This window comes from Azospirillum formosense, assembly GCF_040500525.1.
GTDB lineage: Bacteria > Pseudomonadota > Alphaproteobacteria > Azospirillales > Azospirillaceae > Azospirillum > Azospirillum formosense_A.
On the sequence record NZ_CP159402.1, the window covers coordinates 2,482,501 to 2,594,717 of the forward strand.

The window sequence follows — 112,217 nt, forward strand, 5'->3', positions numbered from 1 at the left end:
TCATCCAGTCCACCGACCGCCTGTTCGAGCTGCGCTGCATGCAGCAGTTCGCGGCCGGGGTGCTGACCCAGCTGTCCGCCTTCCTGCGGGTGAAGCCCGACGCCATCCTGTGCGCCCAGCGCGGCGCCGCCGGGCGGCCGTTGCCGGACGGCGCCTTCTACGTGCTGGCCGGCGCCGGCTGCTACGCCGAGGCGGCCGGGCACACGGCGTCGCCGGCCGAGGCCGTGCGGCCGGGGGCGGCGATCCCGCCGGCCCTCGCCGGCCGCATCACCGACGCCTTCCGCAGCCGGCGCAGCCATTACGGCCCCAACGAGACGACCCTGTTCATCCGCGTGCCGGACGGGCACGAGGTGGCGGCCTGGATCCACACCGACCGCCCGCTGGACGACGTGGACCGCGCGCTGGTCGAGGTGTTCGCCTCCAAGATCGCCATCAGCTTCGCCAACGTCAGCCTGTACGAGCGGCTGCGCGAGGCCAACGAGACGCTGGAGGCCCGCGTCGCCGAGCGCACCCGCGCGCTGGAGGCCGCGAACGCCAAGCTGGAGCGGCTGGCCACCGTCGACCCGCTGACCGCCGTGTGGAACCGCCGGCATTTCCTGGACCTCGCCGCGGCGGAGCTGGGGCGGGCGCATCGGCACGGGCGGCGGCTCAGCGTCCTCCTGCTCGACCTCGACAACTTCAAGGCGGTCAACGACGGCCATGGCCACGCCGCCGGGGACGAGGCGCTGCGCACGGCGGTGGTCCGCGCCCGCGAGGCCCTGCGCACCTCCGACCAGATCGCCCGCTTCGGCGGGGAGGAGTTCGTCGCCCTGCTGCCGGAGACCGACCTTGCCGGGGCGCGCATCGTGGCCGAGCGGGTGCGCGCCGCCATCGCCGGAAGCCCGGTGATGGCCGACGGCTGGTCCATCCCCATCACCGCCAGTGTGGGCGTGGCCGAATGGCGCGCGGCGGAACCGTCCATCGAACTGACGCTGCGCCGCGCCGACGCCGCGCTCTACGAGGCCAAGCTGGCCGGGCGCAACCGCGTGTGCGTGGCAGACGAGCCGGACGCGCCCGCCCGCCCCTGATCCGCCATCACGATCCCGGACGCGGTCCGCAACAAAGAAACCCTTGGCGCGCGGTCCGCAAGCCGGTCGCGAACGGCCCGCATCCGGATATTTCCCCGGCTTGAACGAACTTTGCAAATTTCGTCCGCCCTGCACTTTGGCGTTGCAGGCCCGGAGGGCGTGGATTACCGCTCAACCGTTCTCGACACCATGAGACGGCGCGGACGGCGAGCGGGCTTCGGGCCGTTCCCGCCGCGGCACCTTTCGAGGGCGCGGGGTTTCAGCCGCGGGGTTTCAGCCATGTGGAACGATTACGTTCAGGCCCTGTTCCTGGCGCTCGCCTTGGCCGGGCTGGGGTTCGGCATCGGCAAGGCGGCGGTTCTCCTCGGCGAGCGCGCGATCGAGCGGCGGCTGGGCACCGGCAGCCTGCGCGACCTCATCGCCCGTCGCGCCAAGCTGGAAGCCGGGCTCGAGGCGCGCCGGACGCAGCGCATCGCCGAACTGCGCAAGGCCGAGGAGGAAGCCGGCGAGGCCCTGCGCCGCCGCCAGTCGCTGGAGCGGCGCCTGCGCGACCTTCAGCACCGCGGCGACGACCTGCTGCGGCTGATCGGCGAGGAGGTCGCCGGCACCCCTTGCTACATCGCGCAGGTCGCGAACAAATACGTCGGCGGCGGCGCCAACCAGCAGGCGCAGCACGCCTTCATCGACTCCGGCTGGGCAAGGCCCCAGACGGTGGAGGTGTGGGCGCGCACCATGCCGGTGGCACGGGCCGAGATCGAACGGCGCTACCCGCCCGCCTTCGGCTATGTGGTGTTGCGGATCCAGGAAGCGCCGCAAGGCTTTCCGGTCACGGCCGGCGGTGCGGGGGCCGGCCTCGGCGATTCCGGCCCGAACGGTGCCCTCCCCCTGGCGAAGGCGAGCTGAGGGCGCCATGGCCCATCCATCGATGCCGTATCTCTTTTCCGCGCTCGTCGGCGTGGCGACGCTGGCGGTCTCGCTCCTGTCGGCGCGGCGGCAACTCCGGACGGCGGAGGACCGCATCGCCAGCGCCGCGGCCCGCCGGCAGGCCCAGGTGGAGCGCCTCAAACGGCTTGCCCGCGCCACGCTGGACCAGGCGCGGGACCTGCGCGCAGCGCGGCGGCGCAAAGAGGCCATCGACCTCGCCTGCGAGGATCTGGAAGAGCGGCTGGCGGCGGCGGGCGCGGCGGACCGGCGCGTCTATGTCCTGGACGACCGGCGCACGCCGGCGGATGCCGGATGGGTGGTGACGGTGGCTCACCCCGATTACGGCGCGCGGGTCACCGGCGGCCTGGAGAAGACGGCCCTGGAGCGTTGGAAGAGGGGCCGCCGCTTCCTGGTCTGGGGACTGGACGAGGCGAAGGCGCGGGAGAAGACCAACGCCCGCCATCCCGAACACAAGGGCTTCTCCATTCTTTCGGTGAAGCCTTACCTCGACTGAGGACCCGGACGGATAGGCTTCCTCGTTTGGGGGAGCCCCGGTGGCGGTCATCTGCCGGACGGACGGTTGCTGTCACCTCTTTTCGCTACCATGTCCTTCACAGTTGCGTCATTCTGATCGGGTCAAGCGGAGGAGCCATGATGGATCTCGATCTGGTCGTGCTCGTTGGGGCGATGGCTGCGGCCCTCGCGGGCCTCGCTGCCGCCCGCCCGGCCATGAAGCCGGTGCGCGTGCGCAGCCGGAACCGCCGTCGGCGCTGACCCTCCCCGGCGCCGCGCCGGCGGCGCTGCGGTTGAAGGCGCCGCGTCACGCGGCGCTGCGGTCGGGCGGCGGCTCGGCCCCGGAGGCGCTCCGGGGCTGCCGTCAGCGGTCCAGGTTGCGGATCGCGCGGTTGAGTTCGTACTCTTTGGAAGCGACGTGCGCTTCCAGATTTCCCACGCGCTTCTCGAAATCCCGGAAGCGTTGCGTCAGGCCGGCCAGGGTGCGGTCGGGCTTGATCGATACGCCACGCCAGAACGCCTCCTCCTCCGGGTTGCGGTAGACCGCCGGCGGCTTGACCGGCAGCACCAGCACCGCGATCACGTAGGCGAGAAGCACCGGCGGCATGAAGAAGAACAGGCCCAGCACCAGCGCCAGCCGGACCAGCCCAGGCTTGAACCCGAAGTAATCGGCGATGCCGGCGCACACCCCGCCCACCACGCCACGCTGCGGATCGCGGAAGAGCCGGTGCGGGTTGGGCGAGTCGTAGGGCGAAGAACGGTCCATCGTCGGGCTCCCGTCAGGTCGGAATGAGTGTGGAATGCGGCCGGCTCACAGCTTGTCGCGCCAATTGGGCGACTCCGCGTCGAGCACCCGTTCCAGCGCGTGGATGCGGCCTTCCAGGCGGTTCGAGATGTCCCACAGCTCAGCCAGAAGCTGCTCGTCCTGGGCGGACAGGCCGCGCTGCCCGCGCCATTTGGTGATGTAGTGGAAGATGATCCAAAGCGGTGCCACTACGGTCATGAAGAGCACCGCGAGGACGAAGCTGAAACCGCTCATCGGGGGACGGCCTTTCTTGTTGTTCGGGAAACCCCTCTCCCGCGAACCGGCGGGAGAGGGGACTCAACGCCAACCCCGCACGCCACCCCCGCTGTCGGGAAAGACGGAGGCGGGATTGGCGCCGGCACCGGTGCGGGATCAGCTTCCCCGGCGCGCGGCGACGCGGGCCTTCAGCGCGGCCAGCTCGTCCTGGACCTTCTTGTCGGCCTCCAGCTCGGCGATCTCCTCGGTCAGCGTCTTGGTGCGGCCCACGTCGTAGGCCTCCACGCGGCCTTCCAGCTCGTCGAGGTTGCGCTCCACCTGCTCGAAGCGGGAGAAGGCGTCGTTGATCCGCTCGTCATGCAGCGTGGAGCGGACGCGGACGCGGTTGGCCGCCGTCTTGGTGCGGGCGACCAGCGCCTTCTCGCGATTCTTGGCGTCGGTCAGCTTGGCCTGGAGACGGCCGATGTCCTCGTTGGACTTGGACAGGGCCTCCTCGACCTGGACCAGCTGCGCGGTCAGGACGTCGGCCTCCTCGGCGGCGCGCGACTTGGCCATCAGCGCCTGCTTGGCGAGGTCCTCGCGGTCGTGGGTCAGGGCGGTCTCGGCCTTGCGGTCCCAGGAGTCGCGCTCGCGGTGCAGGTCGGCGATGCGGCGCTCGATCTCCTTGCGCTCGGCGATGATCTTCACCGTGGAGGAGCGCACCTCGACCAGCGTGTCCTCCATCTCCTGGATGATCAGACGGATCAGCTTCTCCGGGTCCTCGGCGCGGTCGAGCAGCGCGTTGAGGTTGGATTGCACGATGTCGGTCAGGCGCGAAAAAATGCTCATGGGGATGTGTCCCTCGTTTGGCGCTTATGGTTGGGCTTGGTCTTCGTCAGGCCTGGGATTTGTCAGCCGAGGATCGTCGCGATCAGCAGGCCGGCGGCGAAGAACGCCCAGCTCTCGGTGGGGCGGCTGGTCAGGTAGGTCCGGATGCGCGCCGCCAGCGGACGGGCGTCGCGGGTGTAGCGGCGGTGGTAGTCGCTGTAGTGGCTCATGCGGGTCTCCTTGTTTGGCTCACTTCTTCGCAATGGCCGTGCCAAAGCCGGAAACTCCCGCAAAGCCCTGGATTTCCTGGAGCGCACGGTTGGACACCGGGGTTGGAGTATCGCCTTTTTCACGATAGAATGAAGAAATCTACCAATACTTCGCTTTTTTGACCATGCAGCCCACCCCGCCCTCCCTGCTCGGGGAGTCCCCGGCCTTCCACGAGGTCCTCGCGCACGTCTCCCGCGTGGCGCCGCTGGAGCGTCCCCTGCTGGTCATCGGGGAGCGCGGGACGGGCAAGGAGCTGATCGCCGCCCGCCTGCATTACCTGTCCCGGCGCTGGGATCGTCCCTTCGTGAAGGTGAATTGCGCCGCGCTGAGCGAGAGCCTGCTCGATTCCGAGCTGTTCGGACACGAGGCGGGGGCCTTCACCGGAGCGATCCGGCGGCAGATCGGGCGGGTGGAGCAGGCCGACAGCGGCACGCTGTTTCTGGACGAGATCGCCACGGCCAGCGCCGCCGTCCAGGAAAAGCTGCTGCGCGCCGTGGAGTATGGCGAGATCGAGCGGGTCGGCGGGCGGACCCAGACCGTCGACGTGCGGGTGATCGGGGCGACCAACGCCGACCTGCCGGCGCTTGCCGAGGCCGGGCGGTTCCGCGCCGACCTGCTGGACCGGCTGGCCTTCGACGTGGTGACCCTGCCGCCGCTGCGCGCCCGGCGCGAGGACATCCCCGTGCTCGCCGAGCATTTCGCGCTGGGCATGGTGCGGGAGCTGGAACGGTCGCTGTTCCCCGGCTTCGCCCCGCGGGCGCTGGAGCAGCTTCTCGACCATGGCTGGCCGGGCAACGTGCGCGAGCTGCGCAACGCGGTGGAACGCTCCGTCGCCGCGTCCGACCCGGAGGGGCCGGTGGAGGAGATCCTGCTCGACCCCTTCGCCTCCGCCTGGCGGCCGGCGGTGCCGACGGCCCCGGCCCCATCACCGGACCCCGCGGAGGAGGAAGCCCAGGCGGTTCCCACCGGAGACTTCCTGGAGCGGGTGCGGCGCTTCGAATCCGGACTGCTGGAAACGGCGCTGGAGCGCAACCGCTTCAACCAGCGCCAGACCGCCGAGGCGCTGGGGCTCGGCTACCACCAGCTCCGCGGGCTGCTGAAGAAGCACGGGCTGATCGGCAAGCCTGACTAGGGGCGCCTACTTCTTCTCCAGCAGCAGGGTGCCCTTGCTCTGCAGCCGGTCCTTCACCTTGTTGGCCAGCAGGCCGAGCGCCCAGGGAAGCTGCACCTCCACGGTGACGCTGTCGTCCTGCACGTCGATGAAGCCGGTGACGGTCTGGGCCATCGCCACCACGCGGAAATCCACGCGGTCGTCGGTCCAGTGGTCGTCCATGCTGCTGGCGACCGCGGCGAGGTGGGAGCGGGCCTGCCCCACCCCCTCCGCCACGCGCCGCTTCGCCTCGTCCCGGCCGAGCTTGTGGGGAATGGAAACGGTCAGGGGCTTCGACATGAACAGGCTCTCCGCTGCGTCAACGCTTATTCATGGGAAACAACAGTCCGCGGCGGCTTTTCTTCCACCCCCGTCATCCATCTGCAACGGTGCTAAGACAAATCTTATCTCTTTCGAGGGCGCTCTTTCGTCGCAACGGGGCGGCGGCGTATAGCTTTCCATCACAGATTACATCGGGCATGGACTTCTTGGGGGCCGCGACCGCGCCGTGAGCAACGATCGACCGGGCGAACTCTTTGCGGGGCCGCGCCCCATCCAGACACGCGGGGAGGAGCCGACGCTGCGCCCCCGCCTGCCCAAGCGCGCGCCCAAGCCGGAAAAGCCCGCCAAGCCCGAGAAGCCGAAAGCCGAGAAGCCGCGCAAACCTGCCCCGCCGCCGCGCAAGGCCAGCCCCAAGACCGCCAGGGGCGGCGGCGGGCGGCGTCGCTCGATCCTCGGCACGCTGGTCTATGCCGGGACGGTCGCCGGGGTGTGGTGCGGCATCGCCCTGGGCGCGGTGCTGGCCTGGTTCGCCCTGGACCTGCCGGACATCTCCAAGGTCGCGCAGTTCGAGCGGCGCGCCTCGGTCACCGTGCTGGCGGCCGACGGGTCGGAGTTCGCGCGCTTCGGCGACCTGCACGGCACGACGCTGGGCGTGCGCGACCTGCCGCCGCACCTGATCAACGCCGTGCTGGCCATCGAGGACCGGCGCTTCTACTCGCATTTCGGCGTCGACCCCATCGGTCTGGCCCGCGCGCTCTACGTCAACTGGCGCTCCGGACGCTCGGCGCAGGGCGGCTCAACCATCACCCAGCAGCTCGCCAAGAACCTCTTCCTGACGCCCGAGAAGTCGCTGAAGCGCAAGATCCAGGAAGCCATGCTGGCGCTGTGGCTGGAGCACCGCTTCACCAAGGACCAGATCCTCACCGCCTACCTGAACCGGGTGTACCTGGGAGCGGGCACCTTCGGCGTGGACGCGGCGGCGCGCACCTATTTCGGCAAGCCGGCGACCCAGCTCGACCTGCGGGAATCGGCGATCATCGCCGGCCTTCTGAAGGCGCCCTCGCGCTACGCCCCGACCTCCAACCCGGACGAGGCGGCGGAGCGGTCGCGCGTCGTGATGGGCGCCATGGTCGACGCCGGCTTCATCACCGCGCCGGAGCTGGAGGCGGCACGCAACGCCCCGCCGTCGGCCAAGCGCAAGGCGGGCGGCGACGGGCGCTACTTCGCGGACTGGGTGACGGAACTGGTCTCGGCCTTCGTCGGCTCCGGCCATGGCGACGTGGTGGTGCGCACGACGCTGGACCTCAAGCTGCAGCGCGCGGCGGAGCAGCGGCTGGAGGAGACCTTGGCCGGCCCCGGTGCGGCCGCCAACGCGCGCCAGGGCGCGCTGGTCGCCATGACCACCGACGGCGCTGTGCGCGCCCTGGTCGGCGGGCGGGACTACGACAACAGCGAGTTCAACCGCGCCACCCAGGCGATGCGCCAGCCGGGATCGGCCTTCAAGCCCTTCGTCTATCTGGCGGCGCTGGAGGCCGGCTGGTCGCCCGACAGCCCGGTCGAGGACGCCCCGGTCCGCATCGGCACCTGGAGCCCCGGCAACTACGACGGCAAGTTCCGCGGCACCATCACCATGGCCAACGCGCTGGCCCATTCGTCCAACACCGCGACCGTGCGCATCATCGACCGCATCGGGGTGGAGCGGGTGCGCCGGGTGGCGGCGGGGCTTGGCATCAACTCGCCGCTGGGCAAGGACCTGTCGCTGGCGCTCGGCACCAGCGAGGTCAATTTGCTGGAGCTGACCCGCGGCTACGCCGGCATCGCCAACCGCGGCGCCCCGGTCTGGCCCTACGCCATCACCGAGATCCGCGACCGCGACGGCAACGTCCTGTACCGGCGGCAGGCCGGCGGCTCCGTCCCGGTGGTCGACCCGGTGCACGCGGTGCAGCTCACCCGCATGATGAGCGGCGTCATCGAGTACGGCACCGGCAAGTCGGCCAGGCTCGACCGTCCGGCGGCGGCCAAGTCGGGCACCACCCAGGATTACCGCGACGCCTGGTTCGTCGGCTTCACCGCCGACCTCGTGGCCGGGGTGTGGCTGGGCAACGACAACAACGCCGAGATGAAGCGGGTCACCGGCGGCTCGCTGCCGGCCAAGCTGTGGCAGGGCTTCATGCTGGACGCCCACGCCGGGCGCCCGCCCCGCCCCCTGCCGGGGATGGAGGGCGCCCCCGCCTATGTCGCGTCCGGCATCGCGGAGCCCGCCCGCGCCACCCCGGCGGCGGCCCCGGCGCCATCGCGCGGTTCGTCGGGTGGTGTGGCCTCCGGCATCGGCTCGCTGATCGAAAGCCTGACCGGCAAGGGCAGCGCGCCGCAGGTGCAGTACGACTACGGCAATCCGGTGCGGTGAGGGGGAGCGCATTGCCCCCACCCCAGCCCTCCCCCGCTTTCGCGGGAGAGGGAGATTAAGTCCCCTCCCCTGCGAAGCGGGGGAGGGTTAGGGAGGGGGCAAGGGACGAAACTCAGCCCCCCAAATACCCCAGCACGCCCTTCCCCACCCGCGCGCCCATGGCGAAGCAGCCCTGGAGGAGGTAGCCGCCGGTCGGTGCCTCCCAATCCAGCATCTCCCCGGCGACGAAGGTGCCCGGCAGGCGGGTCAGCATCAGAGAATCGTCCAGCTCCGCCAGCCGGACGCCGCCGGCGGTGGAGATGGCGCGCTCGATGGGCCGCACCCCGGTCAGCACCACCGACAGGCCCTTGATCTGGCGGGCCAGCGCCGCCGGGTCGGACAGCTCCGACGCCGGGGTGAACTCGCGCAGCAGGGCGGCGCGTGGGCCGGTCAGCGACAGGGACTTCTTCAGGAAGGTGGACAGCGACTCCGCGCCGCGGCGGCGCAGCCGTTTGGCGATCGCCGACTCCGGCAGATCCGGCATCAGGTCGATGGTCAGGGCGGCCCAGCCCTCCCGCTCGATGGCGTCGCGCAAGGGGGCGCTCAGCGCGTAGACGGCGCCGCCCTCGATGCCGGTTTCGGTGATGACGAACTCGCCCTTCAGCCGGCGGTCGGCGAAGGCGAGGCCGACGCTCTTGACCGGCTGGCCGGCGAAGCGCTCGCGCAGGTGATCGGACCAGGGCACCTCGAAGCCCATGTTGGACGGGCGCAGCGGCGCGATGTCCACCCCGCGCGCGGCCAGAAGCTCCGTCCAGGCGCCGTCGGAGCCGGTGCGCTGCCAGCTCGCCCCGCCCAGCGCCAGCAGCGTGGCGCGCGGGGCGACGGTGGTCTCGGTGCCGTCGCCGCGCTGGACGCGCAGCGCGCCGCGCTCGTCCCAGCCCAGCCAGCGGTGGCGGGTGTGCAGGGTGACGCCCAGCCCCTCCAGCCGGCGCAGCCACGCCCGCACCAGGGTGGAGGCCTTCATCTGCACCGGGAAGACGCGCCCGCTGGAGCCGACGAACGTTTCGATCCCAAGACCCGCCGCCCAAGCGCGCAGGTCCGCCGGGGAGAAGCCGGCCAGCAGATCGGCGAACAGCGGCGCCTGCGCGCCGTAGCGGGCGGTGAAGGCGTCCAACGGTTCGGAATGGGTCAGGTTCAGCCCGCCGCGCCCGGCGAGCAGCAGCTTGCGCGCCGGGGTGGGCATCCGCTCAAAGACGGCGACCGAGCGGCCCGCGGCGGCGATGACCTCCGCCGCCATCAGCCCGGCCGGGCCGGCGCCGACGATCGCGACATCGGGAGAGAAGGCGTCGGGAGAGGAAACAGTGTCAGGGGCGTCGGTCATCGGGTCCCCCGAGGGGCAAAGGATGTCGACCGGTCCCGTCCGCACCGCCTTCGCCGAAGGAAAAGGCAGGGTCGGACGGGACCGGGGCACTCAAGAAGCGGGAATCGGCGGCGCGGGACCGGATCAGTCCGCGTCGTCCTCCTGGGCCACCTCGTCGGCAAGGTCGTTGGCCATGTCGGCGAAATAGCCCGCGTCCACCTCCAGCCCGTTCTCCTCGCAGATCCGCATGAAGATGCGGTAGGCGTGCAGGATCGCGACGTCGAGAACGGCAAGGTCGCCCTCCTCGCTGTGCTTGTCGGTGACGCCACGCTCCTGGAGCGTGCCGACGATGTCGTGAGAGGCGGCCTGAAGCACCGCTTCCATGGCTTGTTTGTGCAGAGTCGACATCGCGGGGGTCCTCTTTCTCAAGTGGTCGTCTGCCGGCGGGCGCGGCGCGTTCAGCGCCGGCCCGTGGTAGAAAACCCCTCTTAGCAGCTTCGGGTTCTCGCCGCAGCGATCATCGCGCGCCGTTCTTTGCATGGCTCTGCAGATAGGTCAGCAGCAGCCGGCCCTCCTCCTCGTCCAGCCGGGTCAGCCGCTTCATGGCGTTCATCTTGCCGATCCAGGCGTTCGCGTCGAAGTCGGCCGGCGGGTGCAGCGTGTGGCAGAGCGAGCAGTTGGCGTCATAGACCCGAGCGCCGTAATCCCACAGCGCGCTGAGCGCGCCCACATAGCCGCCCGCCCCGGTCCAGGCGGTCAGGCGAACCTCCGTCCACTCCTGCTCGGTCTCCGGATCGGTGACGGTGCGCAGCGCCGCTGCGTGCTCCACGGCCGCGGCGTTCAGCTTGACCGTGGTGATGCGCTTGCCCGGCTGGGCATAGAGGGTCTGGGCGGAGCTGCCGCGCTGCCAGCCGGTGATCTCCACCTTGAGGGCACCGCCCTCCGCCGCCAGGACCCTCACCGGCGTCGCCGCGGCGATCTCCCCGTCCCCGGCGCTTCCCGGCGCCGGCGGCGCGCCGTGCAGGGCGAGGCTGGTCAGGGCGTAGGCGGTGTCGCCGGGCTTCAGGGCCAGCGTTCTCGCCTGCTCCGTCAGGCTGGCGAAGAATTGGCGATGACCGGCGGTCACGTCGGGGAAGCTGTGGGCGATGCCCTTGTGGCAGTCGATGCAGGTCTTGCCGGCCTTCTCCGCCCCTTCCATGGCGCTGGCCGCCTTCGGCGTCTGCTTGTGGAAGTCCATGGCGCCGAAGGAATGGCAGTTGCGGCATTCCTGGCTGTCGGTGGCCCGCATGCGGTCCCATTCGCGGCGCGCCAGCGTGTGGCGCTTGGCCTCGAACTTCTCCTTGGTGTCGATGGAGCCGATGAGCCAGTGGTACAGCTCGCCCGACGCCTGCACCTTGCGGATTACCTTGTGCGTCCAGTCGCGCGGGACGTGGCAGTCGGCGCAGGTCGCCCGCACGCCCGACGCGTTCCGGTAGTGCGGCGAGGCCGTGTATTCGGCGTACACGGTGTCGCGCATCTCGTGGCAGGAGACGCAGAATTCCATGCTGTTGGTCGCTTCCATCGCGGTGTTGAAGCCGCCCCAGCCGACCACCCCGACGATGACGCCCACCAGACCGGCCAGAGCGAGCGCCCCGAAGCCGCCCGCCGTCTTCCATCCCCACCGCATGTCGATACCCTGCAACCATCCTCAAAAAAAGGAATGGGGCCGGGCCGCCCCAACGACGCCCGGCCCCATCCAACCACCAACCCGTCAGTCGAAGGGGTGCGGCTTCGGCGTCTTGTCCGTGGACGGCGGCAGGATCGGCAGAGCGAAGCTCGGCTGGTCACCGGTCAGCGTCTTCAGGAAAGCGACGATCTTGGCGTTCTCGTCGGTCGAGAACTTCTTGCCCAACTGGATGCGGCCCATGACGTCCACGGCGTCGGACAGCGTCGCGGCCTCGCCGTCGTGGAAGTAGGGGTAGGTCAGCGCGACGTTGCGCAGCGTCGGAACCTTGAAGTTGAAGCGGTCGGCCTCCTCCTTGGTCACCGCGATGCGGCCCTCGGCGGGGTTGTTCGTCTTGTAGGGCTCGACCACGCCCATCTTCTGGAAGGTGTTGCCGCCGACGGCCGAGCCGTTGTGGCAGGCGGTGCAGCCAGAGTCCTTGAACAGCTCGTAGCCTTCCAGCTCGACCGTGGTCAGGGCTTTCTTGTCGCCCTTCAGCCACTGGTCGAAGCGGGAGTTCGGGGTGACCAGCGTCTCCTCGAAGGCGGCGATGGCCTTGGTCACCTCTTCGATGGTGATCTTGGTCTCGCCGAAGACGTCGGCGAATTCCTTCTGGTATTCGGGGATGGAGCGCAGCACCTCCACCGCCAGGGCGTGGGTGGAGCCCATCTCGCCGGGGTTGGCGATCGGGCCGCCGGCCTGCTCCTGCAGCGTCAGCGCGCGGCCGTCCCAGAACTGCGCGACGTTCAGGCTGGAGTTCAGCACGGTCGGCGAGTTGATCGGACCCTGCTGCCAGTTGTGGCCGATGGAGGTCTTCAGGTTGTCGGTGCCGCCCATGGACAGGTTGTGGCACGAGTTGCAGGAGATGAAGCCGGACTTGGAGAGCCGGGGATCGAAGTACAGCTTCTTGCCGAGTTCAACCAATCCGGGATTGGTGATCTTCGCCGGCTCGATCGGCGAAATCGGTTCGTCGGCGGCGAACGCGGGTGCGCCGAAGGTGGCGACGGAGGCCGCCAGCATGGCCGCGAACGACACGGCAGCACGCATGGACATCGCACTTCTCCCTTATCGAAGTTCTAATATTTTGGCTAATGCCTTGATGCAAAATGACAGTGACACGTCCAACTCTGGTGATACCAGAGACAGGCGTGTCGCGCGGCAACTTGCCGCATGTCCGTACACGAATTGTGCCTACTCAGAACAATCATCGGCGCGGGCATGAAAAAGGGGCGGCGGGACACCCCGCCGCCCCCATCGGGACGCCAACCGATTGATGATCTTAGGTTGCGCCTAAAGCGAACTTCCGTTCGCTTTGGACTCACATGGCCTTCTTTGCCGGCCGGGACCGCCGTCGCGGTCCAGAGCGGAAGGCATTCCGCTTCAGTCGGCGGCCGCCTGACTGGTCATGCCGCCTTGCGCGCCGGACCGCATGCCCTTCACCACCTCGTCCGCCGTGGCGCGATGGACCTTCACCGAACCGGTCCACTGGCCCCAGGCCTTCGGGTCGATGGTGTCGCCGTTCTTGCCCAGCGATTTCAGCCGCTTCTGGTCCTCGTCGGTCAGCACCTGCTTGGGCAGGGGGGGCAGGCCGGCGACGTCGGCCGCGGTCATGCCCAGCATGCCGGCCACCCGGCTGCCGTAATCGTCATGGACCAGGAAGAAGTGCCAGAGCATGCGCTCCTGGACGTCGCGTTCGCACTGGCCGAGCAGAGTGCCCATGTTGAGGACGAGATCGTCGCGCTCCCAGTCCATCATGGTGCAGTAGCGGCCCCGCGCCTGGACATAGTCGTTGCGGCGCTCGATCACGCTGCGGGTCAGGCGGCCGCGGATTTCCGGCGGGTTGTTCGGCTCCTCCCGCTGGGCCTCGCTGAGGCCGTTGTGGATGGACGGCTCGAAATTGATGTGCGGGTTCTGCCCCGGCGCCAGATCGCGCTGGAAGGACATTTGCCCGCCCGACAGGTTGGTGGCGACCGCGGCGTTCTTGGCTTGGTTGATCGGCAATTGCAGATAGTTGGTGCCGACCCGGTAGCGCTGCGTGTCGGAGTAGGAGAAGGTCCGCCCGACCAGCATCTTGTCGTCGGAGAAATCCAGCCCGTCGACCAGGACGCCGGTGCCCATGGCGATCTGTTCGTTCTCGTTGAAGAAGTCCTCGACGTTGCGGTTCAGCGTCATCACGCCGACGTGGCGCAGCGGGAAGTCCGACTCCGGCCAGATCTTGGTGTCGTCCAGCGGGTCCCAGTCCAGCTCGGGATGGTCGTGATCCTCCATGATCTGGACGAACATGTCCCACTGCGGGTGGTCGCCGCGCTCGATGGCCTCGAACAGGTCCTTGGAGGCGGAGCCGAGATCCTGCCCCTGGACCTTCGCCGCCTCCTCCGCCGTCAGGCAGGCGACGCCGCAGCGCGGGTGGAAGTGGTACTTGACCAGCACCGTGCCGCCCTCGGCGTTCACCATCTTGTAGGTGTTTACGCCGAAGCCTTCCATGTGCCGGTAGTTGGCCGGAATCCCGCGCGGGCTGAACAGATGGGTCAGCATGTGCATGGATTCGGGCGTCTGGCTCATGAAGTCGAAGATGCGGTTCGGCTCCTGCCGGAAGGTCACCGGATCGGGCTTCAGCGAATGGATGACGTCGGGAAACTTGATGGCGTCGCGGATGAAGAAGACCGCGAGGTTGTTGCCGACCAGATCCCAGTTGCCGTCCTCGGTGTAGAACTTCACCGCGAAGCCGCGCGGGTCGCGGGCCACCTCCGACGAGTCGCGCCCGCCGATGACGGTGGAGAAGCGGATGGCCAGCGGGGTCTTCTTGCCGGCTTGGCCGAACAGCTTGGCGCGGGTGTATTTCGACGCCGGCTCGTCGCCGATCTTCCCGGTCGCCTCGAACTCGCCGTAGCAGACGAAGCCGCGGGCGTGGACCACGCGCTCCGGAATGCGCTCGCGGTCGAAATGGGTGATCTTCTCCAGGAACTGGTAGTTCTCCAGCGTCGCCGGGCCGCGGGCCCCCACGGTGCGCTGGGACTGGTTGTTCGTGATCGGGTGGCCCTGACGGTTGGTCAGAGTCTTCGATTGGTCAGCCATCGCTTTCTCCCTGAACAGCAAGCCGTGCCGGCGCACCCCCGGGGCGTCCGGTTGGAGGGTCAACGGCAGCAGTTTGGAAGCGTTCCAATCTAAAGCACCGGCCGGCGGCACCCTGTCCGTCAGGGAGATGCCCAAACGGAAAAGGGCGGCCCCGAGGGACCGCCCTTTCCGCAAACGTCGTGGATGACGCGGGCTATTAGAAGCCCATGCCGCCCATGTCGTCCATGCCACCCGGCATGCCGGCCGGAGCAGCCTTCTTCTCCGGCTTCTCGGCGATCATCGCCTCGGTGGTGATCAGCAGGCCGGCGATCGAGGCCGCGTCCTGCAGGGCGGTGCGGACCACCTTCACCGGATCGATGATGCCGGCGGCGACCAGGTTGGTGAACTCACCCTTCTGGGCGTCGTAGCCGAAGTTCGGGTCGTTCTGGTCCAGCAGCTTGCCGACCACGATCGAACCGTCGGTGCCCGCGTTGTAGGCGATCTGACGGACCGGGGCCTGCAGGGCGCGGCGGATGATCTCGATGCCGACGCGCTGCTCGTCGTTGATCGGCTTCAGGGCTTCCAGGGCCTTGGTCGCGTAGAGCAGGGCGGTGCCGCCGCCGGCGACGATGCCCTCTTCCACCGCGGCGCGGGTGGCGTGCATGGCGTCGTCAACGCGGTCCTTGCGCTCCTTCACCTCGACCTCGGTGGCGCCGCCGACGCGGATGACGGCAACGCCGCCAGCCAGCTTCGCCAGACGCTCCTGCAGCTTCTCGCGGTCGTAGTCCGAGGTGGTCTCCTCGATCTGCGCCTTGATCTGGCCGATGCGGGCCTGGATGTCCTCGGCCGAGCCGGCGCCGTCGACGATGGTGGTGTTCTCCTTGGAGATCACGACCTTCTTGGCGGTGCCGAGCATGTCGATGGTGACGTTCTCGAGCTTGATGCCGAGATCCTCGGAGATGACCTGGCCGCCGGTCAGGATGGCCATGTCCTCCAGCATCGCCTTGCGGCGGTCACCGAAGCCCGGAGCCTTGACGGCGGCGACCTTCAGGCCGCCACGCAGCTTGTTCACGACCAGGGTCGCCAGGGCCTCGCCCTCGACGTCCTCGGCGATGATCAGCAGCGGACGCGAGGACTGCACGACGGCCTCGAGGACCGGCAGCAGGGCCTGCAGACCCGACAGCTTCTTCTCGTGGAGCAGGATGAACGGGCTCTCGAGGTCCGCGATCATCTTGTCGGCGTTGGTGATGAAGTACGGCGACAGGTAGCCGCGGTCGAACTGCATGCCCTCGACGACGTCCAGCTCGGTCTCGAGGCTCTTGGCCTCTTCCACCGTGATGACGCCCTCGTTGCCGACCTTCTCCATCGCCTGGGCGATCATCTTGCCGATCTCGGCTTCGCCGTTGGCGGAGATGGTGCCGACCTGGGCGATCTCGTCGTTGGTCGTGACCTTCTTGGCGCGGCCGCGGATGTCGGCCACGACGGTCTCGACGGCGAGGTCGATGCCGCGCTTCAGGTCCATCGGGTTCATGCCGGCGGCCACCGACTTCACGCCCTCGCGGACGATGGCCTGGGCCAGAACGGTCGCCGTGGTGGTGCCGTCGCCGGCCAGGTCGTTCGTCTTCGACGCGACCTCACGCACCATCTGGGCGCCCATGTTCTCGAACTTGTCCGACAGTTCGATTTCCTTGGCGACCGAGACGCCGTCCTTGGTGATGCGCGGAGCGCCGAAGGACTTCTCGATCACGACGTTGCGGCCCTTCGGGCCCAGCGTCACCTTGACGGCGTCGGCGAGGATGTCCACACCGCGCAGCATCTTCTCGCGCGCGGAGGCCGAGAACTTAACTTCCTTGGCAGCCATTGCTCACTTCCTTGAAATTCGGGGGGTTGGATCGCTCAGCGCGGGCGGAGGCTCAGGCCTCGATGACGCCCATGATGTCGGATTCCTTCATGATCAGGAAATCCTCGCCCTCGATCTTCACCTCGGTGCCCGACCACTTGCCGAACAGGATGCGGTCGCCGGCCTTCACGTCGAGCGCAACGACCTTGCCGCTCTCGTCACGGGCACCCGGACCCACCGCGATGACCTGGCCCTCCTGGGGCTTTTCCTTCGCGGTGTCGGGGATGATGATCCCGCCCTTGGTCTTGGTGTCGGACTCCAGACGCTTGACGACGACGCGGTCGTGCAGCGGACGGAACTTCATGGGGATGCCTCCAGGATCAAGGCTTATTGATGATAGGATTGGCGCCGGGCTCGGGGCTGTTAGCACTCTCCCCCGGCGAGTGCCAGACAGCTAATCGAGCTGCGGTTTCGATTCAAGAGGGTCGTTGCGGCAATCGGTGCGATTCCTGGCAGCAGCCACCCCTCCTTGCTGCTAACACATTGAAATAGCTGAAAAATTTTTGTTGCCCGCCGCAGCCGTGAACGGCACACTTTCACAAAAGAATCATCGGGACGCAGCGGAAGGACGCCACCGGTTCCACCATCACGGAGGCAGAGCATGGCCAGTCTGGGTCTTCAGCTTCGCGATTACCGCCTGACCACGGCGGAGATTCTGTACCACATGCCCGACCACCCGCACCTGCTGCAGAGCTATCTCTGGCAGGAATTGGACATCGCGCCCGGCTACCCGGTGCTGCGCCGGTTCCTGGATTTCTGGCAGGCCAACCTGGACGGCAAGCTGCATTCGGTGAAGCTGGCGACCAACCGCCTGCTCACGCCGGGCGAGGCCCGCGCGGTGGCCGCGGAATTCCGCTGGACCTGACGACCCGCCCACCTCCCCCAATACGGGAGAACGTGAAAAAATAAACCATTATTAAGCGTTTACCGCTTCCGATACGCTTCCCCCGGTACGAACGGTCCGTGCCGATGCACGTCCATGACAAGCTGGGGAAAGACGAACATGACGACGCCGGTTTGCGAAGAAGCGGTCAACCTCGTGAAGCATTTCGAGGGTCTCTACCTCAACGCCTATCTGTGCCCGGCGGGTGTGCCGACCATCGGCTACGGCCACACCGCCGGGGTTCAGATGGGGCAGAGCATTACCTCCGCCCAGGCCGACGATTTCCTGCAGTCGGACCTGACCGCCGCCGCCGCCCAGGTGGACAAGCTGGTCACTGTCGCGCTGAACCCGGACCAGCGCGGCGCGCTGGCGTCCTTCGTGTTCAACCTGGGGGCCGGCAGCCTGCAGTGCTCGACCCTGCTGCGCCTGCTGAACCAGGGCGACTATGAGGGCGCCGCCGGCCAGTTCGGCCGCTGGGTCTACGCGACGGTCAACGGGGTCAAGACGCAGCTTCCGGGTCTGGTGAAGCGCCGCGCCGCCGAGGCGGACCTGTTCGAAAGCGCCACCACGCCGCTGCCCCAGGCGGCCGTCAGCACCGCCACGGGCGCGTGAACGAGCGGGTGGGGGTGGCCAGCCACCCCCTCACCCCTTCCGCTGGCCGGTCAGCCGCAGGCCGCGGTCGATCCATTGGGCGGTCAGCTTCTCCTGGACGGCGTTCTGGCGCAGCCGCTGGTTCAGGTTGACGAAGTCCACGCGGTCCAGGCTCTGGTCCTGGTTGAAGCAGGAGAAGACCACCGTCTCCGCGCCGGTCGCCGGGTCGGTGTGCCGTTGCAGGCACTGGGCGCAGATCTCCTTCATCATGCATTGCATGGGCGAATTGATGGAGCCGATGGCGGCGTGGCCGGGCTTCAGATAGGGCTTCAGCAGGCCGTGCCGGGCCGCTCCCACCGCCGCCATCATGCGGTCGGAGCCGATGGCGACGATGCGGTCCACCGTCCCCAGCGGAATATCCGCCGGCCCCAGCTCGCCCGCCGCGTAGGCGCGCATGGCCTCCACGATGTTGCCGACGAAACTCAGGTCGCCGGGGCGCGACGGCGCGAAGCCCGGCGCCTCGTCGCAGCACCAGACGACGCGGTCGGCGGCGGCCTCGATCTGTTCGGTCTTGTAACGGTCCTCCATCCGCTTGTAGCCGGCGAAGTAAACGACGCGGTTGCCGCGCGCCCGGCAGGCCTGCCCGATGGAGAAGAGCACCGCGTTGCCCAAGCCGCCGCCGACCAGGGCCACCGTCTCGCCCTCCGGGATCTCGGTCGGGGCGCCGGTCGGCCCCATCACCACCACCGGATCGCCGGGCTTGAGCAGGGCGCAGAGGTCCGACGAGCCGCCCATCTCCAGAACGATCAGCGAGAGCAGCCCGGCCTCCTTGTCCACCCAGGCGCCGGTCAGGGCCAGCCCTTCCATGGCCAGCGTGGTCCGGCCGATCCGTTGCGCCAGCGTTTCGAAGTTCTGCAGCCGGTAGAACTGTCCGGGTTCGAAACGGCGCGCCGCGGCGGGGGCCTTCACCACCACCTCCACGATGGTCGGGGTCAGGCGGGTGACGCTGTGCACCAGGGGCCGCAGCTCGGCATTCAGGCGCCGCACCAGGGCGTCCGGCGTCACCGAGCTGGGCGCCCGGCGGGCCAGCGCGCGGCTGACCACCGGATAGCCGCGCTTCGCCCCGCCCATCGCCTTCACCACATTGCCGGCGAAGGACGGGTGCAGGTCGCCGAAGAAGCTGAGGGACCGCCCGTCCGGCGCGCGGGCCATCAGCACATGGGCCTGGCTCGGCTTGGCCTGCCGCTCCGGGGTCACCGGCCGGCCGTCCTCGTCGATGGCGCGGAAGCAGCGGCCGTCCAGCTCCACCCAGTCCGGCTCCTCGCGGGCCAGGACGGTGTTCGGCTGGGTGCCGGCGGCGATCAGGATGGTGCGGGCGGGAAGCCGCGCGTCCACGGCGGCGGGGGCCACCACCCCGTCCGGCCCGACCGGGCTGATCGCCAGATGGATCGCCCGCGCGGCGCCCGTCTCGTCGATCTCCACCCCGCGCGGGGCGGCGCATTCCAGGAAGCGGATGCCCTCGGCCAGCCCGTGCGCCACCTCCTCGTGGTTCAGCGTGTAGCTCGGGCTGTCGATCAGCCGCCGCCGATAGGCGATGGTCGAGCCGCCCCAGGATTGCAGCAGCGCCGTGACGCGCGGCTCGCGCCCCTGCTCGCCGGCCTCCAGGCGCTCCGCCCGGATGGCGCGGGCGTGGGCCAAGAACTCGTCGGCCAGCTCGGCCTCGTCGGGCGTCCAGCGGGCGCGCACCGCCGCCTCCCCCCGCTCGGCCACCAGGACCTCGTAGCGGGAGAGGAATTTCTCGACCTGGACGGGGTAATAGGCCAGCGCCTCCGTCGCCGTGTCGATGGCGGTCAGCCCGCCGCCGATCACCACGATGGGCAGCCGGACCTGAAGGTTGGCGATGCTGTCCGGCTTGGCCGCCCCGGTCAGCTGCAGGCCCATCAGGAAGTCCGAGGCCTGCCGCACGCCGCGGGCCAGCCCGTTCGCCATCGGCACGACGGTCGGCTTGCCCGCGCCCATGCACAGGGCGATGTGGTCGAAGCCCAGCTCCAGCGCCCCGTCGATGGTCAGCGTGCCGCCGAAGCGCACCCCGCCGATGATCGTCATGCGCGCCCGGCGCTCCAGCAGCAGCCGGATCACCTTCAGGAAATTCTTGTTCCAGCGCACCGTGATGCCGTATTCGGCCACCCCGCCGAAGCCGGCCATCACCCGCTCGTCCAGCCGGTCGTAGAGGTCGCGCACGTCGCGGATCGGCCGGAAGGGCACCCGCGTGCCGCTGGGCAGGACGCCGGAGAGGTCGGCGGGCAGCGGCTCGATCTTCAGCCCGTCGATGCCGACCACCGTGTGGCCGTCGTTCATCAGATGGTGCGCCAGCGTGAAGCCCGCCGGCCCCAGCCCGGCCACCAGAACCTTGCAGCCGCTGTCCGGCCGCATCAGCGGGCGGCGCAGGTCCAGCGGGTTCCAGCGGGTCAGCAGGCTGTAGATCTCGAAGCCCCAGGGCAGTTCCAGCACGTCCTTCAGCGTGCGGGTCTCCGCCTGCGGGATGTCCACCGGCTCTTGGCGTTGGTAGATGCAGGCCTTCATGCAGTCGTTGCAGATGCGGTGGCCGGTGGCCGCGCACATCGGGTTGTCGACCACCACCACGGCCAGCGCCCCGATCGGCACACCCTCGGCCTTCAGCGCGTGCATCTCGGAAATCTTCTCTTCCAAGGGGCAGCCGGCCAGCGCGACGCCGAAGGCGCTCTTCTGGAACTCCCCGGTCTTGCGGTCGCGCAGCCCCTTGGAGCAGCTGTCCTTGCCCTGGTTGTGGCACCAGATGCAGTAGTTGGCCTCGTCCAGCGCGCCGGCCAGATCGGTGCCCGGGTCGGTCAGGTGGAAGCCCTGGCGCTCGCGGCAGGAGTCATCGGGCAGGCGCATCATGGTGACGCCGTGCATCTCCACCGTCTCCACCGGGACGAGGCGCAGCGGGTCGGTGCGGTGCGGCACCTGGAACAGCACGCCGCCGCCGTGCCGGGCGCGCCCGGCCTCGCTGAAGACCGCCCAGGCGGCGTATTGGGCGGCGCTGTCGAGCTGGTCGGCGTGGGCCGCCTCGTCCTCCATCCAGGCCAGCACCTGCCGGGCGAAGGCGGCCTCGGTCAGCGGGCCGCCCAGCCAGTCCTCCAGCCGCGCGGCCAGTTCCGCCCCGTCGAGCGCGGCGACCGCCTCCGGCTTCACCGCCTTGGCGGCGCGGCGCTGAACGAACAGGCGCTTGGCGGTGTAGAGCGGCGCCAGCTCCGTGTGGCGGGCGCGCAGCTCGTCGAGCGCAGCGTGGATGCCGAACAGGTCGCCGATGAAATCCTCGGCGTGGGGGGCGAGCGCGATCAGCAGGTCGCTTTCCGCCTTGGCCTCCAGCCGGTCGGGCTGGGCGCGGGCGGAGAGCAGCCGGTTGGCGAGCGCCGCGTCCGTGTCGGACAGCCGGGCGAGGAAGGCGCGGTCGAGCCGGGCCAGCCCGTCCTGCCCGTAAAGCTCGTGGAACGACAGGCCGAAGCCGAGGGTGAGGTCCGCCATCGCCGCCCCGCATCCGAAGCCGTTGGTAAGACTGATATTTGTAACACCCGCGGCCCACCGGCTTCACCCGAAACCCGTGCCCCTCGCCGCGGGGTAACCCGTGTCCGTTTGACGCAGCCGCTGCCGCACCCCACATGAGCCGGAAGCCCCTACCCCGCCGGAACTTTTCCGCATCATCCGGAGCCGCCCGTCCGTGACCGACATCACCGCCCCCGCCCTCGCCGGGAAAGACGTCCGCGACCCCGCCTCCACTCGTCCCATCGCCTATTGGCTTCTCGTCTGCTGTGGGATGGTCTTCGCCATGGCGGTGATCGGCGCCATCACGCGCCTGACCGAATCCGGCCTGTCGATGGTGGAGTGGAAGCCGCTGATCGGCATCCTGCCGCCCTTGTCGGAAGCGGAATGGAACCGCGTCTTCGGCCTCTACCAGACAACGCCGGAGTTCCGCATCTACAACTCGGCGATGGATCTGGCGGCCTTCAAGCAGATCTTCTGGTGGGAGTGGTTCCACCGCTTCTGGGGCCAGCTGATCGGCTTCGTCTTCCTGATCCCCTTCCTGCGCTTCTGGGTCAACGGGCGGATTCCCGCCGCCCTGTGGCCGAAACTGGCCGGGCTGTTCCTGCTCGGCGGGCTCCAGGGGGTGATCGGCTGGTACATGGTCAAGAGCGGGCTGGTCGACCGGCCCGACGTCAGCCACTACCGGCTGGCGCTGCATCTCGGCACGGCGATCCTGATCTACGGGCTGCTGCTGCGCACCGCGCTGGGGATTCTCGACCCGCTGCCGCTGGCCGGCTGGGCGACCGAGTCGGGCCGGCTGCGCAAACACGCGCGCTGGGCCCTGGGGCTGACCGGCGTCACCATCGTCTGGGGCGCCTTCGTCGCCGGGACGGACGCCGGGCTGGCCTACAACACCTTCCCGCTGATGGCCGGCCACGTCATCCCGCCGGAGGTCGCCAACCTGACGCCCTGGTGGATCAACCTTTTCGAGAACACAGCGGCCATCCAGTTGACGCACCGGGCGCTGGCGCTGCTGACCGGGCTGGTGGTCTTGGGGCTCGCCCTGCGGGTGTGGGTGGCCCGCCTGCCGGGCCGCGCCGGGCGGGTGGCGCTGCTGACCGCGGCGATGGTGCTGGTGCAGATCGGGCTGGGCATCGCCACGCTGCTGAGCTTTGTGTGGATCCCACTGGGCGCCGCCCATCAGGCGGGGGCGATCCTGCTGGTGTCCGGGCTGGTCTGGCTGCTCCACGAGCTGCGCCCGGTGCGCGTTCCGAAGCGCTGACGCTATGAAAAACCCCTCTCCCGCCCCGGGAGAGGGTGGCCCGAAGGGCCGGGTGAGGGTCATGCGAGGATCAAGAACCGATCCTTGCCGGCACCCTCACCCTTCCCACGCCTGCGGCGCGGGTCCCTTCCCTCTCCCGGGACGGGAGAGGGAACGCCAGCGGCCTCAATCGTGCTTGCGGATGAACTCCCGCACCGCCGGCATGATGCTCTCGCGCCAGCGCCGGCCGTTGAAGATGCCGTAATGGCCGACGCCCTTCTGGAAATGGCGGGCGCGCATCTCGTCGGGCAGCGAGGCGCAGAGGCGGTGCGCCGACTCGGTCTGGCCGGGGGCGGAGATGTCGTCCAGCTCGCCCTCCACCGTCATCACGGCGGTGCGGCGGATCGCCGCCGGCTCCACCTTGCGCCCGCGCGACTCCATGGTGCCGTTGGCGAGCGAATGCTTCTGGAACACCGTCTCGATGGTCTGCAGGTAGAATTCCGCCGACAGGTCCATGACCGACAGATACTCGTCGTAGAAGCGGCGGTGCTGCTCCGCGGAGTCGCCGTCGCCGCGGACGAGGTGGCGGAACAGGCCGACATGCTCCCCGATGTGGCGGTCCAGATTCATCGACATGAAGCCGGAGAGCTGGATGAAGCCCGGATAGACCTGCCGGAAGCCGCCCGGATAATAGGCCGGGACGGTGGTGATGACGTTGCGTTCGAACCAGGACAGCGGGTGGGTCGCCGCCAGCTTCACCGGCACGGTCGGGTTGGCCATCGGGTCGATGGGGCCGCCCATCAGCGTCATAGAGCGCGGCTGCACCGCCTCGTCCCCCGCCGCCATCAGCGACACCGCGGCCAGCACCGGCACCGCCGGCTGGCACACCGCGATGACGTGGGTCTGCGGCCCGAGGAAGCGGATCAGCTCCGTCACCGTGTCGATGTAGTCGTCGAGGTCGAACCGCCCGCGCGCCAGCGGCACCAGCCGGGCATCGATCCAGTCGGTGACGAAGACGTCGTGGTCGGCCAGCAGCGCGGCCACCGTGCCGCGCAGCAGCGTCGCGTGGTGGCCCGACATCGGGGCGACCAGCAGGACGCGCGGCTGCGCCGGGGTGCCCTCGGGCTTGGCGAAATGCAGCAGGTTGCAGAAGGGCTTGCGGTGGGCGACGCGCTCGGTCACCGCCACCGTCTCGCCGTTCACCACCGTGGTCTTCAGGCCGAACTCCGGCTTGGGGAAGCGGCGGGTGGTGCGCTCCAGCAATTCCGCGCCGGCGGCCATGGCGCGACCGACGCGGGTGTAGGACACCGGGCTGAAGGGGTTCTGGAAGGTGTGCTGGGTCGCTTCGGCCAGGAGGCGCATCGGGCGCAGGGCGGCGTGCTGCAGATCGTAGAGATGGTAGAGCAACGGGTCCTCGCTTCGGCGGTTGTTCCCACGCCCGGTCGGCTGGGTGCGGTCATTGGTCGTATGACCAACCAACAGATTGGCCAGTCCTTATCCGAAAGGTCAATAGCCGACCCCCGTTCTCGGGCAAAAAACTTACAAGAGAAACAGTCAGCGACACGAAACAGACCGCGCAACGCTGCACTGCAAAGGAGGCAAGGCAGGAGGATCAAGCCCAAAGAAAAAGGCGCGCCCGCGGAACCGCGCACGCGCCTTGCAGCAAACAGGGGCTTGGCATACCCGAGAGGGAAGATCGGCTATGGCACCGCCACGGTGGCGCGCACCGGCAGATGGTCGGACGCGCGGCGCGTCAGCACCGTGCGCACCACCTCGTAGGACGGGATGGTCAGCCCGTTGTTCACGTAGATGCGGTCGAGCCGCAGCGTGGGCATCCGCGCGTGGAAGCTGCGCGGGCTGGCCCAGTCGGGGAAGGCCTCGGCCAGCTTGCGCAGCCGGGGGGAGTTCGGCGCCCATTCGTTGAGGTCGCCCATGAACAGGGTCGGCAGGGCCGGCTGCTCCTCCAGCCGATCGACGATGGCGCCGACCTGCCGCGCCCGCTCCCACGGGTCGAGCCCGAGATGGGCGACGATGATGCGCACCGGCCGCCCCTCCACCTCGACGATCACGTCGATCCCGCCGCGCGGCTCCCGCCGGCCGACGCTGAGGTCGATGGGCTCGCATTTCAGGACCGGCAGCCGGGTCAGGATCGCGTTGCCGTAATGGGCGTGGGCGTTGTGCTTGGTCGGGCCGGCGTGGGCCTTCAGGCCGGTGGCGCGTTCCAGGAAGGCGAACTGGTCCAGCCCGGATTCGCCGCGGTGATGCCAGCCGACCTCCTGGAGCCCGACCAGATCGACGTCCAGCTCCTTGATGACCTCGGCGATGCGGTCCGGCGCGAAGCGCGCGTCCAGCCCGACGCAGCTGTGAATGTTCCAGGTCGCCACGCGCAGCGGCGCCATGCCCTCCGGCACCGGGCCGCTGCGGCTGTCGACACGGCGCTTGGGGCGGCGGACGCGGGCGGCGCGCAGCGCGGAGGCGATCCGCTGCACACGCTCTCGGCTGAATCGGATCACCGCTGTTGGTCTCCCTTCGCTGCTTCTCCAGTGGCCGGCCCGGCGGTCGGCCGTCGCGCCGCCAGGGCCCGCACCAGCCGGTTGCCGGCCCAGCCGAGCCCCAGCGCCGTCACCGCCGCCAGCCCCAGAAGAACCATGTCGGTGGGCGTCGGTTCCGTCAACACACGCTCAAGCTGGTGCCCGAGCAGGTTGAAGACAAGAATTCCCGGCGCCATCCCCAGGATCGTCCCGAACAGATAGTCGGCAAACCGGATGCGGGAAGCCCCGGCGACGAGGTTCACCACGGTGAAGGGCGCCACCGGCACCACCCGCAGCGCCGCCATGGCCAGCACGCCGCGCTCGCCCAGCGCGCCGCTGGCCCGCCGCACCACGGCGCCGCCGTAGCGCTCGATGGGGCGCCGGCCGGTGAGCCGCCCCACCCAGAACAGCGCCGCGGCGGAGGCCAGCACGCCGGCCAGCGCGGTCGGGAAGCCCATCCACGGCCCCAGCGCGATGGCGGTCGCCGCGATCAGCAGCAGCACCGGAAACAGCACGAAGCCCCCGGCCACATAGAGCAGGATCAGCCACAGCGGCCCGAAGGCCGACTCGCGCAGGCGCTCGAACGCCTCCAGCACGGTGTCCAGCGTCGCCCAGTCGCGCAGCGGCGTGTGGTTCCACAGACCCCAGACCCCGCCGACCACCGCCAGGATGACGCCCAGCGCCAGCCAGTGGTGGCGCCGCGGGATGCGCGACGGCAGGACGCGCCACACGATGTCCGCAGCACTCACCGGGCGTTCCGGGTCGAAGAGCATGGAGTCGGCGACGGCGGCGGCCAGCAGGCCGGGGTCGGCGTCCTCCAGCAACTCCAGCGTCCGCCCGCCGGGCCGGCTCAGCGCCTCCACCGTGCGGATGAGCGAGCCGGAGCGGCGCAATTCCGCCGCCACGCTGTCCGGCGCCACTCCCAGATGCTCGGCGATCAGGTCGTCGCGCACCCCGGCGATGGCCAGCCGGGCCTCGCGCCCTTCCGCCTTCCCCTGCGGCGCCTCCAGCGCCAGATCGCATTCGGTGTCCAGCCCCATCGACCGGTTGTTCAGGTTGGCCGAGCCGATGCGCAGGAGCCGGTCGTCCACCACCATCACCTTGGCGTGGATGGTGATGCCGACGCTGCCGGTCTTCGCGCTCTCCGTCCTGGCGACGTAGAAGCGGAAGCGCCCGTGCCGGTCGGCCTCGCGCAGCTCCTTCACCAGCCGGGCGCGGGCGCCGAGCATCACGGTGTTCTCCAGCCAGCTCGACGTGCGGGCGGAGTTGACGACCACCACCTCCGGCCCGTCCGGCTCGGCCAGCCGCGCCTTCAGCGCCTCGGCCACGGCGACCGAGGCGAAATACTGGCTCTCCAAGTAGATGAAGCGCTCGGCCGCGGCGATGGCGGCGGTGTAGAGCGCCTCGACCTCCCGCACCTCGGCGCGCCCGTTGTAGCCGGGTTCGGTGCGGGCGATGCCGACGGGCATGTTCCTGAGCAGCGGGACGAGCTGCTGCGGCCAGGGGTCGGGGCTGTCCGGCCCGGCCCGGCGCGCCTTCAGCCGCAGCCGCCGGGGGCGCTTGCCGTCGGCAAGGCCGCCGCCCCCGCCGGGAATGTCCATGGCGGGCGGCGACAGCACGCAGCCGGTGGCGCGGCGCCAGCGCTCGCGGAACAGGTCGCCCAGCGCGCGGGCGGCGTCGCCGTCCACCGCCATCATCAGGTCGTGGAAGGGCTCGTAGGGGGTGCCGTCCGGCTGGCGGCGCAGCGGCTCGTCGGCGCGGTGGGCGCGGGTGTCCCAGCGGTTGGCGGTGATGTCCAGGCCGCCGCAGAAGGCCAGCCGGTCGTCGATCACCAGCATCTTCTGATGGTGGCAGGCCCCGGCGGGGTGGTCGCCGTCCAGCCGGTACTGGAGCCGCGGATGGCTGAGCCAGCCGCGCAGGAACAGCGGCTGCGACCAGCGGGCGAGGTCGAACAGCTCCGCGAAGTCCCACTTCAGCACATGGATGGTCAGGTCCGGGCGGGTCGCGGCCAGCCAGTTCAGCAGGTTGCCCAGCTTGTCGGGGCGGCGCGGGTGGCGGGCCTGCGGGGTCAGCCGGATGCGCGCGTCGAAGTCCCAGGCGGTCAGGTAGATGCTGCGCCGCGCCTGCCGCATCGCCGCCTTGGCGAGCGCGAAGTAATCCTCGGCATCGACGATGACGCCGACCCGCTCCGCCCGCTCCACCCGCCAGCAGGTGCTGCCGGGCACCAGCAGCGGGTCCGCGGCCGCGCGGGAAAGCGCCTGGGTGAGCGTCGGGTCCGGCGGCGTGGGAAGGGACGGCTGGTCGGGCATGGGACGCGGCTGGACCGGGATTCCTGCGGGGGTCGGCATCGGGGTTTCACATATGGTGCGTCCGGGACGGGCTGCGACCGGCCAGGAAGGCGGATGCCCGAACAACACCGCAGCCGCCCAACCCTCCCCGCCCCCCGCCGAGAGGCGAAATTCCATTGCCCGACCGGCCGGGACCTGGGTACCGTCAGGAGGACTCCATTCGTGTCCGCCCCGCTCCCGTGCCCCATTCGTCATGACCCGCCTGTTGTGAGCCGCTTGTCCGCCTCCCGATTGACTCCGGTCGTCACGGCCGCCCGCTCCCGGCGGGGCCGATGCTGAGCCTCGCCCTGCGCCGGGTGCTCGCGGTGGTGCCGGCCCTGCTGGGCCTCGCGCTCGCCGCCGGCGTGGTGGCGGCGCTGGCCGGACCCGGCTGGGCGTCGGCGCTGGGCGCCGTGCTGGCCGCCCTGCCGGCGACGCTGGCGCTGGTCCTGCCGGCGCTGGCGCTGGGAACCGTGCTCGGCGCCCTGCTCGGCGTCATGGGTGGTGCGGGGGGTGCTGTCCTGGGCGGCCTGGGGCCGGCCATGCCGGGATTCCTGCTCGCCGCGGTCTTCGCCGCCACAGCCGCGACGGCGCCGGTCCTGCTGGCCCTCGCCGCCCTCGCCCTGCCCGCCGCCGCCCAGGCCGCGGCGCTCGCCGGCCGGGCGCGGGCCGGCGCGGAGGACACGGTTCTGCTGGCGGCGCGGGGGCGCGGGGTCGACGGCCCCGCCCTGCTGTGGCGGCTCGCCCTGCCGCTGGGTCTGTCGGCGGCGGCGGGCGGCCTGCGCAGCGCCGTGGCCGGAACGGTGACCGGCGCCGTGGCGGTGGAGAGCCTGTCCGGGACCGGCCTCTCCGGCGCCGGGCGGCTGTTCGTCGAGGCGGCGCTGGCCGGGGACACCGGCATGGCCGTCGCGGCGCTCGCCGGGCTGTTCGCCCTCGCCCTGCTGCTGAACGCCCTCGGCGGCGCGCTGCATGGCCGGCTCGACCCGCGCGCCCGGATGGCCTGATGCACGGACCCGCCGGCACCGAGTCCCGCACCGACCCGCACTGGCGCGACGGCCCCTGGCAGAAGGCCGGGCAGCGGCTGACCGCGCACCGGCCCGCCGCCGTGGGTCTGGCCGTTCTCGCGGCGCTGATGCTGGCGGTCGCGGCCGGCCTCGTTGCCGGGGGGGCCCGGTGGGGGCGGCGCTCGCCGCCGGGCATCAGAGCCTGACCTTCGCGCTGCTCGCCGGGCTTGGCGGGGCCGCCCTCGGCCTGCTCTGGGCCGCCACAGCGGTTGCCCTGGGCGAGCGGGCGGAGCGGGCGATGATGGCGCCCGCCATCGCCCTGGCCGGCCTGCCCCTGGCGCTGGCCCTGCCGCTGGCCGGCGGGCTGCTGGGCCCGGAACGCGGGCTGGCGCCGATGGCCGTGATGACGGCCCTGATCGCCGCCCCGGCGGTGGCCGCCATCGCGCGGGACGAGCTGCGCGCCCTGCTGCGGCGAGAGTTCCTGAGCGCCGTCCAGGCCGCCGGAATACCCAATGGGCGCCGGCTGCGCCGCCACATCCTGCCCAACGCGGTCCTGCCGCTCGCCGCGGCGGCCTGGACGGCCCTTCCCCGCGCCCTGATGGCGGAAAGCCTCGCCAGCCTGCTCGGCCTCGGCCTGCCCGACGGTGTGACCGGCTGGGGGACCGCCATCGGCGCGGCGGCGCGGTCGGGCGACGGCACCGCGCTGGCCGGGCCGGCGCTGCTTCTGGCGCTGACCCTGTGGGCGCTGCACGGGGTCGGCGACGGGATGCGGCTGGCCTTCGCCACGGCCGGGGGGCGCCGGTGAGCGGATCGGGAGAGAGTGCGCCGCTGCGGGTGGAGGGGCTGTCCCTGCTGACCGGCCGCGACATCCTGCTCGACCGGCTGAGCTTCGCCGTCGAGTCCGGGGCGGTGCTGGCCCTGTCGGGCGGCGCCGGGGCGGGCAAGACGCTGCTGCTGCGCGCGCTGGCCGGGCTGGCCCCGAAGGGCGTCACGGTGCTGGGGGACATCCACATCCGGGGGCGGCGTATCCTGGTGACCCAGGACGGCGCCCTGGACCCGCTGCGCACGCTCGGCGCCCAGTTTGTGGATCTGCTAGCCCGCCAGTCGGGACTGGACGAGCGCACCGCCCTGCGCCGCGCCGCCGAGGCGCTGGAGCGCTTCCAGGTGCCCGCCGCGGCGCGCCAGCTGGCGCTCCACCCGCACGAGCTGGGCGAGGCGCTGCGCTGGCGCGCCGCGCTGGCGCTGGCCATGGCGGCGGAGCCGGCGCTGCTGCTCGCCGACGCCCCCGCCGCCGCGCTCGACCCCACCCAGCGCGCCCGCCTGCTGGGCGATCTCGCCGCCTGGACGCGGGAGACGGGAACGGCGCTGCTGCTGGCCGGACGCCCCCAGGGCGACCCGGCCCGCTCCGGTCTGGCCGACCGCCGGCTGTGTCTTGCCCGAGGCCGCCTGGAGGCGCCGGCGGAGGGCCCCGCCCCCGCCCCGCCCCCGGCGGAGCCGGCGCCCTCCGGCCCGCCCGTTCTGTCGGTGCGCGACCTGCGCGTCGCCTTTCCGCTGGGGCGGGGCTGGCGCGGCGAGGAGCGCTGGCTGACCGTCGTGGACGGCCTGTCCATCGAGCTGGCCGAGGGCGAGACGCTGGCCCTGCTCGGCGAGACGGGCAGCGGCAAGTCGGTGCTGGCCCGCGCCATCCTGCGGCTGGTGCCGCCGGTCGGCGGGCGGGTGTCCTGGCTCGGCACCGACCTCGCCGCCGCCCCGCCGGAGGCGATGCGCCGGGCGCGGCGGGATCTGCAAATCCTCTTCCCCGATCCGCTGGCCGCCTTCGACCCGCTGATGACCATCGGCGCGCAGTTCGCCGAGACGCTGGAGTCGCTGCGGCCCGCCCCATCCGCCGCCAACCACGCCGCGCGGCTGGCCGAGGCGCTGGAGGAGGTCGGGTTGCCCGCCGCGGTCCTCGACCTCTATCCGGGTTCGCTCCTTCCGGCGGAGGCGGCGCGCGCCGGGCTGGCCCACGCCCTGCTGCCGGAGCCGCGCCTTCTGGTCTGCGACGAGCCGGCGGCGGCGCTCGACGGGGCGGAGCGGGCCGATTTCCTCGCCCTGCTGCAGGCGATCCGCCGCCGCCGCCGGCTGGCCCTGCTCTACGCCACCCAGGACGCGGCGGAGGGCCTGCGGATCGCGCGGCGGGCGCTGGTGCTCCTGCTCGGCCGGATCGTCGAGTCGGCGGACAGCGCGGTGCTGGCGGCCGGGGCGCGCCACCCCTACAGCCGCGCGCTGATCGCGGCGGCCGGCTTGGCTCGCCCGGCGTTGCACGGCGATCCGCCGTCCCCCCTGCGCCCGCCGACCGGCTGCGCCCTGCGGCTGCGCTGCCCGCTCGCCCATGACGGCTGCGCCCAGGTCCCGCCATCGCTCGACCCCGTGGCGCCCGGCCACCGAGTCGCCTGCCATGTCGCGCAGGACGAGGCTCAAGACGGCGCTCAGGTTGGCGCAAAAGCCCCCTAACCCTCCCGCCGGAGCCCGGCGGCGCCTTGGGCGCGGCCGCAATTCCGTCCCAAAAAGGTCTGAAACTGCGCGGGTTGGCAAGGAGGCGGGCACGGGATAACGTCCCCGGCCTTCACGCCCGCATTGCTGAAATCACGAAAAAGGACAGGGATGCTTCGCGCACGCACCCGGTGGACGGCCCCCTGCATGGGCGCACTCGCCGTCCTTCTGCTGCTTCTCGCCGGCTTCGCCGCGCCGTCGCTGGCCGCCGGCCCCGTTCCGGGCGCCGCCATGCCGGCCCCCGCCGCCGCGGCCCCGGCGGAACCCGCCGCCTCGCCCGATCCGACGCCCGAGCAGATGCAGGCGATGATCACGACGCTGGAGGACCCGGCGGCCCGCGCCCGGCTGGTCGAGCAGCTGAAGGCGCTGGTCGCCGCGCAGAAGGGGCTGGAGCAGGCCAAGGCCGAGGAGGCCCCGGCGGCCAGCACCCTGCCCGAGACCATCGGGGCCAGCGCCCTGTCCTTCCTGGCCGAGCGCATGGACGTGCTGAGCCGCCAGCTCGTCCAGGTCGGCAACGTGTTCAAGGAGCTGCCCGGCGCCATCGAGTGGGCGAACCGGCAGATGGTCGACCAGTCCGCCCGCGACCGCTGGGTGCAGATCGCCATCCAACTGACGATGATCCTGACCGCCGGGCTGGCGATCGGGCGCTTCGTCGGCTGGCTGCTCGCCCGCCCGCGCAACGCGCTGGCCGCCCGCCGGGGCACGACGGCGCTGGTGCGCCTGCCGCTGCTGCTCGGCCGGGCGCTGCTGGAGCTGGCGCCCATCGCCGCCTTCATCGTCGTCGGCTACGCCATCCTGTCGGTCAGCGAGCCGGGGCCGCGCGTCCGGCTGGTCGCGCTGGCCGTCATCAACGCCACCGTCATCCTGCAGATCCTGCTGGTCGCCGCCCGCATCCTGATCTCCCCCTTCGCGCCCTCCCTGCGGCTGGTGCGGATGGGCGACGCCAACGCGCTGCGCCTCTACCGCTGGGTCCGCCGGCTGGCCGCGGTCGGCGTCTACGGCTATTTCCTGGCCGAGGGCGCCTATGTGCTGGGCCTGCCGCTCGGCGCCTACGGCGCGCTGCTGAAGCTGCTGGGGCTGGCGATCGCCGGCATGCTGATCGCGCTGATCCTGCAGAACCGCCGCATCGTCGCCGACTGGATGCACGGCAACCCGCTGTCGGGCGACGGCGACCCGGCGGCCACCGCGGAGCGCGAGTCGGAGGGCCAGGGCGCCGTCCTGCGCTCCGCCCGCCGCCGCTTCGCCGACGTCTGGCACGTCCTGGCGATCATCTATGTCGTGGTGACCTTCGGCGTCTGGGTGCTGAACGTCTATGGCGGGTTCGAGTATCTGGCCCGCGCCACCGGCATCACCATCCTGGTCGCGGTGATCGCCCGGCTGCTGGTCAACGGCATCAACCGCGGCCTGCGCCGCGGCCTGCGCATGGTCCCGGAAAGCCAGGGCGCCCTGCCGCCGCTGAAGGACCGCGCGTCCCTCTACCTGCCCTTCCTGCACCGGGCGGTGAAGACGGTGATCTGGGTCGGTGCCGCGATGATGATCCTCTACGGTTGGGGCTTCGACACGCTGGCCTGGACGGACACCCGGCTCGGCCAGCGCATCCTGCGCAGCACGGTGACCATCGGCCTCCTGTTCGTCGGCTCCGTCATCGCCTGGGAGGTGGTGAGCGCGATGATCGAGCGCTTCCTCGCCTCCACCGACCGCAACGGCACGCGGATCGAGCGCAGCGCGCGGGTGCGCACCCTGCTGCCGCTGCTGCGCAACGCCTTCCTGATCGTCCTGGTCACCATGGTGTCGCTGATCACCCTGTCGGAACTGGGCGTCAACATCGCGCCGCTGCTGGCCGGTGCCGGTGTGGTCGGTCTGGCCGTCGGCTTCGGATCGCAGACCCTGGTCAAGGACATCATCACCGGCCTGTTCATCCTGTTCGAGGACAGCATCTCCATCGGCGACGTGGTGGACGTCGGCGGCGGCCATTCCGGCTCGGTGGAGGCCATCTCCATCCGCTCGATCCGGCTGCGCGACGGCTCGGGCGCCATCCACACCGTGCCCTTCAACTCGGTCAGCACCGTCAAGAACATGTCGAAGGACTTCTCCTACGCCCTGTTCGAGGTGCGCGTCGCCTACCGCGAGGACCCCGACCGCGTGATCGAGCTGTTGAAGGACATCGGCGCCAGCCTGCAATCCGACACCCAGTTCGCGCCCGACATCATGGGGCCGCTGGAGGTGATGGGCCTGGACAAGTTCCAGCCCGACTCGACCCAGCTCATCACCGCGCGCTTCAAGACCCGCCCGACCAAGCAGTGGGGCGTGTCGCGCGAGTTCAACCGTCGCATGAAGAAGCGTTTCGACGAGCTGGGGGTGGAGGTGCCGACCGGCTCCATGCAGCTCATCGTCGGGGGCAATCACCCCGACCGCGCCCTGGCCGAGGCGCTCAGCCAGGGTTCGTGACGCGCGCGATGCCGGCGGTCAATCCAGTGACCGCCGGCATCAATCGTTGCGCAGCAGCGGGGCGGAGGGCTGGCCGAGCGCCCGCCACGTCCCGAGGAAGCCGAAGGCCAGCGTGATCGCGGTGCTGAGCAGCGCCGTGGTCAGCACCGCCGACGGCAGGAACGTCCAGTCCCAGCGCATCAGGAAGGTCATCACCGCCCAGGCGGTGATGGTGCCGATGACCCCGGCGATGGCCGCGGTCAGGATGCCCAGCAGCCCGTATTCCAGCAGGAACGCCTTCAGCACGTCGGCCCGGGTGGCGCCCAGCACCTTCAGCACCACGGCGTCGTAGACCCGGCGGCGGTGCCCGGCGGCGACCGCGCCGGCCAGCACCAGCGTGCCGGCGGCCAGCGTGATGCCCGCGGTGATGCGCACCGCCATGCCGATGTGGCCCAGCATGGTGCCCACCGTGTCCAGCGCGTCCTTCACCCGCACCAGCGTCACGTTGGGGAAGCGCTGCAGGACGGAGCGCTGCACCTCCGGCTCCGCCTGCGGCGTGCTGCGGACGGTGGCGATCCAGGTCTGCGGCGCGCGCTCCAGCGTGCCCGGCGCGAAGACCATCGTGAAGTTGATGGCGAGCGTCGAGAAGTCGGCGGCGCGGACGTTGGCGACCTTCGCCTTGATGGTGCGGCCCAGGATGTTGACGCCCAGCGTGGCGCCGGGGCCGATGCCGAAGGCGTTCGCCACGTTCTGGTGGATCGAGATCAGCGGCGCGCCCTTGTAGTCCTCCGGCCACCAGGAGCCGGCGACGATCTCCGAATGCTCGGGCAGCTTGGCGGAGTAGGTCACGCCGCGGTCGCCGGACAGCACCCAGGACTGCTCGGGGTTGATCAACGCCTTTTCCGCCGGCTGGCCGTTCACCGTCTCGATCCGCCCCCGCAAGGACGGCACCGCCTCGAACCCGCTGGTGCCCGGCAGGGCGGCGAGCGTCTGCTTCAGAGGCTCGAACTGGTCGGGCTGGATGTCCACGAAGAAGAAGCTGGGCGCGTCCTTGGGGATCGTCTCGTTGACCCGGCGGGAGAAGTTGCCCTCGATCAGCGCGATGGCGACCAAGACGGTCAGGCCGAGGCCGAGCGACAGGACCACCGCCCCGGTCGGGTTGCCCGGCCGGTGCAGGTTGGCGAGCGCCAGCCGCAGCCCCGGACGGCGCGGCCGCCCCGCCGCCGCGGCCCCGCGCACCACCAGCCACGCCGCCACGCGGAAGGCGAGGAAGGTGGCGATGGAGCCGCCGACGAACCAGGCGGCGAACATTTTGTTGTGGGCGGTGGCAACGGCGAGCCCGGCCAGCGCCGCAACGGTCAGCGCCATCGCCGCCAGATAGACGGCGCGCGGACGGCCGCCGGCGGGGGCGACCACGTCGCGGAACTGCGCCGCCGCCGGCACCTCCCGCGCGCGGCCCAGCGGCCACAGCGAGAAGGTCAGCGCGGTCAGCAGGCCGTAGAGCGCGGCCAGCGCCAGGGCGCCGGGGTAGACGCCGATCCGCGTGGGCACCGGCAGCACCTGATCGAGCAGCGACCCCAGCCCCAGCGGCGTCACGGCGCCGAGCAGCAGCCCCAGCAGGATGCCCAGCCCCGACAAGGCAAGGATCTGCAGCAGATAGACCTGGAAGACCAGATCGCCGGGCGCGCCCAGGCATTTCAGCGTGGCGATGGTGCGGGCGCGCGAATCGAGATGGCTGCGCACCGCGTTGCCCACCCCGACCCCGCCGACCAGCAGGGCGGTCAGCCCGACCAGAGTCAGGAACAGCGTCATGCGGTCGATGAAGCGCTCGATCTGCGGGGAGGCGTTGGTGAAGTCGCGGACCCGCCAGCCGGCGTCGGGGAAGCGCGCCGTCAGCGCCGTCTGCCACGCCGCCACGTCGGTGCCCGGCGGCAGGGCCAGCTTGGCGGTCCAATAGACGATGCTGCCGGGCTGGAGCAGGCCGGTGCCCTCCAGCGACGGCAGGGCGATCATCACCCGCGGGCCCAGCGAGAAGGCGCCGTTGGAGGCGCGGTCCGGCTCCCGCGTCAGGACGCCCCGCACGGCGAATTCCCCCTCGCCCAGCCGCAGCGTGTCGCCGGTCTTCAGCCCCAGCCGGTCGAGCAGCCCGTCCTCGACCAGAGCGCCCCAGCGTCCGTCGCGGTTGGCCAAAGCCCTGTGCAGGTCACCCTCCGGCGCCAGAGCGACGGAGCCGTAGAGCGGGTAAACGCCGTCCACCGCCTTCAGCTCCACCAGCGTGGACCGCTCGTCGTCGGCGGAGCGGGCCATGGCGCGCATGTCCACCGATTGCGACAGGCGCCCGGCCTGTTCCAGCCAGGCGCGCTGCTCGTCGGTCGGCGGCGCGTAGATCTGCCGCAGCGCGACGTCGCCGCCCAGGATCGCCCGCCCGTCCGCCTGCAGGCCCGACAGCACGCCGCCGGACACCGAGTTGACCGCGGCGATGGCCGCGACGCCCAGCGTCAGGCAGGCCAGGAAGATGCGGAACCCCTTCAGCCCCCCGCGCAGCTCGCGGCGGGCCAGACGGAAGGCGAGGGCGAGGTTGGTCATGGCGGCGTCCGGTGGGGGTGTGGATTGGCGGTGGGGAATGGTCGCGTCGGGCCCCCACCCAACCCTCCCCCGCTTTCGCAGGGGAAAGGATTCTTAAAAAGCGCTCAGTCCCCCGCCACGCGGACGCGCTCGGCGCGGGCGGCCATGCCGTCGTCGACGATGCGTCCGTCGGTCAGGCGCACGGTGCGGTCGCAGCGGTCGGCCAGGGACGGGTCGTGGGTGATCAGCACCAGCGTCGTGCCCCGCCGCTCGGCGAGGTCGAACAGCAGCTCCACGATGGTGGCGCCGGTGCCGATGTCGAGGTTGCCGGTCGGCTCGTCGGCCAGGAGCAGCGACGGCTCGGCGACGAAGGCGCGGGCCAGGGCGACGCGCTGCTGCTCGCCACCGGAGAGCTGGCCCGGATAGTGGCTCAGCCGGTGGCCCAGCCCGACCGCCTCCAGCCCGGAGCGCGCGCGGTCGAAGGCGTCGGCGGCCCCGGCGAACTCCAGGGGGATGGCGACATTCTCCAGCGCGGTCATCGTCGGCACGAGGTGGAAAGCCTGGAAGACGATCCCCACATGGTCGCGGCGGAAGCGCGCAAGCCCGTCCTCGTCCAGCCGGCCCAGATCCTGTCCGGCGACGCGCACGGTCCCGCCCGTGGGACGTTCCAGCCCGGCCATGACCATCATCATGGTCGATTTGCCGGAGCCCGACGGGCCGACCACGCCGACCCGTTCACCGGGCTGGATGCGGAGATTCAAGCCTCTCAGGATGTTGACGGGTCCGGCCGCGCTGTCCAATCTCAGATGCACCTCGTCGAGATCGACGATGGCAGAGGCAACGGAATCGGGTCGGGACATTGGCATGCGTCTCTGGAACGGGCGGGGGAACGGGCGGGAAAACCTCACGCCATATGGCATGGTGCGCCGCCATTTCAACACGGCCCTCCTTCGCTCGGGGCTGGCCGCTCTCGCCGTCGTTGCGGGGCTTGGCGGGGGACTCGGCATGACCGCGCCCGCGCTCGCCCAGAGCGGTGCGGCGAAGGGCCCCTACACCCTGCTGGCGCTCGGCGACAGCCTGACCGCCGGCTACGGCCTCCCCGAAGCCCAGGCCTTCACCGTGCAGTTGCAGGCGGCGTTGCGGGCGAAGGGCTACGACGTGACCGTCGTCAACGCCGGCGTGTCGGGCGACACCACGGCGGGCGGCCTGTCGCGGCTCGACTGGGCGCTGGCCGACAAGCCGGACGCCGTGCTGGTGGAACTGGGGGCGAACGATATGCTGCGCGGGCTCGACCCCGCTGCGGCGCGCGCCAACCTCGACGCCATCCTCAAGCGGCTGACCGGCGAGAAGTTGCCCGTGCTGCTGGCCGGCATGTACGCGTCGCCCAGCCTGGGCCGCGCGTACGGGGACCGCTTCAACGCCATTTACCCCGATCTGGCAAAGGCGTACGACGTACAGCTCTACCCGTTCTTCCTGGACGGCGTGGCGGCGGACGCCGCGCTGAACCAGCCCGACGGCATCCATCCCAACGCGGCCGGCGTGAAGGTGATTGTGGAGCGCATCACGCCCCACGTCGCCCGCCTTCTGGACGGCATCGCCAAGAGCGGAGACTAACACCCATGGCGACCCCGGCCGGCGGCAGCGCCACCACCGACACCCTCTTCAAGGCCGCATCGGCCACCGGCACCGAATGGGGCGCCGTCGTCAAGGCGTGCCTGGACGAGCTGGGGGCGGTGGAGGGCTGCAACCTCGGCTTCCTCTACATCACCGACGCTCTGGCCGAGCACGCGACGAGCATGGTCACGCTGCTGCGCGGCGTCACCGGCATCCGCGACTGGGTGGGCACCGTCGGCATCGGCGTCTGCGCCAACGACGAGGAGATCTTCGACAAGCCGGGCATCGCCGTGATGGTGGCCCGCCTGCCGCCGGAGGGCTTCCGCCTGTTCCCGGTGGTGTCGGGCGACATGGAGCCGCTGCGCCGCATGGCCGGCGGCTGGCTGGACAAGCACGGCGCCATGCTGGCTCTCGCCCACGCCGACCCGCGCCACCAGGATCTGGCCGGGCTGGTCGTTTCGCTGGCGGAATCGACCGGGGCCTTCCTGGTCGGCGGCCTGTCGGCCTCGCGGTCGGAGTTCCCGCAATTCACCATTCCCGGCAACACCGCCACGATGGTCGGCGGGCCGGTGGCCGACGGCGGCGTGTCGGGCGTGCTGTTCGCGCCGCAGGTGCCGGTCGCCACCGGCCTCAGCCAGGGCTGCACGCCCATCGGCCCGGTGCGCACCATCACCGCGGCGGAGGACAACATCGTCCTGGAGATCGACGGGCGCCCGGCGCTGGACGTCTTCAAGGAGGACATCGGCGAGCTGCTGGCCCGCGATCTCAAGCGGGTGTCCGGCTACATCTTCGCCGGCCTGCCCATCGCCGGCAGCGACACGGCGGATTATCTGGTCCGCGACCTGATCGCCATCGACCCGCGCGCCGGCTGGATCGCCGTCGCCCACCATGTGCAGAGCGGCCAGCCCATCCTGTTCACCCGCCGCGACCAGCAGAGCGCCGAGGCCGACATGCGCCGCATGCTGGCCAACCTGCGCAAGCGCGTGAAGACCACCCCGAAGGGCGCGCTCTACGTCAGCTGCATCGCCCGCGGCCCCAGCCTGTTCGGCGAGGGCAGCCAGGAGCTGGCGCTGATCCGCGAGACCTTCGGCGACATCCCGCTGGCCGGATTCTTCGCCAGCGGCGAGATCTCCAACGCCCGCCTGTACGGATACACGGGCGTGCTCACCCTGTTCCTTTAAGGACCACAACCACATGCAATACCGTCCGCTCGGCCGCACCGGCCTGTCGGTCAGCGCCATCGGCCTGGGCACCATGACCTGGGGCCGCCAGAACAGCGAGGCCGAAGGCCACGCCCAGATGGATTACGCGCTCGGCGAGGGCGTGAATTTCTGGGACACGGCGGAGATGTACGCCATCCCCCCGACCGCCGACACGTACGGACGTACGGAGGAGGTGATCGGCAGCTGGTTCAAGGCGAACGGCAAGCGCGATCAGGTGATCCTGGCGAGCAAGGTCGTCGGAGCGACCGACGGCGGTTTCGCCTGGGTGCGCAACGGCGAGGCGAAGCTCGACCGCGCCAACATCTTCGCGGCGGTGGAGGCCAGCCTGCGCCGGCTCCAGACCGACTACATCGACCTGTACCAGCTCCACTGGCCCGACCGTGCGACCAACCGCTTCGGCGCGCGCAACTACGTCCACCGGCCCGAGAAGGACGGCACGCCCATCGAGGAGACTCTGTCGGCGCTCGACGAGCTGGTCAAGTCCGGCAAGGTCCGCCACGTCGGCGTCTCGAACGAGTCGCCCTGGGGCGTGATGCAGTTCCTGAAGCTGGCGGAGAACAAGGGCCTGCCGCGCATCGCCTCGATCCAGAACGCCTACAGCCTGCTGAACCGGACCTTCGAGCAGGGTCTGGCCGAGATGTCTCTGCGCGAGGATGTCGGGCTTCTCGCCTATTCGCCGCTGGCCGCCGGCACGCTGACCGGCAAGTATCTGGACGGCGCCGTTCCCGCCGGCACCCGCCGCGCGCTGGATCACCGGAAGTCGCGCTACGCCACGGTCAACGCCGACGCGGCGACCCGCGAGTATCTGGACATCGCCCGGCGCCACGGCCTGTCGCCGACGCAGATGGCCATCGCCTTCACCCTGCAGCAGCCCTTCGTGGCGTCCTCGCTGATCGGCGCTACGACCATGGAGGACCTGAAGTCCAACATCGCGGCGGTGGACGTCACGCTGTCGGACGAGGTGATGAAGGACATCGAGGCGGTCAACGCCCGCTATCCCGACCCCTGCCCGTAACCGGTTCGGAACGCCGATGATCCGTCTCTTCGTCGCCCTCGATTTCCCGGAGGATGTGCGCCGGCGTCTGGCGGGGCTGGGCGGCGGCGTGCCCGGCGCCCGCTGGACCGACGCGGACAACCTGCACCTGACGCTCCGCTTCATCGGAGAGGTGCCGGAGGATCAGGCGGCGGAGATCGACGAGTCGCTGGCGCAGATCGCGGCCCCGGCCTTCGATCTGGTCCTGGACGGCGTGGGCGTGTACGGCAGCGGCCGCAACGCCCGCGTCCTCTGGGCCGGGGTGGAGCGCAGCGACGCCTTGTCGCACCTCCAGTCCAAGGTCGAGTCGGCGCTGGTCCGCTGCGGCCTGCCGGCGGAGGAGCGCAAGTTCTCGCCCCACGTCACGCTCGCCCGGCTGAAGGACGCGCCGAAGGACCGGATCGGGCGCTTCATCGAGGAGCGCGGGATGTTCCGCGCCGGGCCGATCCGGGTGGAGCACTTCACGCTCTACCGCAGCCACCTGGGCAAGGGGGCCGCGGTGTACGAGGCGCTGTCGGAATACGGGCTGGGGTGAGTGGGTTCGGGATTCTTGGCGGGCAACAGGGTCTTCACGGATTGCACGGATTTTGACACGGATTTCTTTTGTTCTTGCTTCAGCGCGTGCCTTCTCGATCAGCAGGCACCGGGCAAGACCATACAAAAAACCCGTGTAATCCGTGCTTCAATCCGAGAAATCCGTGAAGTCCTGTTGCCCGCCAAGACTCCAACCACGCCTTACAGCGGCACGCCCTTGATCATCCGCGGCAGCTCGCCGACCACGCCCATCGCGTGCCGCATGAAGAAGCGCTTCAGCGGCGGCAGGCGGTTGACGACGGCCATGCCGACGTCGCGGGCCAGCTTGATCGGCGGGATGTTGTTGGAGAACAGGTGCACCAGACCGTCGCACACCGCGGCCAGCAGCACCGTGTCGAAGCGGCGCCAGCGCTGGAAGCGGGCCAGCACCTCCGGCGAGCCGACGTCCAGCCCCAGCCGGTGGGCGTCCACGATCACCTCGGCGAGCGCCGCCACGTCGCGCAGGCCCAGGTTCAGCCCCTGCCCGGCGATGGGGTGGATGGCGTGGGCCGCCTCGCCGATCAGCGCCACGCGCTCGGCGATGAAACGCTCGGCCAGCAGGACCGACAGCGGCCAGGCGTCGCGCCGGGTCACCAGTTCGATGTCGCCCAGATAGCCGCCCGACCGCCGGGTCAGCTCGTCGATGAACTGGTCCTCCGGCAGCTTCAGATACATGTCGACCAGCGACCGCTTCTCGCTCCACACGATGGAGGAGCGGTTCCCGGTCATCGGCAGCACGGCGAAGGGACCGTTGGGCAGGAAATGCTCCACCGCCACGCCGTTGTGCGGCTCCGAATGGCGGATCGTGCAGATGATCGCGGATTGATCGTAGGCCCAGGTGCGCAGCTTGATCCCGGCGCTTTCCCGCGCCAGCGAGCGGCGCCCGTCGGCCCCGACCACCAACCGCGCCTTGACCACCCGCCCGTCGGCCAGCTTTACCGTGGCGCCGGCGCGGCTGCGCTCGATCGACACGGCCTGGGCCGGGGCCAGATGGCGCAGGCCGGGCAGCTCCCTGGCGCGGGCGAACAGGGCGCGGCGCATGTCCTTGTTGTCGAGAATCCAGCCGAAGGGTTGGTTCCGGCCGTCCCAGTTCAGCTCCTTGTGGTCGTAATGCACGAACAAGGGCGAGAACTGGTCGGCCACCCGGATGTCGAGGATCGGGCCGGCGTCGGGCTCCATGTGCTTCCACACGCCCGCCCCCTCCAGCACCTTCATCGAGGCGTAGGCGACCGCCGTGGTGCGGATGTCGAAGTCGTCCGCGGCCTGCCGGTCCGGGCTGTCGCGGTCGATGCAGACCACCGGAACGCCCGCGGTGGCCAGGGCCGCCGCCATGCTGAGCCCGGCCAGTCCGCCGCCCAACACGACGACGTCGGTCGTGATCTCCTGCGCTGCGGTGGTGCCCGATTCGGTCATGATGGCGCTGCCCTTCGATCAGTGTAGACGGGTACGAACAATCGTTCCGCTCGGTCCGGATGTCCAGCGGCGCGGCGTCGCGGCACCCGGTTTGCGTAATTATTGGGCACAGCCTGCCCAATCGATCGGCGAAACAGCCAGAAACCGCTGAAAAGGGTCGATTCTGCAACCGGCACGATTTTTGAAGACATTGATTTTTGCGGTCGAGGCGAACACGCTCGAGTCACGTTCGGGAAACCCGCCGTCACGGCGGGATCGGCCGAGGGGGGACCGGGCGACCGCGAGGGCCCGCAAACACGCATACCAAGGGGAAGCCACATGAAACTGGTTATGGCCATCATCAAGCCGTTCAAGCTCGACGAAGTGCGCGAGGCGCTGACGTCGCTCGGGATTCAGGGCCTGACGGTGAGCGAGGTGAAGGGCTTCGGACGCCAGAAGGGTCAGACCGAGATCTACCGCGGCGCCGAGTATTCCGTGAGCTTCCTGCCCAAGGTGAAGGTCGAGGTCGCGGTGTCCGACGACCAGTACGAGCAGGTGGTCGAGGCGATCCAGAAGGCCGCCAACACCGGCCGCATCGGCGACGGCAAGATCTTCGTGCTGGACATCGCCCAGGCCGTGCGCATCCGCACCGGCGAGACCAACACCGAAGCGCTCTGAGGCGGACCGGACCCAAGCGGACAGGGCGGGGCGTCACGGCCCGGCCCCTCCCGCGAGGGGGGAAGGCGCGTCCGCTTTTTCTTGCCGCGGGGCATCGATGATCTGCCCGGAGACTTGAGGCCGGGCGCGCCAGTCTTTCCGCTGTGACGCCAAGGCCGCCGGAACGGGCGGCGTATGCTTTCCCTTGACCGGGTCTCGTCCGGTTTTGTGCCCTTGTGCCGGGACTCCACCGCCGGTAGGATCGTTTCCGTTTCGTATCGGGCAGAGGCCCCCAAAAGGCCCCTGACGGGCCGTGCCCCTCGGGGCCGGCCCGGCCTTCTCGGGCCGTCCTCATGGAAAGGATTCTCGGCGGCATGTCGCTCCCGGACCTCGGCACCTTCGCTCTCGTCAACGACCGGCTCGACCGGCTGTCCGACTACCCCTTCACCCGGCTGGCGGCCCTGCTGTCCGGGGTGACGCCGCGCAGCAACGCCGAGCCGATCCTGATGTCGGTGGGCGAGCCGCAGCACCAGCCGCCGGCCATCATCGACGAGACGCTGCGCGCCAACGCCCATTTGTGGGGCAAATACCCGCCGGTCGGCGGCACGCCGGAGTTCCGCGAGGCGGTTGGCGCCTGGCTGACCCGCCGCTACGCCCTGCCGGACGGTCTGTTCGACGCCGAAAAGTCGGTCCTGCCGGTGTCCGGCACGCGCGAGGCGCTGTTCCTGCTGGCCCTGCTGGCCGTGCCGCCGTCCAAGGCGGGCCGGCAGCCGGCGGTGCTGATGCCCAACCCCTTCTACGCGCCCTACGAGGGGGCGGCCCTGCTGGCGGGGGCGGAGCCGGTGTTCCTGCCCTCCACCCGCGAGACCGGCTTCCTGCCCGACCTCGACGCGCTGACGCCGGAGCTGCTGGAACGCACGGCGCTGTTCTACCTCTGCACCCCGGCCAACCCGCAGGGGGCGGCGGCCGACGCCGCCTATCTGGAGCGGGCGATCGGGCTGGCGCGGCGCTACGGCTTCATCCTGGCGGTGGACGAGTGCTACGCCGAGATCTACCTGGACAAGCCGCCGGTCGGCGCGCTCCAGGTCGCCTCCAGGCTGGTCCATGACGGGAAGCCCTGGGCGAACATCCTGGTCTTCCATTCCCTGTCCAAGCGGTCGAGCGCCGCCGGGCTGCGCTCGGGCTTCGTGGCCGGCGATCCGGAACTGATGGCGCGCTTCACCCGCCTGCGCAGCTATTCCAACGCCGGGATGCCGCTGCCGGTGCTGGCGGCCAGCGCCGCCCTGTGGCGGGACGAGGCGCATGTCGAGGAGAACCGCGCGCTCTACCGCGCCAAGTTCGACGCGGCGGAGGCCGCGCTGAAGGGGCGCTACGGCTATTACCGGCCGGACGGCGGCTTCTTCCTGTGGCTGGAGGTCGGCGACGGCGAGGAGGCGACGCGCCGCCTGTGGGCGGAGGGCGGCATCCGCGTTCTGCCCGGCGCCTACCTGACCCGCAGCAACCCCGGCGAGGCCAACCCCGGCGCCCCCTTCATCCGCATCGCGCTGGTGAACGACGCCGAGACGGTCGCCCACGCCTGCGCCGCCATCGCCCGCATCCTGGGATAAGGGCGGGGGGATAATCCCCCGCCCCTCTTCGGCCCTCCCAGTCACCCCGGTCTTTCGCCCCGAAGGACGGGTTCGGTACAGCACGTTCTTGAGGACCTTCTGCCCATGGCACGACCCGCAAGCCCCCGCAGCGGAAGCGGCAAAAGCGCCGGAGCGCGGCCCGCCGGAGCACGGCCGGAGAAGCCGCCCTTCTTCTCGCCCGCCACGCGCGCCTTCGTGGTGGCGCGGGCGCGCGAGCTGGCCGGCTTCGCGCTGGGCGTGGTCGGTCTGGTGCTGATGGTCATCCTGGGCAGCTACAACCCGGCCGACCCGTCCTGGAACGCGGTCCCGGCGGCGGACGCCCACATCCACAACCTGTTCGGCCGGTTCGGCGCCCATCTGGCCGACGTCCTGATCCAGTCGCTGGGCTGGGCGGCCTATCTGCTGGCGCTGGTCCCGATGATGTGGGGCTGGCGGCTCAGCCTGCAGAAGAGCATCCGCCACCCGCTGTTCCGCAGCGTGCTGGCGGTGTGGGGCGTGCTTCTCATCGCCATGTTCCTGGCCGGGATGGGCGGCGGGGGCGGAGACCCGCTGAACGGCCATCCCGGCGGCAGCTTCGGCATCGTTCTGCTGGATGGCGTCAGCAAGCTGCTGTTCGGCGGCCCCGGCAACCCGGTGGTCGGCACGGCGGCCGGCGTGGCCGGCGGTCTGATCCTGTTCGTCGCCATGGGCCTGTCGATCCGCGAATGGGCGGCCAGCCTGCGCGAGACCGCCGCCGGCCTCGCCCGCCTCGGGCGGGGCGCGCGGGCCGGCGTGTCCTTCATGCGCGACAAGGGCGCGGAGGCCGCGCGCAGCGCCGCCCGCCAGACCGGCGGCCTGCTGCGCCGCGAGCCGAGCCTCGCCACCACCGGAAAGAAGACCGCCGCCCCGACGCTGGACGACGCTTCCGACGACGCGCCCGGCGAGGACGGCGCCATCACCCTGCGCGCCGCGCCGCGCGGCCGCCTGTCCGACTCCATCAGCGTGGAGCCGCGCGTGGAGGCCAGGACCCGCGCCGTCCCGGTGGTCACCCCGCCGGCCGGCGGCAAGAAGGCCGCCGACCAGGGGCGCCCGTCCAAGCAGGCCGCCCTCAATCTGGAGGAGGCGGACGGCTACGAGCTGCCGCCCCTCGACCTGCTGCAGATCGTCCCGACCAGCGTGCGTGGCGAGAAGGTGGACGAGGCGGCGCTGCGCGAGAACGCGGTGAAGCTGGAAGGCGTGCTGTCCGACTTCGGCGTGCGCGGCGAGGTGCAGAAGGTCCATCCCGGCCCGGTCGTCACCCTTTACGAGCTGGAGCCGGCTCCCGGCACCAAGTCGTCCCGCGTCATCGGCCTGGCCGACGACATCGCCCGCTCGATGAGCGCGGTGTCGGTCCGCGTCGCCGTGGTGCCGGGCCGCAACGTCATCGGCATCGAGCTGCCCAACGCCAAGCGCGAGACCGTGCTGCTGCGCGAACTGCTGGCCGGCGACGTCTTCGACAAGACGGCGGGCAAGCTGCTGCTGGCGCTGGGCAAGGACATCGGCGGCCAGTCGGTGGTGGCCGACCTCGCCCGCTTCCCGCACCTGCTGGTCGCCGGCACCACCGGCTCGGGCAAGTCGGTCGCCATCAACACGATGATCCTGTCGCTGCTTTACCGGCTGCCGCCCGACCGCTGCCGCTTCATCATGATCGACCCCAAGATGCTGGAGCTGTCGGTCTATGAGGGCATCCCGCATCTGCTGACGCCGGTCGTCACCGACCCGAAGAAGGCGGTGGTCGCCCTGAAATGGACGGTGCGGGAGATGGAGGACCGCTACCGCAACATGTCCAAGCTGGGCGTGCGCAACATCGAGGGCTACAACGCCCGCCTGCGCGAGGCCCGCGCCGACGGCGAGCTGCTGACCCGCCGCGTCCAGACCGGCTTCGACCCCGACACCGGCAAGCCGATCTTCGAAGAGCAGCCGCTCGACCTGAAGGAGCTGCCCTACATCGTGGTCATCGTGGACGAGATGGCCGACCTGATGCTGGTGGCCGGCAAGGACATCGAAGCGGCGATCCAGCGCCTCGCCCAGATGGCGCGGGCCGCCGGCATCCACCTGATCATGGCGACGCAGCGCCCGTCGGTGGACGTCATCACCGGCACCATCAAGGCCAACTTCCCGACCCGCATCAGCTTCCAGGTCACCTCCAAGATCGACAGCCGCACCATCCTCGGCGAGCAGGGGGCGGAACAGCTGCTCGGCCAGGGCGACATGCTCTACATGGCCGGCGGCGGCCGCATCACCCGCGTCCACGGCCCCTTCGTCGCCGACGGCGAGGTCGAGCAGGTGGTGAAGTTCCTCAAGACCCAGGGCGAGCCGAGCTACGTCGACGCCATCACCGAGGAGGACGATGAGGACGGCGGCTCCTTCGACGACGGGTCGGGTGCCGGCGGCGGGTCGGGCGACGACCTCTACGACAAGGCGGTGGCGGTGGTCTGCCGCGAGCGCAAGGCGTCGACCAGCTTCATCCAGCGCCAGCTCCGCATCGGCTACAACTCCGCCGCCCGCCTGATCGAGCGGATGGAGAGCGAAGGCGTGGTTAGCAAGCCCAACCACGCCGGCAAGCGCGAGGTCCTGGCCCGCAACATCGAGGAGTAGAGGGCGGTCGCCCCCTCCCTAGCCCTCCCCCTCTTCGAGGTGGAGGGGACTGGCGCCGCTTCGCACAAGCCCCCTCTCCCTCGAAGAGGGGGAGGGTTGGGGAGGGGGTAAAGCGCCCTTTCTCCTTGGAACCACCGCCGCCGCGCCCCATTTCCGCCCGGAACGTCCGGTTACCTAGCAGGCATCATGAAGATCCCGTTCCGCCGCATCCTGGCTGCCGCTGCCGTCGCCCTGTCCGTCACCACGGCGGGAGCGGTCCTCGACTCCGCGCTCGCCGCGCCGCGCGCCGCCGCCCTGTCCGCCCAGGACCAGACGCTGGTGGCCCAGGCGGAAAGCTACCTGAACGGCATCGGCACCCTGCAATCGAAGTTCGTGCAGGTCGCGCCGAACGGCCATCAGACCACCGGCACCTTCTACCTCGCGCGCCCCGGCCGGATGCGGCTGGAATATGACCCGCCGGTGAAGGACTTCGTCGTCGCCGACGGCGCCTTCATCTTCTATTGGGACGGGGAGATGCGGCAGCAGTCCAGCGCCCCCATCGGCAGCACGCTGGCCGACTTCATCCTGCGCAAGAACATCCGGCTGTCCGGCGACGTGACGGTGACCGGGGTCTATCAGGCGCCGGGACTGGTGGAGATCAGCCTGACCGAGACCAAGGACCCCGGCAAGGGCACCCTGACGCTGGTCTTCGAGGACCGGCCCTTCCAGCTCCGCAAATGGCGGGTGCTGGATGCCCAGGGGCTGACGACCGAGGTGGCGCTGATGAACCCGCGCGAGGGCATGCAGTTCGACTCGAAGCTCTTCTACTTCATCGAACCCAGCAAGAGCGATTACGGCCGCAGCAACTGATTCGCCCTACCTATTCCGCACGGATTTCGCGCGAATCCCGCCGCGCCGACAACCCGCCGCCGCAACGAAGTCCTCCTGATCCTGTTGCCGTGCTGTATCGGGCGCGTTCACCCGCGCCCGCTGCACTCGAACGGATGAGGGGAGACGCGACATGGCGACGGAGGCGATGTACGAGGCCCGCCGGGTCCAGGGCATGAACGACCTGCTGGCGCGCAACTGGTGGGCGCTGGCGTTGCGCGGCGCCGCGGCGGTGGTGCTCGGCCTGCTGGCCTTCCTTCTGCCGGGGGCGACGGTCGCCACCCTGGCGATTCTTCTCGCGGCCTATCTGCTGATGGACGGGCTGTTCGCCATCGTCGGCGGCGTCCGCGCCGCGCAGGCGCAGGAGCGCAGCCTGCCCTTCCTGCTGGACGGCGTGGTCAGTCTGGTGGCGGGCGCCGTGGCCCTGCTGTGGCCGGAGGCGAGCCTGTTCGCGCTGATCTTCGTGATCGCCGCCTGGTCGGTCATCACCGGCTTCGCCAAGATCATGACCGCGTGGCGCATGCACCGCACCCACGGCAAATGGGCCTGGGGCGTGGCCGGCGCCCTGTCGGTGCTGTTCGGCTTCGGCATGTGGGTCCTGCCGTCGCTGGGCCTGCTGGCCGTGGCGCTGGGCGTGGGCAGCTATCTGATCGCCTATGGCGCGCTGGCCATCATCACGGCCTTCCGCCTGCGTCGCTGCCTGCACGACCGGAACCATCACTCCAACCACGGCAACGCCGTGGCGGCGGAGTGAACATTCACCGTCCGGGGGCGATGCGGCGGTAGCCGAGCGCCTCCGCGACGTGCGGGCGGCGCACGCCGCCCCCGCCGTCCAGGTCGGCCAGCGTGCGGGCGACGCGCATGACGCGGTGATAGCCACGGGCGGACAGCTTCAGCCGCTCCGCCGCCTCGGTCAGCAGGGCGCGGCCCGGCTGGTCGGGAGCGGCGGCCTTCTCCAGCAGTTCGCCGTCCGCCTCGGCGTTGGTGCGCACCGCCCGGCCCTCGGGAAAGGGGCCGAAGCCGGCGTAGCGCTCCGCCTGGACGGCGCGGGCCAGCGCGACGCGGGCGGCCACGTCGGCGCTGCCCTCCGCGGGCGGCGGCAGGCTGAGATCGGCGGGGCTGACGGCGGGCACGTCGATGTGCAGGTCGATGCGGTCGAACAGCGGCCCGCTGATCTTCGACTGGTAGTCGGCCGCGCATTTCGGAGCGCGGGCGCAGGCCAGCGACGGGTCGTCGAGATGGCCGCAGCGGCAGGGGTTCATCGCCGCGATCAACTGCACCCGCGCCGGGTAGGTCACATGGTGGTTGGCCCGGCTGACCACCGCCTTTCCGGTCTCCAGCGGCTGGCGCAGCGCCTCCAGCGTGCCGCGCGGGAATTCGGGCAATTCGTCGAGGAACAGCACGCCCTTGTGGGCCAGGGAAATCTCGCCGGGCTTGGCGCGCGATCCGCCGCCGACCAGGGCGGGCAGGCTGGCCGACTGGTGCGGCGAACGGTAGGGGCGCTGGCGCAGCAGCCGGCCGCCTTCCAGCAGCCCGGCGACGCTGTGGATCATCGACACCTCCAGCGCCTCCGCCGGGTCGAGCGGCGGCAGCAGGCCGGGCAGCCGCGCCGCCAGCATCGACTTGCCGGAGCCGGGCGGCCCGATCATCAGCAGATTGTGCGATCCGGCGGCGGCGACCTCCAGCGCGCGCTTGGCCGTCTCGTTGCCCTTGACGTCGCGCAGGTCGAGCGGCGCCTCGGCGCTCTCCTGGATGCGCGGGCGCGGGCGGGTCAGCACCTGCTGGCCGCGGAAATGGTTGATGAGGGCGAGCAGCGTGGCGGGCGCCAGCACGTCCAGCCCCTCCCCCGCCCAGGCGGCCTCGCCGCCGCAGGCCTCCGGGCAGATCAGCCCGCGGTCGTGGGCCAGCGCGTTGATCGCCGCCGGCAGCACCCCGGCCACCGGGGTCAGCGCCCCGTCCAGCGCCAACTCGCCGAGCGCGCAGTAACGGCTCATCTCCAGGTCGGGCAGCACGCCCATGACGGTCAGCAGGGCCAGCGCGATGGGCAGGTCGAAGTGGCTGCCCTCCTTCAGCACGTCCGCCGGGGCGAGGTTGACGGTGATCCGCTTGGCCGGCAGGGCAAGGCCAAGCGCGTGCAAAGCCGCCCGCACCCGCTCCCGGCTCTCGGCCACCGCCTTGTCGGGCAGGCCGACGACGGTGAAGGCGACGATGCCCCCGGACATCTGAACCTGAACGTCGATGTCCAGAACCTCGATGCCCTGGAACGCCACCGTGTTGATCCGCGCAACCATGCCAGACGCCATGCCTTGGAAAATGCACGCGAGTGTATGGGTGGCCGACGGGAAATGCCAGCGCGGCGGGCGGCGCAGGGCCGCTCTGCGGCCGAGCGGCCTTGGGCGGCGGGCGGGGCTGCCCTACACTTCCTCCCAGATCGGAACACTCAACAAGGGTCAGAGACCGTGCAGCTTCTTCTCAGCACCTGGGCCGAGGCCGAGGCTTACCTGAAGACCTCCAAGGGCATCATCCTGCCCATCGGCTCCACCGAGCAGCATGGGCCGAACGGCCTGATCGGCACCGACGCCATCTGCGCCGAGGTCGTGGCCCGCGGCGTCGGCGACGCCACCGGGGCCATGGTCGGGCCGACCATCCCCGTCGGCATGGCCGTGCACCACATGGACTTTGCCGGCTCGATGACGCTGAAGCCCTCCACCCTGATCGCCCTGCTGCGCGACTATGTGATGTCGCTGGCGGAGCATGGGTTCGAGCGCTTCTTCTTCGTCAACGGCCACGGCGGCAACGTCGCGTCCGTCCGCGCCGCCTTCTACGAGATCTACGCGGAGAACCGCGCCCTGCGCGGCCGGCAGGCGCCGGAGCTGCGCTGCACCCTGGTCAACTGGTGGGAGAACCAGGAGATCGGCCGCCTGTCGCGGGAGCTGTTCGGCGGCAAGGAGGGCTCCCACGCCACGCCCAGCGAGGTGTCGCTGACCCAGTACGCCTATCCCGAGTCGATCAAGACGGCCACCATGGACCCGGAAACCGCGTCGCCCGGCGGCTTCTACGACGCCCGCGACTTCCGGCGGCGCCACCCGGACGGGCGCATCGGTTCCGCCCCCGGCCTCGCCTCGCCGGAGCATGGCAAGCGGCTGTTCGAGACGGCGGTCGAGGCGATCTCGCGCCAGTACGGCGCCTTCCTGGCGGAGGCCTGAGCGGAAAAGCCCGCCTGCGGTCTTGAACTCGGGCGTGGCTTCACCGCATCATCCCGCGCCGAGACAACGATTGGGGGAAACAGCCGTCATGCCGAACCGCCAGAGGCGCGCCGCGCTCGCCATCACCATGGGAGCGGTCCTCGGGCTGGCCGGCGCGCTGGCCGCCGGTCCGGTCCTCGCGCAAACGGCTTCCCGCACGGATCTGGTGGTCGGGATGCGGCTGGAGCCGCCGCACCTCGACCCCACGGCGGGGGCGGCCGCGGCCATCGACGAGGTGACCTACGCCAACCTGTTCGAGCCGCTGACCCGCATCGACGCCGAAGGCAAGGTGGTGCCGGGCTTCGCGGAAAAGTGGGAGGTGTCGGCGGACGGGCTGACCTACACCTTCCACCTGCGCAAGGGGGCGAAGTTCCACGACGGCACCGCCGCCGACTCGGCGGACGTCAAGTTCTCGCTCGACCGCGCGCGGGGCGCGGAGTCGGTGAACGCGCAGAAGGGCTATTTCGCCGCCATCGCCGGGGTGGAGGCGCCGGACGCGCGGACCGTGGTGGTCACCCTGTCGCGGCCCGACGGGCTGTTCCTCTTCCACATGGCGTCGGGCGACGCCGCCATCGTCGCTCCGGAATCGGCGGGCGCCAACAAGCAGACCCCGATCGGCACCGGCCCCTTCAAGTTCGAGCGCTGGGTGGCCGGCGACCGGGTGGTGCTGGTGCGCAACCCCGACTATGACGGGCCGAAGCCGGCGCTGGAGCGCGTGACCTTCCGCTTCATCAGCGACCCGGCGGCCCAGGTCGCCGCGCTGAAGGCCGGCGACATCGACAGCTTCCCGCAGTTCGACACCTACGAGGCGCTGCCCCAGTTCCGCGACGACGGGGCCTTCACCGTCATGGTCGGCACGACGGAGGGGGAGACGATCCTCGGCACCAACAACGCCCGCAAGCCCTTCGACGACCTGCGGGTGCGCCGGGCCATGGCCCACGCCATCGACCGCAAGACGCTGATCGACGGCGTGCTGTTCGGCAACGGTGCCGCCATCGGCAGCCATTTTCCGCCGCACCGCGCCGGCTATGTCGACCTGACCGGCCTCTACCCCTACGACCCGGACAAGGCCAAGGCGCTGCTCGCCGAGGCCGGGCTGCCAGACGGGTTCGAGACGACGCTGCGCCTGCCGCCGCCGATCTACGCCCGCCGCTCCGGCGAGCTGATCGCCGCCATGCTGGCCGAGGTCGGCATCCGCGTGAAGGTCGAGCCGATGGAATGGGCGCCCTGGCTGGAGCAGGTGTTCAAGGGCAAGGATTACGACCTGACCCTGATCGCCCACACGGAGCCGCTGGACATCGACATCTACGGTCGCCCCGACTACTACTTCAACTACCGCAGCGAGCGCTTCAACGCCGTTGGGGCGGAGCTGGACCGCACCCAGGACAACGCCAAGCGCAACGCCCTCTACGGCGAGCAGCAACGCATCCTGGCCGAGGACGCGGTGAACGGCTTCCTCTTCATGCTGCCCGCCGCCACCGTGCAGAAGTCGGCGGTGCAGGGCATGTGGGTGAACCGCCCGATCCAGGCCAACGACGTGACGGGCGTCCGGTGGAAGTGATCCGGCGCGGCCGGGCCGGACCCGGCAGGGGCTGACCCGCGTGCTCGCCTTCCTGGTGCGCCGTCTGCTGACCCTGGCGCTGACGGCGTGGCTGGCCACGCTGGTGGTCTTCGCCGTGCTGGAGGCGATCCCCGGCGACCCCGCCCTGGTGATGCTGGGCACCAGCGCCCAGCCGGAGGCCGTGGCCGCCCTGCGCGCCCAGATGGGGCTCGACCGGCCCTGGCCCGCCCGCTACGCCGGCTGGGTGGGCGGCATGCTGCACGGCGATTTCGGGACCAGCCTGACCTACGCGCGCCCGGTCGCCGGGCTGGTCGCCGACCGGCTGGCCATCACCCTGCCGCTGGCGGGGCTGGCGCTGGTCCTCTCGGCGGGCATCGCCATCCCGCTCGGCCTCTTCGCCGCCGGGCGGCAGGGGCGGGCCGGGGACTGGGCGGTCATGGCCTTCGGGCAGATGGGGATCGCGGTGCCGGGCTTCTGGTTCGCCATCCTGTTGATTTTGCTGTTCTCCGTTCGGCTGGGCTGGTTCTCCGCCGGCGGTTTTCCGGGGTGGGAGGCCGGGGCGGGGCCGGCGCTGAAGGCGCTGCTGCTGCCCGCCGTGGCGCTGGCCCTGCCGGAGGCGGCGATCCTGGCGCGCATCACCCGCACCGCGGCGCTCGACACGCTGCGCGAGGAGTATGTGCGCACGGCGGTCGCCAAGGGCCTGCCGCGCCGGCTGGTCCTGCGGCGCCATGTGCTGCCCAACGCGCTGATCCCCGTCGCCACCATCCTGGGCCTGCAATTCTCCTTCCTCGTCGCCGGGGCGGTGGTGGTGGAGAACGTCTTCACCCTGCCGGGGCTGGGCCGCCTGCTCTATCAGGCCATCGGCCAGCACGACCTGATCGTGGTGCAGAGCGTCGTCGTGCTGCTGGCGGTCACGGTGGTGGCGGTCAACGCGCTGGTCGACATCGTCTGCGCGGCCATCGACCCGCGCCCGCGGGTGACGGCATGAGACGGCTCGTCCGGCGGGTGCGCCGGCTGCCGGTCAGTCTGCTGCTGGGCGGGCTGCTCACCGCGCTGGTGGTGGGGGCGGCGCTGCTGTCGCTGGTCTGGACGCCCTTCCCGGCGGAGCAGGTGCGGGTGGTCGCCCGGCTGCGCCCGCCGGGACCGGTCCATTGGCTGGGCACCGACCATTTCGGGCGCGACGTGTTCTCGATGATCCTGGTCGGCGCCCGCAACTCGCTGGCCGTCGGGGCGGCGGCGGTGGCGCTGGGGGCGCTGCTGGGCGTGCCGCTGGGGCTGGCGGCTTCCGCCTGGGGACGCTGGGGGGACGAGGCGGTGGCCCGGCTCGGCGACCTGCTCTTCGCCTTTCCCGCGGTGCTGACGGCGATCCTGCTGACGGCGGCGCTGGGGGCGGGGGCGGTGAACGTCGTGCTGGCGCTCGGCCTGTTCAACGCCGCGGTCTTCGCGCGGGTGGCGCGCGGGGCGGCGCTGGCCGTCTGGCGCCGGGACTTCGTGCGGGCGGCGCTGGCGCTGGGGCGCGGGCCGCTGTCGGTGACGCTGGTGCATGTGCTGCCCAACATCGCTGGGGTGGTGATCGTCCAGGGGACGGTGCTGTTCGCCGTGGCGGTGCTGAACGAGGCGGCGCTGAGCTATCTCGGCCTGGGCATCCAGCCACCCTCGCCCTCCTGGGGAAAGATGCTGGGCGACGCGCAGACCTTCCTGTTCACCGCCCCCCTCCAGGCGATCTTTCCGGGGGCGGCCATCGCGGTGACGGTGCTGGGGCTGAACCTGCTCGGCGACGGCCTGCGCGACGCGCTGGACCCGCGCCACCGCTCGGCGGGGCTGCTGTAGACGTGACGGCCCGCACTTGACACAAGGCGCGCAGCCTTGTGTCAAGTGTCAACCGGACGGCCGGTCAGGTGCCGCGGTGCTGCTTGGCGATCGGCTGGGAGAATTGCAGCTCGATGTCCCACGGGAAGTGGATCCAGGTGTCCTGGCTCACCTCGGTGATGAAGGTGTCGACCAGCGGGCGGCCCAGCGGCTTAGCGTAGACGGTGGCGAAATGCGCCTTGGGCAGCATCTTGCGCACGACGACCGCGGTCTTGCCGGTGTCGACCAGATCGTCGATGATCAGCCAGCCTTCGCCGTCCCCGGCGTTGGCGCCCTCCACGCCCTTCAGCACCATCGCCTCGCGCTGGTTCTGGTGGTCGTAGCTGGAGACGCAGACGGTGTCGATCATGCGCAGTTCCAGCTCGCGCGCGATGATCGCCGCCGGGACGAGACCGCCGCGGGTGATGGCGATGATGCCCTTCCAAGGGCCCTTGTCGATCAGGCGCCAGGCCAACGCCTTGGCGTTGCGGTGAAGCTCCTCCCACGACACCGGGAAGTGCTTGTTGAACGGAACGGCTTCTGGCACGGCTATGGACTCCGAAAGAAACGTGCGCCGCTTATACCGCAAGCCCCACGGCCGGGCAATCGACCGCGTGAAAAGGCGAAAAAAGGTCTTGCGCCCCGAAACCCTTTTGAGTAAGTTGCGCGCCTCGACGACGGACGGTTACCGCCGCCGCCGGGAAGACAAACAGGAATGCGCCCGTAGCTCAGCTGGATAGAGCACCAGACTACGAATCTGGGGGTCAGGAGTTCGAATCTCTTCGGGCGCGCCATTCCTTCCAGTCTGCACAAGAAAGCCGCCCTTGGGCGGCTTTTCTGCTTTCCGGCGTTTGCGTCGCCGAGGTCTATCTCAGCGCCTTTTCTTCTTTTGCGCCGCGCGCTTCGCCTTGGGCGGTTTGGTCATGGCGTTGAACAGGGCGGTCTGGTTGCGCCGGGCGGCGGCGTTGAACAGGCCGCTCCAGAAGCCGATCGCCTGGCTGGCGGACCGGTTGGCCATGGACAGCCAGAGGCTTTGCGGTGTCCCCTTCATGCTTCCCCCTTTTTGAAAGCCCTGCCGATCGTTTTCGGCCAGGGAGGTAACAGCGCGGCGCGGTCAGACTCCCGCGACGATCGCGCGGCGATGGCGGACCCGCGTCCAGGACATGGTCAGGCCGACCCGCTCGGCGCAGCCATAGTGCCAGGGGCGGTTCTCGGAATCGCCGGCCCAATGCGGTTCCCCGGCCCGCAAAGGTTTCCCGCAATGGCAACAGATGGGTGGCGCGGGAAGACGTGCGGCGTCCCGTTTCGTCAGCTGGGTCATAGGGCATCTCATCCAGAGCGTCTTATTCCAGGAGGCGTCTCAGGCACGGCGTTTCGGGAAGGCACGGCGTCGAGAGCGTGTGTTTTTGGGCGTGTCATCTTGCGGTGCGAAGAATGACCGCCCCGCTGTCCCGGGGAAACGTCGCAAAAGTGAAATGCCCATGGGGTGCCCCCGACCACAGGGGTATGCCCATGGTCAGGCCATAGGTCGCGAGATCGTTGGCATTAAACGCTTTTTGCCTCCATCGCAAAACGGCGCCGGGGCATGCCGCGCCCACTCTTGATCACACCCCGATTCACAGCCGGTTAACCATCCGCGCCTAGCGTCCGCCCCCTTCGCCGCGGCCTTTTGCTGCGGCGCAGCATTTTCCGAAGGGTGAAGGCGTTATCCATGGTTTTCCTGTTGCACTACCTGCCGTCCCTGTCGCTGGTCGCGGTGAGCGGGCTCGCCGGTCTGGCGTTGGGCGTCCTGTCCACGCTGCTGCAGGACCGGCGGGCGATCCTGACCGCGCAGGCCGGGGCGGGCGGGCTGTTCGTCGTCCATTTCTTCGCCCTGGGGGCCCATACGGGCACGCTGATGTGCGCGCTCGGCCTCGTGCAGATGGCCGCCGCCTATCCGGAGCGGCGCCCGCGCTGGCTGCGTGTCCTGTTCGCCCTGACCGTGCCCGCCGCGCTGGCCGTCGCGGCGGCGACGTGGCAGGGGCCGATGTCCGCCTTGTCGGCGGCGGGCTTCATCCTGGGGACCATCGGGCGCTGGCAGGCCACGGTCGGGCGGATGCGGGTGTTCTTCCTGTCCTCGACGGTGGTCGGGGCCGGCCACAACGCGCTGGCCGGCTCGGCCTTCGGGCTGGCGTCGGACGCGATGACCCTGTCCGGCCATCTGCTCAGCCTGTGGCGCGCCCGCCCGGCGGTTCGCCGTCGGTCGGCGCTGGCGCTGCATTGACGAAGGGAAACCGCGCCGGGGACGGTGCCCCCGGCGCGGTCTCTGCGAAGCGTTGGGATCAGCGCTTCGCTTCGGCGGTGCCGGCGGTTTCCCGGCGCTCCAGGTAGGTCTTGGTGAGCTGCGGCAGGCGCTGTTCCAGCCACGCGGCCATTTCCAGCTCCTCGTCCAGGCTCGGCTGCAGCATGCGGGCGATCTCCGGTTCCCCGGCCTGCTCGGCGGCGGAGATCAGGGCGCGGTAGTTGGCGATCTCGAAATGCTCGAAGGAATAGTCGAAGATCGACGCCTTCACGATCTCGTCCGACGCCACGACACCGGACAGCGACTGGGCGTTGCCGATCAGCATGGCGACGCCGGTCTTGATGGCCGAGGTGTCGGTGCCCAGACGCTGCAGGCACTGCTTCAGCCGGTCGGCCTGCCGGTTCGACACCTCGATGTGCTCCTGCACCTTGGCGAGGACGTCCGGGTAGTTCTTGATGCGCTCCGCCTGCCGCTCCAGCATCTCGACGGCCTGGCTTTCCATGGCGTGGGCGTCGCGGAGCCAGTCGATCAGGGTTTCCTTGGTGGTGTTGGCCACAGGTCCTCTCCCTCGTTGCGTTATCGGACAGTCCATTGGGGATGGACCGACAACAGGCGGGGCGGCGGTTCGTCACCATCGGGCGATGCGGACTGACCAAGCGGGGCACCCTTCGGATGCATCGAGGAACCTTCACCGGAGCGGCAGGTTTTCAAGTGGTTGGGCAGCCTGCCAGGGGAGGAACCGGCCATGTCGGCAAATGAACCGGCCGTGATGGGAAAAGACCAGATCGTCGATACCCTCAACGATCTGATCCGCATCGTCGAGGACAGCCACGAAGCCTATCGTCAGGCCGCGGAAGCCTTGGAGGACGAGGATCTGAAGGCCCTGTTCAACGATCTGGCCGCCCAGCGCGGCGCCATCGTGCGCGAGGTGCAGCGCCTCGTCGCCGAACAGGGCGGGGCGCCGGACATGGGCGGCACCGTGATGGGCGGCGCGCACCGCTTCTTCCTGGAACTGAAGACCAACGTGCTGGGGCACGACCGCGAGGCGATCCTCGCCGAGGTCCAGCGCGGCGAGGGGGAATGCGTCCGCGCTTACGAGGAGGCCCTGGCCAAGGAGCTGCCCCTGCCGATCACCGCGGTGGCGGTCCAGCATCTCGACCGCATCCGCGCCGACCGCGACCGCATGACCCTGCTGCGCGGCGCCGCGGCCTGACGAAGGGAACCGATCAAGGGACGGTCACTCCGCGGCGGCGGCCTGCCGTTTTTCCAGATCAGCCAGCAGGGCGCGCTTCTGGTCGGCGTTCATGTGCTTCCAGCCGCGGATTTCCTCCAGCGTGCGCAGGCAGCCGACGCAATAGGCACGGTCGGCGGTCAGCTTGCACACGCTGATGCAGGGGGATTGGACGATGGCGATGTCGGGGGCGGCGGTATCGGGAGTTCCGTCGGTCATTCCAGGAGCCAAAAAGGAAACGGGACGGCGCTGGGCCGTCCCGTCCTTACCATCCGGTCGCGTCCGGTCTCAATCCCAAAGGCCTTCCTAAAGGTCTTTTGTCCGATCGTTTCAGTCGGAGATGTTGGGCGGGTCGGGATCGTCCGACCAGTCGTCCTTCGGGGCCGGGTAGCGCTCCAGCCATTTGCGGACCAAGGCGACGTGGCCGGCCTCCTCCTCCGCGAACTCGCGGGCGAGGCGGGCGACCTCCGGGTCCTTGGTCTCGGCGGCGACCGAGGCGTAGTAGTTGTTGCCCTGATGCTCGCTCAACAGCGCCATCTTCAGCGCGTGGTGCGGCTTCATCAGGTAATGAGCGTTCTCGAAGGCCGCGGCCTCCGGGGACTCGGTGGTGGCGTCCCACTGGAACTCCCAGGGGGCGACCTTGGGAAGCGGGCCGAATTCCCGGGCGATCTGCTTCACCTCCTCGGCGTGCTTGCCCGAATAGGTGGACAGATCGCGGAACAGCTTGGCGACCTCCAGGTTGTTGTGGGCCTCCATGCTGTCGGCCAGCTCGGTGTAGCGCTCCGCCGCCTCGATCTCCAGGGCCAGCGCGTGGGCGAGGAACAGGCCGACGTTGGCGGCCCCGTTCAGCACTTTCGTCTTCATACCGCGAACCCCTCTTCGATCTGCGCGATGCTGCGGGTGGCCGCCGATTCCGGCTGGAACGGGCGGCGGTTGCCGGCGAGGAAGATGCCGAGGCCGAACCCGTCGTCCTCAAGGACGGCGCGCATCGCCTCGTTCGGGTCGTCCGTCGGCTCGCGGCCGTAGGGATGGACCGTGCTCTTCCAGCCGCGCTGCTCGGGGCGGAAGGTGACGCAGGGGGACAGGATGTGGATGACCGAGAAGCCTGGGTGCCGCACGCCTTCCACGATCAGGCGCGCGACCTCGTTCGGGTTGTTGGAGAAGCCGCGGGCGACGAAGTTCGCGCCGCAGGCCAGCGCCAGCGCGACCGGCTGGATCGGGTTGACGCCCGGCCCTTCCGGGGTCAGCTTCGACTCGCACCAGTCGGCCTCGGTGGTCGGCGAGGCCTGGCCCTTGGTCATGCCGTAGACCTGGTTGTCCATGACGATGTAGGTCATGTCCACGTTGCGGCGGCAGGCGTGCAGGAAGTGGTTGCCGCCGATCGAGAAGCCGTCGCCGTCGCCGCCGAAGATCAGCACGTTCAGCTCCGGCCGGGCCAGCTTCACGCCGGACGCCACGGCCAGCGAGCGGCCGTGCACCGTGTGGTAGCCGTAGACGCTGGTGTAGGCGGGGATGCGCGACGAGCAGCCGATGCCCGACACAACGACGGTGTTGTGGCGCTCCAGCCCCATGGTCGCCATGGCGCGGGTGATGCCGGCCAGCACGGAATAGTCGCCGCAGCCGGGGCACCAGATGGGCTTCACGTCGGACTTGTAGTCGCCGGGCAGCGGGCCCACGACATCGTCGGTCAGATGGGTATCCATGGATTTCGTGCTCCGGCCGGTCAGATCAGGGAAAGAAGCGTCTCGTGCACCTCGCGGGCGCGGATCGGCAGCGGGCCGGGGCGGCTGAACACCGACACCGCGCCCGGCAGGTCGTAATGCCCGCGGAGGAACTTGTGGAACTGGGCGCCGTGCGTCTGCTCGACGACCAGCACCTTCGAGACGCCCTCCAGCGCCGCGGCCAGCTTGGCCGGCTGCACCGGGGAGATCAGGCGGATGGCGACCAGCCGGGCCTTGGTGCCGGCGGCCTCCAGCCGGCGCACCGCCTCGCGCGACGGGCCGGTGGCGGAGCCCCAGGTGACGACGGCGATCTCGCCCTCGCCCTCGACGTCGGCCCAGGCGTCGCCGTAGTCGTGGGAGGTCAGCTTGCGCAGCCGTTTGTCGAGCTGCTTCTGGTGATCGGACGCCTGCGAGGACGGCAGGGCGCTCTCCGCATGCTCCAGGCCGTCGGCGGTGTGCTCGCCGCCCGGCATGCCGGGGATGGCGGCGGGGGAGACGCCCGACTCGGTGTCGGCGTAGCGCAGGTACTTGCCCTCGCCGCCGAGGTCGGTCGCCAGCAGGCGGTTGGCCTTGTGGGGGGCGTCGGCCGGCTTGTCGACGATGGCGCGGGACTGGCCCATCGCCTGATCGGACAGAACGATCGCCGGGGTCTGCAGCGCCTCGGCCAGATGCACCGCCCATTGGGTGGTGAACAGGCAGTCGGCGATGGAGGTCGGGCCGACCACCAGATGCGGAGCGTCGCCGTGCAGGCCGTAGACGGCGATGTTCAGGTCGGACTGTTCGGACTTGGTCGGGATGCCGGTGGACGGGCCGCCGCGCTGCACGTCGACGATCACCACCGGGGTCTCCGAGGCGACGCCCAGGCCGATGCATTCGGTCATCAGCGACAGGCCGGGGCCGGCGGTCGCGGTGATCGAGGGCACGCCGCTGAAGGAGGCGCCCAGGCACATGGCGATGGAGGCCAGCTCATCCTCCGCCTGGACCAGCTTGCCGCCGGTCTTGGCGAGGTTGAGGGCCAGCCATTCCAGGATCTCGGTCGCCGGGGTGATCGGGTAGGCGGCGCAGAACTTCACCCCGCCCTTCAGCGCGCCCAGCCCGGCGGCCTCGTTGCCGGAGATGTTCCAGCGGGTGGCGCCCTCCTTGTTGGGGGCGGCCAGCTCCAGGCCGAGGTTCCAGCCGGCGGCCTCCCTGGACCCGGCGTCGATGCCGGCGTTGGACGCCTGGATGGCGGCGTCGCCCTTCTTGCCCAGCGCCTTTTGGATCACCGCGTCGATGCCGGCGCGCGGCAGGCCGACGATCGCCGCGACGGCGCCCAGCCCCACCATGTTGACGCGCCCGCCGGGAATGCGCCCGGCCAGTTCCTTGATCGGCAGTTCGACCTGCCTGGCGCCGCTGGCGGCCAGGACCGCGGGCACCTCGCCCTGGCTGGGGTCGGTGATGATGACGCTCTTGTCCGACAGCGGAAGCTCGGCCGCGAAGCGCTCCACATTCTGCCAGTCGAAGGCGACGATCAGGTCGAAACGGTCCCCCGGACCGTAAACGGGTGTCGGCGACAGGCGAACGAGGGCGGCGGCCTCGCCGCCACGGATCTGCGGGCCGGTCGACCGCGACATCAATCCGTACCATCCCACGTTGGCGGCGGCATCCAGCAGCATCTGTCCGGCGGTCATCGCGCCGGCGCCACCGCTGCCCACCAGGGCAATCGTGACCGAGTCCACTGTCATTGGTTAATCCCTTGCGTCCGAATGTGAGTCGCCCGACGCCCGTACGGCTACGTCAGCATTGCGGAACAAGGGAATGATCTGGCGCAAACCGGACGAAAGACGCCACGATTCCGTCAAGTCGTGTCCTGGAATGGTCCGGCCAGATCTTGTTTGGCGACCGGCCATCCCTTGGCGCCGATTGCTTCCGGGATTGTTGCCGGACCGGAATGGCGGGCGCCTTGCAGCTCACTCGCTGTAGCGTTCTTCCCGCCAGGGATCGGCGTCATTGTGATAGCCGCGGACCTCCCAGTAGCCGCGGCGATCCTCCGCCAGGAATTCGATTCGCTTCACCCACTTGGCGCTCTTCCAGAAATAGAGCTTCGGCACGACGACTCGGACGGGACCGCCATGGTCGCGGCTGATCGGCTGGTCCTCCCAGCCGGTGGCGAGCAGAGCGTCCTCCGCCGCGAAGGCCTCCAGCGGCAGGTTGGTGGTGTAGCCGTCCGCGGAATGGCAGAGCACGAAGCGCGCCTCCGGCCGCGGCTGGACGACCGACAGCAGGTGGCGGGTGGACACGCCCTCCCAGTGGTTGTCGTAGCGCGACCAGGTGGTGACGCAGTGGATGTCGGAGACGACGCGCTCCCGCGGCTGGGCCTGCAGGTCCGCCCAGCTCCAGGTGACGGGGTTGGCGACCAGCCCGTCCACCGCCAGGGTCCAGGTCGCCTCGGTCACCCGCGGCAGGATGCCGAGATCGAGCACCGGCCAGGTCTCCACCAGGCGCTGGCCGGGCGGCAGACGGTCGCGTGCCGGGTCGGCGGTCTTTCCGGTCAGCCCGCGCCCTTCCCGCGCCCATTGCTCCTTGGTGGCGACCAGCTTGTCGCGGATCCGGCCGTCCTCGGGCCCGTCCTGTGGCCCGTTTCCTGCGATGTCGTCCGCCATGGTGGTCCTCCGACGGGGTGGAGCGGCAGCGATGTCTCTGGTGAGCAATATGGATTTATGCATGGATGGGGGCCGGTGTCAGCGCCGATGCCGTGGTTTCCGGCGGTGCGAACGTCTGATCCGCACCCTTTCCGCTTCATTTTCCCGCGGTTGGGCTGGAAATAGACGGTTAGGACGGCCCCCCTGCCCCTGTTCACGGCCCGCCTTGCTCTGATAGCATGTCCGCCATGCATGACTTGCCATGTTGCCACCCATGACCACCGCCCTGCCCGTCGCCCCGCACGCCGATGCGGCGCCACTTGGGCTGGGACGGGCCCGGCTGGAGAAGGACAAGCTGGACATGGGCCCGGAAGAAGCCGCGGGACTGCAATGGCTGGACGCGCTCGCCACGCCGCTGTGGCTGCTCCACCCCGATGGCCTGACCGTATGGCTGAACGGCGCCGCCCGCGCGCTGATCGGCCTGGAGCGCGACGCGCCCGCCGCCGCCGTCCGTATCAGCCTGTCCAGCCGTTTCCCCGCCGCGCTGGAGCAGGCCGCCGCGGGGCGGACGGTGGAGGTGCGGGCGGTCATCCACGCCCCCCTGGTCCTGCCGCTGGAGGTGGACCTGCGGCTGGTTCCGGCGCCCTGCCGGAACGGGCTGATCCTGGCCGAAGCCCCCGCCGACAGCGGCGCCCGGCAGGAGATGATGCGGCTGAACGAACAGCTCATCGCGCTGTCCTACGCCTATCCCGACATCCGCTTCGAACTGCTGCGCGACGGCACCATCCTCGACTTCGCCGCCGCCAGCCCCGGCGACCTCAACGTCCCCGCCGAGCGCTTCCTGGCGCACCGGGTGCAGGAGGTGCTGCCCGAACCCGCCGCCGCGATGCTCGCCACGGCGCTCGGCCGGCTGAACGAAGGGCAGACGGTCATCGGCCTCGACTTTTCCCTGCCGCCGCCCGGCCAGACGGGGGTCGGCCAGACGGGGACCGGCCAGACGGGGACCGGACCGGTGGGAGCCGTCAAATTCTTCGAGGCGCGGCTGGTCGCCCTGCCCGACAGCGACCGCGTGATGTGCAGCATCCGCAACGTCACCGAGCGGGTGCAGGCGGAAAGCGCCGCTCGGCGCGCCCACCATCTGCTGTCCGACGCCATCGAATGCATCACCGAAGGCTTCGTGCTGTACGACGCCCAGGACCGGCTGGTGATGTGCAACGGGCGCTATCGCGAGCTGTTCTCCACCAACACCGACCTCATCACGCCGGGGGCACGCTTCGAGGAGGTGCTGCGCAGCGGGGTCGAGCGGGGCGTTTACCGGGTGCCGGACGGCGACCTGGCGGGCTGGATCGAACGGCGGATCGCGCAGCACCGCGGCGCCGGCCCGCCCATGGAGGTGCAGCTTCACGACGGGCGCTGGCTCCGCATCGAGGAGTGGCGGACCCACGAGGGCGGGACCGTCGGCATCCGCGCCGACATCACCGACCTGAAGGTCCGCGAGGCCGAGCTGAGCGCCGCCCGCGACGAGGCCGAACAGGCCAACCAGCGCAAGTCCGACTATGTCCACCATCTGAGCCACGAGCTGCGCACGCCGCTGAACGCCGTGCTCGGCTTCGCCCAGATCATCCATGACGAGATGATGGGGCCGAACAACCCGCGCTACCGCGAATATGCCGGGCAGATCGCGGCGGCCGGCGTCTACATGCTGGACCTCATCAACAACCTGCTCGACCTCGCGCGGATCGAGGCGGGGCGGATGGACCTCCATGAGGAGGCCTGCAACCTGTCCCTGCTGGTCGACCTGACCTTCGGCATGATGCAGCCGCGGGCGTGCGAGGCGGCGGTGGCGCTGTGCATGGAGATCCCGGACGATCTGCCGAGCCTGCACGGCGACGCGTCGCAGATCCGGCAGATGCTGACCAACCTGATCGGCAACGCCATCAAATTCTCGCCGCCCAAGGACGGGTACGTGCGGGTGCGGGCGGAGCGGACGGAGGACGGCGGCATCGCGCTGACCGTCGCCGACAACGGCATCGGCATGCGTCCCGAACAAATCCCGGTGGCGCTGGACGCCTTCGGGCAGGTGCATGGCCGAAACCGGGGCCACAACCAGGGCCGTGACCGGACGGCGGAGCGCGGCTCCGGCCTGGGGCTGCCGCTGACCCGCGCGCTGATCGCGCTGCACGGCGGCAGCTTCCACATCGACAGCCGGGTCGGGGCCGGGACGACCGTGCGCCTGACCTTCCCGCCCTGCCGGGTCGGCGGGCGCGCGCGGCCGTCCTGACGTCCTGAAGGCCGGATACAACTGAAGGCCGGATACAAGTCCCCGAAACGCGCAACGGCCGCGCGCGCGGGAAGCGCGGCGGCCGTGGACCCACAAGACGGTACCCGCAGGAAAGACGGGCGGCCTGTCGAGGCGCGCTGGCTGGGCCTTAGGCGGCCTTGCGCACGGCGGCGGCCTCGGAGAAGACCTTGACGACCTGCTCGACGAAGGCGGCCAGCTCGTCATGGCCCAGCGCCGTGATGGTCACGTTGTCCACCACCAGGGCCTCGTCGCTGATCTTGCCGCCGGCGGCTTCCAGCTCGGCGCGGACGGCCTCCGGAGCGGCCAGCGTGCGGCCCTTCAGCTTGCCCGGGATGGCCAGGAGCTGGATGCCCTGGTCGATCGCGGCGATCGGCTTGCCGGCGTCCAGGAAGTGACCGACGATGCGGCGGGTGTGGGCGCTCTGCTGCAGCTTGGTGACGCTGCGCTCGCCACCCGGCAGCAGCAGCATGTCATAGTCGGCGCCCAGAACCTCACCGACCTGCTTGTCCACCGGGAAGTAATGGCCCCAGGACTTGCCGTGCCAGCCGTTCACCAGCCCCTGCTCGGGGGAAATCGTACGAAGAGTAGCGCCGGTCTTGAGGAGAGCCCGTTGCGGCTCCGTCATCTCCAGTTCCTCAAAGCCGTTGGCGACGAGAATGGCAATGCTCTTTCCTGCGAGGGGTTGATCCATACTGTCTTGTCCTTTCATCGTTCAACCAGAATGCGCGGGCCATCGCCGAGAATGCGCCGTCGGGGAAAAGAAACGGCGCACGCCGCGCAAGGCCTTGCGCGGCGATGGGACCCGCAGCCGGCCCTCGTCAGGTGAGGTCCGGCGGGGGGGCAGTTACGCCCCTGATCGGTTTGTGGTGAGCATGGAACACAAGTGGCGGCAACGAGGTCCCAAGTCAATGGCTTATTCCGCACTGCAACGCAGCTTCCCCACCCTCGGGCAGGGCAACCGACGCGGCAATTTCGCGGTCGCGCTCAAGACTTAATCACGATTTCCCGATTATGACGGTTGGGATGGCGCAGGTCAGCCATGCCGTCACGGCGCGGCTGTGACAACGAACGGCCGTGGAAACGGCGGGCGGACAAAAAGAAGCGGCCGGAGGCGAACCTCCGGCCGTTTGAAGTCAATAGCGTCAGCCGTTCGAAGAGATCCGGCTCGCACACCGGATCGGGAACCACCGGTCACCGGGACGGCGGGCCGAGGCCAACCGTCCGGAGGATCGGCGCAAACCGGTCATACGGCCCGAGCCGGGGAGGCTGCCGCGATGGGCGGCCGTATGACCCTTTCACACTCTGCCGGGGGCAAAGTGCTGTCTCGTCCGAGGCGGGCGCGTCCGGCGGATGGAACCGGGCGCGCCCCGCGGTTGGATCAATGGAACTGATCGGCCTCGGTGGAGTCCTTGTAGGCGGTGGTGGAGGACTGGCCGCCCGAGATCGCCGTGGCGACCGCGTCGAAGTAGCCGGTGCCGACCTCGCGCTGGTGCTTGGTCGCGGTGTAGCCCTCGGCCTCGGCGGCGAACTCCGCCTCCTGCAGCTCCGAGTAGGCGGCCATGCCGCGCGCCGCGTAGCCCTTGGCCAGCTTGAAGGCCGAGTAGTTCAGGCTGTGGAAGCCGGCCAGAGTGACGAACTGGAACTTGTAGCCCATGGCGCCGATCTCGCGCTGGAACTTGGCGATGTCCGCCTCGTCCAGGTTGGCCTTCCAGTTGAAGCTCGGCGAGCAGTTGTAGGCCAGCAGCTTGTTCGGGAACTCCTTGCGGATCGCCTCGGCGAAGCGCTTGGCCTCCTCCAGGTTCGGACGCGAGGTCTCCCACCACAGCAGGTCGGAGTAGGGGGCGTAGGACAGGCCGCGGGCGATGCAGTGCTCGACACCCGTGCCTTTCTTCAGGCGGAAGAAGCCCTCCGAGGTGCGGCCGGCGTCGAAGTCGATGAAGGGGTGGTCGCGCTCGTCGACGTCCGAGGTGATGAGCTGCGCCGACTCCGCGTCGGTGCGGCAGAGCACGATGGTCGAGGTGCCCATGGTGTCGGCGGCCAGACGGGCGGCGTTCAGCGTGCGGATGTGCTGCTGCGTCGGGATCAGCACCTTGCCGCCGAGATGGCCGCACTTCTTCTCGGACGCGAGCTGGTCCTCGAAGTGGACGCCCGCGGCGCCGGCCTTGATCATCGCCTTCATCAGCTCGAAGACGTTCAGCGGGCCGCCGAAGCCGGCCTCGGCGTCGGCGATGATCGGCGCGAACCAGTAGGTGTCGCCCTTGCCCTCGGCGGTCTGGATCTCGTCGGCGCGCTTGAAGGTGTTGTTGATGCGCTCGACCACCGCCGGCACCGAGTTGGCCGGGTACAGGCTCTGGTCCGGATACATCTGGCCGGCCAGGTTGGCGTCGCCGGCGACCTGCCAGCCCGACAGGTAGATGGCCTTCAGACCGGCCTTCACCGCCTGCATCGCCTGGTTGCCGGTCAGGGCGCCCAGCGTGTTGATGTACGGCTCGGTGTTCAGCAGTTCCCACAGGCGCTGCGCGCCCAGCTCCGCCAGCGTGTACTCGATCTTGACCGAGCCGCTGAGGCGCTTCACGTCGTCCTGGGTGTAATCGCGCTTGATTCCTTCGAAGCGCGCGGCGCGGAGAGCGGCCTTGGTCTTTTCATCGAGCGACATGGTCGTTTTCCTTCTTTTCGTCACCGTTGCGCTGCTTTTGAGCGCTTGCCCTGACAAAACAACTAAAACGACCTTCGCTGCCTTGCAACATGCCCTTGTTTGTAAAAGGGTCTGTTTGTAAACTGCCGTCAGAAAAGTTCTGTAAATCGGTAAATATTGTAAATCAGCTCAGCTGGAGTTCGGGCGGTCATGGACAAGAAGGCGATGCTGGGTCCGAAGGTGCGTCGGCTGCGCCGCGACCATGGGCTGACCCAGGCCCAGATGGCCGAGCAGCTGGGCATCTCCCCCAGCTACCTGAACCTGATCGAGCACAACCAGCGCCCGGTCACCGTGCCGCTGCTGCTGAAGCTGGGCCAGCAGTTCGGGGTGGACCTGCAGAGCTTCGCGGAGGACGAGGAAAGCCGCCTCGTCGCCGGCCTGCGCGAGGTCTTCGCCGACCCGCTGTTCGACGGCTCCGACATCAAGAACCAGGACTTCCGCGAACTGGCGGCGGTCGCCCCGACGCTGGGGCAGGCGGTGGTGGCGCTCTACCGCGCCTTCCGCACCAGCCGGGACGACCTGCAGACCCTGTCGGAGCGGGTGGCCGACCGCGAGAAGCTGCATCTGGTCCAGACCTCCTCCTTCCCGCAGGACGAGGTGCGCGACCTCTTCCAGGCCCATTCCAACCACTTCGCCGAGCTGGAGGCGGCGGCCGAGGAGCTGTGGCAGGAAGGCCGGCTGGAGAAGGGCGACCTCTACCGGGGCCTGACCGACTACCTGCTGAACAACCACAGCGTCCGCGTCCGGCTGCTGCCCTCCGACATCATGGGCTACGCGGTGCGCCGGTTCGACCGGCACGGGCGGCGCATCCTGCTCTCGGAGATGCTGGCGCCGTCCGGGCGCAACTTCCAGCTCGCCTGCCAGATCGCCCTGCTGCGCCACCGCGACCTGCTGAACCACATTGTCGACTCGTCGGGCCTGACGGGGGACGAGGCGCGGCGCCTGGCCCGCATCGGGCTGGCCAACTATTTCGCGGCGGCCGTGCTGATGCCCTACGCCCGCTTCTGGGAGGCGGCCAATCAGGTTCGATACGACATCGAAATATTGCGGCGGCGGTTCGATGCCTCGTTCGAGCAGGTCTGCCAGCGCCTGACCACGCTGCAGCGGCCGGGGGCGAAGGGGGTTCCCTTCTTCCTGATGCGGGTCGACAGCGCCGGCAACGTGTCCAAGCGCTTTTCCGGCGCCGGTTTCCATCTGGCGCGCTTCGGCGGCGGCTGCGCCCGCTGGATCGTCTACGAAGCCTTCCGCACGCCGGGAAAAATACACAGCCAGCTGGCCCAGATGCCCGACGGCACCACCTACTTCTCCATCGCCCGCACGGTGGTGAAGGCCGGCGGCGGCTTCCGCAGCCCGCCGCAGCAGTTCGCCATCGCGCTGGGTTGCGATCTCCAGCACGCGGCGCAGATCACCTATGCGGACGGTGTGGATCTGGAAAACACCGAGGCGGCAACGCCCATCGGTGTGAATTGCCGGCTTTGTCCGCGGCTGGATTGCTCGCAGCGCGCCTTCCCGCCGCTGAACCATCGCCTGATTGTCGATGAGAATCTGCGCGGTCTGTCGCCCTATCTCTTCGCTCCGCCGGCGGGAGAGTAAGGCGATTTATTTTGCGATATCGTCTTGTGGTAACCGAAAGGCCACAACAAAATTGTTGGTATAAATTAGTGGTCTGTTGACGAATTTGTTGTTAAAGAGATGTGCTGCAATGCGGCACGGCTTGGCTTCTGAAACGACACCGGCCACGGCATGCCGGTCACCGAAACGGACCTGCGGATTCCATGAGCAATCTGATTCATGAGCGCGTCCTGCGCGTTCACCACTGGACGGACACGCTGTTCAGCTTCACCACCACGCGCGATCCCTCGTTCCGTTTCGACCCCGGACAGTTCACCATGATCGGCCTGGAGGTGAACGGCCGGCCGCTGCTGCGCGCGTACAGCCTGGTCAGCGCCAGCTACGAGGAGACGCTGGAGTTCTTCTCGATCAAGGTGCAGGACGGCCCGCTGACCTCGCGCTTGCAGCACCTCAAGGAAGGCGACACGCTGCTGGTCAACCGCAAGGCGACGGGCACGCTGGTCACCGACAACCTGCTGCCGGGCCGCAACCTGTACCTGCTCAGCACCGGCACGGGCCTCGCCCCGTTCCTCAGCATCATCAAGGACCCGGAGATGTACGCCCGGTTCGACAAGGTGATCCTGACCCACACGACGCGTACGGTGGGCGAGCTGGCGTACGGCGACATCATCAACACCGTCCTGCCGGAGAACGAGTTCTTCGGCGAGGACGTGAAGCAGAAGCTGATCTATTACCCGACCGTGACGCGCGAGCCCTTCCGCAACCAGGGCCGCATCACCGACCTGATCCGCAACGGCAAGCTGTTCGCGGACGTCGGGCTGGCTCCCTTCGACCGCGAGGTCGACCGCGTGATGATCTGCGGCAGCCCCGCCATGCTCGACGAGACCAGCGGCATCATGGACGAGCTGGGCTTCTCCATGGGCCACAACGGCGAACCCGGTCATTACGTGATCGAAAAGGCTTTTGTGGAACGCTGAGAGGATTTGCCGGAATAAAGCGGGCCGCGGTTCGTTGATGGGACGTGACGATGGCACGTCATCAACTCCAGCCGGCCCGCCTGGGCCGGGTTGGTCCTTGACGGGCGCGCCTCCCTCGCGGGGGCGCGCCCGTTTTCCTTCCGGAACTGACCCGGTTCGCCAGACCGTTTTGCCGATCCCGCATTTGGTGTAGACATCCCCTCCATGCGCCTCATCACGATCCTCGCCGTGCTGCTCGTGGCCGGCCTCGCGAATTTTGCCGTCTGGTCGCTGCCGAACCAGCCGGTGCCGCTCGACCCGCCGCCCGGCGGCAAGCTGAAAAGCGTGTCCTTCGCGCCCTTCCGCGACGGCCAGAGCCCGCTGACGCAAAAATTCCCCAGCACCGAACAGATCGACGAGGATCTGGCCGCGCTCGCTCCCCAGGTGGCGGGGGTGCGCACCTACACCTCGCTGGAGGGGCTGGAGGTGGTGCCGGAACTGGCCCGCCGCCACGGCATCCAGGTCACCATGGGAGCGTGGCTGTCGTCGCGGCTGGACAAGAACGAGAAGGAGGTCGCCTCCCTCATCGACCTCGCCAACCGCTACCCGGACGTCATCACCCGCGTGATCGTCGGCAACGAGGTGCTGCTGCGCCGCGAGCTGACGCCCGAGCAGGTGGCCGGCTACATCGACCGCGTGAAGGCGGCGGTGAAGCAGCCGGTGTCCTACGCCGACGTCTGGGAATGGTGGCTGAAGTACCCGCAGATTGCGGACCACGTCGATTACCTGACCATCCACCTGCTGCCCTATTGGGAGGACGTGCCGACCGACGTGGCCGGCGCCATGGAGCGCATCCGCGGCAGCTACCGCACCATCGCCCAGCGCTTCCCCGGCAAGCCGATCCTGGTCGGCGAGACCGGCTGGCCGACCGAGGGCCGGTCGCGCGGCGCCGCGGTCACCGGGCTGGTCAACAAGGCCAAGTTCGTCAACGGCTTCGTCCGCCTCGCCGAGCAGGAAGGCTTCGACTACAACGTGATCGAGGCCTTCGACCAGGGCTGGAAGGCCAAGCTGGAGGGCACGGTGGGCGGCCACTGGGGCCTCTACACCGCCGACCGTCAGGCGAAGTTCGCCCTGGCCGGGCCGGTGGTGGAGAACCGGCAATGGCGGCTGCTGTTTGGCGTCTCCTCCGGCCTCGCCCTGGCGCTCGTCATCGGACTGACCCTGCGCGGCCGGCCGCTGACCGCCGGGGCCTTCGCCGCCCTGGCCTTCCTGGCGCAGGCGCTGTCCACCCTGTTCGTCCACGCCGTCTGGGGCGCGCTGCACGGCAAGCACTACCCGCAGGACGTGGCGCTGTCGGTCGTCATGCTGGCGGCGACCGCCGTCCTGTCGATGGCCGTCCTGCTGGCCGCCCGGCGGGCGCTGGGCAGCGGCGGTCTGGCGCTGGAGCCGCTGGCGCCGCTGCGCGGCCGTCCGGCGCTGTCGCGGCTGGAGACGGTGGGTAAGGCCGCCGCCGTGGTTCTCGCCCTGCTGGGGATCGTCTGGAGCGTCCTGATCGTCTTCGACGGGCGCTACCGCGATTTCCCCAACTGGTACTTCGCCCTGCCGGCGCTCGGCCTGCTGGCGCTCGGCGCCATGCGCGCCGCGCGGCGCCCGGAGGGCACGGGGGCGCTGGCCGCCTGGGGCATCGGCGGGCTGTTCCGCCCCGCCGTCCCGGCGGCCGATGCCCCGGCGGGCGGCCTGTGCGGCGCCGTCCGCCGCCTGCCGCTGGAGTCGGCGCTGGCCGCCCTGCTGCTGCTCGGCGCGCTGCTGACCGTCCTGGCGGAAGGCGTGGTGCCGATGGAGTCGCTGATCTACGGGCAGCTTCCTTTCATGGAGGCCCTGCACGAGGTCGTGTGGACCAGCCCGAACTGGGAAGCGCTGTCCTGGGCCGGGCTCCAGCTTCTGCTGGCGGTGCCCTACGCCGCCGCCGTCCTGGCCGCCCGCCGCGGCGAGGCCGCCCGCGCCGGCCATCACTGGGTCCGCATCGCCGGGCAATGACCGGCTCCCCCCTCTCCCGCTCGGTGTGGGGGAGGGGGCACGCCCCGCCTCAGGCCGCCTTCCCGCTCTTCCGACGGCCCAGATGCTCCGTGGTCCAGCGTTTGGGGTCGTGGAGGAAGGCGTGGATTTCGCCCTGGGCCTGGGCGTCCAAGTAATGGCCGCGGTTCGCCACCTCCAGCACGTCCCACCAGGTCGCCAGAGCGTGCATGGTGATGCCCAGCGGCGCCAGATGCTCCTGGATCTCGTCGAAGATCCCGTACTGGAACAGCACGAACAGGTCGCGCACGTCGCAGCCCGCCTCCTTCAGCGGCTGGGCGAAGCGGGCCTTGCGGTGACCGTCGGCGGCGATCTGCTCGACCAGCAGCACGCGCCAGCCCGGCTCCACCCGCCCTTCGATCCGGTGCTTGTAATCCTGCCCGCCCTCCGGCGCCTCCTTGCGCACGAAGACGAGGGGAAGGCCCATCCGGTCGGCGATCAGCGCGGCCCAGGGCACGCCGGCCCCCTCGGCGGCGGCGATGGCGTCCAATTCGCCGTCGCCGATCTCCTGCCCGATCATCCGCAGGGCGAAGTCGAGCACCTCGTCGCGCACCGCGGGGTAGGAGAGCAGCCGCCGCCCTTCCAGATGGACCGGGCTGACCAGCCCCGAGCCGTGGCGGCACAGATGGTCCGGGTCATACCGGACGCAGCCGGTCTCGATCAGATGGCGGGCCACGCCGATGGCCCCCTCGCGCAGCTCGATGTCCCAAGCGTCCGGTATCATGGCCTGCCCCCATCGTCTTTGCGTTGTTGTCGGCCTCGCGCCCTTCTCCCGATGATCCCCCGTTCGGGGCGGGCCGCAACCCCTCCACACGCGCCGGGACGGGCGCTTTTGCGGTAGCCGGAACGGGGGAAGACAACGCGCCGCAGCCCCCTGCCGCCTGCCGTCGTGTGCAACGGCTCACCAGGGCGGTTGACACGAACCGCGACAAACGTTGAAAAAGAGAATCGAATTGTAGCCATACAGCTTTGGCGAAGCGGGGCGGAGAGCGGCGATGTCGGACATCCAGGGCCGGGGCCAGGACGAGGACGATGAGCTGCTTTTCGCCGACGAGGATGCCCCGACCCCGCCGTCCGCCCCGTCGCGCGCCGCCGCGCCCTGGAAACTGCTGATCGTCGACGACGATCCGGAGGTGCACGCGATCACCCGAGTCGTGCTGAACGACGTGACCTTCGACGGTCGGCGGCTGCATTTCCTGTCCGCCCATTCGGGGGGCGAGGCGCGGGCGATCCTGAACGATCATCCCGACATCGCCGCCGTCCTGCTGGACGTGGTGATGGAGACGGAGGACGCCGGCCTGCGGCTGGTCCACCACATTCGGGAGGTGTTGGGCAACCGGCGGGTCCGCATCATCCTGCGCACCGGCCAGCCCGGCCAGGCGCCGGAACGGCAGGTGATCGTCAGCTACGACATCAACGACTACAAGGCCAAGAGCGAGCTGACCGCCCAGAAGCTGTTCACCACCACGGTGGCCGCCCTGCGCTCCTACCAGCACATCGACGCGATCGAGCGCAACCGGCAGGGGCTGGAAACGATCGTCGACGCCGCCGGCGCCCTGTTCGAGCAGCGCCGCATGGATCGCTTCGCCCTCGGCGTGGTGGAGCGGGTCGCCGCCTTGCTGCCGCGGGCGGCGGGCGCCTTTCTGTGCGCGGTTCCGTCCGGCCTGAATCCGGATGGCCGCCCCCGGGAGGCGGACGTGCTGTGCGGAACCGGCGTCTTCGCCAACGCCGTCGGCCAACCGGTCAGCGCCGTGCTGCCCGGCGCGGCCTGCGCCGACATCGCCGCCGCCCTCGCCTGCGGCCGCAGCCTGCACCGCGACGACCACAGCGTCGCGCTGTTCCAGACCCAGAGCCCAGGCCCCGGCGCGCTGTTCATCGGCGGGCACGGCGGCCTGCCCGAGGTCGAGCGGCGGCTGGTGGAGATCTTCTGCTCCCGGATGTCGGTCGGGTTCGACAACGTGTCCCTGTACGAGCAGCTCCGCCTCGCCCAGGTCGCCACGGTGCACGCCCTGGGCAAGCTGGCCGAATACAAGGACGAGGTGACCGGCGAGCATGTCCGGCGCATCGGCCGCTGGGCCACCGCCATCGCAAGGGAACTCCAGGCGCGGGGTGCCTGCGGCGGCGACGCCGACGACCTGTTCTGCGAGCTGATCGGGTTGGCCAGCATGCTGCACGACGTCGGCAAGGTCGCCATCCCCGACCGGATCCTGCGCAAGCCCGGCAAGCTCGACCCCGAGGAAATCATCCAGATGCGCGAGCACGCCACCATCGGCGGGCGCATCCTGCGCGACGCCTCCGGCCCGGTCGGCGGACGCAACTACCTGACGATGGGGGCGGAGATCGCCGAGAGCCACCACGAGAGGTTCGACGGCACCGGCTATCCCCATGGGCTGGCGGGCGACGCCATCCCGCTGTCGGGCCGCATCGTGGCGGTCGCCGACGTCTACGACGCCCTGCTGCACCGCCGCCCCTACAAGGAGGCGTGGGAACTGGAAGCGGTGATCGATCTGATCCGTGCCGAGTCGGGCCGCCACTTCGACCCGTGCGTCGTCGACGCCTTCGTCGCGGTCCTGGAGCGCGGCGGGCCGGAGGCGTAGCGGCCATCCCGGCTAGGGCGCGCTCCGGTTCGGCGGGTCAGGCCGGTTCGGGGACCCGGTCGCCGGCGACGATCCGGTTCTTGCCGGACTGCTTGGCCGCGTACATCCGCTGGTCGGCCAGATCGACCAGCTTTTCCCAATCCACCGGGCGGTCGTGGAGGTATTCGGCGAGGCCGATGCTGGCGGTCTGGGGGGTTCCGTCCGGGCGCTTGCCCAGCCCCCGCGCGTGCAGCCGTTCCACCGCGGTCAGGGCGCCCTCGCGGGACGTGTTGGGCATGATGACCACGAACTCCTCCCCGCCCCAGCGCACCAGCACGTCGGACTGGCGCAGCATGCCACGGATGGCCTCCGCCGACCGCCCGAGCTGCTTGTCGCCTTGGTCGTGGCCGAAGCGGTCGTTGATCGACTTGAAATTGTCCAGGTCGAAGAAGATCACCGACAGCGGGTGGTCCGAGCGCTGGGCGTGGGCGAACTGCAGCCGCAGCAGCTCCTCGCCGATGCGGCGGGAGAAGGCGCCGGTCAGCCCGTCGTGCGACGCCTGATCGACCAGGGCCATCATGAAGTGCAGCTGGCTCATCGCCGCCAGCGTCGCCACCACCATGATGAGCACCAGCAGCCACAGGGCGCCCAGGTAGGAGGGGAAGGGGAAGACCAGCGAGCCGTAGACACCGGCCAGCATGTGGGCCGCCAGCATCGGCGTCGCGAAGGCCAGCCCCTCCAGGGCGGTCAGCGGGAAGACGCTGAGCCCCGCCACCATCACGAAGGGCAGGAAGGCATAGCCGGCGGCCACCGCCAGCGCGCTTCCCGCGATCATGTCCTCGTTCAGCATGGGGTGCGAGGCGAGGAAGAAGATCGTCGGCACCGACAGCAGCAGGGCAAGCCCCCGCCACGCGCTGCCCATGTCGTCGCAGATCCGGTAGCCGAGCGCCAGCGCGCCGAAGGCGAAGCTGGACACCAGCCGCAGACCGGCGAGATAGCCCCACAACGGCCAGGGGAAGATGAAGACGTCGATGACGATCCACAGCGGCGTCAGCACGGCGAACACCGCCGCGACCATGCGGACGCGGGAATGGATCAGCACGGCCCGGCGACGCTGGATGATCGGGGTGTGTCCGCCCGGATGCATCAGGTCGCGCAACTGCTCGAAGGAGAGATCGCCGCTCACCGCCTGGAATGCCCTCTCCGCGAACCGTCTGAGGAGATTAAGCGCTTGTTGATACACGCGATGCCCCCCATCGGCAACGGCAATTGCTGTGATTTCCAGGGATACGTGCGTATGTCGTGCCGCCTGTGGCATCGACGCATATGTACGCGATTTTCGGGGACACTCTTCCCCCGGTCCCACCGCTGTCAACGCCGAAGTGGTCATACCACTGGGACAAAAGCACGCGGCGCCCATGAACAGGCCCGGCGCATGGGGAAAAAGCCCGGCATGAAAAAGGCCCGGCTGCGGGCCGGGCCTTTTTCACGGGTCGGAACGGCGGGACGGCGGTCAGTCCTTCAGGTCTTCCCACAGCTCCTTCACCTTGGCGAAGAAGCCCTCGGACTGCGGGTGGGAGCCTTCCTTGCCGGCGGTGTCGAACTCGCGCAGAAGCTCCTGCTGCTTCTTGGTCAGGTTGACCGGAGTCTCGACGACGGCCTGGATGTACATGTCGCCGCGCTGCTGGCTGCGCAGCACCGACATGCCCTTGCCCTTGATGCGGAACTGGTGGCCGGACTGGGTGCCCGGCGGGACCGTCACCTTGGTGCGGCTGCCCTCGATGGTCGGCACCTCCACCGTGCCGCCCAGCGCCGCGGTGGTCATCGGGATCGGCACCCGGCAATGGATGTTGGCGCCGTCGCGCTGGAAGATCGGGTGCGGCGCGATGGCCAGGAAGATGTAGAGGTCGCCCGGCGGCGCGCCGCGCAGGCCCGCCTCGCCCTCCCCGGCCAGGCGGATGCGCGTGCCGTCCTCCACGCCCGCGGGGATGTTAACCTGGAGGGTCTTCTCCTTGCGCAGGCGCCCGGCGCCGCCGCAGTTCTTGCAGGGGTCCTTGATGACGCGGCCCTGGCCGTGGCAGGCCGGGCAGGTGCGCTCGATGGTGAAGAAGCCCTGCTGGGCGCGCACCTTGCCATGGCCCTGGCAGGTCGGGCAGGTGACCGGCTGGGTCCCCGCCGCGGCACCCGAGCCGCTGCAGGAGTCGCAGGCGACCGTGGAGGGAACGCGGACGTTGGCCGTGGTGCCCTTGAAGGCCTCCTCCAGCCCGATCTCCAAATTGTAGCGCAGGTCCTGGCCGCGGCCCGACGCGGCACCGCCGCCGCGGCGCCCGCCCATGAACTCGCCGAACATCTCGTCGAAGATGTCGGCGAAGCCGCCGCCGCCGCCGCCGAAATCGAAGCCGCCGAAGCCGCCGCCGCCACCGCGCCCGTTCTCGAAAGCGCCGTGGCCGAAGCGGTCGTAGGCCGCGCGCTTCTGCTCGTCCTTCAGGACGTCGTAGGCTTCGTTGATTTCCTTGAACTTGTGCTCGGCGTCCTTGTCACCCTGGTTGCGGTCCGGGTGATACTGCATCGCCATCTTGCGGTACGCTTTTTTGATCTCGTCCGCGCTGGCGCCCTTCGCCACCCCGAGCAGTTCGTAATAGTCCTGTTTCGCCATGGGCCCCGACCGCCTTCACATTCAACAGACCAATCATATCTCCGGCCCGCCACCGCAGGACGGATGACGGGCCGGACGATACTGCATGGCGCCGGGTTCTCCCGGCTGTGACACCGGAGGCAACGGGCGGTTGCCCGACGATTGCCCCCGGTTCCGAACGCTTACGCCGACTTCTTCTTGTCGTCGTCCACTTCCTCGAAGTCGGCGTCGACCACGCCCGGCTCGTTCGGGGCGGCGCCCGCCGCGCCGGCGGCACCGGCGCCCGGGGCCTCGCCCTGGCCGGCCTTGTACATGGCCTCGCCCAGCTTCATCGACACCTGGGCCAGAGCCTCGGTCTTCGCCTTCACGGCCTCCAGGTCCTCGCCGTCCATGACCGACTTCAGCTCGGCCACGGCGGCCTCGGCGGCGGTCTTGTCGGCGGCCGGGATCTTGTCGCCGTTCTCCTTGATCGTCCGCTCGGTCGTGTGGATCAGCGCGTCGGCGTGGTTGCGGGCGTCCACCAGCTCGCGCCGCTTCTTGTCGTCGGCGGCGTGGGCTTCGGCGTCCTTGACCATCTTGTTGATGTCGGCGTCCGACAGGCCGCCCGAGGCCTGGATGCGGATCTGCTGCTCCTTGCCGGTGGCCTTGTCCTTCGCCGTGACGCTGACGATGCCGTTGGCGTCGATGTCGAAGGTCACCTCGACCTGCGGCACGCCGCGCGGGGCCGGCGGGATGCCGACGAGGTCGAACTGGCCGAGCAGCTTGTTGTCCGCCGCCATCTCGCGCTCGCCCTGGAAGACGCGGATGGTTACCGCGTTCTGGTTGTCCTCGGCGGTCGAGAAGGTCTGCGACTTCTTGGTCGGGATCGTCGTGTTGCGGTCGATCAGGCGGGTGAACACGCCGCCCAGCGTCTCGATGCCCAGGCTGAGCGGGGTCACGTCGAGCAGCAGGACGTCCTTGACCTCGCCCTTCAGCACGCCGCCCTGGATGGCGGCGCCGATGGCGACCACCTCGTCCGGGTTCACGCCGCGGTGCGGCTCACGGCCGAAGAACTGCTTCACCGCCTCGATGACCTTGGGCATGCGGGTCATGCCGCCGACCAGGATCACCTCGTCGATCTCGTTGGCCTTCAGGCCGGCGTCGCGCAGAGCGGCCTTGCAGGGCTCGATCGTGCGCTGGACCAGCTCGTCCACCAGGGCTTCCAGCTTGGCGCGGGTCAGCTTGACGTTCAGGTGCTTCGGGCCGGACTGGTCGGCGGTGATGAAGGGCAGGTTGACCTCGGTCTGCATGGCCGAGGACAGCTCGATCTTCGCCTTCTCGGCGGCTTCCTTCAGGCGCTGCAGGGCCAGACGGTCCTTGCGCAGGTCGATGCCCTGCTCCTTCTGGAACTCGTCGGCGAGGTAGTCGATGATGCGGGCGTCGAAGTCCTCACCGCCGAGGAAGGTGTCGCCGTTGGTCGACTTCACCTCGAACACGCCGTCGCCGATCTCCAGCACGGAGACGTCGAAGGTGCCGCCGCCCAGGTCGTAGACCGCGATGGTGCCGGCGCCCTTCTTCTCCATGCCGTAGGCCAGAGCGGCCGCCGTCGGCTCGTTGATGATGCGCAGCACTTCCAGGCCGGCGATCTTGCCGGCGTCCTTGGTCGCCTGCCGCTGGCTGTCGTTGAAGTAGGCCGGGACGGTGATGACCGCCTGGGTCACCTTCTCGCCCAGATAGTTCTCCGCCGTCTCCTTCATCTTCTGCAGGATGAAGGCGCTGATCTGCGACGGGCTGTACTTCTTGCCGACGGCCTCCACCCAGGCATCGCCGTTGTCGCCGGGGATGATCTTGTAGGGGACGAGGCCCTGGTCCTTCTTGGTCAGCGGATCGTCGTAGCGGCGGCCGATCAGACGCTTGATCGCGAAGAGGGTGTTCTCGGGGTTCGTCACCGCCTGACGCTTGGCCGGCTGGCCGACCAGACGCTCCGCGTTCTGCGCGAAGGCGACCATGGACGGCGTGGTGCGCGTGCCTTCGGCGTTCTCGATCACCTTGGCGCTGGAGCCTTCCATGACGGCCACGCAGGAGTTCGTGGTGCCGAGGTCGATGCCAATGACTTTGCTCATGTTCAGCCTCTGTTGTTCGGCAGATGCGTGGCGGCCCGTTTGGTCCGGCACCGCCGCGATCCCCTTGGGGTCGGTGGAACGGTTGGGTGGATTCACGTCTGTCGCCGGAGATATAGGCAGGTGCGTTTCGGGCTGCAACGTCCTGCTCCATCCGCCAACCGTCAAAAGACCAAAAGGTGACGTGCACACCGGGACATATCGTCGCGCCTGCGGCTTCGCGTCGCAAGTGAATACCGGGGTACTCAGAAGCATAAGGCGTGCAACCGCCCCTCTTTGCCCCCTTACCGTGCCGAAAGCGCTCTGTTACAGGGCTTTAACACAAGCAAAACCCCCGCAACCCAGCCATGTTAACTTTTCATTAACAAGTAATGGTGTGCATTTCAATGCACAATCAATTGCCGGTTGCCCTGTTTCTTTGTTGTCCGAAGATTCTAATCGTGGAGAATCGAAGGAAATATGATATATCCCTCCTGGTCAGGGGGCCGCTCTTGCTCGCAGGCATGGCTTTCCGAAGCGGGACCGTGTGCAGCATTCCATAGGGGGATCAAGATGATGGATGAACGGCGCGACATGGCTCTGGCCATCAAGTCCTGCCTCGACAGCCTTATGGACGACGCGACGAAGTGCGACCTGGACGATCTGGCGCGCTTCATCAGCCTGGCCGCCCTGGCGGCGGAGGAGGCGGCCATGGCCTTCGATCCGAAGGCGGCGCAGTTGAAGGCCCTGATGTCCGGCGGCGCCGGCCACTGCTGACCACCGGGCTCCTGACCGCCTGAGCGCCCGGACCGGTGCGGGAACGCCGGAGACGTCGGGCTCGGACAGCCAGACCGGAAAAGAGCCGGGAAAGACCCGGAAAAGAAAAAAGCCGCCCTCGACGGGGCGGCTTTCCTGTGTGCGGAGCCTGTCCCGGATCGTTCTACAGGATGTCCGCCGCGCGGATCGCCCCGTCGAGCAGCGCCAGCGTGTCGGCGCAGGACTCGTCGCCGTCCATCACCATGGGCAGGCGGTAGCTGAACATGGCCGCCGCGGCCTTGCCGTCGCGCTCCGCCCCGACCAGCCACAGGTAATGGGCGTCGGTGCCGCCGTCCTCCTCCGTCATCATCACCGCCTGGGCGAGCACGCCGTCGTCTCCCCAGGGCTCGACGATCCGGTCGCTGGCGCGCGGGTCGTCGGGGCGCACGAAGCGCAGTGCCATCTCGCGCAGCACCGCCACGGCGCCGTCCGGCCCGTCCTTGGGCGCCACCCGGTCGGTGACCAGCCGCAGCACGCCCCCCGCCGGGGCCGGCGGGTGGAAGGCGGCCACGGCGTGGCCCTCATGGTCCTCCACCTCCGGGCGCCAGCCGTCCGGCAGCCGGAACCTCACGACCCCTTCCCATTCCACGCTGTGCCCCGTCCCGTGGCCCGCTGCGTGGCCGTCCTGTGCGCCCGTCACGGCATCCTCCCCTGATCCTGTGCCGGCACTTTAGGCCGAAGCGCCGGCGAATCCAGCCTTGATCGCAGCCCGCCGAGCCACCATGGTCCGGCGATGATCGTTTCCGCCAGTTACAAGACCGACATTCCCGCCTTCTACGGGCGCTGGTTCCTGAACCGGCTGGAGGCCGGGCACTGCCGCATGGTCAATCCCTACGGCGGCCAGACCCACCGCATCGGCCTGACCCGCGCGGAAGTCGACGGCTTCGTCTTCTGGACCAAGAACCTCGGCCCCTTCCTGCCGGCGCTGGAGGAGGTGTCGGGGCGCGGCTTCCCCTTCGTCGTCCAGTACAGCGTCACCGGCCTGCCGGGCGCGCTGGAGCGCTCCGTCCCCGACGCGGAGCGCACGGTGGAGCACATGGCCCGGCTGCGCGACCGCTGGGGGCCGCGGACCGCCGTCTGGCGCTACGACCCCATTGTGACGGCAGACGCCACGCCGCCATCCTGGCACCGGGAGACCTTCGCCCGGCTGGCCGGCCGGATGCGCGGCCTGACCGACGAGGCGGTGGTGTCCTTCCTCCAGCCCTACCGCAAGACCGCGCGCAACCTCGACGCCGCCGGTGTGCCCTGGCGCGACCCGGACCCGGAGGAGAAGCGCGCCCTGCTGGCCGATCTGGCCGGAATCGCCGCGGAGCACGGCATGGCGCTGACTCTGTGCACCCAGCCGGAGCTGGCCGGCGTTCCCGGCACGGCGCCGGCCCGCTGCGTCGACGCGCAACGGCTGTCCGACGTGGCCGGTCGGCCCATCGGCGCCCGGACGAAGGGCAACCGGCCGGGCTGCCTGTGCGCGGAGAGCCGCGACATCGGGGAGTACGACACCTGCCCGCACGGCTGCGTCTACTGCTACGCCGTCGCCAACCGCGCCACCGCCCAGCGGCGCTTCGCCGCCCATGACCCGGCGGGCGAGTTCCTGTTCCCGAGGGCGCCGGCCTGACCGGAAGGGCAGGACCAAGGGCACCCGCCGCCTATGACGGAATCCTGCGGACTCGCGTTGCCCGCCCCCCTTGTCGCCTAACCCGAAACAGCAGCTTCGTCATATCCGCGCATCTCGAAGTGAATAGGCGCATCCGGACCGTTTATGACAGTAATTATTTCTCATACATCGCGTCCTATGGCCGCAAATGATTTCCCTGACAGTGAAATTTCGCAAAATCCTGCAATAATTTTAATGTTATTTTTTCCACCCCGTAGATTTTGATTTTTAATGTGGCACTATGCCCCGTCCATGGAAACCAGGGGGTTTCGGCCATGCTCGGCATTCTTCGGAAAGACCAAAAGACAACGCATAAGATCACGGCGCTGGACACCGTTCGCGCCAACATCATGATCGCCGACAATGATCTGAAGATCACTTACATCAATCCATCCGTCGCTTCGTTCCTTCGCCAAGCCGAAGCGGACCTGCGCAAGGAACTGCCGAACTTCAACGTCGACACTCTGGTCGGCAGCAAGATCGACGTGTTCCACAAGAATCCGGTGCATCAGCAGCGCATGCTGGGCGCCATGACGCGCCCGCACAGCGCCACCATCCGGGTCGGCAGCCACCAGTTCGACCTGCTGGTCTCCCCGCTGATGAAGGACGGGCGGCGCATCGGCTATGTCGTGGAATGGGCCGACGCCAAGGAGCGCCTGCTGAACCTGGACTATGCGTCCCAGATCGCGGCGATCCAGCGTTCCCAGGCGGTTATCGAGTTCGACACGGACGGCACCGTAAGGACCGCCAACGAGAATTTCCTGACCCTGTTCGGCTACGAGATGGCCGAGGTTCAGGGCCGTCATCACAGCCAGTTCGTCGAGCCTGAACAGCGGACGAGCCGGGAATACCGCGAATTCTGGGAATCCCTGCGGCGCGGGCAGTATCTGTCCGGCCAGCACCGCCGCATCGCCAAGGGCGGCAGGCAGCTTTGGATCGAGGGGTCCTACAACCCGATTATCGACGCGGGCGGCAAGGTCGTGAAGATCATGAAGATCGCCTCGGACGTCAGCGCGCAGATCACCCTGCTGAGCGATCTCAAGACGCTTCTCGACCGGAATTTCGGCGAGATCGATCTGGCCATGGCGCAGTCGTCCTCCGAGGTGCGGTCCGCGGCGCTCGCCGCCGAGCAGACCTCGGCCAACGTGCAGACGGTCGCCGCCAGCGCCGAGGAGTTGGCCGCCTCCATCGGCGAAATCGCGCAGAGCATGGCCAATTCGCGGACCGCCGCCGACACCGTCTACGACAAGGCGAACGCGGTCGGCGCCAACGCGGCGCGTCTGACCGACGCCGCCCAGTCGATGAACGGCATCGTCGGGCTGATCCAGAACATCGCCAGCCAGATCAACCTCCTGGCGCTGAACGCCACGATCGAGGCGGCGCGCGCCGGCGAGGCGGGCAAGGGTTTCGCGGTGGTCGCGTCGGAGGTCAAGAACCTCGCCAACCAGGCGGCCAAGGCCACCGAGCAGATCACCCGCGAGATCGACCTGATCCAGGCGACCTCCTCCGAAGTGGCCGGGGCGCTGGACGGCATCCGCACCGGCATCGAGACCGTGCGCTCCTTCGTCACCGCCACCGCCTCCGCCGTCGAGGAGCAGAACAGCGTGACCCAGAGCGTGTCCGGCAACATGCAGAGCGCCGCGACCTCCGTGCAGACGGCCTCCGCCAACATCGCCGGCATCTCCGGCGCGGTGTCGCAGATGGCCCAGGCGGTCGAGCGGACGCGCAGCGCCGCCGTCGTGCTGGTGCGGTGACCGGCGCCGGGCCAAGGGCGCCGAATTATGGGCAATGGGTTAAGGGCAGACCTTCTTCACGGTCTCGACCAGCTTGTCCGGGTTGAAGGGCTTGACCAGCCAGCCGGTGGCCCCGGCCTCGCGACCGGCCGTCTTCTTGGCGGGGTCGGCCTCGGTGGTCAGCAGCAGGACGGGGGTGGCACGGTTGAGCGCGCTGCCGCGGATGGCCCGGGTCAGGGCCAAACCGTCCATGCCCGGCATGTTCAGGTCGGTGATGATGCAGTCGAACTTCTGCCGGTTGACCTCCGCCAGACCGGCGGTGCCGTCCGCCGCCTCGGTGACGCCGTAGCCGGCGTTGCGCAGCGTGAAGGCGACCATGTCGCGGATGGTCTTGGAGTCGTCGACGGTCAGAATGGTCTTGGCCACGGGTCCGGTTCCCTGAATGGGCGGCGGCCCCGAACGGACAATTCACGGGGCGCCGCGAGACTCCCCGACGCGGATCGGGGTTGCGATGCGAATAGGCGAAGGAACCGCCCGGCGCAAGCCCTTCGGTGCGCAAGGGACCGCGGGCGGACGCCCCCGGGAAGACGGCGGGACGGAAAAAAAAGCGGCGCGCCGGACCATGCCGCCGCGCCGCCGCAAGAGACGTGCCTCCTGCCGTCCGTGAGGATGGTCAGGCTTTGGTATCGACGTGCTGGCCGCCCATGTCGTGAGGACCGGCCTTGGCGACGCCCACCATGGCCTCGCGCAGCAGGCGGCCGTGGATGGTGTAGCCGGGCTGGAGGACCTGCACGACGGTGCCGGCGGGCTTGCCGGTGTTCTCGATCTCGAACATCACCTGATGGAAGTTCGGGTCGAACAGCTCGCCGGTCGGGTCGATCTTTTTGATGCCCGCGCGCTCGAAGGCGGAGAAGAGCTGGCGCTCCGTCGCCTCAACGCCCACGGCGAGGCCCTTCAGCACGTCGTCGTTCTCGCGGCCCTCGGCGGGGACGGCCTCCAGCGCGCGGCGCAGGTTGTCGGCCACGGTGACCAGCTCCTTGGCGAAGCTGGACACGGCGAACTTGCTGGCGTCCTCGCGGTCGCGCTGGGCGCGGCGGCGGGTGTTCTCCACCTCGGCCATCTGGCGCAGCAGCTGGTCCTTCAGGCTGGCGACCTCGGCCTCAAGCTGGGCCACGCGATCCCCGGCACCGGCGTCCGCAGCCTTGTCCTGGGCGGCCTTGTCCTGGACGGCTTCGGTCTGCTCCACCTCAGCTTCGGCGGGCTTGTTCTGCTCTTCGCTCATGGCTCTCTCGTTGTCGTCTTGGGTCGTCGTCTGGTGGGGGATGGGTGAAGCGTTGCCAAGGGCGTCACCCGACAAGGCGGCTGATGACCTTGGCTGTATAATCCACAAGCGGGATGATCCGGGCATAATTGATGCGGGTCGGTCCGATCACGCCGATGGCCCCGATCACCTGCTCGCGGCTGTTCTGGAACGGCGAGATGATGAGCGAACAGCCGGAATGGCCGAACAGCACATTCTCCGCGCCGATGAAGATCTGCACCCCGTCGCCCTTCCCGGTGGCGTCGAGCAGGCGCAGCATGGTCTCCTTGGTCTCCAGCGCCTCGAACAGGGCGCGCACGCGCTCCAGGTCCGACAGGGCGGTGACGTCCTCCAGCAGCTTCGCCTGGCCGCGCACGATGAGCTGGCCGCTGTTCTGACCGCCGCTGCCCGCCCAGGTGGCGAGACCGGCGGAGACCACGCGCTGCGACAATTCGTCCAGTTCGGTCTTCTGGTCCTCGATCTCGCGCAGCACGGCCTGCCGCGCCTCGTCCAGCGTGCGGCCGACCAGCTTCGCGCTGAGGAAGTTCGACACCATCTGCAGCGTCGCGGCGGGCACGCCGACCGGCACCTCGATGACGCGGTTCTCGACCAGCCCGTCCTCGTTGACCAGCACGACCAGCGCCCGGCCGGGGGCCAGCGAGACGAACTCGATGTGCTTCAGCGGCCGGTCGGTCTTCGGCGCCACCACCAGCCCGGCGCAGTGCGACAGGCCGGACAGCAGGGTGGAGGCCTCACCCAGCACGTCCTGCAGCGACCGTCCGGAGGAGGCGCATTTGGCCTCGATGGAGCCGCGCTCGTCCTCGCTCAGGCTGCCGATCTCCAGCAGGCCGTTGACGAACAGGCGCAGCCCGGCCTCGGTCGGGATGCGGCCGGCGGAGGTGTGGGGGGCGTAGAGCAGCCCCTGCTCCTCCAGGTCGGCCATGACGTTGCGGATGGTCGCGGGCGACAGGGCCATGCCGAGCCTCCGCGAGATCGTGCGCGAGCCCACCGGCTCGCCGGTCGCCACATAGGCGTCGACGATCAGCCGGAAGATCTCGCGGGACCGTTGGTTCAGCTCGGTGATCATGGCGGGGCGGGAACCGGACGATGCTGTTGAGGCGCGAAAGGGGCGTCCCGAATTTAGGCAGGTGTCCGCGCCGAATCAACGTGCGCCCCGGTTGCGCGCTGGACGGCGGGGGCGGCGGACGCTAGCTTGCCGCCGATTTCAACAGATTCGCGGATCATGCCCGATGCGTCCCTCCGGCCGCGCCCACGACCAGTTGCGCACCATTTCCCTTGAGCCCCATTTCAGCAAGCACGCCGAGGGGTCCTGCCTGGTGCGTTTCGGCGACACGCACGTCCTGTGCACCGCCAGCGTGGACGAGGGCGTTCCCCGCTTCCTGAAGAACACCGGCCTCGGCTGGGTCACCGCCGAGTACGGCATGCTGCCGCGCTCCACCCACAGCCGCACCGACCGCGAGGCCGCCAAGGGCAAGCAGTCGGGCCGCACCCAGGAGATCCAGCGCCTGATCGGCCGCGCGCTGCGCGCCGTCACCGACCGCGCCGCCATGGGCGAGAAGCAGATCAAGATCGACTGCGATGTCATCCAGGCCGACGGCGGCACCCGCACCGCCGCCATCACCGGCAGCTTCGTCGCCCTGCATCTCGCCTTCCAGCATCTGATGCAGATCGGCGCGCTCAAGACCATGCCGCTGACCGACCATGTGGCCGCCGTCTCCTGCGGCATCTACAAGGACGCCAGCGTGCTGGACCTCGACTACGCTGAGGATTCGACCGCGCAGGCCGACGCCAACTTCGTGCTGACCGGCAACGGCGGCATCGTCGAGGTCCAGGGCACCGCCGAGGAGCGTCCCTTCAGCGAGCCGCAGTTCATGGAGCTGCTGGCGCTCGCCCGCAAGGGCATCAATGAGCTGGTGGCCTTGCAGAAGGCGGCGATCGCGGTGAAGTAAAGCGTCGCCCCCTCCCACCCGCTGCGCGGGCACCCTCCCCCGCCGCCGGCGGTGGAGGGGAACAGGCCTCCTCTCCCGCAAAGCGGGGGAGGGTCGGGGTGGGGGCAACCCGCTGTGACAGAAGGAACTCCCCATGACCACGCCTCCCCGCCGCTTCACGGGCGGCACGCTGGTGATCGCCAGCCACAACAAGGGCAAGGTCCGCGAGATCGCGGCGCTGCTCGGCCCCTACGCCGCCTCCTTCGTGTCCGCGGGCGAGCTTGGCCTGCCCGAGCCGGAGGAGACGGGGACCACCTTCATTGCGAACGCCGAGCTGAAAGCCCTGGCCGCCGCCAAGGCGGGGCACGTCGCGCTGGCCGACGACAGCGGGATGGTGGTGCCGGCGCTGAACGGCGATCCCGGCATCTACTCCGCCCGCTGGGCCGGTCCGGAAAAGGACTTCCAGATGGCCATGGGCAAGGTCGAGGACGGGCTCAAGGGCCAGACCGACCGCCGCGCCTGGTTCGTCTGCGCCCTGTCGCTGGCCTGGCCGGACGGCCATGTCGAGACGGTCGAGGGCCGCTGCCCCGGCACGCTGGTCTGGCCGCCGCGCGGCGCGCATGGTTTCGGTTACGATCCGATGTTCATGCCGGACGGTTACGACATCACCTTCGGCGAGATGGACCCGGCCAGGAAGCATGAGATGAGCCACCGGGCCGACGCCTTCCGCCAGCTTGTGGAGCGATGCTTCAAGTGACTCCTGATCCTGGCTTCGGGATCTACATCCACTGGCCCTTCTGCAAGGCGAAGTGCCCGTACTGCGACTTCAACAGCCACGTCCGCGACCGGGTCGAGCATGACCGCTGGCGCGCCGCGCTGGTGCGGGAGCTGGATCATTACGCGGACGCAACGCCCGGACGCCGGGTGACCTCGGTCTTCTTCGGGGGCGGCACGCCGTCGCTGATGGAGCCGGCGACGGTCGGCGCGGTGCTGGAGCGCATCGCCGCCCGCTGGACGGTGGGCGACGACCTGGAAGTGTCGCTGGAGGCCAACCCGACCTCCGTCGAGGCCGACAAGTTCCGCGCCTTCCGCGCCGCCGGTGTCAACCGCCTGTCGATGGGCATCCAGGCGCTGGACGACGCCGCGCTGACGTTCCTCGGCCGCCAGCACAGCGCGGCCGAGGCGACCGGGGCCATCGCTCTGGCCGCCCGCACCTTCCCCCGCTTCAGCTTCGACCTGATCTACGCCCGCCCCGGCCAGTCCGTCGCGGCGTGGGAGGCGGAGCTGACCCAAGCGCTCGACCACGCGGTCGGCCACCTGTCGGTCTACCAGCTGACCATCGAGGAGGGCACGGCCTTCTTCCCCCTGCACGCGCGGGGCGATCTGGTGCTGCCCGACGAGGATCTGGCCGGCGACCTCTACGAGGCGACGCAGAGCCTGCTCGACCGCGCCGGGCTGCCCGCCTACGAGATTTCCAACCACGCCCGCCCCGGCGAGGAGAGCCGCCACAACCTGACCTACTGGCGCTACGGCGATTACGTCGGCGTCGGTCCCGGCGCCCACGGCCGGCTGACGCTGGACGGCGAGAAATTCGCCACCCGCGCCCACCGCGCCCCGGAAATCTGGCTGGAGCGGGTGGAGCGCGACGGCCACGGCGCCGCCGCGCCCGAACCGGTCGCCCGCGAGTCGCGCGGGTCGGAGTTGCTGATGATGGGACTGCGCCTGCGCGAGGGGGTGGCCCGCGCCCGGCTGGTCGAGGAGACCGGCCGCGACCTCGACGGGCTGGTCGATCCCGCCGCGCTGGAGCGTCTGGTGGCCGGCGGCTTCCTGGAGGTCGGCAAGGAAACGTTGCGCGCCACGCACGAAGGGCGTCAGCGGTTGAACGCCGTCCTGGGATCTCTTCTCGCCTGACCGCGGCAATACCCGGAAACGTGGTGTGACAAAGGCGCCCAGTGCCCGGCGCGCCCTGCGTTTTTATACATCCGTTTATACGTTTCCTGTGACTGTCAGCCATCCTTGGAGTCCCGGCAAAGACAAGGGCAAGCAAACGCCGCTTGCCGGGACGCGGGGCAGGGCAGACAGTTGCAGGCAGACATTCCATGATCCTCACGAGGCTTTCCATTCGGGCCAAGCTGTGGGCGCTCGTCGTCGCGGCTTCGGTCGCGTCCTTCGCCATCGCCGGTGCCGGCCTTTACCTCAACTACAGCCGCATGCACGCCGACCGGCTGGAGACTCTGCACAGCATCGTGGAAACCGGGGTCACCCTGGCCACCACGCTGGAGGCGGAGGCGGCCGCCGGCAAGATCACCCGCGAGGAAGCGCAGGCCCGCTTCAAGGCCGCGGTGGCCGGCATCCGCTACGCCGGCGGCAAGGAGTATCTCTTCGCCCACACCATGGACGGCTACGGCTTCGCCCACGTCAACGCCAAGCTGATCGGCGCCGACGTCAAGCCGCTGAAGTCCGCCAACGGCGTCCACATGATCACGGAGTTCATCCGCATGGTCCGCGCCACCGGCGACGGGCTGCTGGAATACGACTGGCCGCGCACGGTCGGCGGCAACGATCTGGCGGTGAAGCTGGGCTATGTCCGCGGCTTCGAGCCGTGGAACATCTTTATCGGCAGCGGCATCTTCATCGACGACATCCGGGCCGCCTTCCTGGAGCAGCTGTGGACGCTGGCCGCAGTCATCCTGGTGTTGGCGGTGCCGGCCATCGGGCTGATCGCCTGGGTCGGCACCGACATCAGCCGGGTGCTGCGCGGGCTGGGCGCCAAGATGCGCTCGCTGGCCGACGGCGACCTGTCCACCCGCTTCCCCGAGGCGGAGCGCGGCGACGAGATCGGCGCCATGGCCAAGGCCGTGCTGGTCTTCCAGACCAACGCCCGCGACAAGCAGCGTCTGGAGGCCGAGCAGGCCGCGTCGGCCCAGCGCGCCGAAGAGGAGAAGCGCCGCGCCATGCTGGCCCTGGCCGCCAGCTTCGAGCAGAGCATCGGCGCCGTCGTCCGCACCGTCTCCGACGCGGCGGCGACCATGGAGGAGCGCGCGGCGGAGATGAACCGCGCCGCCGCCCAGACCGACGAGCTGGCGACCTCCGTCGCCGCGGCGACCGAGCAGACCTCCGCCAACGTGCAGACCGTGGCCGCCGCGTCGGAGGAACTGGCCGGCTCGATCCAGGAGATCAGCCGTCAGGTCGCCGAGTCGTCGCGCATCGCGGGTGAGGCGGTGACCCTCAGCGGCCGGGCCAACGACAAGGTCGGCGGGCTGGCCGAGGCGGTGCAGAAGATCGGCGCGGTGGTCCAGCTCATCAACGACATCGCCAGCCAGACCAACCTCCTGGCGCTCAACGCCACCATCGAGGCGGCCCGCGCCGGCGAGGCCGGCAAGGGCTTCGCCGTGGTGGCGTCGGAGGTCAAGGCGCTGGCCAACCAGACCGCCAAGGCCACCGAGGAGATCGCCGCCCAGGTCGCCAACATCCAGACGGTGACCGGCGATGCGGTCGGCGAGATCCAGGGCGTGACCCAAGTGATCCTGCGGGTGAACGAGATCGCCACCTCCATCGCCTCCGCGGTCGAGGAGCAGGGGGCGGCCACCCGCGAGATCAGCCGCAACGTCCAGGAGGCGGCGGGCGGCACGCAGGAGGTGTCGGCCAACATCACCGGCGTCACCGGTGCGGCGACCCGGAGCGGCGCCACCGCCCGCGACGTGCTGGAGATGTCGCGCCAGCTCGGCCACCAGCTCGACACGCTGCACCGCGAGGTCGGGGGCTTCCTTCAGCAGCTCCGCGCGGCGTAAGGTGGGGTAAACGGGACGGGAAAAGGGGTTGGGATGCGCATCAGTCTGGTGGTGGCCGCGGCGCGCAACGGCGTGATCGGCCGCAACGGCACCCTGCCCTGGACCCTGCCCGGTGACCTCAAGCGCTTCCGGGAGCTGACGATGGGCAAGCCGGTCCTGATGGGCCGGCGCACCTGGGAGTCGCTGCCCCGCAAGCCCCTGCCCGGCCGCGACAACCTGGTCGTCAGCCGCAGCGCCCCGCCGGGCGAGCGGGACGGGGCGCGCTGGTTCGGCGGCCTCGACGCGGCGCTGGACTGGTGCCGCGCCAGCGCTGTGCCGGAGGTCAGCGTGATCGGCGGCGCCGAGCTGTTCCGCGAAACCCTGCCGCTCGCCGACATCGTCCACCTGACCCGCGTCGAGCGGGATGTGGAGGGCGACACCGTCATGCCGCCGCTGGGGCCGGAGTGGGTGGAGACGGAGCGCGGCCCGTTGTTGAGCGAGAACGGGCTGGAGTACCGGTATCTGGACCTCGTGCGGCGCCCCGTCGGCGCTGGCCCGTGACGGGTCAGCCCAGCAGCGCCCGCACCCGCTCGGCGTCCTCCGGAGACGCCGGGTTGTAGACGAGCATCGTCAGGTCCGGGCGCCCGTCCACGGCGAAGGCCGAATATTCCAGCTCCAGGGTTCCCAGCGTGGGATGGCGCAGGCGCTTGATTCCCTCCCCGAAATGGCTCACGTCGTTCGCGGTCCACAGGGCGGCGAATTCCGGACTCTGGCGCGACAGATCCTCGACCAGGGCTTTCACCGCGTCGTCGGCACCGGCGCGCGCCGCGTCGGCGCGGAAGGCGCCGACGACGAAGCGCGCCACGCCCTCCCAATCGAACTGGGCGGCCCGCACGCGCGGGTCGCAGAAGATGAGCCGCAGAATGTTGCGCCGGGCCGCCGGCAGGGCGCCGTAATCGGTCAGCACCGCCGCTGCGGCGCGGTTCCAGGCGACGACGTCCCAGGTCGGCGTCTTGACCAGGGCGGGGCTGGGGTTCAGCGCGTCCAGCACGCGCTGCAGGCGCGGCGTGACCGCCTCCCCCACCGGATGGCGCAGCGTCGGCAAGCGGTTGAGGCCGAGGATGAAAAGATGCTCGCGCTCGGCGTCGGTGAGCATCAGGGCGCGGGCGATGCGCTCCAGCACGTCGGCGGACGGCGCTCCGCCGCGCCCCTGCTCCAGCCAGGTGTACCAGGTGGTGCTGATGTTCGCGCGCTGGGCGACCTCCTCGCGGCGCAGGCCACGGGTGCGCCGACGCTCCGCCGAAAAGCCGAAGGCCGCGGGATCGAGCTTCGCCCGGCGGTCCTTCAGGTAGGCGCCCAGCCGGCTCTCGCCGGAGCGGTGTCGCGCGGAACCGTTCTCCGTCATGGCGCGCCGGCCCGTCCTGTTGGTCATTATACCCCGATAACGTCACGACTTTACCAGGATAAGCTCCCGCCGGACAGTGGCCTCCACCATCACCGGAAGAGGTTTCCCCATGCGTGTCTTCGTCACCGGCGCCACCGGCTTCGTCGGCTCGGCCATCGTCCAGGACCTGCTCGCCAATGGACACCGGGTTCTCGGCCTTGCCCGCTCCGACGCGGCGGCGGCGGCCCTTGCCAGGGCTGGCGCGGAGGTCCACCGCGGCTCCCTCGACAATCCTGAAAGCCTGCGCGCCGGCGCCTCCACGGCCGACGGCGTGATCCACACCGCCTTCAACCATGACTTTTCGCGCTTCGCCGACAACTGCCGGGAGGACCATCGGGCGATCCTGGCGATGGGCGAGGCGCTGGAGGGCAGCGACCGCCCCCTGCTGGTGACGGCCGGCGCGGTCGTGGCCGCGCGCGGGCCGGTGGCGGTGGAGAGCGATCCGCACCGGCCGCCGTCCGACGCCCTGCCCCGCCGCACCGAACTCGCTGCCGAGGAGCTGGCCGCCCGCGGCGTCCGGGTCGGCGTCGTGCGTCTGCCGCCCTCGACCCACGGCGTCGGTGACCACGGCTTCGCGCGCATCCTGCACGACATCGCCCGCCGGACCGGAGTCTCGGCCTATGTCGGCGACGGCGGGAACCGTTGGCCGGCGGTGCACCGCCGCGATGCGGCGCGGCTGTACCGGCTGGCCCTGGAGGCCGGCGCCCTGGGCGGCCCGTTCCACGCCATCGCCGAGGAGGGCGTGCCGCTGCGCCACATTGCCGAGGCCATCGGCGCGCGGCTGGGCCTGCCCGTGGTGTCGAAGACGCCCGAGGAGGAGGCCGCCCATTTCGGGTGGTTCGCCTTCTTCGCCGGCATCGATTGCCCGACCTCCAGCGCCCACACCCGCGCCCTGCTGGGGTGGGAGCCGCGCGAGGCCGGCCTCCTCGCCGACCTTGGACAGCCCGGCTACTTCACGGACTGACCGGCCGGCGGAAGGGTGGTGGGGGCTTCGGCCCTCAGGCCCCCTTGTTCTCGCCCTTGTTTTCCCGGTGGCGGCGCTCGATGGCGTCCCACAGGGTGGCCTCCAGCGCCGACCCGTCGAGCCGGTTGATCTCCTGGATGCCGGTGGGCGAGGTCACGTTGATCTCGGTCATGTAGTCGCCGATCACGTCGATCCCGACGAAGACCAGACCCTTCGCGCGCAGCACCGGGCCGATGGCCTTGCAGATCTCCTGCTCGCGCGGGGTCAGCTCCGTCTTCTTGGCGCTGCCGCCGGCGTGGAAGTTGGCCCGGGCCTCGCCCTCCTGGGGCATGCGGCTGACCGCGCCGGCGGGCTCGCCGTCGATCAGGATGATGCGCTTGTCGCCCTGGCGGATCTCCGGCAGGTACTTCTGCACGATCACCGGCTCGCGGTAGAGCTGGGTGAACAGCTCCAGCAGCGAGCCCAGGTTTTCGTCGTCCGGCTTCAGGTGGAAGACGCCGGCCCCGCCGTTGCCGAACAGCGGCTTGACGATGATGTCCTTGTGCTGCGCCCGGAAGTCGAGGACGGCCTGCTTGTCGCTGGTGATCAGCGTCGGCGGCATCAGGTCGGGGAAATGGGTGACGAACAGCTTTTCCGGCGCGTTGCGCACCTCCGCCGGGTCGTTGAGCACCAGCACCTTGGGCTGGATGTGCTCCAGCATGTGGGTGGCGGTGATGTAAGCCATGTCGAAGGGCGGGTCCTGGCGCATCAGCACCACGTCCATGGTCGACAGGTCGACGATCCGCGGCTCGCCCAGCGTGTAGTGTGCGCCCTTCTGGCGGACCACGGTCATCTCGCGGACGCGGGCGGTCAGGACGTTGCCGGTCAGGCTGAGGTCGCGCGGGTGGTAGTGGTAGAGCGTGTGCCCGCGCTTCTGCGCCTCAAGCGCCATCATGAAGCTCGAGTCGGTGTCGATGTTGATGGACTCGATGGGGTCCATCTGGAAGGCGACGGCGAGGCTCATCCTGCGGGTCTCCGAAACGGGCTTTTGAAATGGGGTCAGTTCAGTTGGTTCTTGAGCTGCTGGATCAGCGCTGCGACCTGATGGCGGTGCCGTTCGCTGGCGGTCAACTCCAGGAAGCTCTCCAGCGCGGCGATGGCGGCGGCGAGGTTGCCGTTGTGGGCCTCCAGAAGGCCGGTCTCCCGCCACAGCGACGCCTCGGCCGGGGCGAACAGCCGCATCGCCTCCAGCACCTCCAGCGCGCGCGGCACGTCGCGGGCGGTCAGGTGGCGCAGCTTGATGTTGTTCTGGAGCCGCAGCAGGATCTCGCGGTTGGACACCGTCTGGTAATGGCCGGGCTCCAGCTCCGCGGCGCTGCCGGCGGTGGCCTTCAGCAGGTCGCGCAGGTCCACGGCGGTGCGCACCTGCCCCTCGTTGAAGGGGTCGAGGATGGCGCGGGCGCCGTCGGCCTCCAGCCGCACCAGGAAATGGCCGGGGAAGTTCAGCCCCAGCATCGTCCAGCCCTGCGAGCGGGCCGCGTGCAGGTACAGGATGCCCAGCGCCACCGGCAGGCCGCGGCGGCGGTCGATGACGCGGAGCAGGTTGGCGTTCTGCAAATCGTCGTAGGTCTCGTGATCGCCGGCGTAGCCGTGCCGCTCCACGATCACCTCGTGCAGCCAGGAGATGCGGGCCTCCAGCCCGTCGAGGGTGGGCGAGACGCGCTCCGCCAGATCGTGGGCGATGTCGGCGAGGTGACGGCGGTAGTCGGCCAGCGCGGCGCCCGGCACCTCCAGCGCGCCCAGCGCCAGGGCGGCTTCGGCCAGATCGATCTGCTCGTCCGGCTGCTGCCCCACGCGGCGCAGGATGTCACGGGCCTCGGCGCGGCTGGTCACGGGCGGCGTCCTTCCTTCTTCTTCAGCCTTCGCGTCAGGCCCGCCACGCGTCCGGGACGTGGCGCGGCCAGGACCAAGGGGTAACGAGCATGACGTCGAAGCGCAAGACATAGCCGGCATACCGCGGGTTGGCCCCCAGATAGGCGTGGGCGGCGCGGGCGAGGCGCCCCCGCTGGCGGGCGTTGACCGCCTCGTTCGCGGTGTCCCAGTCGCCGCGGGCCTTGACCTCGACGATCGCCAGAGTGTCGCCCCGCCGGGCCACGATGTCGATCTCTCCCATGGGTGTGCGCAGGCGGCTTTCCAGGATGCGGTAACCTTTCAGCCGGAGCGCCAGCCGGCAGAGCTGTTCGGCGTAGCGGCCGTAATTCTCGGCCCGGCGGCGCAGCGCGCCCGGCGCGCTCATGGTTTCCCCTCCCGCGCCAGTTCCAGCGCGCGGGCGTAGACGGTCCGCTTGTTCTGGCCGGTGCGGGCGGCCACGTCGGCGGCGGCGTCGCGGACCGACAGGCGGGTCAGCGCCTCGCGCAGCAGGGCGTCCACGTCGGCCTCGGTCGGGGTGTCCTCCGCGCCGGGCGGGCCGATGACCAGCACGACCTCGCCCTTCGGCGGGCCGGCCTCGGCGTAGTGGGCGGCCAGCTCCGGCAGGGTGCCGCGCCGCACCTCCTCGTAGAGCTTGGTCAGTTCCCGCGCCACGGCGGCCTCCCGCGCGCCGAGGATGTCGGCGAGATCGGCCAGCGACTCGGGCAGGCGCTGCGGCGATTCGAAGAAGACCAGCGTGGCCGGAACGCCCTTCAGCTCACCCGCGGCGGCGCGCCGGGCGCTGCTCTTGTTCGGCAGGAAGCCGGCGAACAGGAAGCGGTCGGTGGGCAGGCCGGACAGCACCAGCGCCGCCAGCGGGGCGGAGGCGCCGGGCAGCGTGGTGACCGCCACCCCCTCCGCCACGCACTCGCGCACCAGCTTGTAGCCGGGGTCGGAGACCAGCGGCGTGCCGGCGTCGGTGACCAGCGCGATGGACTCGCCCGCTTTCATGCGGCCGATCAGGACCGGACGCATCTTCGCCGCGTTGTGTTCATGATAGGAGACGAAGGGCGTGTGGATGCCATGGATGCCCATCAGCTTCGCCGTCACCCGCGTGTCCTCGCAGGCGATGGCGTCGGCGCGGCGCAGCGTGTCGAGCGCGCGCAGCGTGATGTCGGCGGCGTTGCCGATGGGGGTGGCGACCACATAAAGGCCGGCGCCGAGTTTACTTGCGGCCCTCGGCTCGCTACCTTCAGCGTCACCAGAGACGCCGGGCCCGGAAACGGGCTCGGGCGCCGGACCGGATGTGGAGATCGTTGGTGGCACGCTTGACGACACCTTTCTCGCGCGCTTGGGGGCAGCGGGCTGCCGCCGCCCTGTTGGTTGCCGGCGCGCTTTCGGCCTGCTCGACTGTAAAGGCCCCGGCGCCGCCGACTCAAGCGCCGCAAGCGCCCGTCGCCGCCGTTCCGGCCGCCCCGCAGAGCTTGAAGGTGGCGATCCTGCTGCCGCTGTCCGGGTCCAGCGCCGCCATCGGGCAGGCCATGCTGGAGTCGGCGCAGATGGCGCTGTTCGATCTGGCCGGCGACCGCTTCGAGCTGCTGCCCCGCGACACCAAGGGCACGCCCTCCGGCGCCGCTGACGCGGCGCGGCAGGCGATCGCCGAGGGGGCGAGCCTGATCCTCGGCCCGCTGTTCGCCGCCGATGTGGCGGCGGTGAAGCCGGTCGCCCAGTCCGCGGGCGTGGACGTGCTGGCCTTCACCAACGACTGGACGCAGGCCGGCAACGGCACCTATGTGCTGGGCTTCGTGCCCGCCGATCAGGTGACCCGGGTGATCGGCTTCGCCCGCTCGCGCGGTGCGACGCGCTACGTCGCGCTGGTCCCGCGCACCGCCTACGGCGACGCCGTGGTCAACGCCGTGCAGACGGCCTCGCGCCAGTTCGGCGGGCAGGTGGCGCAGGTCGAGCGCTACGACCCGGCGGTGACCGACCTCGCCCAGCCGGCGCGGCAGGTGACCCAGGCCGGCGTGCAGCCACAGGCGGTCATGCTGGCCGAAGGCGGGCCGCGCGCCCAGGGTCTGGCGTCGGCGCTGTCCGCCAACGGGCTGAACACCCAGCAGGTCAAGCTGCTCGGCACCGGCCTGTGGGACGAGCCCGGCCTGGGCCAGGAACCCGCCCTGGCCGGCGCCTGGTTCGCCGCCCCGGCCCCGCAGAGCCGCGCCGACTTCGAGGCGCGCTTCGAGAGGACCTATGGGCGCAAGCCGCCGCGCATCGCCACCCTGTCCTACGACGCCACGGCCATCGCCGCGGTGCTGGCCAAGATGCCCGACGCGGCGGGCCGCTTCGACCGCGCGGCGCTGAACAACCCCAACGGCTTCGAAGGCATGGACGGCATCTTCCGCCTGCGCGCGGACGGCGTCGTGGAGCGCGGTCTGGCCGTCCTGGAGGTCACCCCCGGCGGACCCCGCGTGATCGATCCCGCCCCGTCCAGCTTCGACGTGCTGGGCCAGTGAGGTCAGTGTGGGTTCAGGGCTGTGAGTTCTGACAACGAAGGCGCGAAGGCCGTGTGACGGCCTTCGCGCCTTCGTGTCCTTGCGGTGAACCGCGGACTTATCCGTGCAGCTTCGCCAGACGGCGGGCGTTGGCGCGGACGGTGCGGTAGGCGGGGGTCATGCCGGCCTGGGTCAGGGCGGTGGCCGACTCGACCATGTAGAGCGCGGCGTGGATGCCGGCCTCGACCGTCTCGGTGACGGTGCGGCGCTGCAGTTCCATCAGGTCGGCGGGGTTGCGGCACTGGCCGAGGCCGGTCACCATCACCATGGCGGCCTGGAGCTGGCCCTGCATGAGGGTCATCCAGGCCTGCTGCATCTCGCCGATGCCCTTGGCGACGGCGTGGGTGGCCTCGACCATCGCCTCCACCTTTTCGGAGCCCATGCGGACGAACTCCGGGTTGGCGAGGTCTATGGGATTGTTCATGGCCGCCGCCATCATCGCGGTGCGGTAGCCGATCGTCTGGGCCGCCGCCACCCCCATCTCGCCCGTCTTGACGCCGGTCCGGGTCAGATCGCCCGCCACCGTCAGAAGGCGTTGCGTCGGTTCGCCGTTGCCGGCCTTGCGTCTCGCCATTCGCTCCACCTCACCAAAGGACCCGACCGGAGCGGAAGCCCCGGCCAAGCCGAAAAAACTGTGACCCGGACGCCAACGCTGCACTGCAGCATTTGGTTCCGGGTCCAGTCTTTACAGGGAAGCGAGCGCCCGGTCGAGATCTTCAACGATGTCCTGGGCGTCCTCCAGCCCGACGGACAGGCGGAGCAGGTTGGGACGGATGTTCGCCGCCGCCTTCTCCTCGACCGTCAGCTTGGAGTGGGTGGTGGTGTCGGGGTGGGTGATCAGGCTCTTGGAATCGCCCAGGTTGTTGGAGATCATCACCATCCGCAGGTCGTTCAGGGCGCGGAAGGCCTCCTCCTTGCCGCCCTTCAGGAAGATCGACAGCATGGTGCCGCCGCCGGTCATCTGGCTGCGGCAGAGATCGTGCTGCGGGTGGCTGGCCAGGCCCGGATAGAGCACCCGCTCCACCTTCGCGTGGCCTTCCAGGAACTCCGCCACCGTCAGGGCCGACGCGCTCTGCGCCGACACGCGCAGCTCCAGCGTCTCCAGCCCCTTCAGCAGAAGCCAGGCGTTGAAGGGCGAGATGGTCGGGCCGGTGTGGCGCAGATAGGGGTGGATCACCTCCGACCCGTACTGCTTGTCGCTGGTCAGGATGATGCCGCCCAGACAGCGGCCTTGGCCGTCGATGTGCTTGGTCGCCGAATAGACGACAACGTCGGCCCCCATCTCGAACGGGCGCTGCAGCACCGGCGTGGCGAAGGCGTTGTCGACCACCACCTTGGCCCCGGCCTTGTGGGCGAGGGCGCTGACGGCGCGCAGGTCGACGACCTCCAGCCCCGGGTTGCTGGGCGTCTCCAGGAAGACGACCTTGGTCGGCTTGGCCAGCGCCTCTTCCCACTGGGACAGGTCGGTGCCGTCGACGAAGACCGCCTCGACCCCGAAGCGGGCCGACAGCTCCTTGATCACCCAGTAGCAGGAGATGAACAGCGAGCGCGGCGCCACGATGCGGTCGCCGGTGCGCAGGTTCGACCACAGGGCGCCATGAACCGCGGCCATGCCGCTGGTCGTGGCGTAGGCCCAGGCCGCCCCCTCATACTCGCACAGCCGGTCCTCGAACATCGCCGTGGTCGGGTTGCGGAAGCGCGAATAGACGTGGCGGGAGCCATCGTTGACGAAGGCGCTCTCCGCCTCCTCCGCCGAGCCGTAGACGAAGCCGGAGGTCTGATAGAGCGCCTCGCAGGTCTCGTCGAAGGACGAGCGGCGGACGCCGCCATGGACCAGACGGGAGCGCGGGCGAAGCCCCGCGACGTTCGGATTGCGATGATCGGTGCGCGCCATGGCCGCTTTGTCTCCTCTGTCCGCCGGCGGGGCAGACCGGCAAAACAAAAAACGCCCCGACCGATCGGGTCGAGGCGCGGACGCGGCTCGGACCTTTTTAGCGGGTTGTTTTACGTGGCCCGCAAGCCGGTCGACCAAATCACCACGTACCCCCGCTTGTAGGACCGCAGCGGTGCGCCGTCAAGGGACAAGGAGCTGTGATAAAACGGGGCCGCCCTGCGTCAACATCGCGCAGGACCCGATGCCGCCGCCCGCTTGCCCGGCGAAGGCCCGGACCGGATCATGGCCGCCGGACGTCGGAAAGGGATGCGGGCCGTGCAGTATCGCAAGGAACAGGAGCGGCACTTCGCCCGTCTGGTGCTCACCGGGCGCTTCACCAGCCAGGACGCCGGCCCGGTGCGGCAGGCCATCGCCGACGTGAAGAACGGGACGGAGCGCCGTTACCTCCTCGACCTGACCGGGCTGGAGTTCATCGACAGCGCCGGCATCGGCCTGCTGCTGGTGATGAACGGCGAGGCCCTGTCGGCGGGCAAGGCCCTGTCCCTGCTCTGCGCCTCCGGGCAGGTGCGCAAGGTGGTGGACCTGACCCGCATCGCCATGATCATCCCGGTGCACGAGACGGTGGCCGACTACATCGCCGCCAGCGTGCCCGAGGCCCTGCTGGCCGCCACCCACCCCTGCGCACCGGGCGAGGACCCGATGGCCGTCGCCGCCCGCGCGCTGCACGCCAAGCCGCTCCTGCCGCCCGCGACCGTGCCGCCGGACAGGGCCAAGGGGGACGGCGCTTCCGGATAGGTCGCTCGCAGGGCTGGTGCGGGCTTCCCATCTGTAGCTTTCGACAGATCCCGTTCCGCGTTGGGGGGAGGCACCGAATGGTTCATCTGCACAAGTCGCTGGAATCCGAAGCGTCGAAGGCCGCCGAACGGGAGGGCCGCTCGCTCGACCAGTTCGTGAACGAGGCGGTGGAGGAGAAGCTGCGCCACGCGCACCGCCCCATCGACCAACGCCCTATCGCCCAACGTCATGTCACCCCCATCCACGACCGCGGCGCCCCGCTGGACGAGGATGCCGTAGAGCGGGCGTAGCGCCCATGGGATGGGATTGCGGCGGCTGTGGTTCGGCGCTATAATTCTCGCACCAGTGGTCAATAGACGACACCTCCGGTACCGCGCGTTCGGAAAGGCCGATGGCCGGAACGGCGTGCACACGAAAAGAGGGGCGGCGTTGCAGCGCCGCCCCTCCGTCGTCTGGAGTCACAGCACGGCGACGAGCAGCGCGAGGATCGCGACGACCGTCTGAATGACCGTGCAGATCACCAGCACCTTACCAGGGGTCAATAAACACACCCCCTTCCCGCCGCTTGGATGACAACGCCCCTTCCCCATGGGACGGAACGCTGCGGCGGCGGGCTTTCATACAACGGCGTGTATATCTTCGCAAATATTCCCGTTTATGAGAGCAGACCCCGCAACCGGTACAACTCGTCGAGCGCCTGACGCGGCGTCAGGCTGTCCGGGTCGATGGACGCCAGCGCCTCCTCCACCCGCGACGGTTCCGGCGGGGCGGCGGGCGCCGACACCGCGGGGGCCGGCGGCGGGCGCTTCAGGGCGGCGCTGAACAGCGGCAGGTCCTCGGCCAAGCGGTGGATGGCCGCGTTCTGGTCGCCCGATTCCAGGATGGTCAGCACCTCCTCGGCGCGGCCGACCACGGCGCCGGGCAGCCCGGCCAGCTTCGCCACATGGATGCCGTAGCTGCGGTCCGCCGCTCCCGCCGTCACCTCGTGCAGGAAGACGACGTCGCCCTGCCATTCCTTGATGCGCATGGTGTGGCAGGACAGGCCCGGCAGCTTGCCGGCCAGCATGGTCAGCTCGTGGTAGTGGGTGGCGAACAGCGCGCGGCAGCGGTTGACGTCGTGCAGGTGCTCCACGCAGGCCCAGGCGATGGACAGGCCGTCGAAGGTCGCGGTGCCGCGCCCGATCTCGTCCAGGATGACCAGGGCGCGGTCGCCGGACTGGTTCAGGATGGCCGCGGTCTCCACCATCTCCACCATGAAGGTGGAGCGGCCGCGCGCCAGATCGTCGGCCGCGCCCACGCGGCTGTAGAGCCGGTCCACCACGCCGATGTGGGCGCTCTCCGCCGGCACGAAGCTGCCCATCTGCGCCAGCACGGCGATCAGCGCGTTCTGGCGCAGGAAGGTCGATTTACCGGCCATGTTCGGGCCGGTCAGCAGCCACAGCCGGTTGTCCGGGGCGAGGTCGCAGTCGTTGGCCACGAACGGCCCGGCGTTGGCGGCGTCGAGCACCGCCTCCACCACCGGGTGCCGCCCGCCCTTGATCGAAAAGGCGAGGCTGCCGTCCACCACCGGCCGGCGGTAGCGCCGCTCCGCCGCCAGCTCGGCCAGCGAGGCGGCGACATCCAGAGCGGCCAGCGCGTGGGCCGCCTGGGCGATGGCCTCGGCGCGGCTGGTCACCTCCTCCACGAGGTCGTTGAACAGCTCCAGCTCCACGGCCAGCGCCTTGTCGGCGGCCTCGGAGATGCGGCGCTCCAGGTCCGACAGCTCGACCGTGCCGAAGCGCACGGCGTTCGCCATGGTCTGGCGGTGCATGAAGACCTCGCGCCCCTTCTCGGACATCAGCTTGTCCGCGTGGGTCGCCGTCACCTCGATGTGATAGCCGAGCACGTTGTTGTGCTTGATCTTCAACGCCGGCACCCCGGCGATGCCGGCGTATTTGACCTGAAGCCCGGCGATCAGCCGCCGGCTCTCGTCGCGCAGCGTCACCAGCTCGTCCAGCGCGTAGGAGTAGTCGCGCGCGATGAAGCCGCCGTCGCGGGCGAGCAGCGGCAGCTCCGGCGCCAGCGCCTGGGTCAATTGCTGGACCAGCTCGCTGTGCTCGCCCAGCCCCTTGGCCACGGCGCCCAACCCGTCGGGCAGCGGGCCGCCGGGATGGCCGTTCAGCAGCAGGCGGATGGCCGAGGCCTGGGCCAGACCGTCGCGCACGGCCGCGAGGTCGCGCGGGCCGCCGCGCCCCAGCGTCAGGCGGGACAGCGCGCGCTCCAGGTCCGGGCAGCGGCGCAGCGCCTCGCGCAGGTCGCCGCGCAGCCGCTCCTCGTTCAGCGCGAACTCGACCATGTCCAGCCGCTTGGCGATGGCCGCGGGGTTGGTCAGCGGCGCCGAGAGCTGGGCGGCGAGCAGGCGCGCCCCCGCCCCGGTCACCGTGCGGTCGATGGTGGCGAGCAGGCTGCCGCGCCGGTCGCCGGTCAGGGTGCGGGTCAGCTCCAGGTTGCGGCGGGTCGCCGCGTCGATCTCCATGACGGCGCCGGGGCCGAGCCGGCGCGGCGGCGACAGGCGCGGCACGCGGCCCTTCTGCGTCAGCTCCACATAGGCGACCAGCGCACCGGCCGCCGCCACCTCGGCGCGGGAGAACTGGCCGTAGGCGTCCAGCGTGCCGACGCCGTAGAGGGTGAGCAGCCGCTGCCGCCCGTTCTCGCTGTCGAAGCGCGGGGTCGGCTGCACGGTCAGGCGCGACTTCCACTCGCCCCACAGCTCGTAGAGGTCGGGGCTCTGGCACAGCTTCTCGGAGACCAGCACCTCCTGCGGGTCGAGGCGGCCGAGCGCGGCGCCAAGGCCGGCGCGCTCCACCGGCTGCACGACCAGCTCGCCGGTGGACAGCTCCAGCCAGGCCAGCCCAAGGCCGCCCGCCGCTTCCGCCACCGCGGCCAGCCAGTTGGAGGCGCGGGAGTCGAGCAGGCTGTCCTCGGTCAGCGTGCCGGGGGTGACGATGCGGATGACGCCGCGCTTCACCACCGACTTGCTGCCGCGCTTCTTGGCCTCCGCCGGGTCCTCCATCTGCTCGCAGATGGCGACGCGGAAGCCCTGGCGGATCAGGCGCTGCAGGTAGGATTCATGGCTGTGGACCGGGACGCCGCACATCGGGATGTCCTCGCCCAGATGCTGGCCGCGCTTGGTCAGCGCGATGTCCAGCGTCCGGGCGGCGTTTACGGCGTCCTCGAAGAACATCTCGTAGAAATCGCCCATCCGGTAGAACAGGAGGCAGTCGGGATGGGCCTGCTTGATCTCCAGATACTGCGCCATCATCGGGGTGGCATCGGGGGGGATGGCGGCGGGCGAAATGGCGGCGGGCGCGTCGGACACGGGTCTTCAACCGGTTGCGTTGTGACGGGCAAGGTCGGGACCGCACCCTAGCACGCCCGCGCTGGTGCCGCGATGACCGCTTCGTTAGACTGTTCCATGCCCGTAGAACGAGCAAGCCGAAGCCGAAGGAGACCGCTGTGACGCAAGCGCCCGACAACACTGATGGCCGGACCACGGCCGGCCAGGACACCGTCCGGGAGGTGCGCGAGGTCGTCGCCCTGTTCAAGACCCGCGCGGCGTTCGACAAGGCCGTGGCCGCCCTTCTCGACGCCGGCTTCGACCGCGACGACCTGTCGGTGCTGGCCAGCCACACCTCGCTGGAGGCCGCCGACCAGCGCCCGCAGGCCCCGTCGGACGAGGCGCTGACCGGGCTGGTGGGCGAGCTGAAATACGCCTTCCCCCTGACCACCGCCGGGCTTCTCGCCATCGTCGGCGGCCCCATCGCCGCGCCGCTGGCCGCCCTCGTCGCCGCCGGCCTGGGCGGCGTCGCCATCAAGGATTACCTGGACGAGCTGACCAGCCACCCCGACACCGACGAATTCGGCCGCGCGCTGGAGGCCGGCGGCGTCATCCTGTGGGTGCGCACCGCCGAGGTGGAGGACGAGGTGGAGGCCGCCGAGATTCTCGAAGGAAACGGCGGCGCCAACATCCACCTGTCGGTGCGCGAGGAGTAGGCGGGGAAGGACCGGCCGGCCGTCAGGCGGCGCAGGCGCGCCAGTCGCCTCCGCCGCCGACCACGGTCAGCCCGCGCAGGCGGAACTGCGCCCGCACCACCGCGGCCCAGCCCTTGCGGATCTGGGCGATCTTGACGGCGTCGGACGCCTTGGCGTCGGTGGTGGTGCCGCAGATCTCGAACAGGAGCGCGTCGCCGATGGAGCCGGGGCACAGCGCCAGGGCGTGCACCAGCCAGGCCATCAGCTCGGCCGGGGTGTGGCGCGGCAGGCCGCGCTCCGCCAGGGTCAGGGCGTTGCCGAGGTTCGCCAGCTCCCGCCGTGCCGTTCCGGGGTTCGGGATCATCAAGGGTCTCCCTCGCGCGTGTCTCACGGAACGACTCCTTACCTCTTTGGACTGGAGCGCGTCAGTGACGGCCGTCACAGCACAACCGTCACAGCACAGCCGCCATGGCACTGCCGTCCCTGCGGCGCTCCGAATGGGATCATGCAGGAAACAGACGGCAGCCTCTTTTGGTGTGCCGCGTGCGAATTATCGTCTTTCCCGTTATAGTCGGTACGCCGCACGGTCCGTCGCACCCCTCGCATCCCTGGGAAGGCTCACGTTTTGCCGATGCTCTCCACCCGCGCCGCCTCAGCCGACGCGTCCGACGCCAAGGACGCCGGCACCGCCAACATTCCCAACAAGCGCGCGATCCTGTCCCGGCGCAAGCTGGCGGAGGACCTGGAGACGCTGGTGGCGCAGCATGGGACCGGCGACAAGCTGCGCCCCGCCCTGATCGCCCGGCTGCGCGGCGCGCTGAACGACGGGCGGGCGGAGGTGCGCGCCCGCTTCGAGGCCAAGGGATCGGGCGAGGACTGCGTGCGGCAGAACTGCTACCTCGCCGACGGGGTGGTGCGCTCGCTGGCCGACCTCACGGTCACCCACATCTTCCCCTCGCCCAACCCGACCTCCGGCGAGGTGTTCGACATCGTCGCCACCGGCGGCTACGGCCGGGGCGAGCTGGCGCCCTTCTCCGACATCGACCTGCTGTTCCTGCTGCCCTACAAGCGCACCCCGCGGGTGGAGCAGGTGGTGGAGTACATGCTCTACATCCTGTGGGACCTCGGGCTGAAGGTCGGCCACGCGGTGCGCAGCGTCGACGACTGCATCCGCCAGTCCAAGGCCGACGTCACCATCCGCACGGCCATCCTGGAGGCCCGCTACCTCTGGGGTCCGCGCAAGCTCTTCACCGAACTCCGCCGCCGCTACGACCGCGAGGTGGTGGCCGGTACCGGGCCGGAATTCGTCGAGGCCAAGCTGGCCGAGCGCGACAACCGCCACCAGAAGCTGGGCGACAGCCGCTACGTGCTGGAACCCAACCTGAAGGACGGCAAGGGCGGCCTGCGCGACCTGCAGACCCTCTTCTGGATCGCCAAGTACCTGTACCGCGTGGAGGACGTCGACGATTTGGTCGGCAAGAAGGTGCTTCTGCCGGAGGAGGCGCAGCGCTTCGCCAAGGCGCAGAACTTCCTGTGGACCGCGCGCTGCCACCTGCACTACCTGACCGGGCGCATGGAGGACCGGCTGACCTTCGACGTGCAGACGTCGATCGGCAACCGCATGGGCTACACCGACCACGCCGGGACCAAGGGCGTGGAACGCTTCATGAAGCATTACTTCCTGGTCGCCAAGGACGTGGGCGACCTGACCCGCATCTTCTGCGCGGCGCTGGAGGCGGAATCGAAGCGCCCGCCCAAGTTCAACATCCTGCGGCTGGCGGCGCTGGCCCGCCGCAAGGACGTGGACGGCTTCGTGGTGGACGGCGAACGGCTGAACGTGCGCAACGACCGCCAGTTCAAGGACGAGCCGCTGGACATGATCCGGCTGTTCCACACCGCCCAGCAGAACGACATCGACATCCACCCCAACGCGCTGCGCGCCATCACGCGCTCGCTGTCGGTGGTCGGGCCGAAGCTGCGCGCCGACCCGGAGGCCAACCGGCTGTTCCTGGAGATCCTGACCGGCCGCAAGGACCCTGAGATCACGCTGCGCCGCATGAACGAGGCCGGGGTGCTGGCCCGCTTCATCCCCGACTTCGGCCGGGTGGTCGCGCAGATGCAGTACGACATGTACCATGTCTACACGGTGGACGAGCACACGCTGTTCGCTCTCGGCATCCTGCACAAGATCGAGACGGGCGAACTGACCGACGAGCTGCCGCTGTCGTCGGAGGTGATCCACAAGGTGGTGTCGCGGCGCGCGCTCTACGTCGCCGTGCTGCTGCACGACATCGCCAAGGGCCGCGGCGGCGACCATTCCATCCTCGGCGCGCGGGTGGCGGAGAAGCTGTGCCCGCGGCTCGGCCTGACGGCGGAGGAGACGGAGACGGTCGCCTGGCTGGTGCGCTGGCACCTCGCCATGTCCTACACCGCCTTCAAGCGCGACCTGGAGGACGACAAGACGGTGCGCGACTTCGTCTCGCTCGTCCAGTCGCCGGAGCGGCTGCGCCTGCTGCTGGTGCTGACGGTGGCGGACATCCGGGCGGTCGGGCCGCAGCGCTGGAACAACTGGAAGGCCACGCTGCTGCGCGAGCTGTACAACCGCTCGGAGGAGGTGATGTCCGGCGGCCTGTCGGTCGAAGGGCGCGGGCGCCGCATCCAGGCCGCCCAGGCGGCGCTGCGGGCCGAGCTGTCCGACTTCGACGACGCCGATTTCGACCGGCACCTCGCGCTCGGCTACCCCGCCTACTGGCTGGCCTTCGACGCCGAGACGCTGGGCCGGCAGGCGCGGCTGGTCCGCGAGGCGCTGCGCGACGAGCGGCCGCTGACCGTCAACACGCGCATCGACCGCGGCCGGGCGATCACCGAGGTGACGATCTTCGCTACCGACCACCACGGCCTGTTCTCCCGTCTCGCCGGGGCCCTGGCGGCGGCGGGGGCTGACATCGTCGACGCCCGCATCTTCACCATGACCAACGGCATGGCGCTGGACGTCTTCACCGTGCAGGACGCGGCGGGCGGCGGCGCCTTCGAGAGCGGCGACAAGCTCGCCAAGCTGTCGGTGATGATCGAGAAGGTGCTGTCCGGCCAGTTGAAGCCGCTGCACGACCTGACCAAGCGCAAGGCCCCGCACGCCAGCCGCACGCGCGTCTTCCACGTGCCGCCGCGGGTGCTGATCGACAACAACGCCTCGACCACCCACACGGTGATCGAGGTCAACGGGCGCGACCGCCCCGGCCTGCTCTACGACCTGACCCGCGCGCTGACCAACCTGACGCTGCAGATTTCGTCGGCGAAGATCTCGACCTATGGCGAGAAGGCCATCGACGTCTTCTATGTGAAGGACGTCTTCGGCCTGAAGGTCACCCACGAGAGCAAGCTGGCCCAGATCCGCGAGCGGCTGCTGCACGCGCTCGCCGATCCGTCCGCATAAAAGCCGGGCCTCAGGGCAGCTTGTCCTCCGCCCAGCCGTCGAGCGCCTTGGCGGCCAGACCGGCCAGGACGCCGGTCGCCATGCCGGCGGCGTAGTCGGACGCCCAGTGCCGTTCGGTGGCGAGGCTCGACCAGCCCACCGCCGCGGCGAAGCCCAGTGCGACCATGGTTTCCGGGGAGAGCCCGCGGTTCAGCCCGACCGCCATGGTCAGCGCCGACACGTTGATGGCGTGGCCGGAGGGGAAGGAGGCGTGCTTGCCGTCCGCCTTGCCCCAGCGGCTGGGGTCGCGGCCCTCGTTGGGACGGGCGCGGCAGACGACGCGCTTGATCCCCTTGCCGGCCACCGTCCCCAGCGCGATGGCGAGCAGCCCTTGCCGGGCAAGGCGCGACCATCCCGGCCTCTCCATGCCCATCCCGGCGGCCCACAACGCCCCCAGAGCCGGCATCAGCACCATGCGCGAGCTGGGCACCTGGAGCCCGTCGCGCAAGGCCGGCACCTCCGCGCCCAGGGCGACGGCCTTGCGGCGGGCGGTTCCGTCCAGCCCGTTCACGCCGTCCAGCACGCGGTCCGTGAAATCCTCGTCGCTCATCTCGCGGATCTCCCAAAGCACGCCCCCATCGCTGCAGGGGCCAAGCGTAAACAGCCGCGCTGGCGTTTCGTGCCCCCAGGGTGCCGCAAGGCAGGGGTGCCCGGCCTGAGGGGAGTCGCCTTGGCAATCGCCGACCGTTCCAACCTCCCTCTCCGGGGCGGGAGAGGGAGGAGTCGGCGATTGCCAAACCAGTTCGCCGCCGCGCCTTGGCAATCGCCGACCACCGGCCCAGGGATCGGCCAGACATCGGCAAGACCACCCCATGAAATCCCGAGTCGCGACTCGCCCGCCCCACCCCGCCTGGCAATCGCCGACCAATGCCCGAGTCGCCTTAAGTCTGGGCCGAGTCTCCGACGATTCCCACAAGGTCCCTTGGCGAACGCCGACGAGTCTTCTGGCAATCGCCGACGCACCCCCGAGTCGTCCCCAGGCAATCGCCGACCTAGCAAATAGACTCCAGCAATTAGGTCTCAATTAGCCTCGTCGGCGATCGCCAAATGGACTCTCCCGGCGGTGCATGTTCGACTGCAGGCAGAATGGACGGGGGGACCTATGGGCGACGTGCACCAACTCATCATGACGCATGGCCGGCGCGAGGCGCGGAACCTCGTGGACCCGAAGCGGGCCAGCGTCGTCGATGTTGCGGCGGCGGTGCTGGAGGACGAGTCCAACGCGCTGGGCATCACCTATTCCGGTTTCTGCCTGACCAGCCTGCCCCACCGGAAGCTGGCGCCGGACGCCGAATGGCGCCGCGACCAGGGCCGCGTCACCCTGCTGGTCGAGCCGGGCAAGGAGCGCAAGCGCGACGGCAGCCTGATGCCGGTCGGCGTCCCCTACGGCGCCAAGGCGCGGCTGATCCTGCTCTATCTCCAGACCCGCGCCATCCAGGACAACAGCCGCGAGATCGAACTTGGCCGCTCGATGAACGACTGGCTCGACCGCATGGGCGTCTCGGCGGGCGGCTCCACCTACAAGGCGGTGCAGGAGCAGGCGACCCGCATCAACCTGTGCCGCCTGACCTTCTTCTGGGACAAGGACGGGGCCGAGGGCTTCGCCAAGGAGAACATCGTCAACGGCGGCATCCGCCTGCGCGACGACGACGGCCAGGGCACGCTGTGGCGCGAGACGGTGCAGCTGTCGGAAACCTTCTTCGCCGCGCTGAAGCGCTCCCCCGTGCCGATCTGGGAGCCGGCGATCCGCCACATCGGCGGCTGCTCGATGGCGATCGACGTCTATGTCTGGCTGGCCTACCGGCTGCACGTCCTGCGCGACCCGATTCCGGTGACCTGGAAGGCGCTCTTCACCCAGTTCGGCGGCGGCTACAAGGAGCTGAAGCACTTCAAGCCGGAGTTCCGCGTGGCGCTGGATCTGGCGCTGGCCGTCTACGAGGCGGCGCGGGTGGAGTTCTCCGACACCGGGGTGCTGCTCTACCCGTCGCCCCCGCCGATTCCGGAGCGCAAGATCCTCCCCGCCGCGCGCGGGTAGATCGGCGGCGGGCACGTCGGCGGCGGGCACGTCGGCGATTGCCAACCCACCCGGCTCCGGAATCGGAGTCGGCGATTGCCAGAATCCCAACGGCCGAAGCGCCGCCCAACCCCGCCCTGCCTGCCCCGCCCTGTCTGCCCCGCCTTGCCTATCCCGCCTTGAAAGCCTGCACGTTGCCGCCTTCCCGCGTGTAGATCTGCATGGGGCGGCAGCTCTCGTCCATCTTGACGATGAAGACGCCGGCCTTGTCGCGCGGGTAGAGCCACAATTCGTACTGCGACACCCGCGCGCTCGGCCCGGTGCGGGCCTCGCTGTAGATGGCGGACCGGAACTGCCCCACCGGAATCCCTTCACCGGCCAGGACCGAGGCGGCGGGGCGGTTGCACGGCCCGGTCACCATGGCGTTCAGCGCCTCCACCGCTCCGGGCGCGGGCTCCGCGGTGCGCGGCGGCCCCAGCGAGGCGCAGGCGCCGAGCCCGAGAAGGCCGGCGCCCAGGATGATCCCGGCGGTCCTGCGAGTGCGCGAACGGCGTCCGGCGTGGCGATGCATCGCGGCCTCCCTGCCCAATGGCGGTGTTGGTTGGCGGTGTGTGGTTACCACTGCGCAAACACGGCAACAGGGAAAAGGTTCGCACCGCCCCTTGGCAATCGCCGACCTTCCGGGAATCGGGCGGACGCGGAATCAGGAGGCGGGAAAGAAGGCGGGCAGAAAAAAGGCGGGGCGCGACGGCCCCGCCTTCCTTTCTGCCGCGAGCAGGCCGGATGGACTCAGTCCATCTGGACCTTCTCGCCGTTCTTCCAGGCCCAGAACACGTAGCCCGGCTGCTTCAGGTCGCCCTTGTCGTCGAAGGACAGCGAGCCGACCACCGTGTCGAAGGACGGACCGGCGCGCAGGGCCTTCGCCACCGCGTCGGGCTTGGCGCTGTTGGCCTTCTGCACGGCCTCGGCGTAGGTCTGCACCGCGGCGTAGGCGAACAGGGTGAAGCCGTCGGTGCGGATGTTCTTGGCCTGCAGAGCCTCGACCACCGGCTTGGCGGCGGGGTTGCGCTGCGGGTCGGGCGAGAAGGTGAACAGCGTGCCTTCCGCCGTGTCGCCGGCGATGTTCCAGTAGGACTGCGGCTGGATGCCGTCGGCGCCGATGATCTGCGGGCGGAACTGCTGGTCCGCCGCCTGACGGGCGATCAGGCCTAGCTCCTGGTCGTAGCCGCCGTAATAGAGCACGTCCACGCCGTCCGACTTCAGCCGGGTGATGAGCGCGGAATAGTCCTTCTCGCCGGCGGTGATGCTGGTGAAGGCGGCCTCGGTGATGCCGGCGGCGTTCAGGCGGCGCTTCACGTCGTCGGCGAGGCCCTGGCCGTAGGCCTGCTTGTCGTGGACGATGGCGACCTTCTTGCCCTTGTAGCGGTCGGCGATCAGCTTGGCCGCCACTTCGCCCTGCTGGTCGTCGCGGCCGCAGACGCGGAAGACGTTCTTCAGGCCGCGGTCGGTGAGCTGCGGGCTGGTCGCGGTGGGGGAGATCATCACGATCCCCTCCTCGCCGTAGACGTTGGAGGCGGCGATGGAGGCGCCGGAGCAGACATGGCCGATCACCGCGGCGACGTTCTGGCTCACCAGCTTGTTGGCGGCGGCCACCGCCTGCTTGGCGTCGCAGGCGTCGTCGGCGATGGTCAGGACCAGCTTCTGGCCGAGCAGCCCGCCCTTGGCGTTGATGTCGGCCACGGCGGCCTCGACGCCGGCGCGGGTCTGCTCGCCATAGGCGGCGGCGGCGCCGGTCATCGGGCCGGCCAGCGCGATGGTGATGTCGGCCTGGGCGGCCCCGGCCCACAGGCCGGCCCCCAGGGCGACGACGGCGGCGGTCACAGCCAGCTTCGCACGGATCATGGGTGGATTCCTCTCTCCGGGAACAGGTTCTTTTTATCGAACGCTTTCGGGTCGGAGACCGCGGACGCTGCCTCCGAAACAGGCAAACAAGCAAAGCGGCGGGTCCGGCGCAATGGGCAAACAGGCACGGGCAGCCGCACGCCCGGCGCATGACACGGCGTCGAGGCGGAAAAGGCCGGTTCAGTCGACCAGTTCGCGCGGCGCCGGTGGGGTCGATCCGGCGGGTGCCGGGGCCAGCGCCAGGGCGATGGCCCGGCGCAGATCGCCGGCCAGGACGGGCTTGTGCAGGATGCTGAACTTGCCGGACTCGGCCTCGGCCAGACGTTGGGGGGCGGTGTCGCCGGTCACCAGGATGCCGGGGATCAGGCGCTTCGACCGCCGGCGCACCTCGCGGATGGTCTCGGTTCCGGTGTGCCCCTCGCCCAGCCGGTAATCGGCGACGATCACGTCCGGATCGGGATGGCGGCGCAGCGCCTCCACCGCCTCGCCGAAGCTGGCGGCGGGAAACGCCTCGTGGCCCCATTGCCGGATCATCGCGCACAGCCCCTCGCGCACGATGGGGTCGTCCTCGACCACCAGCACGCGGGCGCCGGCCCGCATGCGGGCGGTCACGGGAACGTCCCCCCGCAGCGTCCCGGCCGGGGCGGGGGGATCGGCGAGCGGCACCTCCACCCGGAAGACCGACCCCCGCCCCGGTTCGGAGCGCAGGCTGACCGGATGGTCCAGCATGCCGGCCAGCCGGCGCACCACGGCGAGGCCGAGCCCGAGCCCCTGGTCGCGGTCGCGGCTGGCGTTCCCGACCTGGACGAACTCGTGGAAGATGTCCTCCTGCCGGTCGGTGGGGATGCCGATGCCGGTGTCCCACACCTCGATCCGCAGCGCCGCGCCACGCCGCCGGCAGCCGACCAGGATGCGCCCGCGGTTGGTGTAGCGCAGCGCGTTCTCCACGAAGTTCTGCAGGATGCGGC

100 protein-coding genes, 1 tRNA gene and 1 riboswitch (2 of these 102 only partly in view) are annotated in these 112,217 nt (G+C 69.9%); of the genes, 50 read left to right on the forward strand and 51 right to left on the reverse strand.

The features are described 5' to 3' along the window. From ABVN73_RS11885 to ABVN73_RS11900, 4 genes are all read left to right on the forward strand, one after another. Positions 1 to 1,067: the 3' portion of a DUF3369 domain-containing protein gene (locus tag ABVN73_RS11885; RefSeq protein WP_353858165.1), read on the forward strand. It extends 502 nt beyond the left edge of the window; only the last 1,067 of its 1,569 coding nucleotides appear in the window; its start codon lies beyond the left edge, outside the window; the stop codon is at positions 1,065 to 1,067. A gap of 279 nt (positions 1,068 to 1,346) precedes the next feature. Next, positions 1,347 to 1,970, forward strand: a complete 624-nt coding sequence (locus tag ABVN73_RS11890; RefSeq protein WP_353858166.1) for a hypothetical protein — start codon at positions 1,347 to 1,349, stop codon at positions 1,968 to 1,970. Between the two features lie 7 nt (positions 1,971 to 1,977). Continuing rightward, a complete protein-coding gene (locus ABVN73_RS11895; protein ID WP_353858167.1) occupies positions 1,978 to 2,505 on the forward strand; it encodes a hypothetical protein in 528 nt (175 codons plus the stop codon). Between the two features lie 137 nt (positions 2,506 to 2,642). Beyond that, positions 2,643 to 2,765, forward strand: a complete 123-nt coding sequence (locus ABVN73_RS11900; RefSeq protein WP_014239103.1) for a hypothetical protein — start codon at positions 2,643 to 2,645, stop codon at positions 2,763 to 2,765. Positions 2,766 to 2,868: 103 nt separating this feature from the next. On the opposite strand, the gene pspC is transcribed toward ABVN73_RS11900, so the two are convergent. The 4 genes from pspC to ABVN73_RS11920 all read right to left on the reverse strand — a co-directional run bounded on the left by pspC (position 2,869) and on the right by ABVN73_RS11920 (position 4,562). Continuing rightward, positions 2,869 to 3,270, reverse strand: coding sequence for an envelope stress response membrane protein PspC (gene pspC, locus ABVN73_RS11905; RefSeq protein WP_353858168.1), 402 nt, complete (start codon positions 3,268 to 3,270; stop codon positions 2,869 to 2,871). A gap of 45 nt (positions 3,271 to 3,315) precedes the next feature. Further along, positions 3,316 to 3,543 (reverse strand): envelope stress response membrane protein PspB, encoded by a 228-nt coding sequence (gene pspB, locus ABVN73_RS11910; protein ID WP_109067670.1) that lies wholly within the window; start codon positions 3,541 to 3,543, stop codon positions 3,316 to 3,318. A 138-nt stretch (positions 3,544 to 3,681) separates the two neighbouring features. Continuing rightward, the gene (gene pspA, locus ABVN73_RS11915; RefSeq protein ID WP_353858169.1) at positions 3,682 to 4,353 is read right to left on the reverse strand and encodes a phage shock protein PspA; all 672 of its coding nucleotides are present in this window, start codon (positions 4,351 to 4,353) and stop codon (positions 3,682 to 3,684) included. Between the two features lie 62 nt (positions 4,354 to 4,415). Then, a complete protein-coding gene (locus ABVN73_RS11920) occupies positions 4,416 to 4,562 on the reverse strand; it encodes a hypothetical protein (RefSeq protein WP_353858170.1) in 147 nt (48 codons plus the stop codon). Between the two features lie 164 nt (positions 4,563 to 4,726). On the opposite strand from ABVN73_RS11920, the gene pspF reads away from it, so the two are divergent. After that, entirely contained in the window at positions 4,727 to 5,734 is a 1,008-nt protein-coding gene (gene pspF / locus ABVN73_RS11925; protein WP_353858171.1) for a phage shock protein operon transcriptional activator, read from the forward strand. A 6-nt stretch (positions 5,735 to 5,740) separates the two neighbouring features. On the opposite strand, the gene ABVN73_RS11930 is transcribed toward pspF, so the two are convergent. Next, complete coding sequence (locus tag ABVN73_RS11930) at positions 5,741 to 6,052, reverse strand: polyhydroxyalkanoic acid system family protein (protein WP_014239097.1); 312 nt, start codon at positions 6,050 to 6,052, stop codon at positions 5,741 to 5,743. A gap of 208 nt (positions 6,053 to 6,260) precedes the next feature. On the opposite strand from ABVN73_RS11930, the gene ABVN73_RS11935 reads away from it, so the two are divergent. Further along, complete coding sequence (locus ABVN73_RS11935) at positions 6,261 to 8,441, forward strand: penicillin-binding protein 1A (RefSeq protein ID WP_353858172.1); 2,181 nt, start codon at positions 6,261 to 6,263, stop codon at positions 8,439 to 8,441. A gap of 112 nt (positions 8,442 to 8,553) precedes the next feature. Here the strand turns inward: ABVN73_RS11935 and ABVN73_RS11940 are convergent, their stop codons facing one another. From ABVN73_RS11940 to groES, 7 genes are all read right to left on the reverse strand, one after another. Continuing rightward, entirely contained in the window at positions 8,554 to 9,801 is a 1,248-nt protein-coding gene (locus tag ABVN73_RS11940; protein ID WP_353858173.1) for a TIGR03862 family flavoprotein, read from the reverse strand. Between the two features lie 123 nt (positions 9,802 to 9,924). Next, positions 9,925 to 10,188, reverse strand: coding sequence for a hypothetical protein (locus tag ABVN73_RS11945; protein ID WP_035670820.1), 264 nt, complete (start codon positions 10,186 to 10,188; stop codon positions 9,925 to 9,927). Positions 10,189 to 10,297: 109 nt separating this feature from the next. Continuing rightward, a complete protein-coding gene (locus tag ABVN73_RS11950) occupies positions 10,298 to 11,446 on the reverse strand; it encodes a NapC/NirT family cytochrome c (RefSeq protein WP_353858174.1) in 1,149 nt (382 codons plus the stop codon). Between the two features lie 84 nt (positions 11,447 to 11,530). Beyond that, positions 11,531 to 12,535: a cytochrome-c peroxidase gene (locus ABVN73_RS11955; protein ID WP_353858175.1), complete on the reverse strand. Its 1,005-nt coding sequence runs from the start codon at positions 12,533 to 12,535 to the stop codon at positions 11,531 to 11,533. 327 nt (positions 12,536 to 12,862) lie between these two features. Next, the gene (locus ABVN73_RS11960) at positions 12,863 to 14,557 is read right to left on the reverse strand and encodes a catalase (RefSeq protein WP_353858176.1); all 1,695 of its coding nucleotides are present in this window, start codon (positions 14,555 to 14,557) and stop codon (positions 12,863 to 12,865) included. Between the two features lie 196 nt (positions 14,558 to 14,753). After that, positions 14,754 to 16,397, reverse strand: a complete 1,644-nt coding sequence (gene groL, locus ABVN73_RS11965; protein WP_353858177.1) for a chaperonin GroEL — start codon at positions 16,395 to 16,397, stop codon at positions 14,754 to 14,756. A 52-nt stretch (positions 16,398 to 16,449) separates the two neighbouring features. Then, positions 16,450 to 16,740, reverse strand: coding sequence for a co-chaperone GroES (gene groES, locus ABVN73_RS11970; protein ID WP_109329221.1), 291 nt, complete (start codon positions 16,738 to 16,740; stop codon positions 16,450 to 16,452). A gap of 297 nt (positions 16,741 to 17,037) precedes the next feature. Here groES and ABVN73_RS11975 point away from each other — a divergent pair, with 297 nt between their 5' ends. After that, on the forward strand, positions 17,038 to 17,301 hold the full coding sequence (locus ABVN73_RS11975) for an usg protein (protein WP_353858178.1): 264 nt from the start codon (positions 17,038 to 17,040) through the stop codon (positions 17,299 to 17,301). Between the two features lie 138 nt (positions 17,302 to 17,439). Next, entirely contained in the window at positions 17,440 to 17,931 is a 492-nt protein-coding gene (locus tag ABVN73_RS11980) for a lysozyme (RefSeq protein ID WP_353858179.1), read from the forward strand. A gap of 30 nt (positions 17,932 to 17,961) precedes the next feature. On the opposite strand, the gene ABVN73_RS11985 is transcribed toward ABVN73_RS11980, so the two are convergent. Further along, entirely contained in the window at positions 17,962 to 21,456 is a 3,495-nt protein-coding gene (locus ABVN73_RS11985) for a pyridine nucleotide-disulfide oxidoreductase (protein WP_353858180.1), read from the reverse strand. Positions 21,457 to 21,649: 193 nt separating this feature from the next. Here ABVN73_RS11985 and ABVN73_RS11990 point away from each other — a divergent pair, with 193 nt between their 5' ends. Next, entirely contained in the window at positions 21,650 to 22,735 is a 1,086-nt protein-coding gene (locus ABVN73_RS11990) for a COX15/CtaA family protein (RefSeq protein WP_145682596.1), read from the forward strand. A 165-nt stretch (positions 22,736 to 22,900) separates the two neighbouring features. On the opposite strand, the gene phaZ is transcribed toward ABVN73_RS11990, so the two are convergent. From phaZ to ABVN73_RS12005, 3 genes are all read right to left on the reverse strand, one after another. After that, complete coding sequence (gene phaZ / locus ABVN73_RS11995; protein ID WP_353858181.1) at positions 22,901 to 24,121, reverse strand: polyhydroxyalkanoate depolymerase; 1,221 nt, start codon at positions 24,119 to 24,121, stop codon at positions 22,901 to 22,903. A gap of 293 nt (positions 24,122 to 24,414) precedes the next feature. After that, positions 24,415 to 25,227, reverse strand: a complete 813-nt coding sequence (locus ABVN73_RS12000) for an endonuclease/exonuclease/phosphatase family protein (RefSeq protein ID WP_051658011.1) — start codon at positions 25,225 to 25,227, stop codon at positions 24,415 to 24,417. Continuing rightward, a complete protein-coding gene (locus ABVN73_RS12005) occupies positions 25,224 to 27,593 on the reverse strand; it encodes a VTT domain-containing protein (RefSeq protein WP_353858182.1) in 2,370 nt (789 codons plus the stop codon). Before ABVN73_RS12005 ends, ABVN73_RS12000 begins: the two co-directional genes overlap by 4 nt. Before the next feature lie 272 nt (positions 27,594 to 27,865). On the opposite strand from ABVN73_RS12005, the gene ABVN73_RS12010 reads away from it, so the two are divergent. The 5 genes from ABVN73_RS12010 to ABVN73_RS12030 all read left to right on the forward strand — a co-directional run bounded on the left by ABVN73_RS12010 (position 27,866) and on the right by ABVN73_RS12030 (position 33,556). Beyond that, entirely contained in the window at positions 27,866 to 28,576 is a 711-nt protein-coding gene (locus ABVN73_RS12010) for an ABC transporter permease subunit (RefSeq protein ID WP_353858183.1), read from the forward strand. Beyond that, positions 28,576 to 28,782, forward strand: a complete 207-nt coding sequence (locus ABVN73_RS12015) for a hypothetical protein (RefSeq protein ID WP_353858184.1) — start codon at positions 28,576 to 28,578, stop codon at positions 28,780 to 28,782. Before ABVN73_RS12010 ends, ABVN73_RS12015 begins: the two co-directional genes overlap by 1 nt. Continuing rightward, positions 28,746 to 29,381, forward strand: a complete 636-nt coding sequence (locus ABVN73_RS12020; RefSeq protein ID WP_353858185.1) for an ABC transporter permease subunit — start codon at positions 28,746 to 28,748, stop codon at positions 29,379 to 29,381. The genes ABVN73_RS12015 and ABVN73_RS12020 overlap by 37 nt, the downstream gene beginning before the upstream one ends. Continuing rightward, the gene (locus ABVN73_RS12025; RefSeq protein ID WP_353858186.1) at positions 29,378 to 31,069 is read left to right on the forward strand and encodes an oligopeptide/dipeptide ABC transporter ATP-binding protein; all 1,692 of its coding nucleotides are present in this window, start codon (positions 29,378 to 29,380) and stop codon (positions 31,067 to 31,069) included. Before ABVN73_RS12020 ends, ABVN73_RS12025 begins: the two co-directional genes overlap by 4 nt. Before the next feature lie 186 nt (positions 31,070 to 31,255). After that, positions 31,256 to 33,556: a mechanosensitive ion channel domain-containing protein gene (locus ABVN73_RS12030; RefSeq protein ID WP_353858187.1), complete on the forward strand. Its 2,301-nt coding sequence runs from the start codon at positions 31,256 to 31,258 to the stop codon at positions 33,554 to 33,556. A gap of 39 nt (positions 33,557 to 33,595) precedes the next feature. Here ABVN73_RS12030 and ABVN73_RS12035 read toward each other — a convergent pair whose 3' ends face one another. After that, a complete protein-coding gene (locus tag ABVN73_RS12035) occupies positions 33,596 to 36,121 on the reverse strand; it encodes an FtsX-like permease family protein (RefSeq protein WP_353858188.1) in 2,526 nt (841 codons plus the stop codon). A gap of 104 nt (positions 36,122 to 36,225) precedes the next feature. After that, positions 36,226 to 36,960, reverse strand: coding sequence for an ABC transporter ATP-binding protein (locus ABVN73_RS12040; RefSeq protein WP_353858189.1), 735 nt, complete (start codon positions 36,958 to 36,960; stop codon positions 36,226 to 36,228). A 145-nt stretch (positions 36,961 to 37,105) separates the two neighbouring features. Here ABVN73_RS12040 and ABVN73_RS12045 point away from each other — a divergent pair, with 145 nt between their 5' ends. Genes ABVN73_RS12045 through thpR form a run of 4 tightly spaced genes read left to right on the forward strand, consistent with a single transcriptional unit; the run spans position 37,106 to position 40,505 of the window. After that, the gene (locus tag ABVN73_RS12045; protein WP_353858190.1) at positions 37,106 to 37,714 is read left to right on the forward strand and encodes an arylesterase; all 609 of its coding nucleotides are present in this window, start codon (positions 37,106 to 37,108) and stop codon (positions 37,712 to 37,714) included. Positions 37,715 to 37,719: 5 nt separating this feature from the next. After that, complete coding sequence (locus ABVN73_RS12050; protein WP_353858191.1) at positions 37,720 to 38,895, forward strand: FIST N-terminal domain-containing protein; 1,176 nt, start codon at positions 37,720 to 37,722, stop codon at positions 38,893 to 38,895. A gap of 13 nt (positions 38,896 to 38,908) precedes the next feature. Next, complete coding sequence (locus tag ABVN73_RS12055; protein ID WP_353858192.1) at positions 38,909 to 39,952, forward strand: NADP(H)-dependent aldo-keto reductase; 1,044 nt, start codon at positions 38,909 to 38,911, stop codon at positions 39,950 to 39,952. A gap of 16 nt (positions 39,953 to 39,968) precedes the next feature. After that, positions 39,969 to 40,505 carry an RNA 2',3'-cyclic phosphodiesterase gene (thpR, locus tag ABVN73_RS12060; protein ID WP_353858193.1) on the forward strand — a complete coding sequence of 179 codons (537 nt, stop codon included), beginning with the start codon at positions 39,969 to 39,971 and terminating at the stop codon, positions 40,503 to 40,505. Between the two features lie 200 nt (positions 40,506 to 40,705). Here the strand turns inward: thpR and ABVN73_RS12065 are convergent, their stop codons facing one another. Continuing rightward, positions 40,706 to 41,956, reverse strand: coding sequence for a UbiH/UbiF/VisC/COQ6 family ubiquinone biosynthesis hydroxylase (locus ABVN73_RS12065; RefSeq protein WP_353858194.1), 1,251 nt, complete (start codon positions 41,954 to 41,956; stop codon positions 40,706 to 40,708). A 318-nt stretch (positions 41,957 to 42,274) separates the two neighbouring features. Here ABVN73_RS12065 and glnK point away from each other — a divergent pair, with 318 nt between their 5' ends. From glnK to ABVN73_RS12090, 5 genes are all read left to right on the forward strand, one after another. Beyond that, positions 42,275 to 42,613, forward strand: coding sequence for a P-II family nitrogen regulator (gene glnK / locus ABVN73_RS12070; protein ID WP_035670687.1), 339 nt, complete (start codon positions 42,275 to 42,277; stop codon positions 42,611 to 42,613). A gap of 353 nt (positions 42,614 to 42,966) precedes the next feature. Further along, a complete protein-coding gene (locus ABVN73_RS12075; RefSeq protein ID WP_353858195.1) occupies positions 42,967 to 44,199 on the forward strand; it encodes an aminotransferase class I/II-fold pyridoxal phosphate-dependent enzyme in 1,233 nt (410 codons plus the stop codon). 105 nt (positions 44,200 to 44,304) lie between these two features. Further along, entirely contained in the window at positions 44,305 to 46,836 is a 2,532-nt protein-coding gene (locus tag ABVN73_RS12080) for a DNA translocase FtsK 4TM domain-containing protein (protein ID WP_353858196.1), read from the forward strand. 186 nt (positions 46,837 to 47,022) lie between these two features. Beyond that, positions 47,023 to 47,685, forward strand: coding sequence for an outer membrane lipoprotein carrier protein LolA (locus tag ABVN73_RS12085; protein ID WP_353858197.1), 663 nt, complete (start codon positions 47,023 to 47,025; stop codon positions 47,683 to 47,685). A gap of 151 nt (positions 47,686 to 47,836) precedes the next feature. Further along, positions 47,837 to 48,457: an HdeD family acid-resistance protein gene (locus tag ABVN73_RS12090; RefSeq protein ID WP_353858198.1), complete on the forward strand. Its 621-nt coding sequence runs from the start codon at positions 47,837 to 47,839 to the stop codon at positions 48,455 to 48,457. Positions 48,458 to 48,461: 4 nt separating this feature from the next. Here ABVN73_RS12090 and ABVN73_RS12095 read toward each other — a convergent pair whose 3' ends face one another. Continuing rightward, positions 48,462 to 49,994 carry a YifB family Mg chelatase-like AAA ATPase gene (locus ABVN73_RS12095; RefSeq protein WP_353858199.1) on the reverse strand — a complete coding sequence of 511 codons (1,533 nt, stop codon included), beginning with the start codon at positions 49,992 to 49,994 and terminating at the stop codon, positions 48,462 to 48,464. Positions 49,995 to 50,162: 168 nt separating this feature from the next. Between ABVN73_RS12095 and ABVN73_RS12100 the strand changes: the two genes are divergently transcribed. From ABVN73_RS12100 to ABVN73_RS12115, 4 genes are all read left to right on the forward strand, one after another. Then, the gene (locus ABVN73_RS12100; protein WP_353858200.1) at positions 50,163 to 50,909 is read left to right on the forward strand and encodes a creatininase family protein; all 747 of its coding nucleotides are present in this window, start codon (positions 50,163 to 50,165) and stop codon (positions 50,907 to 50,909) included. Positions 50,910 to 50,997: 88 nt separating this feature from the next. Then, positions 50,998 to 52,509 (forward strand): ABC transporter substrate-binding protein, encoded by a 1,512-nt coding sequence (locus tag ABVN73_RS12105; RefSeq protein ID WP_353858201.1) that lies wholly within the window; start codon positions 50,998 to 51,000, stop codon positions 52,507 to 52,509. Positions 52,510 to 52,549: 40 nt separating this feature from the next. Beyond that, positions 52,550 to 53,497: an ABC transporter permease gene (locus tag ABVN73_RS12110; RefSeq protein ID WP_353858202.1), complete on the forward strand. Its 948-nt coding sequence runs from the start codon at positions 52,550 to 52,552 to the stop codon at positions 53,495 to 53,497. Next, positions 53,494 to 54,339, forward strand: a complete 846-nt coding sequence (locus ABVN73_RS12115; protein ID WP_353858203.1) for an ABC transporter permease — start codon at positions 53,494 to 53,496, stop codon at positions 54,337 to 54,339. The genes ABVN73_RS12110 and ABVN73_RS12115 overlap by 4 nt, the downstream gene beginning before the upstream one ends. Before the next feature lie 64 nt (positions 54,340 to 54,403). Here the strand turns inward: ABVN73_RS12115 and gpt are convergent, their stop codons facing one another. Beyond that, a complete protein-coding gene (gene gpt / locus ABVN73_RS12120) occupies positions 54,404 to 54,904 on the reverse strand; it encodes a xanthine phosphoribosyltransferase (protein ID WP_149165495.1) in 501 nt (166 codons plus the stop codon). A 170-nt stretch (positions 54,905 to 55,074) separates the two neighbouring features. Here gpt and ABVN73_RS12125 point away from each other — a divergent pair. Next, positions 55,075 to 55,151 (forward strand) — tRNA-Arg (locus ABVN73_RS12125). 77 nt (positions 55,152 to 55,228) lie between these two features. On the opposite strand, the gene ABVN73_RS12130 is transcribed toward ABVN73_RS12125, so the two are convergent. Then, positions 55,229 to 55,408: a hypothetical protein gene (locus ABVN73_RS12130; protein ID WP_353858204.1), complete on the reverse strand. Its 180-nt coding sequence runs from the start codon at positions 55,406 to 55,408 to the stop codon at positions 55,229 to 55,231. A gap of 660 nt (positions 55,409 to 56,068) precedes the next feature. Here ABVN73_RS12130 and ABVN73_RS12135 point away from each other — a divergent pair. Further along, positions 56,069 to 56,620 carry a YgjV family protein gene (locus tag ABVN73_RS12135; RefSeq protein ID WP_353858205.1) on the forward strand — a complete coding sequence of 184 codons (552 nt, stop codon included), beginning with the start codon at positions 56,069 to 56,071 and terminating at the stop codon, positions 56,618 to 56,620. Between the two features lie 58 nt (positions 56,621 to 56,678). Here the strand turns inward: ABVN73_RS12135 and ABVN73_RS12140 are convergent, their stop codons facing one another. Further along, positions 56,679 to 57,194 carry a ferritin-like domain-containing protein gene (locus tag ABVN73_RS12140; protein WP_014239055.1) on the reverse strand — a complete coding sequence of 172 codons (516 nt, stop codon included), beginning with the start codon at positions 57,192 to 57,194 and terminating at the stop codon, positions 56,679 to 56,681. Positions 57,195 to 57,383: 189 nt separating this feature from the next. Between ABVN73_RS12140 and ABVN73_RS12145 the strand changes: the two genes are divergently transcribed. Further along, positions 57,384 to 57,851, forward strand: a complete 468-nt coding sequence (locus tag ABVN73_RS12145; protein ID WP_137103862.1) for a PA2169 family four-helix-bundle protein — start codon at positions 57,384 to 57,386, stop codon at positions 57,849 to 57,851. Positions 57,852 to 57,875: 24 nt separating this feature from the next. Here ABVN73_RS12145 and ABVN73_RS12150 read toward each other — a convergent pair whose 3' ends face one another. The 5 genes from ABVN73_RS12150 to ABVN73_RS12170 form a co-directional block, all read right to left on the reverse strand. Then, on the reverse strand, positions 57,876 to 58,088 hold the full coding sequence (locus ABVN73_RS12150; protein ID WP_353858206.1) for a DUF1289 domain-containing protein: 213 nt from the start codon (positions 58,086 to 58,088) through the stop codon (positions 57,876 to 57,878). Between the two features lie 111 nt (positions 58,089 to 58,199). After that, positions 58,200 to 58,733, reverse strand: coding sequence for a ferritin family protein (locus tag ABVN73_RS12155; protein WP_353858207.1), 534 nt, complete (start codon positions 58,731 to 58,733; stop codon positions 58,200 to 58,202). Further along, positions 58,730 to 59,572, reverse strand: a complete 843-nt coding sequence (locus ABVN73_RS12160; protein ID WP_353858208.1) for a 2-oxoacid:ferredoxin oxidoreductase subunit beta — start codon at positions 59,570 to 59,572, stop codon at positions 58,730 to 58,732. Before ABVN73_RS12160 ends, ABVN73_RS12155 begins: the two co-directional genes overlap by 4 nt. 20 nt (positions 59,573 to 59,592) lie before the next feature. Then, positions 59,593 to 61,314: a 2-oxoacid:acceptor oxidoreductase subunit alpha gene (locus tag ABVN73_RS12165; RefSeq protein WP_353858209.1), complete on the reverse strand. Its 1,722-nt coding sequence runs from the start codon at positions 61,312 to 61,314 to the stop codon at positions 59,593 to 59,595. A 225-nt stretch (positions 61,315 to 61,539) separates the two neighbouring features. Further along, positions 61,540 to 62,232, reverse strand: a complete 693-nt coding sequence (locus tag ABVN73_RS12170) for a sulfite oxidase-like oxidoreductase (RefSeq protein ID WP_353858210.1) — start codon at positions 62,230 to 62,232, stop codon at positions 61,540 to 61,542. A 241-nt stretch (positions 62,233 to 62,473) separates the two neighbouring features. Here ABVN73_RS12170 and ABVN73_RS12175 point away from each other — a divergent pair, with 241 nt between their 5' ends. Then, complete coding sequence (locus ABVN73_RS12175) at positions 62,474 to 64,492, forward strand: ATP-binding protein (RefSeq protein ID WP_353858211.1); 2,019 nt, start codon at positions 62,474 to 62,476, stop codon at positions 64,490 to 64,492. 148 nt (positions 64,493 to 64,640) lie between these two features. Here ABVN73_RS12175 and ABVN73_RS12180 read toward each other — a convergent pair whose 3' ends face one another. Next, entirely contained in the window at positions 64,641 to 65,204 is a 564-nt protein-coding gene (locus ABVN73_RS12180; protein WP_094301285.1) for a DJ-1/PfpI family protein, read from the reverse strand. Between the two features lie 687 nt (positions 65,205 to 65,891). Further along, a complete protein-coding gene (aceA, locus tag ABVN73_RS12185; protein ID WP_109069864.1) occupies positions 65,892 to 67,169 on the reverse strand; it encodes an isocitrate lyase in 1,278 nt (425 codons plus the stop codon). Positions 67,170 to 67,358: 189 nt separating this feature from the next. Between aceA and ABVN73_RS12190 the strand changes: the two genes are divergently transcribed. The 3 genes from ABVN73_RS12190 (at position 67,359) to ABVN73_RS12200 (ending at position 71,773) form a co-directional block, all read left to right on the forward strand. Beyond that, a complete protein-coding gene (locus tag ABVN73_RS12190) occupies positions 67,359 to 68,801 on the forward strand; it encodes a short-chain fatty acyl-CoA regulator family protein (RefSeq protein WP_353858212.1) in 1,443 nt (480 codons plus the stop codon). Between the two features lie 182 nt (positions 68,802 to 68,983). Continuing rightward, on the forward strand, positions 68,984 to 69,757 hold the full coding sequence (locus tag ABVN73_RS12195) for a ferredoxin--NADP reductase (RefSeq protein WP_137139504.1): 774 nt from the start codon (positions 68,984 to 68,986) through the stop codon (positions 69,755 to 69,757). Positions 69,758 to 69,961: 204 nt separating this feature from the next. Then, on the forward strand, positions 69,962 to 71,773 hold the full coding sequence (locus ABVN73_RS12200; RefSeq protein WP_353858213.1) for a glycosyl hydrolase family 17 protein: 1,812 nt from the start codon (positions 69,962 to 69,964) through the stop codon (positions 71,771 to 71,773). Positions 71,774 to 71,822: 49 nt separating this feature from the next. On the opposite strand, the gene ABVN73_RS12205 is transcribed toward ABVN73_RS12200, so the two are convergent. Next, positions 71,823 to 72,533 (reverse strand): orotate phosphoribosyltransferase, encoded by a 711-nt coding sequence (locus ABVN73_RS12205; RefSeq protein ID WP_353858214.1) that lies wholly within the window; start codon positions 72,531 to 72,533, stop codon positions 71,823 to 71,825. 271 nt (positions 72,534 to 72,804) lie between these two features. On the opposite strand from ABVN73_RS12205, the gene ABVN73_RS12210 reads away from it, so the two are divergent. After that, complete coding sequence (locus tag ABVN73_RS12210) at positions 72,805 to 74,406, forward strand: DUF3369 domain-containing protein (RefSeq protein ID WP_353858215.1); 1,602 nt, start codon at positions 72,805 to 72,807, stop codon at positions 74,404 to 74,406. 37 nt (positions 74,407 to 74,443) lie between these two features. Here the strand turns inward: ABVN73_RS12210 and ABVN73_RS12215 are convergent, their stop codons facing one another. The 3 genes from ABVN73_RS12215 to dnaK all read right to left on the reverse strand — a co-directional run bounded on the left by ABVN73_RS12215 (position 74,444) and on the right by dnaK (position 79,374). After that, entirely contained in the window at positions 74,444 to 75,571 is a 1,128-nt protein-coding gene (locus tag ABVN73_RS12215) for a GGDEF domain-containing protein (protein ID WP_353858216.1), read from the reverse strand. Between the two features lie 327 nt (positions 75,572 to 75,898). Beyond that, complete coding sequence (gene dnaJ / locus ABVN73_RS12220; RefSeq protein WP_353858217.1) at positions 75,899 to 77,041, reverse strand: molecular chaperone DnaJ; 1,143 nt, start codon at positions 77,039 to 77,041, stop codon at positions 75,899 to 75,901. 161 nt (positions 77,042 to 77,202) lie between these two features. Further along, positions 77,203 to 79,374 (reverse strand): molecular chaperone DnaK, encoded by a 2,172-nt coding sequence (gene dnaK / locus ABVN73_RS12225; RefSeq protein ID WP_353858218.1) that lies wholly within the window; start codon positions 79,372 to 79,374, stop codon positions 77,203 to 77,205. Positions 79,375 to 79,671: 297 nt separating this feature from the next. Between dnaK and ABVN73_RS12230 the strand changes: the two genes are divergently transcribed. After that, positions 79,672 to 79,875: a hypothetical protein gene (locus tag ABVN73_RS12230; RefSeq protein ID WP_014239027.1), complete on the forward strand. Its 204-nt coding sequence runs from the start codon at positions 79,672 to 79,674 to the stop codon at positions 79,873 to 79,875. Between the two features lie 163 nt (positions 79,876 to 80,038). Here the strand turns inward: ABVN73_RS12230 and ABVN73_RS12235 are convergent, their stop codons facing one another. Next, complete coding sequence (locus ABVN73_RS12235; protein ID WP_353858219.1) at positions 80,039 to 80,485, reverse strand: hypothetical protein; 447 nt, start codon at positions 80,483 to 80,485, stop codon at positions 80,039 to 80,041. Between the two features lie 162 nt (positions 80,486 to 80,647). On the opposite strand from ABVN73_RS12235, the gene ABVN73_RS12240 reads away from it, so the two are divergent. Next, positions 80,648 to 81,526: a DUF1848 domain-containing protein gene (locus tag ABVN73_RS12240; RefSeq protein ID WP_353858220.1), complete on the forward strand. Its 879-nt coding sequence runs from the start codon at positions 80,648 to 80,650 to the stop codon at positions 81,524 to 81,526. A 314-nt stretch (positions 81,527 to 81,840) separates the two neighbouring features. Beyond that, on the forward strand, positions 81,841 to 83,319 hold the full coding sequence (locus ABVN73_RS12245) for a PAS domain-containing methyl-accepting chemotaxis protein (protein ID WP_353858221.1): 1,479 nt from the start codon (positions 81,841 to 81,843) through the stop codon (positions 83,317 to 83,319). A gap of 39 nt (positions 83,320 to 83,358) precedes the next feature. On the opposite strand, the gene ABVN73_RS12250 is transcribed toward ABVN73_RS12245, so the two are convergent. The 3 genes from ABVN73_RS12250 to hrcA all read right to left on the reverse strand — a co-directional run bounded on the left by ABVN73_RS12250 (position 83,359) and on the right by hrcA (position 85,685). Beyond that, entirely contained in the window at positions 83,359 to 83,724 is a 366-nt protein-coding gene (locus tag ABVN73_RS12250) for a response regulator (RefSeq protein WP_014239024.1), read from the reverse strand. Between the two features lie 247 nt (positions 83,725 to 83,971). After that, positions 83,972 to 84,580 carry a nucleotide exchange factor GrpE gene (gene grpE, locus ABVN73_RS12255; protein ID WP_353858222.1) on the reverse strand — a complete coding sequence of 203 codons (609 nt, stop codon included), beginning with the start codon at positions 84,578 to 84,580 and terminating at the stop codon, positions 83,972 to 83,974. Positions 84,581 to 84,644: 64 nt separating this feature from the next. Then, entirely contained in the window at positions 84,645 to 85,685 is a 1,041-nt protein-coding gene (hrcA, locus tag ABVN73_RS12260; protein ID WP_035670634.1) for a heat-inducible transcriptional repressor HrcA, read from the reverse strand. 163 nt (positions 85,686 to 85,848) lie between these two features. Between hrcA and rph the strand changes: the two genes are divergently transcribed. The 5 genes from rph (at position 85,849) to ABVN73_RS12285 (ending at position 90,878) form a co-directional block, all read left to right on the forward strand. After that, entirely contained in the window at positions 85,849 to 86,568 is a 720-nt protein-coding gene (gene rph, locus ABVN73_RS12265; protein WP_094301317.1) for a ribonuclease PH, read from the forward strand. Between the two features lie 133 nt (positions 86,569 to 86,701). Further along, positions 86,702 to 87,304, forward strand: a complete 603-nt coding sequence (gene rdgB / locus ABVN73_RS12270; RefSeq protein ID WP_353858223.1) for an RdgB/HAM1 family non-canonical purine NTP pyrophosphatase — start codon at positions 86,702 to 86,704, stop codon at positions 87,302 to 87,304. Beyond that, positions 87,292 to 88,458 carry a radical SAM family heme chaperone HemW gene (hemW, locus tag ABVN73_RS12275; protein WP_353858224.1) on the forward strand — a complete coding sequence of 389 codons (1,167 nt, stop codon included), beginning with the start codon at positions 87,292 to 87,294 and terminating at the stop codon, positions 88,456 to 88,458. Before rdgB ends, hemW begins: the two co-directional genes overlap by 13 nt. 188 nt (positions 88,459 to 88,646) lie before the next feature. Further along, on the forward strand, positions 88,647 to 90,338 hold the full coding sequence (locus ABVN73_RS12280; protein WP_353858225.1) for a methyl-accepting chemotaxis protein: 1,692 nt from the start codon (positions 88,647 to 88,649) through the stop codon (positions 90,336 to 90,338). A 33-nt stretch (positions 90,339 to 90,371) separates the two neighbouring features. Continuing rightward, on the forward strand, positions 90,372 to 90,878 hold the full coding sequence (locus tag ABVN73_RS12285) for a dihydrofolate reductase (protein ID WP_353858226.1): 507 nt from the start codon (positions 90,372 to 90,374) through the stop codon (positions 90,876 to 90,878). Positions 90,879 to 90,882: 4 nt separating this feature from the next. On the opposite strand, the gene ABVN73_RS12290 is transcribed toward ABVN73_RS12285, so the two are convergent. Next, complete coding sequence (locus tag ABVN73_RS12290; protein WP_353858227.1) at positions 90,883 to 91,722, reverse strand: helix-turn-helix transcriptional regulator; 840 nt, start codon at positions 91,720 to 91,722, stop codon at positions 90,883 to 90,885. Between the two features lie 109 nt (positions 91,723 to 91,831). Between ABVN73_RS12290 and ABVN73_RS12295 the strand changes: the two genes are divergently transcribed. Next, positions 91,832 to 92,725 (forward strand): SDR family oxidoreductase, encoded by an 894-nt coding sequence (locus tag ABVN73_RS12295; protein WP_353858228.1) that lies wholly within the window; start codon positions 91,832 to 91,834, stop codon positions 92,723 to 92,725. Positions 92,726 to 92,759: 34 nt separating this feature from the next. On the opposite strand, the gene gshB is transcribed toward ABVN73_RS12295, so the two are convergent. Genes gshB through rsmI form a run of 4 tightly spaced genes read right to left on the reverse strand, consistent with a single transcriptional unit; the run spans position 92,760 to position 95,818 of the window. Continuing rightward, positions 92,760 to 93,728 carry a glutathione synthase gene (gene gshB, locus ABVN73_RS12300; RefSeq protein WP_353858229.1) on the reverse strand — a complete coding sequence of 323 codons (969 nt, stop codon included), beginning with the start codon at positions 93,726 to 93,728 and terminating at the stop codon, positions 92,760 to 92,762. A 35-nt stretch (positions 93,729 to 93,763) separates the two neighbouring features. Beyond that, on the reverse strand, positions 93,764 to 94,597 hold the full coding sequence (locus ABVN73_RS12305; protein WP_353858230.1) for a transglutaminase-like domain-containing protein: 834 nt from the start codon (positions 94,595 to 94,597) through the stop codon (positions 93,764 to 93,766). Between the two features lie 34 nt (positions 94,598 to 94,631). Further along, a complete protein-coding gene (locus ABVN73_RS12310; protein WP_014239012.1) occupies positions 94,632 to 95,000 on the reverse strand; it encodes a YraN family protein in 369 nt (122 codons plus the stop codon). After that, positions 94,997 to 95,818, reverse strand: coding sequence for a 16S rRNA (cytidine(1402)-2'-O)-methyltransferase (gene rsmI, locus ABVN73_RS12315; protein WP_353858231.1), 822 nt, complete (start codon positions 95,816 to 95,818; stop codon positions 94,997 to 94,999). Before rsmI ends, ABVN73_RS12310 begins: the two co-directional genes overlap by 4 nt. A 284-nt stretch (positions 95,819 to 96,102) precedes the next feature. On the opposite strand from rsmI, the gene ABVN73_RS12320 reads away from it, so the two are divergent. Next, positions 96,103 to 97,122, forward strand: coding sequence for a penicillin-binding protein activator (locus ABVN73_RS12320; protein ID WP_353858232.1), 1,020 nt, complete (start codon positions 96,103 to 96,105; stop codon positions 97,120 to 97,122). Positions 97,123 to 97,219: 97 nt separating this feature from the next. On the opposite strand, the gene ABVN73_RS12325 is transcribed toward ABVN73_RS12320, so the two are convergent. Both ABVN73_RS12325 and metZ read right to left on the reverse strand, forming a co-directional pair. Next, positions 97,220 to 97,735, reverse strand: a complete 516-nt coding sequence (locus ABVN73_RS12325) for a phasin family protein (protein WP_353858233.1) — start codon at positions 97,733 to 97,735, stop codon at positions 97,220 to 97,222. 111 nt (positions 97,736 to 97,846) lie between these two features. Next, complete coding sequence (gene metZ, locus ABVN73_RS12330) at positions 97,847 to 99,055, reverse strand: O-succinylhomoserine sulfhydrylase (RefSeq protein WP_353858234.1); 1,209 nt, start codon at positions 99,053 to 99,055, stop codon at positions 97,847 to 97,849. Between the two features lie 76 nt (positions 99,056 to 99,131). Continuing rightward, positions 99,132 to 99,211: riboswitch (SAM riboswitch) on the reverse strand. A 159-nt stretch (positions 99,212 to 99,370) separates the two neighbouring features. Here metZ and ABVN73_RS12335 point away from each other — a divergent pair. Next, positions 99,371 to 99,850, forward strand: coding sequence for an STAS domain-containing protein (locus ABVN73_RS12335; protein WP_353858235.1), 480 nt, complete (start codon positions 99,371 to 99,373; stop codon positions 99,848 to 99,850). Positions 99,851 to 99,927: 77 nt separating this feature from the next. After that, positions 99,928 to 100,140, forward strand: a complete 213-nt coding sequence (locus tag ABVN73_RS12340; protein WP_353858236.1) for a hypothetical protein — start codon at positions 99,928 to 99,930, stop codon at positions 100,138 to 100,140. A 365-nt stretch (positions 100,141 to 100,505) separates the two neighbouring features. On the opposite strand, the gene mutS is transcribed toward ABVN73_RS12340, so the two are convergent. Then, complete coding sequence (mutS, locus tag ABVN73_RS12345) at positions 100,506 to 103,151, reverse strand: DNA mismatch repair protein MutS (RefSeq protein WP_353859481.1); 2,646 nt, start codon at positions 103,149 to 103,151, stop codon at positions 100,506 to 100,508. Between the two features lie 194 nt (positions 103,152 to 103,345). Between mutS and ABVN73_RS12350 the strand changes: the two genes are divergently transcribed. Then, positions 103,346 to 103,882 carry a hypothetical protein gene (locus ABVN73_RS12350; RefSeq protein WP_353858237.1) on the forward strand — a complete coding sequence of 179 codons (537 nt, stop codon included), beginning with the start codon at positions 103,346 to 103,348 and terminating at the stop codon, positions 103,880 to 103,882. Positions 103,883 to 103,904: 22 nt separating this feature from the next. Here ABVN73_RS12350 and ABVN73_RS12355 read toward each other — a convergent pair whose 3' ends face one another. Beyond that, on the reverse strand, positions 103,905 to 104,225 hold the full coding sequence (locus ABVN73_RS12355) for a hypothetical protein (protein ID WP_353858238.1): 321 nt from the start codon (positions 104,223 to 104,225) through the stop codon (positions 103,905 to 103,907). A 267-nt stretch (positions 104,226 to 104,492) separates the two neighbouring features. Here ABVN73_RS12355 and ABVN73_RS12360 point away from each other — a divergent pair, with 267 nt between their 5' ends. After that, positions 104,493 to 107,294 (forward strand): [protein-PII] uridylyltransferase, encoded by a 2,802-nt coding sequence (locus tag ABVN73_RS12360; protein WP_353858239.1) that lies wholly within the window; start codon positions 104,493 to 104,495, stop codon positions 107,292 to 107,294. 10 nt (positions 107,295 to 107,304) lie between these two features. Here the strand turns inward: ABVN73_RS12360 and ABVN73_RS12365 are convergent, their stop codons facing one another. Further along, entirely contained in the window at positions 107,305 to 107,883 is a 579-nt protein-coding gene (locus ABVN73_RS12365) for a phosphatase PAP2 family protein (protein ID WP_353858240.1), read from the reverse strand. 552 nt (positions 107,884 to 108,435) lie between these two features. Here ABVN73_RS12365 and ABVN73_RS12370 point away from each other — a divergent pair. Beyond that, complete coding sequence (locus ABVN73_RS12370; RefSeq protein WP_014238998.1) at positions 108,436 to 109,368, forward strand: replication protein RepA; 933 nt, start codon at positions 108,436 to 108,438, stop codon at positions 109,366 to 109,368. A 148-nt stretch (positions 109,369 to 109,516) separates the two neighbouring features. Here the strand turns inward: ABVN73_RS12370 and ABVN73_RS12375 are convergent, their stop codons facing one another. The 3 genes from ABVN73_RS12375 to ABVN73_RS12385 all read right to left on the reverse strand — a co-directional run. Next, a complete protein-coding gene (locus ABVN73_RS12375) occupies positions 109,517 to 109,918 on the reverse strand; it encodes a hypothetical protein (RefSeq protein WP_353858241.1) in 402 nt (133 codons plus the stop codon). A 218-nt stretch (positions 109,919 to 110,136) separates the two neighbouring features. Next, positions 110,137 to 111,249, reverse strand: coding sequence for an ABC transporter substrate-binding protein (locus ABVN73_RS12380; protein WP_353858242.1), 1,113 nt, complete (start codon positions 111,247 to 111,249; stop codon positions 110,137 to 110,139). A gap of 180 nt (positions 111,250 to 111,429) precedes the next feature. Beyond that, on the reverse strand, positions 111,430 to 112,217 hold the 3' portion of the coding sequence (locus ABVN73_RS12385) for an ATP-binding protein (RefSeq protein ID WP_353858243.1). Its footprint extends 1,744 nt past the window's final position; only the last 788 of its 2,532 coding nucleotides appear in the window; its start codon lies off the right edge, out of view; it ends in the stop codon at positions 111,430 to 111,432.

What these genes read in the sequence shown, in the direction of transcription:
- ABVN73_RS11890 (WP_353858166.1), top strand. Translation starts at nt 1,347, where the DNA reads ATGTGGAACGATTACGTTCAGGCCCTGTTCCTGGCGCTCGCCTTGGCC.
- ABVN73_RS11895 (WP_353858167.1), top strand. Translation starts at nt 1,978, where the DNA reads ATGGCCCATCCATCGATGCCGTATCTCTTTTCCGCGCTCGTCGGCGTG.
- ABVN73_RS11900 (WP_014239103.1), top strand. Translation starts at nt 2,643, where the DNA reads ATGATGGATCTCGATCTGGTCGTGCTCGTTGGGGCGATGGCTGCGGCC.
- pspC (WP_353858168.1), bottom strand. Translation starts at nt 3,270, where the DNA reads ATGGACCGTTCTTCGCCCTACGACTCGCCCAACCCGCACCGGCTCTTC.
- pspB (WP_109067670.1), bottom strand. Translation starts at nt 3,543, where the DNA reads ATGAGCGGTTTCAGCTTCGTCCTCGCGGTGCTCTTCATGACCGTAGTG.
- pspA (WP_353858169.1), bottom strand. Translation starts at nt 4,353, where the DNA reads ATGAGCATTTTTTCGCGCCTGACCGACATCGTGCAATCCAACCTCAAC.
- ABVN73_RS11920 (WP_353858170.1), bottom strand. Translation starts at nt 4,562, where the DNA reads ATGAGCCACTACAGCGACTACCACCGCCGCTACACCCGCGACGCCCGT.
- pspF (WP_353858171.1), top strand. Translation starts at nt 4,727, where the DNA reads ATGCAGCCCACCCCGCCCTCCCTGCTCGGGGAGTCCCCGGCCTTCCAC.
- ABVN73_RS11930 (WP_014239097.1), bottom strand. Translation starts at nt 6,052, where the DNA reads ATGTCGAAGCCCCTGACCGTTTCCATTCCCCACAAGCTCGGCCGGGAC.
- ABVN73_RS11940 (WP_353858173.1), bottom strand. Translation starts at nt 9,801, where the DNA reads ATGACCGACGCCCCTGACACTGTTTCCTCTCCCGACGCCTTCTCTCCC.
- ABVN73_RS11945 (WP_035670820.1), bottom strand. Translation starts at nt 10,188, where the DNA reads ATGTCGACTCTGCACAAACAAGCCATGGAAGCGGTGCTTCAGGCCGCC.
- ABVN73_RS11950 (WP_353858174.1), bottom strand. Translation starts at nt 11,446, where the DNA reads ATGCGGTGGGGATGGAAGACGGCGGGCGGCTTCGGGGCGCTCGCTCTG.
- ABVN73_RS11955 (WP_353858175.1), bottom strand. Translation starts at nt 12,535, where the DNA reads ATGTCCATGCGTGCTGCCGTGTCGTTCGCGGCCATGCTGGCGGCCTCC.
- ABVN73_RS11960 (WP_353858176.1), bottom strand. Translation starts at nt 14,557, where the DNA reads ATGGCTGACCAATCGAAGACTCTGACCAACCGTCAGGGCCACCCGATC.
- groL (WP_353858177.1), bottom strand. Translation starts at nt 16,397, where the DNA reads ATGGCTGCCAAGGAAGTTAAGTTCTCGGCCTCCGCGCGCGAGAAGATG.
- groES (WP_109329221.1), bottom strand. Translation starts at nt 16,740, where the DNA reads ATGAAGTTCCGTCCGCTGCACGACCGCGTCGTCGTCAAGCGTCTGGAG.
- ABVN73_RS11975 (WP_353858178.1), top strand. Translation starts at nt 17,038, where the DNA reads ATGGCCAGTCTGGGTCTTCAGCTTCGCGATTACCGCCTGACCACGGCG.
- ABVN73_RS11980 (WP_353858179.1), top strand. Translation starts at nt 17,440, where the DNA reads ATGACGACGCCGGTTTGCGAAGAAGCGGTCAACCTCGTGAAGCATTTC.
- ABVN73_RS11985 (WP_353858180.1), bottom strand. Translation starts at nt 21,456, where the DNA reads ATGGCGGACCTCACCCTCGGCTTCGGCCTGTCGTTCCACGAGCTTTAC.
- ABVN73_RS12005 (WP_353858182.1), bottom strand. Translation starts at nt 27,593, where the DNA reads ATGCCGACCCCCGCAGGAATCCCGGTCCAGCCGCGTCCCATGCCCGAC.
- ABVN73_RS12010 (WP_353858183.1), top strand. Translation starts at nt 27,866, where the DNA reads ATGCTGAGCCTCGCCCTGCGCCGGGTGCTCGCGGTGGTGCCGGCCCTG.
- ABVN73_RS12015 (WP_353858184.1), top strand. Translation starts at nt 28,576, where the DNA reads ATGCACGGACCCGCCGGCACCGAGTCCCGCACCGACCCGCACTGGCGC.
- ABVN73_RS12030 (WP_353858187.1), top strand. Translation starts at nt 31,256, where the DNA reads ATGGGCGCACTCGCCGTCCTTCTGCTGCTTCTCGCCGGCTTCGCCGCG.
- ABVN73_RS12035 (WP_353858188.1), bottom strand. Translation starts at nt 36,121, where the DNA reads ATGACCAACCTCGCCCTCGCCTTCCGTCTGGCCCGCCGCGAGCTGCGC.
- ABVN73_RS12040 (WP_353858189.1), bottom strand. Translation starts at nt 36,960, where the DNA reads ATGTCCCGACCCGATTCCGTTGCCTCTGCCATCGTCGATCTCGACGAG.
- ABVN73_RS12045 (WP_353858190.1), top strand. Translation starts at nt 37,106, where the DNA reads ATGACCGCGCCCGCGCTCGCCCAGAGCGGTGCGGCGAAGGGCCCCTAC.
- ABVN73_RS12050 (WP_353858191.1), top strand. Translation starts at nt 37,720, where the DNA reads ATGGCGACCCCGGCCGGCGGCAGCGCCACCACCGACACCCTCTTCAAG.
- ABVN73_RS12055 (WP_353858192.1), top strand. Translation starts at nt 38,909, where the DNA reads ATGCAATACCGTCCGCTCGGCCGCACCGGCCTGTCGGTCAGCGCCATC.
- thpR (WP_353858193.1), top strand. Translation starts at nt 39,969, where the DNA reads ATGATCCGTCTCTTCGTCGCCCTCGATTTCCCGGAGGATGTGCGCCGG.
- ABVN73_RS12065 (WP_353858194.1), bottom strand. Translation starts at nt 41,956, where the DNA reads ATGACCGAATCGGGCACCACCGCAGCGCAGGAGATCACGACCGACGTC.
- glnK (WP_035670687.1), top strand. Translation starts at nt 42,275, where the DNA reads ATGAAACTGGTTATGGCCATCATCAAGCCGTTCAAGCTCGACGAAGTG.
- ABVN73_RS12075 (WP_353858195.1), top strand. Translation starts at nt 42,967, where the DNA reads ATGTCGCTCCCGGACCTCGGCACCTTCGCTCTCGTCAACGACCGGCTC.
- ABVN73_RS12080 (WP_353858196.1), top strand. Translation starts at nt 44,305, where the DNA reads ATGGCACGACCCGCAAGCCCCCGCAGCGGAAGCGGCAAAAGCGCCGGA.
- ABVN73_RS12085 (WP_353858197.1), top strand. Translation starts at nt 47,023, where the DNA reads ATGAAGATCCCGTTCCGCCGCATCCTGGCTGCCGCTGCCGTCGCCCTG.
- ABVN73_RS12090 (WP_353858198.1), top strand. Translation starts at nt 47,837, where the DNA reads ATGGCGACGGAGGCGATGTACGAGGCCCGCCGGGTCCAGGGCATGAAC.
- ABVN73_RS12095 (WP_353858199.1), bottom strand. Translation starts at nt 49,994, where the DNA reads ATGGTTGCGCGGATCAACACGGTGGCGTTCCAGGGCATCGAGGTTCTG.
- ABVN73_RS12105 (WP_353858201.1), top strand. Translation starts at nt 50,998, where the DNA reads ATGCCGAACCGCCAGAGGCGCGCCGCGCTCGCCATCACCATGGGAGCG.
- ABVN73_RS12115 (WP_353858203.1), top strand. Translation starts at nt 53,494, where the DNA reads ATGAGACGGCTCGTCCGGCGGGTGCGCCGGCTGCCGGTCAGTCTGCTG.
- ABVN73_RS12130 (WP_353858204.1), bottom strand. Translation starts at nt 55,408, where the DNA reads ATGAAGGGGACACCGCAAAGCCTCTGGCTGTCCATGGCCAACCGGTCC.
- ABVN73_RS12135 (WP_353858205.1), top strand. Translation starts at nt 56,069, where the DNA reads ATGGTTTTCCTGTTGCACTACCTGCCGTCCCTGTCGCTGGTCGCGGTG.
- ABVN73_RS12145 (WP_137103862.1), top strand. Translation starts at nt 57,384, where the DNA reads ATGTCGGCAAATGAACCGGCCGTGATGGGAAAAGACCAGATCGTCGAT.
- ABVN73_RS12150 (WP_353858206.1), bottom strand. Translation starts at nt 58,088, where the DNA reads ATGACCGACGGAACTCCCGATACCGCCGCCCCCGACATCGCCATCGTC.
- ABVN73_RS12155 (WP_353858207.1), bottom strand. Translation starts at nt 58,733, where the DNA reads ATGAAGACGAAAGTGCTGAACGGGGCCGCCAACGTCGGCCTGTTCCTC.
- ABVN73_RS12160 (WP_353858208.1), bottom strand. Translation starts at nt 59,572, where the DNA reads ATGGATACCCATCTGACCGACGATGTCGTGGGCCCGCTGCCCGGCGAC.
- ABVN73_RS12165 (WP_353858209.1), bottom strand. Translation starts at nt 61,314, where the DNA reads ATGACAGTGGACTCGGTCACGATTGCCCTGGTGGGCAGCGGTGGCGCC.
- ABVN73_RS12170 (WP_353858210.1), bottom strand. Translation starts at nt 62,232, where the DNA reads ATGGCGGACGACATCGCAGGAAACGGGCCACAGGACGGGCCCGAGGAC.
- ABVN73_RS12175 (WP_353858211.1), top strand. Translation starts at nt 62,474, where the DNA reads ATGTTGCCACCCATGACCACCGCCCTGCCCGTCGCCCCGCACGCCGAT.
- ABVN73_RS12180 (WP_094301285.1), bottom strand. Translation starts at nt 65,204, where the DNA reads ATGGATCAACCCCTCGCAGGAAAGAGCATTGCCATTCTCGTCGCCAAC.
- aceA (WP_109069864.1), bottom strand. Translation starts at nt 67,169, where the DNA reads ATGTCGCTCGATGAAAAGACCAAGGCCGCTCTCCGCGCCGCGCGCTTC.
- ABVN73_RS12190 (WP_353858212.1), top strand. Translation starts at nt 67,359, where the DNA reads ATGGACAAGAAGGCGATGCTGGGTCCGAAGGTGCGTCGGCTGCGCCGC.
- ABVN73_RS12195 (WP_137139504.1), top strand. Translation starts at nt 68,984, where the DNA reads ATGAGCAATCTGATTCATGAGCGCGTCCTGCGCGTTCACCACTGGACG.
- ABVN73_RS12200 (WP_353858213.1), top strand. Translation starts at nt 69,962, where the DNA reads ATGCGCCTCATCACGATCCTCGCCGTGCTGCTCGTGGCCGGCCTCGCG.
- ABVN73_RS12205 (WP_353858214.1), bottom strand. Translation starts at nt 72,533, where the DNA reads ATGATACCGGACGCTTGGGACATCGAGCTGCGCGAGGGGGCCATCGGC.
- ABVN73_RS12210 (WP_353858215.1), top strand. Translation starts at nt 72,805, where the DNA reads ATGTCGGACATCCAGGGCCGGGGCCAGGACGAGGACGATGAGCTGCTT.
- dnaJ (WP_353858217.1), bottom strand. Translation starts at nt 77,041, where the DNA reads ATGGCGAAACAGGACTATTACGAACTGCTCGGGGTGGCGAAGGGCGCC.
- dnaK (WP_353858218.1), bottom strand. Translation starts at nt 79,374, where the DNA reads ATGCTTCTGAGTACCCCGGTATTCACTTGCGACGCGAAGCCGCAGGCG.
- ABVN73_RS12230 (WP_014239027.1), top strand. Translation starts at nt 79,672, where the DNA reads ATGATGGATGAACGGCGCGACATGGCTCTGGCCATCAAGTCCTGCCTC.
- ABVN73_RS12240 (WP_353858220.1), top strand. Translation starts at nt 80,648, where the DNA reads ATGATCGTTTCCGCCAGTTACAAGACCGACATTCCCGCCTTCTACGGG.
- ABVN73_RS12245 (WP_353858221.1), top strand. Translation starts at nt 81,841, where the DNA reads ATGCTCGGCATTCTTCGGAAAGACCAAAAGACAACGCATAAGATCACG.
- grpE (WP_353858222.1), bottom strand. Translation starts at nt 84,580, where the DNA reads ATGAGCGAAGAGCAGAACAAGCCCGCCGAAGCTGAGGTGGAGCAGACC.
- hrcA (WP_035670634.1), bottom strand. Translation starts at nt 85,685, where the DNA reads ATGATCACCGAGCTGAACCAACGGTCCCGCGAGATCTTCCGGCTGATC.
- rph (WP_094301317.1), top strand. Translation starts at nt 85,849, where the DNA reads ATGCGTCCCTCCGGCCGCGCCCACGACCAGTTGCGCACCATTTCCCTT.
- rdgB (WP_353858223.1), top strand. Translation starts at nt 86,702, where the DNA reads ATGACCACGCCTCCCCGCCGCTTCACGGGCGGCACGCTGGTGATCGCC.
- hemW (WP_353858224.1), top strand. Translation starts at nt 87,292, where the DNA reads ATGCTTCAAGTGACTCCTGATCCTGGCTTCGGGATCTACATCCACTGG.
- ABVN73_RS12280 (WP_353858225.1), top strand. Translation starts at nt 88,647, where the DNA reads ATGATCCTCACGAGGCTTTCCATTCGGGCCAAGCTGTGGGCGCTCGTC.
- ABVN73_RS12285 (WP_353858226.1), top strand. Translation starts at nt 90,372, where the DNA reads ATGCGCATCAGTCTGGTGGTGGCCGCGGCGCGCAACGGCGTGATCGGC.
- ABVN73_RS12290 (WP_353858227.1), bottom strand. Translation starts at nt 91,722, where the DNA reads ATGACGGAGAACGGTTCCGCGCGACACCGCTCCGGCGAGAGCCGGCTG.
- ABVN73_RS12295 (WP_353858228.1), top strand. Translation starts at nt 91,832, where the DNA reads ATGCGTGTCTTCGTCACCGGCGCCACCGGCTTCGTCGGCTCGGCCATC.
- gshB (WP_353858229.1), bottom strand. Translation starts at nt 93,728, where the DNA reads ATGAGCCTCGCCGTCGCCTTCCAGATGGACCCCATCGAGTCCATCAAC.
- ABVN73_RS12310 (WP_014239012.1), bottom strand. Translation starts at nt 95,000, where the DNA reads ATGAGCGCGCCGGGCGCGCTGCGCCGCCGGGCCGAGAATTACGGCCGC.
- ABVN73_RS12325 (WP_353858233.1), bottom strand. Translation starts at nt 97,735, where the DNA reads ATGGCGAGACGCAAGGCCGGCAACGGCGAACCGACGCAACGCCTTCTG.
- metZ (WP_353858234.1), bottom strand. Translation starts at nt 99,055, where the DNA reads ATGGCGCGCACCGATCATCGCAATCCGAACGTCGCGGGGCTTCGCCCG.
- ABVN73_RS12340 (WP_353858236.1), top strand. Translation starts at nt 99,928, where the DNA reads ATGGTTCATCTGCACAAGTCGCTGGAATCCGAAGCGTCGAAGGCCGCC.
- mutS (WP_353859481.1), bottom strand. Translation starts at nt 103,151, where the DNA reads ATGATGGCGCAGTATCTGGAGATCAAGCAGGCCCATCCCGACTGCCTC.
- ABVN73_RS12355 (WP_353858238.1), bottom strand. Translation starts at nt 104,225, where the DNA reads ATGATCCCGAACCCCGGAACGGCACGGCGGGAGCTGGCGAACCTCGGC.
- ABVN73_RS12360 (WP_353858239.1), top strand. Translation starts at nt 104,493, where the DNA reads ATGCTCTCCACCCGCGCCGCCTCAGCCGACGCGTCCGACGCCAAGGAC.
- ABVN73_RS12365 (WP_353858240.1), bottom strand. Translation starts at nt 107,883, where the DNA reads ATGAGCGACGAGGATTTCACGGACCGCGTGCTGGACGGCGTGAACGGG.
- ABVN73_RS12370 (WP_014238998.1), top strand. Translation starts at nt 108,436, where the DNA reads ATGGGCGACGTGCACCAACTCATCATGACGCATGGCCGGCGCGAGGCG.
- ABVN73_RS12375 (WP_353858241.1), bottom strand. Translation starts at nt 109,918, where the DNA reads ATGCATCGCCACGCCGGACGCCGTTCGCGCACTCGCAGGACCGCCGGG.
- ABVN73_RS12380 (WP_353858242.1), bottom strand. Translation starts at nt 111,249, where the DNA reads ATGATCCGTGCGAAGCTGGCTGTGACCGCCGCCGTCGTCGCCCTGGGG.